The organism is Kitasatospora sp. NPDC127121 (genome assembly GCF_042677305.1).
GTDB lineage: Bacteria > Actinomycetota > Actinomycetes > Streptomycetales > Streptomycetaceae > Kitasatospora.
Genome location: NZ_JBHXTQ010000030.1, coordinates 1 through 82,768, shown reverse-complemented (window position 1 = coordinate 82,768; position 82,768 = coordinate 1). Strand labels below are relative to the sequence as shown.

66 protein-coding genes and 1 CRISPR repeat array are annotated in these 82,768 nt (G+C 72.0%); of the genes, 22 read left to right on the top strand and 44 right to left on the bottom strand.

Annotated elements, in window-relative coordinates; translation table 11 throughout:
- The 3 genes from ACFVHI_RS17415 to ACFVHI_RS17405 all read right to left on the bottom strand — a co-directional run.
- The coding region (locus ACFVHI_RS17415) for a transposase (RefSeq protein WP_380340145.1) at positions 1 to 415 on the bottom strand (415 nt) is incomplete at its 3' end.
- Between the two features lie 202 nt (positions 416 to 617).
- Positions 618 to 1,679, bottom strand: a complete 1,062-nt coding sequence (locus tag ACFVHI_RS17410) for a CU044_5270 family protein (protein WP_380340142.1) — start codon at positions 1,677 to 1,679, stop codon at positions 618 to 620.
- Between the two features lie 5 nt (positions 1,680 to 1,684).
- The gene (locus ACFVHI_RS17405; RefSeq protein ID WP_063352256.1) at positions 1,685 to 2,317 is read right to left on the bottom strand and encodes an RNA polymerase sigma factor; all 633 of its coding nucleotides are present in this window, start codon (positions 2,315 to 2,317) and stop codon (positions 1,685 to 1,687) included.
- A gap of 333 nt (positions 2,318 to 2,650) precedes the next feature.
- Between ACFVHI_RS17405 and ACFVHI_RS17400 the strand changes: the two genes are divergently transcribed.
- The gene (locus tag ACFVHI_RS17400; RefSeq protein WP_380340140.1) at positions 2,651 to 6,466 is read left to right on the top strand and encodes a cytochrome D1 domain-containing protein; all 3,816 of its coding nucleotides are present in this window, start codon (positions 2,651 to 2,653) and stop codon (positions 6,464 to 6,466) included.
- Positions 6,467 to 6,516: 50 nt separating this feature from the next.
- On the opposite strand, the gene ACFVHI_RS17395 is transcribed toward ACFVHI_RS17400, so the two are convergent.
- The 10 genes from ACFVHI_RS17395 to ACFVHI_RS17350 all read right to left on the bottom strand — a co-directional run bounded on the left by ACFVHI_RS17395 (position 6,517) and on the right by ACFVHI_RS17350 (position 18,700).
- Entirely contained in the window at positions 6,517 to 8,214 is a 1,698-nt protein-coding gene (locus ACFVHI_RS17395) for an amino acid adenylation domain-containing protein (protein ID WP_380340137.1), read from the bottom strand.
- Positions 8,215 to 8,372: 158 nt separating this feature from the next.
- Positions 8,373 to 10,226 (bottom strand): ABC transporter ATP-binding protein, encoded by a 1,854-nt coding sequence (locus tag ACFVHI_RS17390; RefSeq protein ID WP_380340134.1) that lies wholly within the window; start codon positions 10,224 to 10,226, stop codon positions 8,373 to 8,375.
- Complete coding sequence (locus ACFVHI_RS17385) at positions 10,223 to 11,896, bottom strand: ABC transporter ATP-binding protein (RefSeq protein ID WP_380340131.1); 1,674 nt, start codon at positions 11,894 to 11,896, stop codon at positions 10,223 to 10,225. The genes ACFVHI_RS17390 and ACFVHI_RS17385 overlap by 4 nt, the downstream gene beginning before the upstream one ends.
- A gap of 178 nt (positions 11,897 to 12,074) precedes the next feature.
- Positions 12,075 to 13,265, bottom strand: a complete 1,191-nt coding sequence (locus ACFVHI_RS17380) for a nucleotidyltransferase family protein (RefSeq protein WP_380340128.1) — start codon at positions 13,263 to 13,265, stop codon at positions 12,075 to 12,077.
- Positions 13,262 to 14,353: a pyruvate kinase gene (gene pyk / locus ACFVHI_RS17375; protein ID WP_380340125.1), complete on the bottom strand. Its 1,092-nt coding sequence runs from the start codon at positions 14,351 to 14,353 to the stop codon at positions 13,262 to 13,264. Before pyk ends, ACFVHI_RS17380 begins: the two co-directional genes overlap by 4 nt.
- The gene (locus ACFVHI_RS17370; protein WP_380340122.1) at positions 14,347 to 15,168 is read right to left on the bottom strand and encodes a hypothetical protein; all 822 of its coding nucleotides are present in this window, start codon (positions 15,166 to 15,168) and stop codon (positions 14,347 to 14,349) included. Before ACFVHI_RS17370 ends, pyk begins: the two co-directional genes overlap by 7 nt.
- A gap of 3 nt (positions 15,169 to 15,171) precedes the next feature.
- Positions 15,172 to 15,900 carry an adenylate kinase family protein gene (locus ACFVHI_RS17365; RefSeq protein ID WP_380340119.1) on the bottom strand — a complete coding sequence of 243 codons (729 nt, stop codon included), beginning with the start codon at positions 15,898 to 15,900 and terminating at the stop codon, positions 15,172 to 15,174.
- A gap of 1 nt (position 15,901) precedes the next feature.
- Entirely contained in the window at positions 15,902 to 17,218 is a 1,317-nt protein-coding gene (locus tag ACFVHI_RS17360; RefSeq protein ID WP_380340116.1) for a hypothetical protein, read from the bottom strand.
- Positions 17,211 to 17,480, bottom strand: a complete 270-nt coding sequence (locus tag ACFVHI_RS17355) for an acyl carrier protein (protein WP_063352261.1) — start codon at positions 17,478 to 17,480, stop codon at positions 17,211 to 17,213. The genes ACFVHI_RS17360 and ACFVHI_RS17355 overlap by 8 nt, the downstream gene beginning before the upstream one ends.
- Positions 17,477 to 18,700, bottom strand: coding sequence for an acyl-CoA dehydrogenase family protein (locus ACFVHI_RS17350; protein WP_380340150.1), 1,224 nt, complete (start codon positions 18,698 to 18,700; stop codon positions 17,477 to 17,479). Before ACFVHI_RS17350 ends, ACFVHI_RS17355 begins: the two co-directional genes overlap by 4 nt.
- Before the next feature lie 839 nt (positions 18,701 to 19,539).
- On the opposite strand from ACFVHI_RS17350, the gene ACFVHI_RS17345 reads away from it, so the two are divergent.
- Positions 19,540 to 20,727 (top strand): hypothetical protein, encoded by a 1,188-nt coding sequence (locus ACFVHI_RS17345; RefSeq protein ID WP_380340113.1) that lies wholly within the window; start codon positions 19,540 to 19,542, stop codon positions 20,725 to 20,727.
- A 56-nt stretch (positions 20,728 to 20,783) separates the two neighbouring features.
- On the opposite strand, the gene ACFVHI_RS17340 is transcribed toward ACFVHI_RS17345, so the two are convergent.
- The 5 genes from ACFVHI_RS17340 to ACFVHI_RS17320 all read right to left on the bottom strand — a co-directional run bounded on the left by ACFVHI_RS17340 (position 20,784) and on the right by ACFVHI_RS17320 (position 27,508).
- Positions 20,784 to 22,103: a ferritin-like protein gene (locus ACFVHI_RS17340; protein ID WP_380340110.1), complete on the bottom strand. Its 1,320-nt coding sequence runs from the start codon at positions 22,101 to 22,103 to the stop codon at positions 20,784 to 20,786.
- A complete protein-coding gene (locus ACFVHI_RS17335; protein ID WP_380340108.1) occupies positions 22,100 to 22,867 on the bottom strand; it encodes a putative DNA-binding domain-containing protein in 768 nt (255 codons plus the stop codon). Before ACFVHI_RS17335 ends, ACFVHI_RS17340 begins: the two co-directional genes overlap by 4 nt.
- A gap of 1 nt (position 22,868) precedes the next feature.
- Positions 22,869 to 23,765 carry a DUF692 domain-containing protein gene (locus ACFVHI_RS17330; RefSeq protein ID WP_380340105.1) on the bottom strand — a complete coding sequence of 299 codons (897 nt, stop codon included), beginning with the start codon at positions 23,763 to 23,765 and terminating at the stop codon, positions 22,869 to 22,871.
- Complete coding sequence (locus ACFVHI_RS17325; RefSeq protein ID WP_380340102.1) at positions 23,762 to 24,409, bottom strand: hypothetical protein; 648 nt, start codon at positions 24,407 to 24,409, stop codon at positions 23,762 to 23,764. The genes ACFVHI_RS17330 and ACFVHI_RS17325 overlap by 4 nt, the downstream gene beginning before the upstream one ends.
- Before the next feature lie 279 nt (positions 24,410 to 24,688).
- The gene (locus tag ACFVHI_RS17320; RefSeq protein ID WP_380340100.1) at positions 24,689 to 27,508 is read right to left on the bottom strand and encodes a glycoside hydrolase family 3 C-terminal domain-containing protein; all 2,820 of its coding nucleotides are present in this window, start codon (positions 27,506 to 27,508) and stop codon (positions 24,689 to 24,691) included.
- A 421-nt stretch (positions 27,509 to 27,929) separates the two neighbouring features.
- Between ACFVHI_RS17320 and ACFVHI_RS17315 the strand changes: the two genes are divergently transcribed.
- A complete protein-coding gene (locus tag ACFVHI_RS17315; protein ID WP_380340098.1) occupies positions 27,930 to 32,855 on the top strand; it encodes a glycosyl hydrolase family 18 protein in 4,926 nt (1,641 codons plus the stop codon).
- 146 nt (positions 32,856 to 33,001) lie between these two features.
- On the opposite strand, the gene ACFVHI_RS17310 is transcribed toward ACFVHI_RS17315, so the two are convergent.
- The 7 genes from ACFVHI_RS17310 to ACFVHI_RS17280 form a co-directional block, all read right to left on the bottom strand.
- Positions 33,002 to 33,760 carry a thioesterase II family protein gene (locus ACFVHI_RS17310; RefSeq protein WP_380340095.1) on the bottom strand — a complete coding sequence of 253 codons (759 nt, stop codon included), beginning with the start codon at positions 33,758 to 33,760 and terminating at the stop codon, positions 33,002 to 33,004.
- Positions 33,761 to 33,815: 55 nt separating this feature from the next.
- The gene (locus ACFVHI_RS17305) at positions 33,816 to 35,051 is read right to left on the bottom strand and encodes a cytochrome P450 (RefSeq protein ID WP_380340092.1); all 1,236 of its coding nucleotides are present in this window, start codon (positions 35,049 to 35,051) and stop codon (positions 33,816 to 33,818) included.
- Positions 35,048 to 37,162, bottom strand: a complete 2,115-nt coding sequence (locus tag ACFVHI_RS17300) for an amino acid adenylation domain-containing protein (protein ID WP_380340089.1) — start codon at positions 37,160 to 37,162, stop codon at positions 35,048 to 35,050. Before ACFVHI_RS17300 ends, ACFVHI_RS17305 begins: the two co-directional genes overlap by 4 nt.
- Positions 37,163 to 37,166: 4 nt before the next feature.
- Entirely contained in the window at positions 37,167 to 37,547 is a 381-nt protein-coding gene (locus ACFVHI_RS17295; RefSeq protein ID WP_063352271.1) for a nuclear transport factor 2 family protein, read from the bottom strand.
- A gap of 112 nt (positions 37,548 to 37,659) precedes the next feature.
- A complete protein-coding gene (locus tag ACFVHI_RS17290; RefSeq protein ID WP_380340086.1) occupies positions 37,660 to 40,806 on the bottom strand; it encodes an amino acid adenylation domain-containing protein in 3,147 nt (1,048 codons plus the stop codon).
- Positions 40,803 to 44,861, bottom strand: a complete 4,059-nt coding sequence (locus ACFVHI_RS17285; protein WP_380340083.1) for an amino acid adenylation domain-containing protein — start codon at positions 44,859 to 44,861, stop codon at positions 40,803 to 40,805. Before ACFVHI_RS17285 ends, ACFVHI_RS17290 begins: the two co-directional genes overlap by 4 nt.
- A 185-nt stretch (positions 44,862 to 45,046) precedes the next feature.
- On the bottom strand, positions 45,047 to 46,771 hold the full coding sequence (locus ACFVHI_RS17280; protein WP_380340080.1) for a condensation domain-containing protein: 1,725 nt from the start codon (positions 46,769 to 46,771) through the stop codon (positions 45,047 to 45,049).
- Positions 46,772 to 47,207: 436 nt separating this feature from the next.
- Here ACFVHI_RS17280 and ACFVHI_RS17275 point away from each other — a divergent pair, with 436 nt between their 5' ends.
- From ACFVHI_RS17275 to ACFVHI_RS17210, 14 genes are all read left to right on the top strand, one after another.
- A complete protein-coding gene (locus ACFVHI_RS17275; protein ID WP_380340077.1) occupies positions 47,208 to 48,725 on the top strand; it encodes an AMP-binding protein in 1,518 nt (505 codons plus the stop codon).
- The gene (locus ACFVHI_RS17270; protein WP_063352276.1) at positions 48,722 to 48,991 is read left to right on the top strand and encodes a hypothetical protein; all 270 of its coding nucleotides are present in this window, start codon (positions 48,722 to 48,724) and stop codon (positions 48,989 to 48,991) included. Before ACFVHI_RS17275 ends, ACFVHI_RS17270 begins: the two co-directional genes overlap by 4 nt.
- A 2-nt stretch (positions 48,992 to 48,993) precedes the next feature.
- Entirely contained in the window at positions 48,994 to 50,040 is a 1,047-nt protein-coding gene (locus ACFVHI_RS17265; protein WP_380340074.1) for an anthranilate phosphoribosyltransferase, read from the top strand.
- The gene (trpA, locus tag ACFVHI_RS17260; protein WP_380340071.1) at positions 50,037 to 50,888 is read left to right on the top strand and encodes a tryptophan synthase subunit alpha; all 852 of its coding nucleotides are present in this window, start codon (positions 50,037 to 50,039) and stop codon (positions 50,886 to 50,888) included. The genes ACFVHI_RS17265 and trpA overlap by 4 nt, the downstream gene beginning before the upstream one ends.
- On the top strand, positions 50,869 to 51,243 hold the full coding sequence (locus tag ACFVHI_RS17255; RefSeq protein ID WP_063352279.1) for an ectoine synthase: 375 nt from the start codon (positions 50,869 to 50,871) through the stop codon (positions 51,241 to 51,243). Before trpA ends, ACFVHI_RS17255 begins: the two co-directional genes overlap by 20 nt.
- Before the next feature lie 12 nt (positions 51,244 to 51,255).
- A complete protein-coding gene (locus ACFVHI_RS17250; protein WP_380340068.1) occupies positions 51,256 to 52,395 on the top strand; it encodes an acyl-CoA dehydrogenase family protein in 1,140 nt (379 codons plus the stop codon).
- A gap of 6 nt (positions 52,396 to 52,401) precedes the next feature.
- Positions 52,402 to 53,076: an N-(5'-phosphoribosyl)anthranilate isomerase gene (locus tag ACFVHI_RS17245; protein WP_380340065.1), complete on the top strand. Its 675-nt coding sequence runs from the start codon at positions 52,402 to 52,404 to the stop codon at positions 53,074 to 53,076.
- A complete protein-coding gene (locus tag ACFVHI_RS17240) occupies positions 53,077 to 53,868 on the top strand; it encodes an indole-3-glycerol-phosphate synthase (RefSeq protein ID WP_380340062.1) in 792 nt (263 codons plus the stop codon).
- A 4-nt stretch (positions 53,869 to 53,872) separates the two neighbouring features.
- Positions 53,873 to 54,088 (top strand): MbtH family protein, encoded by a 216-nt coding sequence (locus tag ACFVHI_RS17235; RefSeq protein WP_380340059.1) that lies wholly within the window; start codon positions 53,873 to 53,875, stop codon positions 54,086 to 54,088.
- Positions 54,085 to 55,263 (top strand): Glu/Leu/Phe/Val dehydrogenase dimerization domain-containing protein, encoded by a 1,179-nt coding sequence (locus ACFVHI_RS17230; protein WP_380340056.1) that lies wholly within the window; start codon positions 54,085 to 54,087, stop codon positions 55,261 to 55,263. The genes ACFVHI_RS17235 and ACFVHI_RS17230 overlap by 4 nt, the downstream gene beginning before the upstream one ends.
- Before the next feature lie 124 nt (positions 55,264 to 55,387).
- On the top strand, positions 55,388 to 55,849 hold the full coding sequence (locus ACFVHI_RS17225; protein ID WP_380340053.1) for a TIGR03618 family F420-dependent PPOX class oxidoreductase: 462 nt from the start codon (positions 55,388 to 55,390) through the stop codon (positions 55,847 to 55,849).
- Between the two features lie 172 nt (positions 55,850 to 56,021).
- Positions 56,022 to 56,870 carry a class I SAM-dependent methyltransferase gene (locus tag ACFVHI_RS17220; protein ID WP_380340051.1) on the top strand — a complete coding sequence of 283 codons (849 nt, stop codon included), beginning with the start codon at positions 56,022 to 56,024 and terminating at the stop codon, positions 56,868 to 56,870.
- A 355-nt stretch (positions 56,871 to 57,225) separates the two neighbouring features.
- Complete coding sequence (locus tag ACFVHI_RS17215) at positions 57,226 to 58,560, top strand: hypothetical protein (protein WP_380340048.1); 1,335 nt, start codon at positions 57,226 to 57,228, stop codon at positions 58,558 to 58,560.
- 109 nt (positions 58,561 to 58,669) lie between these two features.
- Complete coding sequence (locus ACFVHI_RS17210) at positions 58,670 to 59,200, top strand: GNAT family N-acetyltransferase (protein WP_380340045.1); 531 nt, start codon at positions 58,670 to 58,672, stop codon at positions 59,198 to 59,200.
- A gap of 19 nt (positions 59,201 to 59,219) precedes the next feature.
- On the opposite strand, the gene ACFVHI_RS17205 is transcribed toward ACFVHI_RS17210, so the two are convergent.
- Positions 59,220 to 60,377, bottom strand: coding sequence for a hypothetical protein (locus ACFVHI_RS17205; RefSeq protein WP_380340042.1), 1,158 nt, complete (start codon positions 60,375 to 60,377; stop codon positions 59,220 to 59,222).
- A gap of 147 nt (positions 60,378 to 60,524) precedes the next feature.
- On the opposite strand from ACFVHI_RS17205, the gene ACFVHI_RS17200 reads away from it, so the two are divergent.
- The 3 genes from ACFVHI_RS17200 (at position 60,525) to ACFVHI_RS17190 (ending at position 62,724) form a co-directional block, all read left to right on the top strand.
- Positions 60,525 to 60,857, top strand: coding sequence for a PadR family transcriptional regulator (locus ACFVHI_RS17200; RefSeq protein WP_079136622.1), 333 nt, complete (start codon positions 60,525 to 60,527; stop codon positions 60,855 to 60,857).
- On the top strand, positions 60,854 to 61,819 hold the full coding sequence (locus ACFVHI_RS17195; RefSeq protein WP_380340039.1) for a hypothetical protein: 966 nt from the start codon (positions 60,854 to 60,856) through the stop codon (positions 61,817 to 61,819). Before ACFVHI_RS17200 ends, ACFVHI_RS17195 begins: the two co-directional genes overlap by 4 nt.
- Positions 61,820 to 62,241: 422 nt before the next feature.
- Positions 62,242 to 62,724 carry an Imm21 family immunity protein gene (locus ACFVHI_RS17190; RefSeq protein ID WP_380340032.1) on the top strand — a complete coding sequence of 161 codons (483 nt, stop codon included), beginning with the start codon at positions 62,242 to 62,244 and terminating at the stop codon, positions 62,722 to 62,724.
- A gap of 85 nt (positions 62,725 to 62,809) precedes the next feature.
- Here ACFVHI_RS17190 and ACFVHI_RS17185 read toward each other — a convergent pair whose 3' ends face one another.
- The 5 genes from ACFVHI_RS17185 to ACFVHI_RS17165 form a co-directional block, all read right to left on the bottom strand.
- Positions 62,810 to 63,709 (bottom strand): NAD-dependent epimerase/dehydratase family protein, encoded by a 900-nt coding sequence (locus ACFVHI_RS17185; RefSeq protein ID WP_380340030.1) that lies wholly within the window; start codon positions 63,707 to 63,709, stop codon positions 62,810 to 62,812.
- On the bottom strand, positions 63,709 to 64,881 hold the full coding sequence (locus ACFVHI_RS17180; RefSeq protein WP_380340028.1) for a cytochrome P450: 1,173 nt from the start codon (positions 64,879 to 64,881) through the stop codon (positions 63,709 to 63,711). The genes ACFVHI_RS17185 and ACFVHI_RS17180 overlap by 1 nt, the downstream gene beginning before the upstream one ends.
- Positions 64,878 to 66,350 (bottom strand): class I adenylate-forming enzyme family protein, encoded by a 1,473-nt coding sequence (locus tag ACFVHI_RS17175; protein WP_380340025.1) that lies wholly within the window; start codon positions 66,348 to 66,350, stop codon positions 64,878 to 64,880. Before ACFVHI_RS17175 ends, ACFVHI_RS17180 begins: the two co-directional genes overlap by 4 nt.
- A 111-nt stretch (positions 66,351 to 66,461) precedes the next feature.
- Positions 66,462 to 67,205 (bottom strand): glycosyltransferase, encoded by a 744-nt coding sequence (locus tag ACFVHI_RS17170; RefSeq protein ID WP_380340022.1) that lies wholly within the window; start codon positions 67,203 to 67,205, stop codon positions 66,462 to 66,464.
- On the bottom strand, positions 67,202 to 68,215 hold the full coding sequence (locus ACFVHI_RS17165; RefSeq protein ID WP_380340019.1) for a 3-oxoacyl-ACP synthase III family protein: 1,014 nt from the start codon (positions 68,213 to 68,215) through the stop codon (positions 67,202 to 67,204). Before ACFVHI_RS17165 ends, ACFVHI_RS17170 begins: the two co-directional genes overlap by 4 nt.
- Positions 68,216 to 68,489: 274 nt before the next feature.
- Between ACFVHI_RS17165 and ACFVHI_RS17160 the strand changes: the two genes are divergently transcribed.
- Positions 68,490 to 68,702, top strand: coding sequence for a cold-shock protein (locus tag ACFVHI_RS17160; protein ID WP_063352293.1), 213 nt, complete (start codon positions 68,490 to 68,492; stop codon positions 68,700 to 68,702).
- 167 nt (positions 68,703 to 68,869) lie between these two features.
- Here ACFVHI_RS17160 and ACFVHI_RS17155 read toward each other — a convergent pair whose 3' ends face one another.
- The 9 genes from ACFVHI_RS17155 to cas3 form a co-directional block, all read right to left on the bottom strand.
- Complete coding sequence (locus tag ACFVHI_RS17155; protein WP_363378571.1) at positions 68,870 to 69,259, bottom strand: RidA family protein; 390 nt, start codon at positions 69,257 to 69,259, stop codon at positions 68,870 to 68,872.
- A 128-nt stretch (positions 69,260 to 69,387) separates the two neighbouring features.
- Positions 69,388 to 69,657: a CRISPR direct-repeat array (repeat unit 30 nt; unit sequence GGAGCAATCCCCGCGCGTGCGGGGCCTACG).
- 21 nt (positions 69,658 to 69,678) lie between these two features.
- Positions 69,679 to 69,957: a type I-E CRISPR-associated endoribonuclease Cas2e gene (cas2e, locus tag ACFVHI_RS17150; RefSeq protein ID WP_331744407.1), complete on the bottom strand. Its 279-nt coding sequence runs from the start codon at positions 69,955 to 69,957 to the stop codon at positions 69,679 to 69,681.
- Positions 69,954 to 70,976 carry a type I-E CRISPR-associated endonuclease Cas1e gene (gene cas1e / locus ACFVHI_RS17145; protein WP_380340014.1) on the bottom strand — a complete coding sequence of 341 codons (1,023 nt, stop codon included), beginning with the start codon at positions 70,974 to 70,976 and terminating at the stop codon, positions 69,954 to 69,956. The genes cas2e and cas1e overlap by 4 nt, the downstream gene beginning before the upstream one ends.
- A 3-nt stretch (positions 70,977 to 70,979) precedes the next feature.
- Positions 70,980 to 71,756, bottom strand: coding sequence for a type I-E CRISPR-associated protein Cas6/Cse3/CasE (gene cas6e / locus ACFVHI_RS17140; protein WP_380340012.1), 777 nt, complete (start codon positions 71,754 to 71,756; stop codon positions 70,980 to 70,982).
- A gap of 4 nt (positions 71,757 to 71,760) precedes the next feature.
- Positions 71,761 to 72,657, bottom strand: coding sequence for a type I-E CRISPR-associated protein Cas5/CasD (gene cas5e, locus ACFVHI_RS17135; RefSeq protein ID WP_380340009.1), 897 nt, complete (start codon positions 72,655 to 72,657; stop codon positions 71,761 to 71,763).
- A complete protein-coding gene (gene cas7e / locus ACFVHI_RS17130; RefSeq protein WP_380340148.1) occupies positions 72,657 to 73,802 on the bottom strand; it encodes a type I-E CRISPR-associated protein Cas7/Cse4/CasC in 1,146 nt (381 codons plus the stop codon). The genes cas5e and cas7e overlap by 1 nt, the downstream gene beginning before the upstream one ends.
- A 41-nt stretch (positions 73,803 to 73,843) precedes the next feature.
- Entirely contained in the window at positions 73,844 to 74,509 is a 666-nt protein-coding gene (gene casB / locus ACFVHI_RS17125) for a type I-E CRISPR-associated protein Cse2/CasB (protein WP_380340007.1), read from the bottom strand.
- Positions 74,499 to 76,262, bottom strand: coding sequence for a type I-E CRISPR-associated protein Cse1/CasA (casA, locus tag ACFVHI_RS17120; RefSeq protein ID WP_380340004.1), 1,764 nt, complete (start codon positions 76,260 to 76,262; stop codon positions 74,499 to 74,501). Before casA ends, casB begins: the two co-directional genes overlap by 11 nt.
- 165 nt (positions 76,263 to 76,427) lie before the next feature.
- Positions 76,428 to 79,331, bottom strand: a complete 2,904-nt coding sequence (gene cas3 / locus ACFVHI_RS17115) for a CRISPR-associated helicase Cas3' (RefSeq protein ID WP_380340001.1) — start codon at positions 79,329 to 79,331, stop codon at positions 76,428 to 76,430.
- A 383-nt stretch (positions 79,332 to 79,714) separates the two neighbouring features.
- Here cas3 and ACFVHI_RS17110 point away from each other — a divergent pair, with 383 nt between their 5' ends.
- Positions 79,715 to 79,915, top strand: coding sequence for a hypothetical protein (locus tag ACFVHI_RS17110; protein WP_380339998.1), 201 nt, complete (start codon positions 79,715 to 79,717; stop codon positions 79,913 to 79,915).
- Between the two features lie 7 nt (positions 79,916 to 79,922).
- Here the strand turns inward: ACFVHI_RS17110 and cutA (ACFVHI_RS17105) are convergent, their stop codons facing one another.
- The 4 genes from cutA (ACFVHI_RS17105) to cutA (ACFVHI_RS17090) all read right to left on the bottom strand — a co-directional run bounded on the left by cutA (ACFVHI_RS17105) (position 79,923) and on the right by cutA (ACFVHI_RS17090) (position 81,954).
- Entirely contained in the window at positions 79,923 to 80,246 is a 324-nt protein-coding gene (gene cutA / locus ACFVHI_RS17105; RefSeq protein ID WP_380339995.1) for a divalent-cation tolerance protein CutA, read from the bottom strand.
- A gap of 565 nt (positions 80,247 to 80,811) precedes the next feature.
- Positions 80,812 to 80,988, bottom strand: coding sequence for a hypothetical protein (locus ACFVHI_RS17100; RefSeq protein ID WP_380339992.1), 177 nt, complete (start codon positions 80,986 to 80,988; stop codon positions 80,812 to 80,814).
- A 136-nt stretch (positions 80,989 to 81,124) separates the two neighbouring features.
- Positions 81,125 to 81,439, bottom strand: coding sequence for a hypothetical protein (locus ACFVHI_RS17095; protein WP_380339990.1), 315 nt, complete (start codon positions 81,437 to 81,439; stop codon positions 81,125 to 81,127).
- 191 nt (positions 81,440 to 81,630) lie between these two features.
- Positions 81,631 to 81,954: a divalent-cation tolerance protein CutA gene (cutA, locus tag ACFVHI_RS17090; RefSeq protein WP_380339987.1), complete on the bottom strand. Its 324-nt coding sequence runs from the start codon at positions 81,952 to 81,954 to the stop codon at positions 81,631 to 81,633.
- Positions 81,955 to 82,768 lie beyond the last annotated feature (814 nt).

The window sequence follows — 82,768 nt, the reverse complement described above, 5'->3', positions numbered from 1 at the left end:
CGGCGGCGCAGGCGTGGTCGGTGGCCAGGTGCAGCGAGACGCCCACCTGGCAGTTGGTCACCTTGCCCGCGGTCCCGGTGTACTGCCTCGACACGCACGCGGAGGCGTCACCGTCCTTGAGGAACCCCGTGTCGTCGATGATCAGCGCCGTCGGCTTCAGCTCGGCCTGCATCCTCCAGGCCAGCCGGGCCCGCACATGCGCCGGGTCCCACGGGCTGGTGGTCACGAAGTGCGCCAGCGCCTGCCGGTTGCCGTCCTCACCAAGCCGCGCGGCCATCGGCTCCACCGACTTGCGCCGCCCGTCCAGCAGCAGTCCCCGTACATACGCCTGCCCCCAGCGATGCTGATCCGCGCGCGTGAACGCCTCGAACATCTCCGCCGTGAACGCCGCCAGGTCCTCCCGGACCCCGGCCATCTCCTCAGGTGTCACACACCACCAACGACACAACCCACCAACAGACACGCCACTACCGCACAGACCTGACCAAGCCCTACTAGGAGCTCTCTGTCCAACTCTGTTCACACAGCTCCGCCCGCCGCCCCGGCCCGAGAACGAGGGCCGGAACGACGGGCGGAGCGACGGGCGGAGCGACGCGCGGAGCGACGCGCGGGTGCGGTCAGGCCTGGGCGTTGCCCGGCTGGCGGCCCGGGGCGTCGGCGGCGGCGCGCTTGAGGACGGCGGTGTTCGCGATGACGGTGCCGGGCTTGACCCCGGAGACCTCGGCGACCTGGACGCTGCGCTCGCCCAGGAAGGTGTAGGAGCTGCGGTCGAAGATGATCTCGTCTCGGGAGCCGGTGGCGGTGTTGGTACGGGCGATCGCGATGCCGGTGCGCCCGGCGGCGTCGGTGGCGCTGTCGACGAGGACGACACCGGGGATGCGGGCCGCAGCCTGGTAGAGCGCGGCGGCGAGCTCGCCGGGGACGGCCTGCTCGCGGATCAGGTCGCCGATGGTGACGAACGCCTGCTGGTCCGGCCCGCTGCCGCTTCCCTTGGTCTCGGTGTAGATCTTCTGCAGCAGTTCCTGCGGGTCGGTGGGCAGGGTGCGCAGGTAGTCGTAGGAGGGTGCGTTCAGGTGGTTGCCGCTGTCCGCCGAGAGTGCCGCGCCGCCTTCCGGGGACTTGCCCTCTTCGGTGAGCCAGCCCGTGCGGCCGTCGGCCGAGTGCCAGATCTGCCGCTGGTGGGGCTTCTCGACCCACACCTTCGACGTGCCGCTGCTGAGGTCGACGGAGCCCGCGAGGTGGGAGACGGTGCTCTCGATGTAGACGTACTGCCCCGGGCGCAGGACGACGTCCGGCGCGGCCTTGGCGGCCAGCGAGATCCGCTCCACGGCGCCGGCCAGGCCTGCGGTGTCGCCCGCCGAGACCTGGATGACGGGCGCGGAGATGCGCTCACTGCCCGCGGGGGTTGCTCCCGGGCTGCCGAGCGTGGTGGCCGCCACGGTGGCGGCGAGGGCGAGGGCCGCCACCGTGGTGGGCACGGCGATCAGCAGCCGCCGGCGCTTCCTGGCCTCGGGGCGGACCGGCACTGCGGCTTCGGTGGTACGGGTGATCTCGTTCATCAGGAACTCCTCGATCTGGCGCTGCCGGCCGAGCGGGACGGCAGGTGCTCCGGCCGCCGGCAGCAGGTGCCTCAGCTCCGTGTCATCGAGCGGCTGCCGCCGCTGCGGGATGCTGGTCATCTGCTTCACTCCTTGTTCGACCGGGCCGGAACCATCCGGCCACCCTGTACTTGTCCGGCTGCCCGCAGGGGTTCCCGGCGAGTTTTCGAGGCCTGCCGCAGTTCCTTGTCGGCCAGGGCACGCAGCCGGGTCCGGGCCCTGGAGAGCCTGGAGCGCACCGTGCCGACCGGGATGCCGAGGGCCTCGGCGGCCTCGGGGTAGCTGAGGTCCGCCCACACGCACAGCGAGAACACCTCGCGCTCCCCACGGCGGAGTTTCTCCAACGCCGTCTTGGCGGCCAGCAGCTGATCGCGGTCGGCGAGCCGGCCGACCAGCTCGTCGGCGAAGTCCGGGGCGGGTTCGGCGATCGGCATCCGGGCGAGGGCGGCCGCGTGCCGGCGGGCGGCTCTGGCCCGGTTGCGCAGCACGTTGACGGTGATGCCCATCAACCACGGGCGAGGAGTGGCCCCTTCGTCGCGGAGCTTGTCCCGCAGGCGCCAGGCCTCCAGGAAGACCACCGCCATGACGTCCTCGGCACCGGCGCGATCCCCGCTCACCCGGACCGCGTGTGCCAGAACCGCGCGCGAGTGCTCCTGGAACAACTGCCGGAAGGCGCCCGGGTCCCCGGCTCTGATCCGTTCGTGCAGCGAATAGTCCACACCTCTGGTTGTCCGGCCACCGCGAAGCAGTTCCAGTGAGCTGCGTCACAGGTGTGCCGGCAAGCGGCGGATGCCTTTCGCGCTGACGACGGGTCCTCCGCGCAGGTGCCGATTTGAGCGGCGGCACCTGCGCGGCGGCACCTGAGGCGCTCGGCCCGGTGGCAAGCGGCTGCCACCGGGCCGTCCCCCGAACGCCACGAGGTGTTCCGGCGAACCCCCCGTTGCCGAGAACTCTGCAGCGGCGGCGCATTGTCCGAAAGAGCCCTCTGGGCAGGACATTCAAGTCGGACAACGATGTGAGGGGGCGGGAGGGGCCTGCCAGGGGTGGTGAACGTGGACGCGCGGCCGAACGGGACACAGCGCAAGGCCCGACTGGGCAGACCGGAGGGGTTCGTCGATCCGCAGGCCGGTCCGGTGGAGCGGCTCGCCTGGGAGCTTCGCCAGTTGCGGGACCGGTCGGGCGCACCGAGCTACCGCGCGCTGGCGAAGGAGTCGCACTACTCGGCCAGCACGCTGGCGGAGGCGGCGAAGGGCGAGCGCCTGCCGTCGCTGGCCGTGGTGCTCGCCTACGCGCGGGTGTGCGGCGGGGAGAAGGCGGAGTGGGAGGCCCGCTGGCTGGCGGCTTCCCGGGCCGTCCAGGGTCCGTCCGCCACGGCACAGGACGGCGACGAGGACCGCGCGGACGGGGGCGACCCCGCTCCCTGCCCGTACCTGGGCTTGGCCGCGTTCGGCACGGGGGACGCCGACATCTTCTTCGGCCGCTCGGAACTGGTGAGCCACCTGGTCCGGCACGTGGGTGACCACCGGCTGACGGCGGTCGTCGGCGCTTCCGGCAGCGGCAAGTCCTCGCTGCTGCGGGCCGGGCTGCTCCCCCGGCTCGACGAGTCCTGGCACACCGCGCCGCTGGTTCCCGGCGACCACCCGTTACGGGCGCTGGCCCTGGCGGTCTGCGCCCTGACGGGCGGTGACGCGGAGGCGCTGTCCCGCGCGCTGGCCGACGAGCCCGCGGCCCTGGGGATCGCGTTGGACACCTGGCTGGTCACGCAGCCCGCCGACCGGCGCGTCGTCCTCGTCGTCGACCAGTTCGAGGAGCTCTTCACCACCTGCGCGGACGCCGGGGAGCGGGAGGCGGTCCTGGCCTGCCTGGCCTGGACGGCCGGCGACCGCACGGCCGTCGACGGGACTGCCGGGGCCGGATCAGCCGGAGTAGGCGCGGCCGAGGCCCGGGTACGGGTCGTCATCAGCGTGCGCGCCGACTTCTACGACCGCTGCCTCGCCCACCCCGCCCTGGCCGCCGCCCTCCGCTCCGGCGCCCAACTGCCGGTCGGCGCACCCACCCGGGCCGAGCTGCGGGACATCGTCGTCGAACCCGCGGCCCGAGCGGGCGTCGTGGTGGACCCCGACCTGCTGGAGGCCGTCCTCGCGGAGGCCACCGGCCAGCCCGGCGCCCTGCCGCTGGTGGCCCACGCGATGCGCGAGACCTGGACCAGGCACCGCGGGGCCGTCCTGCGGCTGGCCGACTACCGGGCCACCGGCGGCATGCGGGGAGCCATCACCCAGACCGCCGAGGCCATGTACGCCGCTCTCCCGCCGGGCCACCAGGAGGCCATGCGGCTGCTGTTCCTCCGGCTCACCGCCCCGGGCGAGGGCACCGAGGACACCCGCCGCCGCCTGGCCCGGAAGGAACTCGACGGCCTCGCCGACGCCGCGACCGTCGACGACCTCCTGCACCGGCTCGCCGCCGCCCGCCTGATCGTCCTGGCCGACGGCACCGTCGACGTCGCCCACGAAGCGGTCATCCGCGCTTGGCCGCGGCTGCGCCACTGGCTCGACGTCGACCGCGAGGCCCTGCGGACACACCGCCGGCTCACCCAGGCCGCCCTGACCTGGCACGAACTCCAGCGCGACCCGGGCGCGTTGTACCGGGGAGCGCAGCTCGCCACCGCCTGGGGCTGGTCCCGGACCCGCGGCGCGGCGCTCAACCGGCTGGAGTCCGCCTTCCTGGACGCCAGCACCGCGGCGGACGGCCAGCGTGGCCGCCGCCGGCGCCGGACGGTCGTGGCGCTGGCCGTCCTGACCGTGCTCTCCCTGGTGCTGGCGGTGACCGCGTTCGTCCAGAGGGAGCAGTCCGACGCGCAGCGCCGCGTCGCGGTCTCCCGCGAACGGGCCGCCCAATCCAGGCAACTCCTCGAAACGCAGCCCGAGGCCGCGGCGCTGGTCGCGCTGGAGGGCTACCGGACGGCCCGCACCACCGAGGCCCGCGGCAGCCTGCTGAGCGCCTACGCCGCCTACTCCTCCAACCAGTTCACCGGTCACACCGGCACCGTAACGGCGGTGGCGTACGCGCCCGACGGCCGCACCCTGGCCACCGGCAGCGCCGACCACACCGTGAAGCTGTGGGACACCACCACGCACCGCATGCTCGCCACCCTGACCGGCCACACCGGCATCGTCAACACGGTCGCCTTCAGCCCCGACGGCCGCACCCTGGCCAGCGCCGGCGCCGACCGCACCGTACGGCTGTGGGACGTCGCCTCCGACCGCACGACGGGCATCCTCACCGGCCACACCGGCGCCGTCTCCTCGGCGGCGTTCTCGCCCGACGGCCGCACCCTGGCCACCGCCGGGTACGACCAGACCGCCCGGCTGTGGGACGTGGCGTCCCAGCGCGCCCTCACGACGCTCACCGGTCACACCGGTGCCGTACGGGCGGTGGCGTACGCGCCCGACGGCCGCGCCCTGGCCACCAGCGGCGCCGACCACACCGTGAAGCTGTGGGACACCACCACCCACCGCGAGCTCGCCACCCTGACCGGCCACACCGGCGCCGTCGGCACCGTCGCCTTCAGCCCCGACGGCCGCACCCTGGCCAGTGCCGGCGCCGACCGCGCCGTGCGGCTGTGGGACGTGGCGTCGCACGACACCACGGCCGTCCTCGACGGGCACACGCAGGAGGTGAGCCAGGCCGCGTTCACCGCCGACGGCCGCACCCTGACCACGATCGGCCAGGACAACACGGTCGCCCTGTGGGACGTGGCCGAGCGCCGGCTGAGCGCCACCCTCCACGAGACCAACACATCCGCCCCCGCGCTGGCGCTCTCCCCCGACGGCAACGAGCTGGCCACCACCGCCACCGACAACATCGTCCACACGTGGGACCTCAGGAGCCGCCAGATCGCCGCCACCTTCAGCGCGACGAACGACCTGGACACCCTCGCGACCGTCGCCACCTACGCCCCCGACGGCCGGACCCTCGCCATCGGCCACACCGACGGCTCCGTCACCACGTGGACCACCGCTCCGCTGCGCCCCGCCGTGACCTTCGCGGCGCACGGCCAGGGCATCATGCACCTGGCGTTCTCCCCGGACGGCCTCCTGCTGGCCGCCGCGAGCTCCGACCGCACGGCACGCCTGTGGGACGCCGCGTCAGGCCGCCCGGTGGCCACCCTCGAAGGCCACACCGACCAGGTGTCGAGCGTCGCCTTCTCCCCCGACGGCCGCACCCTGGCCACCAGCAGCCTCGACACGACCGTGCGCCTGTGGGACGTGGCGACCCACCAGACGACAGCGGTCCTCCAGGGGCACACCAGCCTGGTCGCCAAGGCCGTCTTCTCCCCCGACGGCCGCACGCTGGCCACCGCCGGGTACGACGGGACGGTGCGCCTGTGGGACCTGGCCACGCACCGCACCCTCGCCGTGCTGTCCGAGAACACCAACGCCATCGCTTCCCTGGCCTTCTCCCCCGACGGCCGCACCCTGGCCACCGGCAGCTCCGACGCCACCGTGCGCCTGTGGGACGTGGCGCAGCGCCGGGCGGTCGCCACCCTCACCGGCCACGTCAACACCGTCTTCTCCGTCACCTTCAGCGCCGACGGCCGCACGCTGGCCAGCACGGACGCCAGCGGCACGGTGTGCCTGTGGGACGTGGCATCACGGCAGGTCACGGCGCTGCTCGTCGGTCACACCAGAGCCGTGCACACGGCCGCCTTCAGCCCCGACCAGAGCACGCTCCTCACCGCCGCCGGCGACGGAGCACGGCTGTGGCCCACGGACGCGGACCGGACCGCCGACCGCATCTGCGACCTGAGCCGGACCAACCACTGGCCCGGATCCGTCTCCGGCACCACCGCGGGCGAGGCCTGCCGGTGAGCGGGCTCACGGCGGTGTCACGACCTGCTGGCCGCACGCTTCCGCCCCCGCTACCCGGACGGCTGGTGGAGCGAGCGGTAGTCGACCTTGCCGTTCCCGTTCCGGGGGAGGCCCGGCAGCCGCACCCAGCGCCGCGGAAGCATCGGATTCGGCAGGCTCGACCGCAGCGATGCGAACAGGTCGTCCTGAAGCGTCCCCGGCTCCGCCGCGTAGTAGGCGACGAGCCGTGCCTCGCCTCCGGCGCCCTCCGCGACCACCGCGCACTCCGTCACACCGGGTATTCCGGAGACGGCGGCCTCCACCTCGTCCAGCTCGACGCGGACGCCGGCGAGCTTGACCTGCCGGTCGGCGCGCCCGGTGCAGTGGACCAGCCCATCGGCGAAGTAGGCCGTGTCCCCCGTGCGGTAGAGCCTGCCGGTGGGTGAGCGGGGGTCGAACTCGTCGACGAAGAACGATGCACCGGTGAGCTCCGGGTCGTTGACGTAGCCCGCCCCCACAGCGCACCCGCCCACCCACAGCTCTCCTGCTTCGCCGGGCTCTGCCGCCCTCCATCCGCCGTCTTCCCTGACCAGCAGATAGAGGGCGATGCCGGGTAGGGGGCCACCGGCCGGAAGCTGCGGCAGGGCCAGGTCCGCCGGCCTCACGTGGTGGAGCGCGACGTCGTCGGAGCACTCGCTCGCCCCGTAGGCGTTGAGGAGGTCGGTCTGCGGAAGCGCTCGTAGGACCGCCGCCGCCAGCCCGGGGTCGAGCCGCTCACCCGTCGAGACGAGGCATCGCAGGTCGGGCAGGGTCGGGCCGGAGCGGCGGGCCGCCTGCGCGTCTCGCACGATCCAGCCGACCACGGTGGGGACCAGCTCCATCACGGTGATCCCCCGGCTCTCGGCGTAGCCCACGAGGCGGCGGGCGAACCGGAGGTCCGCCTCGGGAACCACCACGACGGACCCGCCCACGAGCAGGACGGCGAGCATCTGCCAGACGGAGATGACGTGGACCGGCGGCGCGGTGAAGGCGACCCGGTCCGATGCTGTCAGCCGCAGCGCGCCGACCATCGACCGGAGGTGGTTCATCATCCCGAGCTGCTCCACCACCGCGCCCTTCGGCCGGCCGGTGGTTCCGGAGGTGTGGATGACATAGCGCGCCTCGTCGTCCGGCGGTTCGGTCGACAGCGCGAACGACGGCGCGAACAATGGCGCCTCGGCTGTGGACCCCGGTGGCGTCAGCACCGCGATGGAGGCCTCGGCCGCCGCCGCGCGGAGCGGACTCCCGGCCGCCCCCGACAGGGCGTCGAGCAGGAACAGGCATCGGGGCCGGGCGTTCTCCAGCACCTCCGCCAGCCGGGCCTCGGGCCACCCGGGATCGATCGGCACGTACGTCGCACCCAGGCTCTCGACGGCCAGGAACACGGCGACGGTGTCCGCGCCCCGGGGGCCGGCGACGGCGATCCGGTCGGCGGAGCCGCACCCTTCGCCGAGGAGGGCTGCACGGATCTGACGGACCCGGACGCAGAGGTGGTGGTAGGTGATCTCCTCCGAATCCGCCACCACGGCGACGCGGCCCGCGTCCTCGGCCGCCAGCTCACTGACGCGGGCCCAGACGGTCCTCGTTTCCCCGCCCCGGCCCGCGCGCTCGGTCCCCCTCAGAGCACGGCGGACCGCCGACGGCGCCTCGTCGGCGAGCATCGGCAGCCGGTGCAGTCCGGCGCTTCGAGACCGGCATGCTGGGACGCCGGTGTCGACGGGGTGCTCCATGGATGTCCTCCTCCGTTCAACGCGGGTGCGGCGCGGGCCGGGAGCGACCGGCGACCGGCTGTCGCGTCATGTCCTTGGTCCAGGGCCAGGGCTCGTCCGGTGGATCCCTGCGGGTCCGGTAGATCTCTGCGGGTCCGCCACGATCCACCGGACCCGCCCTACCGGGGAAGGTCCGCACCCGGCTGGGCGAACTGCGCCCGGTACAGACGGGCGTACGCACCACCGGCGGCGAGCAGCTCCGAGTGCCGTCCCTGTTCCACGATCGAGCCGTTCTGCAGGACGAGAATGGCGTCCGCGTCGCGCACCGTGGACAGTCGGTGGGCGATCACGAAGCAGGTGCGCCCCTCGCTCAGCCGCGCCATGGCCCGTCGGACCAGCAGCTCGGTCCGCGTGTCCACCGCGCTCGTGGCCTCGTCGAGCACCAGGATCGCCGGGTCGGCCAGGAACGCCCGGGCGATGGTGATCAACTGGCTTTCCCCCGCGCTGATCCCGGCGTTCTCGCCGTCGAGTACGGTGTCGTACCCGTCCGGCAACGTGCGGATGAAGTGGTCCGCGTGGGCGGACCTGGCAGCCAGCTCTATCTGCTCCCGGGTGGCGCCCTCCCGGCCGTACCCGATGTTGTCCGCGATCGATCCTTCGAAGAGCCACGTGTCCTGGAGCACCGCACCGATGTGACGCCGCAGAGTGGCGCGCTGCAGCTCCCTGAGGTCGACTCCGTTGAGCGTGATCCGCCCTCCGGTGACGTCGTAGAAGCGCAGCAGCAGGTTGACCAGGGTCGTCTTGCCGGCGCCCGTGGGCCCGACCACGGCGATCGTCCTCCCGGGCTCGACCGTCAGCGAGAAGTCCTCGATCAGCGGGCTCTTCGGCTCGTACCTGAAGCCGACCGACTCGAAGCGGATCAGACCCCGACCCACGACTTGCCCTCGTTCGACGGCGTCCGGCGTCTCCTCGACGGCGTCCAGCAGCTCGAAGACCCGGCCGGCCGAGACGACGCCCGACTGCACCACCCCGGCGAGACTGGTCACCTGGGTCAGTGGTCCGCTGAGCTGCCGCGCGTACTGGATGAACGCCTGGACGTCGCCGATCGACATCGTTCCGGAGATCACCCGCAGGCAGCCGACCACGGCGACCACGACATAGCCCAGGTTGTTGACGAAGGTCATCACCGGCTGGCTGCTTCCGCTGAACAGCTGTGCCTGGTAGGCGGATCTGAACACGGCCTCGTTGTGCTCCCGGAAGACTGCCGCCGATCGCTCGCCCTGGTCGAACGCCTTGACCAGGGTGTGGCTGGCGTACATCTCCTCGACGTGGGCGTTCAGCCGGCCCATCGCGTTCCACTGCTCGGTGAGGCGGGGTTGCGCCCGTCGGCCGAGCAGCGCGGTGGCCGCCATCGCCGCGGGCACCACCATGAGGGCGATCACCGCGAGCAGCGGGGACAGCCGGAGCATCACCACCACCAGGCCCAGGATCAGCAGCACCGAATTGGTCAGCTGGCTGAGGGTCTGCTGCAGGGTCTGGACGATGTTGTCGATGTCGTGCGTGATCCGGCTGAGGACCTCGCCGCGCCGGTGCGTGTCGAAGTAGGCGAGCGGAAGCCGGGCCAACTTCGCCTCGGCGTCCGAACGGAGCCGGTAGGCGGAACGCTGGATGGCCTTGGTCGCCTGTCGGCCCTGCAGTACCCAGCAGAGCCCGGAGAGGCCGTACACACCGAGTGCGAGCGAGAGGACCCCGGCCACGGGGGCGAGGCCGCCGCCGCCCTGCCCCGGGCCGGAGCCCGACGGCCGCGGCGCCGTTGCCATCGCCACGATCAGGTCGGTGGCGCGCCCCAACAGCAGGGGTCCGGCCACGTTCAGCGTGATGCTCGCGAGCCCGAGGACGAGCATCAGCACGAACGGCCTTTGCAGGCCCACCAGTTCCAGCAACCGACGCGCGGTGGACAGGAATTCGCCCCGCGGCGGGCCCGTGGGCGTACCCGGCGCGGTCCGGGCCTTCTTCGACCGTCCGGCGCTCACGTCGTCCGCTCCTCGTCCAGCTGGGATGCGACGATCTCGCGGTACACCGGATTCGAGGCCAGCAACGCGTCGTGAGTCCCGGTACCGACCACCGCCCCGGCATCCAGGACGACGATGCGGTCCGCGTGCCGCACGGTCGCCACCCGCTGTGCCACCACGACGACCGCGGCGCCGGCGGCCTCCACGGCCAGGGCCGCGCGCAGCCGCGCCTCGGTGGTGGAGTCGAGCGCCGAGAACGCGTCGTCGAACAGATAGATCTGCGGACGGTGCACCAGCACCCTGGCGATCGCGAGCCGTTGTCGCTGCCCACCGGAGAAGTTGGTGCCGCCCTGCGCGACCGGTGTGTCGAGGCCCTCGTCCAGCGCCTCGACGAACTCCTTCGCCTGCGCGACCGCGAGTGCGTTCCAGAGCTCCTCGTCCGTGGCGTCGGGCCGTCCGAAGCGCAGATTCGAAGCGATCGAACCGGAGACCAGCGAGGCGTTCTGCGGTACGAGACCGACCGAACGACGCAGCACCGACTGGTCCAGGTCCCGTACGTCCTCGCCCCCCACGCGCACCTGACCGGCCGTCGCGTCGGCGAGTCGCGGCACGAGCCCGAGCAGTGTGCTCTTCCCGCTGCCGGTCGATCCCACGACGGCCGTCGTCTCGCCCGGCGCCGCGGTGAGGTCCACGTCGCGCAGAACGGCCTCCTGGGCGCCCGCGTAGCGGAAGGAGACGCCGCGCAGCTCAAGGTGTCCCGGCCGCGGCTGGGCGTGGAGGGGCTGCCCGGCCGGCCGGACACTGGACTCGGTGGTGAGGACCTCGGCAATGCGTGCGGCGCAGATCTCGGCCCGCGGTACCGCCATGAACGTGAAGGTGGCGGTGATCACGGCGACCAGGATGAGCATCAAGTACCCGAGGAAGGCGGTGAGTGCGCCGACCTGGAGGCCGCCGTCCCGGATCCGGTACGCCCCCAGCCAGAGCAGCACCACGCCGAACAGGTTCACCAGTGTCGCCGCCAGTGGAAACATCGAGGACGTCAACAGGCCGGCCCGCACCGAGTGGTGGGTGAGCTCCGCGTTGGCCCGGGTGAACCGCTGCCGCTCGAACTCGTCCCGCGCGAACGCGCGGATCACCCGGATACCGGTGACCTGCTCCCGCAGGACCCGGTTCACCACGTCCATCCCCCGCTGCATGCCGGCGAAGTGCGGCCGCAGTCGGCGCACGACCAGGGCCACGGGCAGACCGAGCAGAGGGACCACGGCGAACAGGGCCAGGGCCATCGGCACGTCCTGTCCGAGAGCGAGCACGACACCGCCGACGGCCGTGATCGGTGCGGCGACGAGGCCGGTCAGTGCCGCCGACACCAGGTTCTGGACCTGCTGGACGTCGTTGGTGGTACGGGTGATGAGCGACGCCGTACCGAAGTTGCCGACCTCACGGGAGGAGAAGCCCTGCACCCGCTGGAAGACCTCCGCCCTGATGTCGCGGCCGACCGCCATCGCGATCCGCGCGCCCAGCCCGACGGCGCCCAACGCGCAGCCGACCTGGAGGAGGGAGACGACGAGCATGAGGCCTCCCCGCCGCAGGACGAAGGCCGGGTCGGCACCGAGCGCGCCGTCGTCGATGATGTCGGCGCTCAGTCTCGGCAGGTAGAGCAGGGCGACCGTCTGCACGAGCTGCAAGGCCATCAGGGACACGAGCTCGCGTCGGTACGGTCGCAAGCCGTTCCGGACGAGGGCGGCCAACGAGCGGGCTCGGGCCCGTCCGCCGGGCACCGGCGGCGGCGTCTCGGCCGGCGGCGGTGGTGGTCGCCTCGCAGCGCGCGTCGTCATCGGCATCCCCGCACCGTCCCGTCCCCGAGCCTCGTCACACCACGGCCCGTGGGCCCGGCACGGTGCTTCGCGCCTTCGGCGTCCGCGACCTCCTGGGGTTGAACAACCGATCCGCGAAGCCCTGTTCCCAGCGGTCGGGCCGGCCGTCCAGTACGCCGTACGTCTCCAGCAGATCCGGATCGGCCGGCCCGAACTCCGCAGTCAGCTCCGGCGGGACCCCGTCGGGGAACACCTGCCCGGTGTGGTGCAGCGCGTAGCGGACGCTGTCCACACAGCCGTACCGCCGGACCCTCGACACCAGGGTTTCCAGCTGTTCGCCGGACAGCCGGTTCAGCAACTGGACGAGATCGAGGAACTTGAGGATCGTCAGGTCCTTGCCGATCTCGATGTACATCAGCGTCGTCGCCTCGACGTGCAGTTGGACGCAGACGTCGATGAACTGGTCCACGGCATCGAGCCTGCGGCTCGCCTCGCCGAAGAGCACGGCGTCGACCGCGCGGGCCAGGATCTCGGCGGGATCGACCACCGCCCCGGAGCCGGGCTGGAACACGTTGAAGCACGGATCCAGCACGAACACCTCGACGTCGTCACGTTGGGCCGGCTTGAGGTAGGGAAGCGTCGAATTGGCCAGGCTGACCTTCCACACCATCTGCGTCCGCCGGTCGAAGGGCACCACCAGCTCGGCGTTGCCCGAGAGATGACCCTGCCGGTAGCCCAGCCCTTCGACGACCGAGGTGAACTCCGGCAGCGAGTCCCTGCTCAACAGCACGTCGAGATCGCCCATCCGGCGCAGTCCCACATCGCCGTAGACGCCCTCGGTGAGCACCGGTCCCTTGCGGATCGCGTAGTCGAGACCGCCGGCGTTCAGGCCCCGGATCACCTTGGCGTACTCGTCGGCGAGCGCGTGGTTGCGTCGCCGGTTCCCCTCGTAGGCGTACGCGTAGATCCAGCGGTAAGGAGCCAGGCTGCGCCCGTCCGCGGAGTGGACCAGGCGGTACGTCAGGAGATTGCGCCCGATGAGCGGCAGGACCCCGTGCCGGCACGCCTGGTCGACCAGCAGCCCCCAGTCGAGGTCCTGGCCGTTGGCCGTCAGGAAGCGGAAGATCCGTTGCTGCTGCGCCGGCTCCAACCGCGGACGGGCGAGCGCCAGCAGCAGCCTCGCCTCCGGGGACAGGTCTTCCAGGCAGCCGTGCGTCAGGGAGTCGTCGATCGGGCTGTCGGTCACTGCTCTCCTCCGTACGTGTCCGGGTTGGTTCGACCACCCGCGACGGCGCGGTCGGATGCCTCGCCGATCTCGTCCCGGTAGCGCTCGGCTCGGACGATGACCCTGTGCAGGACCTCGACCACGCGTACCGGATGCAGGCCGTAGCCGGTCTCGCCGGTCACCATGAGCGCGTCAGCCCCGTCGATGACCGCATTGGCGATGTCCGACACCTCGGCCCGGGTGGGCAGGGTGCTCCGGCGCATCGAGTGCAGGAGCTGGGTGGCGACCACGGAGAGCCTGCCCCGGCCGGCGCACTCCGCCACGATCCGCTTCTGCGCCATCGGGACGTCCTCGAACGGGATCTCGACGGCCAGATCTCCGCGCGCCACCATCAGACCGTCGAAGGCCGAGGCCAGTGACGGCAGCGAAGCCAGGGCATCAGGGTGCTCGACCTTGCCGATGACCAGCTGGTCGGGCGCGATCGCGTGGACCGCCGCGTAGTCGTCGGCGGAGGCGGCGAAGGAGAGCGCCACCAGGTCGACGCCGAGTGCTCGGGCGAACTCCAGGTCGTCGGCGTCCCGTTCGCAGAGCCCGGCGGGGACGGTGGTCGCCCCCGGGATCGTGACGCCGCGGCCCGACGTCACCGGACCGCCCTGGACGACCGTACACCGCAGCTCGGACGCGGATGCCGCCGTCACGGCCAGGACGATCGCACCGTCGTCGATCAGCACCTCGGCGCCAGGGCGGAGCCGCTCCGGCTGCCACGGATGCGTGGTCCAGGTGCGATGGGACGCCGCCTCGACCGGCTTGGCACACAGCGTGACGACCTCGCCCGGTTGCCACTGCGCCTGGCCGTCCGGGAGCGCCCCGAGCCGGTTCTTCCTCCCCTGGAGGTCGGCGAGCAGAAGGACCCGCCGGCCGATGTCGGCCGACACCTCGCGGATGTCGCGCACGGCGGCCGCATGCTGCTCGCGGGTGCCGTTGCCCATGCTCAGACGGACGACGTCCACACCGGCCCGCAGGACGTTCTCCAGGCAGGGCCGCGTCCCGCTGACCGGGCCGAGTGTCGCGATGATGGCGGTCCGCCGCCCGGGAAAGCTGCTCAGCACAGTCGGAGGTCCTTTACGCTGCATCGGTGGTACTCCCGGTGGAAGCCCTCCGGATCCGTTATCGCCACCGGCGTCACCCCGTGGAGGACTCCGGCGGTCGGCAGGTTGTTCACGAAGACGATCCGATCGGGCCCCAGCGCCCCGACGGTCGTTCCGCACTCGGCCAACGCCGACTCGCAGTGGTCGGCCCGCAGCACGGGCTTGCGGCCGTCGGTGAGTTCGTCGGACCACTCGAAGACCTCGTCGAAGCGCAGCGAACGCTGACGCAGGTACGGACGCATGTCGATGAGTTGCAGCTCACCACCGGTGAAGCCGGTGACCGGACCGTACAGGTGCGAGAAGAGCAGCGCATCGCAGTCGGTGTGGAAGCGCTTGAAGCTCCAGCTGGTGCCGTAGAGCTCGATCGGGATCGCGCCGTCCGAGATGGTACCGACCTTGATCCGAAAGTCGCTCTCCTCGCCTCCGCGGGCGGTTCGGCGCCGGAACACCTCCCACACGGCGCGGAAGAGCGCTTGGTGGTAGGTCCGCGCCTGTTCCAGCGTGAAGTGGCGCGGGACACCGCTCACCAGGGCGGCCCCCGGGCCGGCCGGGTCGCCGCTCCTGGACAGCAGGTCCACGATCGCGGACGCGAGCTCCGCGCCGACCGCCTCCGGATGGACCGGAGCGGGGAGGTCCTCGCCCAGGGCGATCTCCCATCCCGCGAACGGCGTCCGGCGCTCCAGCGGCGGCTGGTCGGGCGGTTGGTCGGGCGGTTGGTCCGCCAGCGAACTCAGCGCGGATCTGCGCAGGGCCATCATGTCGGTACCCGAGCCCATCGGTCAGTCCTCCAGATCATCGGTCAGATCATCGGTCGAGTCGGGCACGTCGGCGTCCACGGCGCCCACGGCATCCACGGCGTCCAGCGATTCCCACAGCGCGGCACGGACCTCGTCCGACGGGCGCGTTCCATCGACCTCGCGCAGGAGCGATCGCTCGGCGAAATAGGCGCGCAGGTCGCCGATGATGCGGTGGTAGTCGGCCAGACGCCGTTCGAAACTGGCTGCGGCGTCGTCTCGGCGACGCGTCACGCCGCCGCCGCAACCAGGGCAGGCGGGGGCGTCCGGGTCGTCCGTCGTCGCTCCGCACTCCACGCAGAGACGGCGGTTCGCCACCCGGGTGCGTGCCGTGCCGTCCGGCACGGTCACGACGGCGAATCCGGTCACCCGCACGTCCCGGTCGGCAGCGGTGCGCAGCAGGTCGTCGCATTGCGGACGATCGCGGGGGTAGCCCTCCACCGCCACGACCCGCACGGCGGCCGGCAGGTGGTCGAGGAAGTGGGCGAACTCCAGCCGCACGAGCTCGTCGGGGAGCAGTTCCTGACGCAGCAGGGTCTCGCGCATCCGCGTGCCGAGCGGGTGGCCGGCCGCCGCGAGCCGGAGCCCGTAGTCCCGCACGCCGAAGCGGGCCAGATCGGGGTGCCGGTCGTCGAGTGCCATCAGCGCCGTCGACTTTCCGGCGCCCGGCGGTCCGGTGACCAGGACGGCGTTCGGTGGAGTTCCGTTGCGCATGTCAGTCCCGCCCGGTTCCGGGGGGACGCTGCTCGGAGCGTGCCGAGAACAACGCCCAGGCGCGCTCGACCGTCTCGCGATCGGCCGTGACCCTTCCCTCGGCCAGGTGGATCTCCAGTGCGCGCAGGGTCGCGTAGAGCCGCCGGTCGGGTTCGGCCAGAAGGAGCTCGGTCAGGTGGTAGAGCTGGTTGGTGTCGGCGGCCATCCGGAGCGAGTCCGGGAACTCGTCGGCCAGGAGCCTCGCCAGGTCCTGGGGGCCGTTGTCGACCAGGTACACCGTCAGCGGATCGGCGTAGAGGTACTCGATGGCCTGTTCCCAGTCGTCCGTCTGACGGACGTTGGGGCAGCGGTGCGGGTCGTTTCCTTCCAGGATGCGAACCCTTCCGTCGTCCTCGATGAGGCACGCTAGCCCCTCCAAGTGGCGGACCTGCGGGCCGTTGTAGGTGCGAGCCGGCACACTCTTGCCCTGCTCGGTCTCGAACCGCCGGCCGAACACCTCGGCCAGGGACTGCTCGGGGAGGCTGACCGGCAACCGGGACAGCTTCCGTTGGTTCATCCGGCCTTCGACGATCAGGTTCTTGAAATAGACGAGGACTGTCCGCCCGTCCGGCAGATGAATCTTCCGCTGGTAGTCGTCCATCTCGGTGAGCTCTCCGCCGAGCGCCGCCGCGAGCTTCTCGGTGGTCGAATCACCGTCGAGGAGAACGGATCTGACGTAGCAGCCGACGTCCCGTAGGCCGTCCTCACCGAGCAGGCGGATGACCCTGGCGGCCGGCTCGACGCCGATCCGCTGGGCGTGGAACCAGTCGAGACTGATGCGGATGGTGAAGTTCGCCCTGGCCAGGTGCGCGGGCCGGGTGCGCCATGCGTCCACCAGGCTGCGCACCCGCCGACCGGTCTCGTCCTCGTCCGCGGCGAAATGCGCGCTGGTGATGAGCTCGATCTCCTCAAGGCCGGGTGAGTCGACCTCATGGACGAACCGCTCGCAGAACTCCGGTTCGACCATGGGCTCGCCGCCACCGGACAGCACGGCCTTCCACAAGCCCATGCCGTTCATCAGCTTCAGGACCGGAGCCGGATCCCGGGCGACGCTGTACCTGCTTAACCGATTTAGGGACATCGGTGCGGCGTAGTTGCAGTGCCCGCAGCCGACCGGACACTCCGATGACGGCCAGACGTAGCAGGTCGTGCCGGTGGTCGGCCCGTGCTCCGTGTATCGGGTCAGCGAGGCGATGACCTGATCACGGCACTCGGTGAGTACCGAGTCATTCACGGCCGAAGCCGAATTAGCTTCCCGCTTGAACAGGGATTCAGGCATGATGGTGCCCTCCGCTCGCATCTGAATTGACCGGCAGGTCGGCGACGGCCGCCCAGACCGCACCTGCCGTTTTGAACGTTTCGGAAACGAGCCGCTCGTCCGGTACGGAGATGCCCATCCCTTCCTCCAGATCCATCACCAGATTCACCATGGCAAGGGAGTCCAGACCCAGGTCCGCCAGCAATTCGTCTGCCGAGACCGGTCCGTCGGCCATCGGCAGGTGCCGACGGAGAATTTCCTCGAATTCCGCCGGCCAAGTCATCGCGGACCGTCCTCGTCGTCAACGGTCGAGTCGATGACGGATATCAGGTCAGCGGGCAGGACGGTGACATCGCGATCGAGTAGCGCGAGCGCCCCGTTCATGGTGAGCAGGCGGTCGTTGTTGAAATTCAGGCGCGCCGACCGGAGATCGCGGAAGTTCCGCTCAAGAGGGATTCCGGCATCCCGGCTGTAGCCCTCGAACAGCCCGGCGATCTGGAGCAGGCGATCCGCGGCCCTGAACGTCAGTTCCGAGGAGACGACTTTGAGATTGTTGAGATGGATCTGGGTCGCCGTCCCGCTCAGTGACGACCCCTCTCGCCGACGTGCCAGGATCTCGTCCCGGACGGTGCCGAGATAGGAGGCGACGAGTTCGACATCGATCCTGGCCCGTGCGATCCGCTCGGACACCAGGTCGGTCAGACGGCCGGCGCCCCGGGCTCGAACCATGCCCAGCACGCCGGAGAGCGCGCTTCGCGCGGTGCCGAGCCACACTGCGGACCACGCCAGGTGTCCGGCCGGGATCATGCTCTCCACGGCGACGGTCCTGAAGTCGCCCGGACTCCCCACGACCTGCCAGGCAGGCACCGTACCCGCCAGCTTCATCCCCCGGCTCTCGGTACCCCGCATCCCCAAGGTGTTCCAGGCGCCCGAGGGGGCCACGGAAAGCTGGTGGCGGTCGGCGTAGCACAGGGTGACCCGGTGGTCGGCGGCGTCGGGCGACTCGCGCATGGTCACCAGGAATCCCTCGGCATGGGCGCCGCCGGTGACGATCGGCGCCTCACGCTCGAATCCCAGCTGCTCCCCCGCCCCGTTCAGGGCGGCTCGCCCGCTGAGCAGGTGTCCGCCCTTGCCCGGCTCGGTGGTCACCGACGCGAGGTACACCTCTCCCGACGCCAGCCGCGGAAGCAGCTCGTCCCGCAGCCGCGCCGAGCCGAAGCGCACGATGCAGTCGACCTGCTGGCAGTGCATCGCCCAGATCATCGCCGTCGAGGAGCAGCCCGACGCCAGCAGGCCCGCCACGGCCACGAGGTCGCCGAGATCTCCTCCCAGTCCGCCGTACTCCTCGGGTACGAGAAGTCCCATCAGGCCGTTCGCCCGCAAGAGCCCGACAGCCTCCTCCGGGAACCGGGCGGAGTCGTCCGTCCCTGCAGCTTGAGCCCGGATATCCGGAAGTACAGCGCGGGCCTTCCGGCAGGCAGCCGCTGATGTTCTGCTTCCCATCTCATCCACCCCGTTCATTCACATCGCCGGACGCCGGTGCACTGGGTGCATCGGCGGGTCCGCGGACGGTATGGCATCGATCCAGGCCTGATATCGCACGGCCTCGGCTCACCTTCCCGCCGACCGCGGAGAAGGCATGTCATCGATTCGAAACGACCGAATGCTCGACGCAGCCCCCCCTGGAGCTATCTGCGTCGGCCCGCCCATGCGGCTCCGGCGGATCCCTCGTGGATGCCGGAGCTCCTGCGTCATCGGTCTGTGCCCGCCCCATACAAGGACAGTGGTCGAGGATATGTCAACCACCTTTTCAACCAGGGCTACGAGCTTCACACACCTTCCCCGAAGTGCCGGTCCGAGGCCCGGATCCGCCTTCCTCCTCCGGAATCGCCCGGGCCGAAACCCGTGGCAAGCCGCCCCGCCGTCCGCCGGCCCGGATCTCGGTCCACCGAAGATCAGCAGCTCAGACGGTGGTCGCCGGGATGCCGGCCGGCCCCTCGCCGAGGTGCCCGCAGCCGCCCGCACACCCTGGACGCCGGACGCGCCACGAAGACACCGCCAACTTCCCGTTGCGCGAATGAACTTGTGATGGCTAGCCTGCTAAAGCGTTTAAGTTCCCATTGGTATGAACCATTTTGGTATGGACCATTTATCTCGCTCTTCCGAGCGCGTCCAGCAGGAGGTGCCCCCTGACCGACTGAACCGCCAGCTCAGGCATCCCGGCAACGGCCGTCCCCCACCGGCCGAAGCTGCCACCCGGCTGGCGGACGCCACCGCGACGGCCCAGGCCGGGGCATGACGGCCCCAGGGCCGAGCGGACGAACGGCGAGGGGTCCGTCGCCATGCCCGTGCGCCGTCCACCGCCCGACCCGGAACGGCGCACGGGCAGAGACGCCCTAACAGCAGGTACCGAGTGGTTCTTCGTCCCGGATCCGGTGGTGACAACGACAGTGCCAGGAAAGAACGAACTCCCGACCGTCCTCCAAAGTGATCACAACACCTATCTGGCCGGCGCGTTACCGCTCTGCGTGATCCTCGCGGACGAGGCCATGAGGCCATGGTTCTACTCGCAGTACATCCAGCTCTATGCCATGGGTTCCGACTCCCAGCAGAAGGCGCCACACCTGGACTTCCACAGCTCACTGACCTGTCGGGAAGTCCTGCACACCCGGACACTGGACCGTGCGGCCGCCGGGCGCATCGGCCGCATCGTTGCGTTCCTCCGAAGCTGTATCGACTCCGGCCGGCACGTCATCGTCTTCGTGGACGACTCCTTCCTGCGGGGGGAGCCGCGTCCCTTCGTCCATGAGCTTCTCGTCCACGGCTACGACGACCGGTCGGAGCAGCTCCGCGTCGTCGGCTTCGGCGGTGCGATCGGACGGCCCGGAAGCCAGCGGTTCCAGACCTTGGAGTTCGGCTACCAGGCTTTCGAGGAAGCCTTCGAACGAGCGCTGTCCCTGACGGCACCGGACTCCGACTTCGCCGCGATCCGCTACCCCGTCCAGCTCCTCCAGCGTGTGCGGACGCGCCCGGCGTTCGATCCCGGGCGGCTGTGGACCGAGCTGTCGAGCTACCTGGAGGCACCCGAGCTGGACATCTTCCGCGCCGGTACCGAGTACTGGTGGTGGTCCCCACCGAAACCCGAGGCCCAACCGCCCGACTTCACCGTCTCGTCGGGGTTCGAGGTCCACGACAGGTTCACACACCACCTGAAGGCCGTCGAGGCGGGAGACCACCTCATCGACTACCGGCAGTTCCACCTCCTCTGGGAACACAAGACGGCCATCCTGCGTCGACTGGAACACCTTGCCCGGGAGTTCGACCTCCAGGGCGGCCTGGACGACGTGATCTCCGGTTGCCGCCGCCGCGCACAGGAGTTCCTCGACCTCAGACTCAAGGTCCTGATGGCCCTCAACGGCAGGAGCACACCCCGGGCAATGGCCCAAGGGGTATCCCTCGTCACACGCACTCTCCACGAGGAGCCGGAAGCACTGTCCCGTGTCAGGGACGTCGTGGCCGGCCTGCGCTGAGCGGCTCACGTCACCGAGTCGCGAAGCGGGCGTGCCGGGGCGCCGGTCGCGGTCCGTCAGTTGGGCATCGGACGCGGGCGGCTGGCGGGGGGATCCGAGGGGATGTCGTCCACGCTGGGCAGGTTCTTCAGGAGCCAGTGGACGCTGTTGTCACCGCCGAGTTCGGGGAAGTCGACGACGGCGGTCTCGCAGAGCCAGAGCAGGTGCTCCTTCATGGTCCGGTGTCCCTTGGCCTTCTGCTCGGCGGCGAAGTCGTAGTACTCGAAGGTGGGAGCGGCACAGGTCCCGTCCCAGGCGGGGTCGTCGCTGCCCGGGGTCGTCATGAGGAGTTCGGCGATGGGGTAGAGCACACCGCTCATCGAGGCGATGAAGGTGCGCTCCAGGTGGTAGCGGGTGTTCCGCTGGTTCGGGTTGAAGTTCGACTGGACGTCGTAGAGCTTGTCGAGCATGGCCAGGGTGTAGCAGTAGGCGGCGTTGAAGAGGACTGCCAGGCCTGCGGCCGGTCCGGAGAAGCCCTTCGCCCGGGGATCGCTGGGGACGTTGCGGACCTGCCCGGTGACCTCGATGCCCTGTTCGATCCTCTTGAACTTCGCGTAGTGCGAGAGCTCGTCGAGGCCGGGGCGCGGGTTGACCGGGTCGATCGGGACGGTGGCCTTCTTCGGGTCCACGCCCTCGCCCTGCTCGACCACCATCTTCAGAGCGGTCTCGGCGGTGTGGAGGTCGGTGATGACCACGGGTTCGCCGCCGCCGTCGTGGTTCCAGTACGCGCTCTCGTACTGCCAGGAGGCGTTTGCCTTCGCGTACTTCCACACGTCGTCCGGGTCGGCCTCGGTCAGGTGCTTGAGGCCGACTTCGATCGCCTTGTAGAACTGGCCGAGCGTGTTGTACTCGCCCGCTTGCGGCTTCGCCCCCTTCTCGGCGGGCAGTTCCAGCGGCAGGAACACCCGGTTCATCAGATCCTTGCTGCACGGCTCCAGGTGAAGGGTCAGCGGCGGAGTCCGATGGAGCATCAGGCTCGGGTACCTGGTGATGAAGTCCGGGTCGTAGAAGACGATCCGGTCCGCTCCGCCGAGCGCGATGATCAGGTTGCGCACCAGGCACAGGTGCAGCATCTCCTCGATCGCGATGCTGATGATCGTGCGCTGGGCGGAGATTCCCGGGTCCCACTGGCTGTGGCCCTTGGTCCCGATGGAGTAGGCCGCGTACAGGTACATCGGGACGGTTGACAGCTCGACCTGGGCCGCCTGGTACAGGTGGTCGAGCAAGGTGTCGATGTCCTCGATCGGTCGATCGGCCTTGATCGTGCCGATCGGGGTGACCGCGAAGGGGATGTCGGGCAGGCGGCGGGTGGCGGGCTTGGTGGCGTCGGTCGTCATACCTCGGCTCCGTTCGGTTCCGGGCGCTCGGGGCGCGGTGAGGGCGGTGCGGATGGCGGACCGGCCCGGTCGGGGCGGTCGGGGTGCTCGGTGTCGGGGTGCTCGGTGTCGGGATGCTCGGTGTTCGAGGAGGCGAGCAGCGTGCGCCGGACGTCCTCGGTCAGCTCCGTGACGTGGACGCCGTGGTCCCGGCGGCGCAGCACCAGGAGTACGGGGCGCGCGGCCGGCGGCTGCGGGTCCTCGCCGCGGGCCACCGCGGCCGCGTAGCGGTGCACGGGGTGCCGACAGGCCAGCACGCGGCACGCGCGGGCCGGCTCGGCGTCGTACACCTCGGCGAAAGCCCTTTCATATCCCGCGAGTTCGACGATCAGCTGGACCCAGGGGTCGACGTCGCGGCCCGGTGGGTCGAGGTCGGGCCTGGTGGTCGCGAGGTGTGACGCGAAGCCGTCGGCGAAGTGCTCCAGGGTCCAGCTGCGGGGCGGGCAGGTGTTCAGGTACTCGGTGGCGAGCGCGTCGAAGGCCTCCGGCCCCAGGAGTCGGCGCAGGGCGGGGAAGCAGGAGCGCAGGCAGGCCAGCAGGCGCAGCCGGTAACCGCGGCGGTAGATGTCCAGCCGCTCGCCGGCGGTGAGCCGGCCGGACGGTGTGAGCACCTGGGCGGTGGCCGCGCCGCCCTCCTGGTCCGGGCCGGTGGCGTGGAGGACGGCGGCCTGCAGCCAGTGCTGGAGTTCGGCCAGGTGCGCCGGCGCCCCTTCGACCGTCGACATGTCAGACTCCCGCCACGACGGGGACGTTCGTCGGATCGAGGGCCCGCCGGCGCGCCTTGTCGAGTTCCGCGACCAGCTCGGGGAAGGGCGGCAGGCGGTCGTCCCACTCCAGCAGGGTGGACACGGGCCCGGTCAGCGCGATCGCCGCGTCGTACAGCTCCCACACGGCCGGTGCGACCGGTCCGTCATGGGTGTCGATCAGATGTGTGCCCGCGTCGGTGTGACCGGCCAGGTGGATCTGCACGACCCGGTCGTGCGGGAGTGCTCCGAGGTATGCGCGCGGATCGGTGTCGTGGTTGACGGCCGACACGTAGACGTTGTTGACGTCGAGCAGGAGCCCGCAGTCGGCCTCGACCGCCAGCCGCGCCACGAACTCCTCCTCCGGCATGGTCGATGCGGTGAAGCCCACGTACGTGCTGGGGTTCTCCAGCACCAGCGGGCGCTCCAGGAAGTCCTGCACGGTCCTGACCCGTCGCACCAGATGGGCCAGCGCGGCCTCGGTGAAGGGGACCGGCAGCAGGTCGTGGGTGTTGAGCCCGGCGACCCCGGTGAAGCACACGTGGTCCGACACCCAGGCGGCGCCCACCGCATCGGCCAGCTGCCGGAGCCTCCTCAGGTAGTCGAAGTCCAGGGGCTCCACGCTGCCGATCGACAGCGACACCCCGTGCATGACCAGGGGGTGCCGCTCGGCGACCCGGTCCAGTACGTGACGCGGGTGGCCGTGGGAGTCGAGGTGGTTCTCGGAGATGATCTCCAGCCACTCGGCGCCCAGCTCATCGCCGAGGTGGTCCAGTACGTACCGGTGGTGCGGGCTGCGCAGGCCGACACCGAACCCCAGGTTCGGCAGATCGAAGCGGGACACCCGGTCGGCCCGCTCGCCGTGGTGACGCTGCGTCACGCGCTCGCCTCGTCCGACGGCAGCGGGAGCACCTGCGGCTTGCTCCGGTCGAGCCTCTTCTTCCTCCGCTCGGCCTCGTTCACTTCGTACGGCGGGACCAGGTCGTCCGGGTAGCCCTCGCCCGGGGACGGACCGAACGGGAGGCCGGCGGCGTACATCCGGGCCTCGAACAGCTGGCGGGCGAGCTTCCAGACGCTCTTGCCCTTCAGCGGGCCGCCCGCGAACACCCGGCTGACGTTGATCGGGCTCGCGCAGCTGCCGTTCTGCCGACAGGCCTGGTCGCCCGGCTTGGCGAGTTCCGCGTCGGGGCCGGTGTAGCCGCACCCGCCCTGCCCGCGGCACTCGTTGGCGCCGTGGCACACGTGCAGGACGGTGGCACAGGCTCCCATGCCCGCCATCGGCGCCTTCTCGTCGATGTCGTGGTTCCGGCAGGCGTTCAGGCCCATGCACACGTGGAGCTCAAGGGCCTTCTGCAGGTCGGCCGCGGACACGCGCGGCCCGCCGGCCTCGTGCGCGGCGTGCCGCAGCGCGATCCCGTCGTCGCCGCCGAGGATCACACGCTCGATCTCCGCCAGCTCCTCGGGGCCCAGATCCCGGAAGCCGTCACCTTCGGCTCCCCTGCCACTGTTCTTCCTGCCACTCACGAGTACCTCCTCGATCGCCTTGGGCCAGGCGCGCACGGCAGCGCGATATCGCTGCGATGTGACGCGATGTGACGCGATGTGACGCGACGAAATGTCATGCAATGTGATGCACGCCACAGCCGCCAAGGTCATCACAGCTGGGGGCGGGCTGGATAGCGCCAAATGAGTAGCATGCGAATTATTTCTGCCGCGCGCGGCGACCGGCCGTTGTCCGCGTCGGCGCAGGGCCCCGGTGGCGGCGGGCCCCTGCGTCGACGGCAGGTGTCAGGACGGCAGGTGTCAGGACGGGAGGGTCCAGCGCTGGTTGGGGCCGCCGTGGCAGTCCCAGATCTGCAGCCTGGTCCAATCGGCGCCGCTGCCGTCGCGGGCGTCGAGGCAGCGGCCGGAGGCCGGGTTGAGGAGCGTGCCGTCCGGGCGTGGCTGCCAGCGCTGGGCGCCGGTGCCGTTGCAGTCGTAGAGCTGGGCGGGCGTCCCGGCGGCGGTCCAGCCGTTGGTGACGTCCAGGCACTTGCCGAGGGCCCGCAGGGAGCCGTCCTGCCCGACGGTCCAGTCCTGGGCGCCGGTGGAGTTGCAGCGGTAGAGCTGGACGGCGGTGCCGTTGGCCGTGTCGGCGCGGTTGAGGTCCACGCACTGCCCGGCGATGCCGGTCACCCGGCCGCTCGGGCGGGGGGTGGCCCAGCTCTGCTCGGCACCCCCCGAACAGGTCCGCAGCAGCAGCCGACCGTCGGCGGCCGCGAGGCAGCGGCCGGATTCCGGGTGGAGGAGCGAGGAGTCCGGGCCCGGGCGCCACACCTGGTCGGCGCCTGCGGTGCAGTCCCGCAGCCGGACGGCGGCGCCGTCGTCCGGGCCCGCCGGGGTCAGGCAGCCGTCGAGGGCACGGACGGTGCCGTCCGAGCCGACCGTGGCGTCCTGGGCCGCCGTACCCGCGCAGCCGGCCAGCCGTACCGCCTCGTTGCCGTCCGCGGCGGCGGCGCCCGCGTCCAGACAGGACCCGTCGGCGCCGGTGATCCGCCCGGACCAGGTGGAGACGGCCGGCGAGGCCGGGACGTCCACCGCGCCCTGCAGCTTCGGCGCGCGCGAGGAGGAGCCGACCATCAGGCCGTACCGCCCGCCGGGCACCTGCCAGCCGTGCACGCCGGGATCCCAGAGCGCGAAGGAGGAGCGGTCCAGCGGCAGTTCCACGTGCGTCGAACGGCCGGGCGCCAGCGTGACCTTGTCGAAGGCCTTGAGCTGCTGCGGCGGCTCGCCGGCCGCGGACGGGAAGGAGACGTACAGCTGCGGCACCTCGGTGCCGGTCCGGGCGCCCTGGTTGGCGAGGTCGAAGCCGACCCGCACCCGGCCGGCGGCGTCCGGGCCGGTCACGGTGAGGTTGCTGTAGCCGAAGGTGGTGTACGAGAGGCCGTGGCCGAAGGGGAACAGCGGGGCGGTGGCGGTCGCGTCGTACCAGCGGTACCCGACCGCGAGCTGCTCGGTGTAGTGGTAGGCGCCGTCCGTGCCGGGGTACTGGGAGGCGTCCCGGATCGGCGTGGCCGCCGCCGAGGTCGGGAAGGTGACGGGCAGCCGCCCCGCCGGGTCGACGTCGCCGAACAGCACGTCGGCGAGCGCGGCGCCGCTCTGCTCGCCCGGGTACCAGGCCTCGACCACCGCCGGCACCGCGTCCAGCCACGGCATGGTGACCGGCCCGCCGGTGTTGAGCACCACCACCGTCCGCGGGTTGGCGCGGGCGACGGCGCTGATCAGGGCGTCGTCCGCCGGGGCGAGGTCCAGCGAGCCGCGGTCCGCGCCCTCGGTCTCCTCGTCGCCGACCACCACCACCGCGACGTCCGCCCCGGCGGCCACCGAGGCGGCCGCGGCCGCGTCGTCGCCCGGGTGGTAGCGCACCGAGACGCCCGCACCGGCCCGGGCGGCGATGCCCTGGCGCGGCGTCACCACCTGGTCGGGGTAGGGGGCGACGTGCGAGGAGCCGTAGCCGCCGGTGTAGGCGTGGTCGGCCCACGGGCCGATCACCGCGACGGACGACAGGTGGGCGGCGTCCAGCGGCAGCACCGCCCCCTGGTTGCGCAGCAGCACCGTCCCGGCGGCGGCCGCCGCCCGGGCGTCGCGCGCGCCGGCGGCGGGGTCGGCGGCGGGCGGCTGGCCGCCGTCCAGCGCTCCGGTCCGGACCATCAACCGCAGCACCCGCCGCACCTGGTCGTCCAGGACGGCCGGGGCGAGCCGCCCGTCGGCCACGGCGGCCGTCAGGTCGGCGAAGTACGACGTACCGCCGAACTCCTGGTCCAGCCCGCCTGCCGCGGCGTTCACCGAGGAGTGGGTGGCCGGGTAGTCGGAGCCGACCGCCCCGTCGAACCCCCAGCGGCCCTTCAGCACGTCCCGCAGCAGCGGGAAGTTCTCGCACGCCCAGATGCTGTCGACCGGGTTGTAGCCGCACATCGCCGACCAGGCCCGGCCGTCCCGGACGGCCGCCTGGAAGGCGGGCAGCTCGATCTCGGCCAGCGTCCGCTCGTCCACCTCGGAGCTGTACGACTGCCGGTTGTTCTCCTGGTTGTTCGCCGCGAAGTGCTTCACCTGCGCCGCGACCCCCTGCGCCTGGATGCCGCGGACCTCCGCCGCCGCGACCCGCCCGGCGAGGAACGGGTCCTCCCCCAGCGTCTCGAAGTTCCGCCCGCCCTGCGGCACGCGCACGAGGTTCACCATCGGCGCGTACAGCACCTGGTAGCCGCGCGCCCGGGCCTCGCGGCCCAGCACCGCGCCGTAGGTGGTGGCGAGCCCCGGGTCGAAGGCGGCGGCCAGCGACACCGGCGCCGGCAGCGCCGTCGCCGGTTGCCCGTCCCGTACGCCGGCCGGGCCGTCGGACAGCAGCAGCGGCGGGATGCCCAGCCGTGGCACGCCCCGGACGTAGCCGACCGCGTACACCCCGTTCGGTGCGGCGATCCCCTGTAGCAGCGTCGCCTTCTCGTCGGTGGTCAGCTGGCCGAGGAGCGCTTCGATCCTCTGCTCCGGCGACGGCCCGACGTGCGACGGCCCGCCTTGCGACCACCCGTCGTGAGACCGCCCGCCCTGCGGCGGCGGACCGCCCGGTCCGGCGACCGCTGGGCACATGCCGGAGCCGGAGGCGGCCGCCAGGAGGCAACCGCTGAGCCCGAAACGGAGTACTCGCGTCCACGAGGAGATACGCCGCATGGCAGCACCTTTCGACGAAGGCGGGCCGAGCCGGGAGGGCCGGGAAATGTGACGGCCAGTCAAATTTACGGCGCATTAACACTTACCGTCAGGTGGCGCGCAAGGGCGCGTCGGAGGCACCAGCGGGCGCAGACAGTCACCGAGGGGCGCGGGCGGGGGCGCAGGCGGCGTCGTCCCGGTCGTCGTTGACGCGTCGTCTATCCGCTGTCAACGCGCCGACCCTAGCTTGTCCGCGCCCGGTGATACGGGCTTTATGTGGAAGAAAGTTGAGGCGTGATCAGTGAGATTCCCCTTGGTGCGGCCACGCGGGCGGTGGCCCGAACGGCTGGCCGCCATAGGCATGGCCTTGTTCCTGGCGTTCACGTCGATGTCCACGCTGGGCGCTCCGGCCGCGTCCGCGTCGACGGAGGACACCCTGTACGCGGGCCGGTACCTGCAGTTCATCGACCAGGTGCGGAGCATCGCGACCACCCCGCTGCTCGGTGCCGAGCAGACGGCCGAGCACCAGGTCGGTGCAGCCCGGGAAACGATGACGGGCTTCGTCGAAGTCCCGCTCACCTTTCTTGAGGAGCTTGATCCGACCACGGATCGTCAACCGGTCACGCTGGTGATGCGCCAGAGCGACATGTACATCGTGGGATTCACGAGGCCCCCCAGAGGCACGGAGCCGCGAAGGCAGTTCTACTATTTCCGCGACGCGGGCCTTACGACATGGGCCAACCACAACGCGGTCGATCTCGGATACAACGACAGGTACAACGACAACCAAGGCCTCGGCGATCAGACCACGGTGACGATCAGCCGCTGGGATCTCCAGGGAGCCGCCGATGCGCTGCGGACGGCAGGCACTAATGTCAACGACCGCCATGCCCTGCGTGGGCCCCTCCTGCGTCTGGCCGTGGCCGCGGCCGAAGCGGCCCGCTTCCAGCCCATCCGGGACGGCATCCACCGGGCCATTGCGGACGGCACGACGTGGAACGCCGCGGACCGCGTGTGGCGGGACAACGACAACGTCGTGGAGCCCTTGCGGGAGGTCATGACCGGCGGTTGGCTCACCAATCACTGGGCCAACCTGAGCCGGCTCGTCACGGCCTGGATGGGCACCGTGGACCAGCATGGCAACCCTCAACAATTTCTCGACTACATCTACAACGCGGGCGAGATCGACGCGACGCTGATGGGCGTCCCCATCACCATGGGGAAGGTCCTGTCGATCCTCGCGACCGTGCATGTCGTCAGGGAGGCCCCGGACGCCTGCCAGGCGTCGTTCCAGCTGGCGTCCACCGCGGCCGCCGCCGGACCGAACGTGTGCACCCGGCCCAAACCCATCGACGCCGCCGTGTCGGTCGACGACTGGGACGCCCGGGTGATCCTGTTCAACGGGCCGAACTTCCAGTACATGTCGGGTGACATCGGGGGCCGGGACTGGGCGTGGGCGCCTGACGGCAAGCCGAGCAGCATTGCCCAGGCCTGTCCTGCGCTGCTGGGCACGGGCTTCGCCGCCGGGGTCGACGCGGCGGTGCGGCTTCCGGACTACCCGGAGGACCTGCTGCTGTTCCGGGGCGACCAGTACCTGCGCCTGCGGCTCGCGACGGATTCGTTCGGCGTGAGGCACCTGGAGGGCTGCTCTGCGGTGACCAGGCCGATCGCCATCGGGGACGCCTTCAAACCGTTGAAGGGCACCGTCTTCGCGAACGGCGTCGACACCGCGGTCTCCGTCACCGGAAGCCAGCTCTACTTCTTCAAGGGGGACCAGTACGTCCTCGTCCAGGTCGACATCGGCGGCACCGGGGACAAGATCGTGAACGGTCCGAAGACCATCGCGGACAACTGGTCCGCGCTGAAGGCGGCCGGCTTCTTCCGGGACCTGGACGCCGCCTTCTCCGTGCCCAAGCCCCTGGTGGGTGCCAAGTCACGGCCCCTGGAGACCGTGTTCATCAAGAACGGCGCCTTCGTCACCATGGAGGTCCATCCCGGCACGGTGGACGACGACTACATCGCGGCCGGCATGATCGACAGCGACTGGTACGGCTTCAGGAACACGATCTTCTCCGCGGGAAACGGTGCCACCCGCATCCCGGACCACATGCACCGCCCGCCCAAGGGGCTTCCCCCGGGCCCGATCAAGGGCCTGGCGGGCAAGTGCCTGGACGTCACGGACGGTTCCCGGGACAACGGGGCCCCGGTCCGGCTCCAGGACTGCAAGGGCGGCGACGCCCAGACGTGGTCGGTGCCCGGTGACAGCACGGTCCAGGCCTTGGGCCTGTGCCTGGACGCGGACCACTCCGGGAAGGATTACGGCACCAAGGTCCAGCTGTGGGGCTGCAACGGCAGCGACGCCCAGAAGTGGACCCGCACCGCGGCCCGGGAGCTGAAGAACGTCAACGCGGGCCTGTGCCTGGACGTACCCGGCTCGGTGTCCGGCGACGGGCGGCAGTTGCAGCTGTACGGCTGCAACGGCAGCGACGCCCAGAAGTGGGTGCTCAACGACCCGTCGGGCACGGACCAGCCCACGCCCGTGAACGGCGACGCCGGCTCCCCGTTCGACGACTCGCCCGACGACCGGGGGACGAAACCCGCCTCCTCGGGCGACTGCCGGCCCGAGGGGATGGCCGCCACCCAGGGGGTGAACGCCCGCTACTGCGACGTCTACGACAACGCCGGCCGGGAGTGGGTCGGCAACAACCGCACCCGTCGTACGGTCGGGTACTTCACCGGATGGCGCGCCGGGGCCACGGGAGACCCCGCGTACCTGGCGTCCAACATCCCCTGGTCGAAGGTGACGCACGTCAACTACGCCTTCGCCAAGGTGGACGGGAACCGCATCAGCATCGGCGACGTGAACGACCCGAAGAACCCGGCCACCGGCATGACCTGGGACGGCGACCGGAACGCCATGGATCCGTCCCTCCCGTACAAGGGGCACTTCAACCTGCTGAACACCTACAAGAAGAAGCACCCGGCCGTGAAGACGCTGATCTCCGTCGGCGGCTGGGCGGACACGCGCAACTTCTACGCGATGGCCACCAACGCCGACGGCTCGGTGAACCAGGCGGGCATCGACGCGTTCGCCGACTCCGTGACGGACTTCCTCGACCGGTACGGGTTCAACGGCGTCGACATCGACTACGAGTACCCCACCGCCCTGCCCAGCACGGGCAACCCGCTGGACTGGGACGTCTCCAACCCGCGCCGCAAGGGCCTCCAGCAGGGCTACACCGCGCTGATGAAGACCCTGCGGACCAAGCTGGACCAGTCCGGCACGGCCAAGGGCCGCTACTACCTGCTGACCTCGGCCGGGTCCGCCTCCGGCTACCTGGTGCGCGGGCTGGACGCCGGCCAGGCGCTCCAGTACCAGGACTTCGTCAACGTCATGAGCTACGACCTGCACGGCTCCTGGAACAAGTACGTCGGCCCGCAGGCCCCGCTCTACGACGACGGCAGGGACAACGAGCTGGCCGACGCCGGGATCTACAACGACCAGGCCGCCGACACCAAGGAGTACCAGAAGAACGGCTACTTCAACGTCGACTGGGCCTACCACTACTACCGCGGCGCCCTCCCGCCCGGCCGCATCAACCTCGGCATCCCCTACTACTCCCGCGGCTGGCAGAACGTGCAGGGCGGCACGGACGGGCTGTGGGGCACCTCCGCCATGCCGGACCAGTCCAAGTGCCCGCTGGGCGTCGGCGGCCGGGGCCCGGCCAAGGGCCAGGACTGCGGTCTCGGCGCGACCGGCATCGACAACGTGTGGCACGACACCGAGGACGGCCGCGAGGTCGGCGCGGGGTCGAACCCGCTGTGGCACACCAAGAACCTCCAGGACGGCCGCACCCCCGGCTACCTGAAGTCCTACGGAGTCGACCCGGCCACCGACGCGGGCAAGCTGACCGGCAGCTACGCCGAGAAGTACTCCGACCCGCTCCAGTCGTCGTGGCTGTGGAACGACAGCAGGAAGGTGTTCCTCTCCACGGAGAACGAGAAGTCGATCGACGCCAAGGTGAAGTACATCGCGGACAAGGGCGTCGGCGGCGCCATGATCTGGGAGCTCGCCGGCGACTACACCAAGCGCTCCAACGGCGAGTGGGGCATGGGCTACGACCTGACCACCCGCCTCGACAACGCGCTCAAGGGCGTGGGGGCGTACGGCAACACCACCGGCGGCGGCAAGCCGCTGCCCTCCCAGGTGATCGACGTCAAGGCCGAGTTGGTGGACTTCCCCACCGACGTCGGGGACATGTGGCCGATCCAGCCGAAGCTGCGGATCACCAACAACTCCAAGGTCGCCCTCACCCAGGGGACGGAGATCTCCTTCGACATCCCCACCTCCACCACACCCGTGCTGAAGGACGGGGCCTGGAAGGAGATGAGCGGCACCGTCCCCGGCCACACCGGGCCGAACGCGGGCGGGCTGAAGGGCGACTTCCACCGGGTGACCATCAAGCTCGGCTACTGCGAGGACGTGCCCGCGGGCAGGTCGAAGGACATCGACGTCAAGTACTACCTGCCCATCACCGGCCCGGCGAACGTCACCTTCCGGATCGGCGGCAAGGACTACGGGTCCACCGGTGACCGGCGCAGCGCGGTGACGACGGTCGATCCTCCGACGGTGTCCGGGGCCCAGTGCCAGGCCGCGCCGTGGCAGGCGCACGCCTACAACCCCAACCCCTCGTTCGCGTTCTGGCAGACCGGCGACAAGTGGATCATCGAGGACCGCAACAGCGGCAACGTCCTCGACCACCCGGGCAGTTGGACCGACGCCCACCTGTCGATGAAGCAGACCGGCAACGCCAACCAGCTGTGGACGGTGAGCGAGGACGACCAGGGCTGGTACCACATCAAGTCCGCCACCAGCGGCCACGACCAGTGCCTCGGCGCCACCACGGCCAGGGGCACCCTCACGGTGCGGGACTGCGACGGGAAGATCGACCAGTGGTGGCGGCTGGTGCCGCTCAGCACGGACCAGGCCACCGCGGGCAAGCCGGCGCTGGACCGGCAGGTCGTCGGTGGCCCCAAGCACGGCAGCTCCTACGCGCTGGGCGGGTTCGCCGACGGGACCGACTGGTGGAAGACCCCGGCCTACCTCGCTGCCCCCGCCAACAGCGCCACCGCCTCCAGTACGAAGATCATCGCCGGGGACCCCGACGGCGCCTGGGCCTCGACGGCGTCGTGGAACGGCTTCTACTGGCGCGCCAAGTGGTGGAACAAGGCGACGGACGAGCCCGGCAAGAGCGACGCCTGGCAGAAGCTCGGCCCCACGCCGTGACCGAACCGCACCCTGACGGGAGTTGACCGCAGCGGGCCCCGGCAGAGCATCGCCGCTCTGCCGGGGCCCGCTGCGCATCGACGCCGGGGCTGCCGGCTCGTCCGGGTGCAGGTGTCAGGGGGTGCAGGTGTCAGAGGGTACAGGTGTCAGAGGGTGCCGGGCCGGGTGGGCGTCAGGTCCGCGACCAGGAGCGCCAGCAGGTCCGTCGGCGCCTCGATGAAGCGGTAGTGGCCTCCCTCCAGGAGTTCGAAGGTCGTTTCGCCGCAGGCCGACCAGCCGGTCATCAGCGACGGCTCGATGCCCGTGTCCTCCGTCCAGCCGATGGCGGTGATCGGGGACGGCAGCCGGACCGGCTCGGCCACGTGGTAGCGCTTGTTCATGTCGACGTCCTTCCGCAGGACGCCGAGGTAGAGCGCGAGCAGGCTCGGTTCCAGGGTGCCGCCCAGTTCCGCGACGAGCTGGCGCAGTTCGCCGGCCAGCTCGTCGTCGTTCATGCCGAGGAAGCGGCCGTAGGGGCCGTCCTGCGGTGCGACCTCGGCGGAGACGAACACCCGGGTCGGGGCGGGGCAGCCCCTTTCGACCAGCCGTACGGCGGTCTCGTACGCCGCCAACGCGGAGCCGCAGTGCCCGAACAGCGCGTAGGGACGGTCCAGGTAGGGGCGCAGCGCCTCGCAGAGGTCGTCGGCCAGCGCCTCGTAGGTGGTGTGGGCGGGCTCGCGCATCCGGTTCTCCCGGCCGGGCAGTTGCACGGGGCAGACCTCGACGCCGTTGGCCGATGACGGCCACTGGCGGTACATGCTCGCTCCGCACCCGGAGTAGGGCAGGCAGAACAGCCGGGCCGGTGCCACCGGCGACGGCTCGCGCAGGAACCACTTGTTGCGGGTACGGGCCGGCGGAGCGTTCACTGGTGACCTTCCGGTTTCTTTTCGGGTGCGGCTGCGGTGGTGCTGACGCCAGGGCCTAGCGGGTCTGCGCGGTGATCGGCAGGTGGGTGAAGCCCGCGATGATGTTCGAGCGCATGCGTCGCGGCGTCCCGGCGAGTTCGAAACCGGTGAACCGGCCGAGCAGTTCGGCGAACAGGATCCGCAGGGCCACCCGGGCGACGGTGTGTCCGATGCAGTAGTGCGCGCCGACGCCGAACGCGATGTGCTTGTTGGGTCGCCGCCGGATGTCGAAGGTGTCCGGGTCGGCGAACACGGTCTCGTCGCGGTTGGCCGACCCCAGCCACACGACGACCGCGTCCCCCGCGGGGATCGGCACGCCCCGGACCTCGACGTCGCGGGTGGCGTGGCGCATGAAGTGCTGGGTGGGCGAGGCCCATCGCAGTGCCTCCTCCACGCCGCTGCCGAGCAGCTCCGGGTGTGCCGCCCAGTCGTCCAGGACCGGCGTCCCGGCCAGTTCGACCATCGCCGCGATCGGTGGCTGGGCGGTGGTGACGGTCGCACCGAGCAGCAGGCTGTAGCAGTTGGACACGATCTCGCCCGGCGACAGCCGGCGTCCGTCCAGTTCCATCGTGAGCAGCACGCTGATCAGGTCGTCACCCGGTGCGCGGCGACGCGCGGTGACGACGTCCTGGAAGTAGGCGAACAGTTCGCGGTGGGCGGTCACGAGGGTGGCCTGCGGTCCGGCGGCGAGCTGGAACTCGGGGTCGTCCGCGGCGATGCAGGCGTGGGCGAGCCGGACCAGTCGCGGCCAGTCCTGTTCCGGCAGCGCCATCATGGTGCCGATCACCGCCATCGGCAGGGTCGCCATGGCGGCGGCGAAGTCGAACGGGCCGCCGTCGGCCAACGGCCGGAGCAGCTCGACGATGACCCGGCGGATGGCCTCCCGGTCGTTCTCCACCGTCTTGATCGACAGCGCCTGCTGCAGCGGGCCGCGCAGGTGCGCGTGCCGGGGCGGGTCGGTGACGGCCATCTGTCGGCCGCCGGCGGGGTCGCCCTGGCCGAGGAGGTTGAGCAGGGTGCCCTGTTCGGAGGTGAACGTGTCGTGGTCGCGGAGCACCCGGTTGGCCTCGGCGTAGCCGACGACCGACCAGTAGCCGATGTCGCCGACCGGCTGCCAGCTCACCGGGGCGTGGCGGCGCAGCCGTCGCCACACCTCGTGCGCCCCGCCCGAGTGGTAGAGGTCGGGGTCGATCAGGTCGACCGGCTGCGGGGCGAGGACCGGGCATCGCGGGGTCGGGGGAACCGCCGTCATCGGGCCTGCTCCTGCCGTGCACCGTCGGCCGGGACCGCCGTCAGGCCGTCCGGGCTCGCCACCGGGTTGTCCGGGCTCTCCGCAAGGCCGTCCGGGTCCGCCGTCCGCATCCGGGCGGTGAGGGCCGTCGCCAGCTCGGCGACGGTCGGCGACAGGTACAGGATCTGCGCGGGGAGGTCCACGTCGAACTCGCGCTGGGTGGCGACCAGGAGGTCGGTGGCCAGCAGGGAGTGCCCGCCGAGGTCGAAGAAGTCGTCGTCGACGCCGACCGGTTCGATGCCGAGGATGTCGCCCCACAACTCGGTCAGCCGCGTCTGCACCTCGGTGACGGGTGGGACGTACTCGTTGGCCACGTTGCGCGGTACCCGGGTGGCGGTGGGCAGGGCGCGGCGGTCGATCTTGCCGTTGCGGTTCACCGGCAGTTCGGGGCGGACGAGGATCGCCCAGGGGATCAGGTAGCCCGGCAGCCTGTCCCGCAGTTCGTGGCGCAGCCGCCGACCGAGGTCGGCGTTGCCCGCCGGATCGGGCTGCGCGGGCACGACGTAGGCCAGCAGCCGGGTGCCGCCCGCCGGATCGGCCTGCGGCAGCACGACCGCGTGCCGCACCTCGGCGAGCCGTTCCAGCTCGACCTCGACGGCGCGCGGTTCGGCGCGGTAGCCCTGGACCTTGACCTGGTCGTCCGCGCGACCGACGAACTCCAGCGTGCCGTCCGGCAGCCATCGCACGAGGTCGCCGGTCCGGTACATCCGGGCCCCCGGCTCGGTCCCGAACGGGTCGGGCAGGAACCGTTCGGCGGTTGCGGCCGGGCGGCCCAGGTAGCCGCGGGCCAGGCCCGCCCCGGCCACGTACAGTTCGCCGCACTCGCCGACGGGCACCGGCCTGAGGTCGTCGTCGAGCACGGCGACCCTGGTGCCGCTGATCGGGCGGCCGATCGGCACGCTGCGCAGCTCCGGGAGGGTGCTGCTGGTCCAGCAGGTCGTGTACGTGGTGTTCTCGGTCGGCCCGTAGCCGTTGGTGAAGAGCAGCTCCGGGTAGCGGGCCAGCAGGTGCTGGACGTGGCCCGGCGAGGCCACGTCGCCCCCGGTGAGGACGTGCCGCACGTCGGCGAACGCCTCCAGGTGGGAGCTCACCATCTGGTGGAAGAGCCCGGTGGTCAGCAGCAGGACCGTCACACGCTCGGCACGGACGACGCGCGCCACGTGCTCCAGCGTGAGGGCGACCGGGGGGAAGAGGACCAGCCGGCAGCCGTTGACGAGGGGGGCCCAGATCTCGAACGTGGACGCGTCGAACGCGACCGGCGCGAGGTGGAAGAAGACGTCCTCGGCGCGGACGTCCACCCAGTCCGCGCCCCGGACGAGCCGGTCGATCGCCCGGTGGGGCACGCCGACGCCCTTGGGCTCGCCGGTGGAGCCCGAGGTGTAGCTGACGTAGGCGAGCCGGTCCGGGTCTCCGGGGCGGGCCGCAGCCGCCGGCCCGGTGGCCGGCTCCTGCGCCGGGCCGCCTTCCGTCACCGTGACCGTCACCGTGACGACGGTGTCGGGCAGCTGCTCCCCCAAGGCCTCTCCGACGATCACCATGCCCGCGCCGGCGTCCTTGAGTAGCAGCGCGTGGCGGCCGGCCGGGTCGTCCGGTTCGAGTCCGAGGTACGCCCCGCCCGCGATGAGGACGGCGAGCAGGGCCACGATCAGCTCCGGCGATCGCGGCACCAGCACGCCCACGACGTCCTCCTGCGCCAGTCCGGCCGCTCGCAGCCGCCCGGCGAGCCGGTTGGCGCGGTCGTTGAGCTGCCGGTAGGTCAGGGTCCGTCCGTCGCAGGTGACGGCGGGCGCGTGCGGGGCCCGCTCCGCCTGTTCGGCGACCAGCTCGTGGATGGCCCGTGCGTCGAACGGTGGCCGTCCGCTGCCGACGAACGCCGGGATGTCGGAGGTGAGGACCGTCTTGGTCAACTGCTTCCCGCTTTCCTGTACTGAAGTGTCCCCGTCGGGGTTGAACGCGCGACCGCGTGGGCCGTCGCCGTGGCTGTGCCCGTCGCCGTGGCCGTCGCCGACGCGGTAACCGTCGCGGTGGCCGACGCGCAGCACGTGGTGCGCGGTGTCACCGGGTGCGTCCACCGCCTCAGACCGCCGGCACGTGGAAGAAGGTGTCGCGCGCGGCGATGCGGCCCTGCGGCGTCATCCGGAAGAAGTCCGCGAACCGCAGCTCGACCTCACCGCCGTCGTGCAGCACGCCGCGGAACAGGCCGTGCACGGCCACCTCGTCGTCGGTCGTGACCACGGTGGCCAGGGTGTGCACGCCGGCGCGGATCACCCGCTGGTCGCGGTAGAAGCGTTCCAGTTCGGCGTGCCCGACCATTGGTTGGTAGCCGGGGCGGTGGTAGCGGGCGTCCGGGGTGAACAGGGCGACCAGCGCGGGCACGTCCCCGGCGTCGACGAGCTGGTAGTACCGGCGGACCTGGGACACTCCCAGCGCCGGGGCCGTCAGGGTTTCCGGGGCCATCGGGGTCTCCGGTGTCGCGGGTATTGCCGGTGGTGCCGGCGTTTCGTCGGGATGGGAGAGGGTGTGGACCATGCCGAGGTGCTTCCTGTGATCGCTGACCGCTTGATCGCGGTCAGAGTCGTGTACGTGGTGAGAGGGCCGGTGCGGCCGCGGCGTCCGGGGCGTCCTTGAGCGCCTCGACCAGGCGCGCCGGCGTGGGTGCCTGGAACAGGGCGCCGAGGGTGAGTTCACGGCCGAACCTCACCCGCACCCGGTTGACCAGCCGGGTCGCGAGCAGGGAGTTGCCGCCCAGCGCGAAGAAGCCGTCGTCGACGCCCACCGCGGGCCGGCCGAGCACCTCGGCGAACAGCGCGCACATCGTCTGCTCCGCCGGGGTTCGCGGCCCGGGCCCGGACGGTGCCGGTGCGAGGTCCGGGACGGGCAGCGCGGCCCGGTCGATCTTGCCCCTGGGCGTCAGGGGGAAGGCGTCGAGCGTGACGATCGCCGAGGGCACCATGTAGTCCGGCAGCGCCGCGCTGGCGTGCTCCCGCACCGCCGCCGGGTCGAGCCCCGAGTCCCCGGCCGGGACGACGTAGCCGATCAGACGCCGGCCGGGCGAGGTGCCCGTACCGGCGACCACGGTCGCCTGGGCGACGTCGGGGTGCCCGGCCAGCACCGCCTCGATCTCGCCCAGCTCGATGCGGAAGCCGTGGAGCTTGACCTGCTCGTCCGCGCGGCCGAGGAACTCGAGTTCCCCCTCGGCGTTCCAGCGGACCACGTCGCCCGTGCGGTACATCCGCTCGCCCGGTTCGCCGAACGGGCACGGCAGGAACTGGCCGGCCGTGCGGCTGGGGTCGTTCAGGTACCCGCGCGCCACGCCCGCACCGGCGACGTACAGCACGCCGGCCACTCCCGGCGGCACCGGCGACAGCGCCTCGTCCAGGACGTACACCCGCCTGTTGTCCACCGGTCGGCCGAGCGGGACGACGTCGGGCACGGGCTGCCCGGGGCGCAGCACCCTGCGCGTGGTGAACGTGGTGGCCTCGGTCGGGCCGTACCCGGCGACCACCACGGAGTCCGGACACCGTGCCAGGACGCGCCGGACGGCATCGGCCGGCACGATGTCACCGCCGGTCCACACCTGGCCGACCCCGGCCAGCGTGCCGGGCGACTCCTCGGCGAACACCCGGAACAGCCCGGCCGTCAGCCACAGCGCACCGACCCGGTGATCGACGATGAGCCGGTGGAGGTCCGAGAGCGCCAGCTCGCCGGGCGGGGCCACGACGACCCGGCCCCCGTTGAGCAGCGGCACCCACCACTCGTAGGTCGAGGCGTCGAAGGCGTGCGGGGAGTGTGCGAGGACTCGCGGGCCGCCCTCTTCGCGCCAATAGCGTTGCGCGGTCAGGCTGATGACGTTGCGGTGGGTCAGGGCCACGCCCTTCGGCGTGCCCGTGGACCCGGAGGTGTACAGGACGCACGCCAGGTGGTCCGGGCGCAGCGGCACGACGGGGTCGGTGGCCGGCTCGTCGGCGAGGCCGGGGTCGGCGTCGACGACCACGACCGGTGTGCCGTGGGACGGCGCGTCGTCCCGGGTGGCCCGGTGGGTGAGCAGCACCGCCGCACCGGTGTCGTCCAGGACCCGGCGCAGGCGGGCCGTCGGGGCCCGGGTGTCCAACGGCACGTAGGCGCCGCCGGCCTTGCTGACCGCCAGGACCGACACCACCACGTCGACGGAGCGTTCCATGAGCACGGCCACCGTGCTGTCGCAGCGGACGCCCAGGGCGATGAGCCGGTGGGCCAGCCGGTTGGCCCGGTCGTTCAACTCCGCGTAGGACAGGGTGGTTTCGCCGCACACCACGGCGGTCGCGTCGGGTGTGCGCCCGACCTCGGCCGCGAAGGCCAGCGGCACCGTCGGGTGCGGCAGCGGCTGCGTGGTGCGGTTGACGGCCACGATCATCCGCTGCCGTTCCTCGGGGGTGAGGAGGTCGGGCCGGCCGATCGGCCGGTCCGGGTCGGCGGCCACCGCGTCCAGGAACCGGAGGAAACGCTGCTGGTGGGCGGTGAGTTCGGCCTCGGAGTAGAGCGCGGGGTTCGCGTCGACGTCGAGCCGGGGCTCGGTGCCGTCGGAGCGGTCGTAGACGGAGAACGAGAGGTCCTCGACCGGCCCGTTGGACAGGTTGTGCACGGTGGCCCGGACGCCCGCGAAGTCCAGGTGGTAGTAGAAGGACATGATGTTGGCGATGGGCCCGAACAGGACCCGCTCCGACCTGGCCGGATCCAGCTCCCTGCGCAGGTCCTCGCTGCGGTGGCGCTGATGGCCACGCAGGGCGGCGACCTCCTCGGCCACCTGTCGCGCGAGTGCGGACAGGCCCTGTTCCGGGTGCACGCGCAGCCGCAGCGGCACCACGTTCGCCACCATGCCGGGGACGGCCGGCCCGGAGGAGCCGGTGCGTCCGGTCACCGGCATGCTGAGCACGATGTCCCGTTCGCCGCTGAGGCGGTGGAGGTACGCGGCGACCGTTGCGGTGAAGGCGCTGGGCCAGCTCGCCCCGGCGGGTCGCGCGGCCCGCCGCAGCGCGGCCACGGTGGGCGCGTCGAGGGCGCTGGTACGGCGCAGGAAGCCGTCCGAGGCGGCCGCCGAGCGGCTGGCCAGGCTGACGGGATCCGGCCGGCCGGCCAACCGGTCCGCCCAGAACTCCCGGTCCTGTTCGGGCTGTTCCGACGCGTGGTAGGCGGCGTCGTGCGCCAGCAGGAGGCTCAGCGGCCCGAACGCCGGTCCTGCCCCTCCCCTGCCCTCGGCCAGCCTGGTGTAGGTCTTGGCGACGCGGCGCGCGATGAGCGACATGCTGAAGCCGTCGACCACGATGTGGTGGACGCGCTGGTACCAGAGGAAGCGGTCCGGCGCGATGGCGAACAGGGCCTGGCGGAACAGCCGGTCCCGGGTGAGCCCGAGCGGTGTGGACAGGTCGGCGCGCATCCAGCGCTCGGCCGCCCCCAGCGGATCCGGTGCCGAGGTGAGGTCGACGTGGTCCATCGACCAGTCGGGCGCCGGGGTGACGACCTGCCGGGGGCCCTCGGCACCGTCGGTGAGGCGAACGCGCAGGGACTCGGTCTCGTCCACCACGCGCCGCACGGCCGTCTCGAACAGCTCCGGGTCGATCGGCCCGGGGATGTCCACGTACTCGCCGGTGTTGTAGGCGGGACTGCCGGGGCGCAGGTGGTGGGCGAACCAGATGCCGGACTGCGCCGACGACAACGGCAGCTCGTGTCCGTCGCTCATCCGAGCTCCTCCAGGATGGCCGACAGCGCGTCGGCGAAGGGTGCGGCGTGGGGCGGCGACAGCATGTCGTGGTGGTTGCCGGGCACCTCGACCACGCTCAACGCCCCCAGGGTGCGGTCGCGCCACCGGGCGGGGACCACGACCGGGGCGGCGAGCACGGGGTGCTCCTCGGCGCTCGTGAACAGGTGGATCGGTGTCCGCAGCCGTGCGGTTGAGCGGTAGCGTCGGGCGGCGTCGCCGTTGGTAGTGAAGACCCGTACCATGCGCCGCAGTTGCTCGGTGCGCACGCGCAGGGGGAGGCGCTCGCCGGCATGCGCGTCGTGGAGCAGCAGGGAGAGGGCGTCCTGCTCGTCGAGCTCGTCGAGGTCTCCGATGGCTCCGACGGCTCCGGTGGGCAGCCCGGCGGCGAGCGCGAACCGGGCCGTCCCGTGCGCGTCATGGCCGTCGGGCCCGCCGGTGGGCCCGTGGTCGGACTCGGTGGCTCCGCTGGTGGACGCGTCGGTGAACGCGGGCGCTCCGACGTCGATGATCCCGAGGAATCCCGGGGGGTTCCCCTCCTCCTCCAGCAGGCGGGCCATCTCGAAGGCGACCAGCCCGCCGAAGGACCAGCCGGCCAGCAGGTACGGGCCGTCTGGCAGGACGGACCGCAGCTCCCGCAGGTAGCGCTGCGCCTGCTCCTCCACGGTGGCCAGTGGCGGCTCGTCGGTGTTGTAGCCGACGGCCTCCAGGCCGTAGACGGGCCGGCCGCCGGCGAGCGGTTCGGCGAGGCCCTCGGCCAGGTTCTCGGCGAGGTGCTCGGTAAGGTTCTCGGCGAGGTTCTCGGCGAGGTGCTCGGCCAGGTGGAGGAAGGAGCACACGTCGCCGCTCTGCGGGTGCACCAGGATCAGCGGCGCCCTGCGGTGGTCTCCTTCGGCCAGCGGAACCACGAGCCGGCGCAGGGCCTGCGAGGCGTTGGGCAGTTCCGCGCACAGACCCTCGACGGTGGGATGGCGGAACACCGTGTTCAGCGGCACGGTGACCCCCCACTCCCGCCGGATCGCCTCCACGAGCTCGACCGCCCTGAGCGAATGCCCGCCCAGCGCGAAGAAGTCGTCCCGGACGCCGACCCGCGGGGTGCCCAGCACGCGCTCCCAGATCCTGGTCATCAGGAGTTCCAGCAGGTCCCGCGGCGGCAGTGCACCCGCGTCGTGGCCGTGGCGGGCGGGCGCGGGCAGGGCCCCGCGGTCCACCTTGCCGTTCGTGGTCAACGGGATCCGGTCGAGTGCGGTCAGCGTCGTGGGCACCATGAACTCGGGCAGGGTCTCGCGCAGGGAGCGCCGCAGGACCGCCAGGTCACCGGGCCCGTCCTGCCACACCAGGTAGCCGGCCAGTTCGGCGTCCGTCCCGGTGCCCCGCACCGTCACCGTGGCCCTGGCGACACCGGGCTGCGCGCACAGCGCGGCCTCGATCTCACCCAGCTCGATGCGGTACCCCCGGATCTTCACCTGCTCGTCGGTGCGGCCGAGGAAGACGAGGCTGCCGTCCGGCAGGTACCGCGCCAGGTCGCCGGTCCGGTACAGCCGGCCGCCGCCGGCACCGAACGGATCGGGCACGAAGCGCTCGGCGGTCAGCCCCGGCCGGTTGGCGTACCCGCGGGTGACGCCGACCCCGCCGATGTGGATCTCACCCGGTACGCCGACGGGCACCGGGGCGCCCGCCGGGTCCAGCAGGTAGATCCGGAGGTTGCCCAGCGGCCGGCCGATCGGCACGGACCCTCCCGGCCGGGCCAGATCCCGGTCGGCGTCCACGCGCCGGGTGACACAGCCGACGGACGCCTCGGTGGGACCGTAGCCGTTCCACAGCGTGGAGACCCGGTCGAGGAGCCGCCGGGCCAGGGCGGGCTGGAGCGGTTCGCCCACGCAGATCGCCTGGAACCGGCCGCCCTGCCAGCCGCCGTCCAGCAGCAGGAGCCAGGTGGCCGGTGTGGCCATGAGCGTGGTGACGCCGAACTCGCGCATCATCTCCGTCAGGCGCGGGCCGTCGACCGCGACCTCCGACGGGGCGATCACCACGCTCGCGCCCCAGGCCAGGGGCATGAGCACCTGGGGGACGATGACGTCGAAGGAGATCGAGGCCACCGAGGCGACGACATCGTCCCCGCCGAGGTCCAGCTGTCGGCCGCGGACCACCAGGTAGTTGACCACGCCCTCGTGCGGGACCAGCACGGCCTTGGGGCGGCCGGTCGAACCGGAGGTGTAGATCGAGTACGCCAGATTGGCGGGCGTCGCGAGTGGCGGCAGCCGGTCCGCGGGCAGGGCCGCGATGAGCCCGGCCTCGTCGTCCGTCCACACCGTCGCGGCGCCGTGCTGCGGCAGCCGGTCGGCCAGGGAGCGCTGGGTGAGCAGCAGCGGCACTTCGGCGTCGGCGAGCATGAACGACATGCGCTGTGCCGGGAGGTCCGGGTCCAGTGGCAGGTAGGCGGCGCCAGACTTGAGGACGGCCAGCAGGGCCACGACCAGGTCCGCCGAGCGCGGCAGGCAGACGCCGACCAGGCGTTCCGGCCGCGCTCCCCGGGCTCGCAGGTGCCGCGCCAACTGGTTGGCCCGGCGGTCGAGTTCCCGGTAGGTCAGTCGCTGGGCGCCGCAGCGGACCGCCACCGCGTCGGGGGTCCGCCGGGCCTGCTCCTCGACCAGTTCGTGAACGCAGAGGTCCGCGGGGAAGGGTTCGTCGGTGGCGTTGGCGGCCACCAGCAGCGCTTCGCGCTCGGCCTCGGTGAGCAGGTCCAGGCGCGAGACGGGACGGTCGGGGTCGCCGGCCGCGGCGTCCAGCAGCCGGAGGTAGTGGCCGACCAGGCGTTCCACGGTCGCGCGGTCGAACAGGTCGGTGTCGAAGGCCACGGTCCCGGTGGTGATAGCCGACCGATCGGCTATCACCAGGCTGAGGTCGACCTTGGCCGTGCCGTTGTCGACCTCGATCTGTTCGACCTCCGTCCCCACCAGCCGCAGGGCGGCGGCCGGGTCGGACAGGCCGGCGAACATCACCTGGAACAGCGGGTTGCGGTCGAGACCGCGGGCCGGCCGCAGCTCCTGCACCAGCCGCTCGAACGGCAGGTCCTGGTGTGCGTAGGCGTCCACGGCGGTCCGGCGGACCCGGTCGAGCAGCTCGGCGAAGCTCGGGTCGTCCGCGAGGTCGGTGCGGACGACCACGGTGTTGATGAACGAGCCCACCAGCGGGTCGAGTTCCGGACGGGTCCGGCCCGCGACGGGTGTGCCGACCGCCACGTCGGACTGCCCGCTGTAGCGGGCGAGCAGGGCCTGGAACGCGGCGAGCAGCGTCATGAACATCGTCGCGCCGTGCCGCCGGCCCAGCAGCCGCAACCGGCCGGCCAGTTCCTCGGGCACCGTGAAGGTGATCCGCTCGCCCCGGCCCGCGCGGACCGGTCCGCGCGGGCGGTCGGTGGGCAGGTCCAGCGGCGACAGCCCGGACAACTGTGCGCTCCAGTAGTCCAGTTGGCGTTGCAGGCGTTCGCCGGAGAGCCGGGCCCGCTGCCAGTGGGCGAAGTCCGCGTACTGGATCCGCAAGGGGGGCAGCTCGTGCTCGCGGCCTTCCAGCCGGCTCCGGTACATCGCCGACAGGTCGTCCCACAGCAGCGGCATCGACCAGCCGTCGACGGCGATGTGGTGGACGACCACCACCAGGACGTGTTCGTCCTCGCCGACCCGCAGCAGCGATGCGCGCAGCAGCGGGGCGGCGGCCAGGTCGAACGGGCGCAGGATCTCGGACTGGACGAGATCGCGGGCCAGCCGCGTCCGGCGTTCCGCGGGCTCGGCCCGGAGGTCCGTGACGGGCAGGTCGAACGGCCGGGCCGGCTCGACCGAGGGGCTGGGGCGCCCGTCCCGCTCGGGGAAGGCGGTGCGCAGGACTTCGTGGCGCCGCACCAGCTCGGTGAGGCTGTGGCCGAGGGCCGCCACGTCCAGCGGGCCGTGCAGCCGGAAGACCTCGTGGACGTTGTACATCGCGGGGCCGGTGGACAGCCGCTCGATCAGCCACATGCGTTCCTGGGTGAACGACGTCACCTGCGCACCCGCCGGGCGGGGTGGGATCGCGGCCTCCGGCTCGCCCTCGGCGGCCCTGCTCCGGGCCGCGCGGACGCGTTGGTCGAGCAGGGCCCGTGTGGCGGCCCGGGTGGGACCGGTCGACGGGGCGGCTCCGGGTGTGGAACCGGTCGGCTGGCCGGGCTCGGGGCGACTGTGCTGTGCCTTCACGGGTGACGGGCCTTTCCGGCGGGAAGCGGTTCCGCTTCGGCGGCGGCGCCGAGGTCCGCCAGCAACGCCGCGTCGATGCCGTCGGCGAGTTCGGCGACGGTCGGGTGGTAGAAGAGCAGGGCGACGGGCAGTTCGAGGTCGAGTGCCCGGCCGAGTCGGGACATGACCTTCGAGGCGAGGAGCGAATGACCGCCCAGCTCGAAGAAGTCGCTGTCCACGCCGTCCGGGGTGACACCGAGCACCTCCGCCCAGGTCTCCAGCACGAGGAGCTCGGTCTCGGTGGCGGGGCCGGACTCGGTGGCGGGCCCGGACTCGGTGGCGGGCTCGGGCCCGGTCTCGCTCCCAGGTGTGGCGGGAGCGGGGCGGCTCACCCGGAGGCCGGGAGGGGTCTCCCACGCCGATATCGGCCGTTCGGGGCTGTCAACGAGCTGGTCGAGCAGGGCCCTGTAACCCTCGGAGAGTTGCCGCACCGTGTCACGGTCGAAGAGGTCGGCGGCGTAGCGGATGACGCCGGTGAGGCGATCGCCGCCGTCCGTCATGGAGACCTCGATGTCGAACTTCGCCACGTCGTTCGGCATCTGATGGTCACTCACTTCCAGCCCCGGGAGGCCGGACGGGAGCGCGGGCGGATCCTCCAGCTGGAACATGACCGTGAACAGCGGGTGTTGGCCGAGATCGCGTTCGGGCCGCAGCTCCTGGACCAGCCGTTCGAAGGGGACGTCCTGGTGGGCGTAGGCCTCCACCGCGCCCCGCCGCACCCGGGCGAGCACGTCGGTGAAGCCGGGGTCGCCCGACAGGTCGGTGCGCAGGACGAGCGTGTTGACGAAGAAGCCGACCAGCGGCTCCACCTCGATCCGGGTCCGCCCGGCGATCGGCGTCCCCACCGTCACGTCGGCCTGTCCCGTGCAGCGCGCGAGCAGGACCTGGAAGGCGGCCAGCAGCGTCATGAACGGCGTCACCTCGTGGGCGCGCCCCAGTGCGCGTATTCGGTCGGCGAGTTCTGCGGGGATCTCGATCTCGACCTGGTCGCCCCGGCCTGACCACGCCGCGGGGCGGGGTCGGTCCGTCGGGAGCGCCGACGGGCTCAGGTCGGCCAAGTGCTCGCGCCAGTAGGCGAGTTGGTCCAGCATCGCCGTTCCGGCCTGGTGGCTCCGTTGCCAGTCGGCGAAATCGGCGTACTGGACGGGCAGGTCCGCCAGGGCGATCGGCCGGCCGTCGACGGCAGCGCCGTATCCGGCGGAGAACTCCTGCCACAGCACCGACAACGACCAGCCGTCGCAGGCGATGTGGTGGATCACCAGGAGCAGCAGGTGGTCGTCGGGGGCGATGCGGATCAGTCGGGCCCGCAGCATCGGAGCGGTCCCGAGGTCGAACGGGGTCGCCAGATCGGCGGCCGCCAGCTCCCGGGCCCGCTGCCAGGCCTGCTCCGCCGGGGTGTGCGTCAGATCGGTGATCGTCGGTACGAAGGTCTCGACCGGCTCCGCGACGTGGCGCGGGCCGTCCTCGCTGTCGACGATCCTGCCGCGCAACACCTCGTGGCGCCGCACGACTTCGGTCAGCGCCCGGGTGAGCGCCCCCTCGTCCAGCCGGCCGCGCAGGCGTACCGCGGTCGGGACGTTGTGGTCCGGCCGGCCCGGCCGCAGCCGGTCGAGGAACCACAGCCGTTGCTGGGCGAAGGACAACAGGGTCGGAGCGTGCGCGCGCCGATCGGGACCAGGCATGACGGATGCACCTTTCACGGCGATCGGGAACGCTTCAGCGCCCCGGAAATCCCCTCGCCGATTCGCGACTTGGCGAACAGTACGGCGGATACTAGGTCGCTGCCGTCTCACTCCGCAAGATCGAGAACAGGGTTGCAGGCATCAAGACAATATTTACGCCAGTCCGCTGGAATCCTTATGTAGATCGAACACGCTCGACGGTTAGCATCGGCGCGGCCGGCCCGGCACCCTCTCTGACGTGCTGTCATGATGCGGATCGCGCACCCCACTTCCATGGACGGGCACCACGTGATAATTCTTCTGTCTCCAAGGGGCGACCGGGTGGGCCCCTTTCCTGTCGGGCCTTCATTGTTCCGAATAAGATCGGTGAACCCGTTGCATGAACTCATCCGTTGTATATGAACCCACCCCGTTGCATGAACTCGGAGAAGTCGTGATGCAGCAGCAGAGCCTGGTGGGTTCATTCGTCTCGCACGCCACCAGCCACCCCGGTGATCCGGCGCTGATATGGCGCGGAGAAGAGACGACCTACCGTGAACTCCACCAGCTGGCGGAGCGGGAGCGCGTCCGGATCGCCCGGCTCGCCCCAGGCGGGGACGAGCCGGTCGGCATCCCGGCCGCCAAGTCGCCCTCGACGATCGCCCTGGTGCTCGCCTGCCTGCTGGAAGGGCGGCGCTTCCTGCTGCTGCCGGCGCCCACGCCGGACGGGAGGACGCCCCACGCGCTGGTCGAGCAGGCCGGAATCCGGCACGTCCTGTCGCCGGAGAGCCCCCGGGCGCCCGGACCCGGGTCGGGCGCCCCGGACCGGCCGGCGGAACCGGAGGCGCCGCGCCGTACGGAGCCCGCCGACGTCTCCTTCATGTTCACCACCTCCGGTTCCACCGGGCGGCCGAAGATCGTGCCGCTGAGCACGGGGGCGGTGGACCGCTTCACCACCTGGGCCGGCGAGCAGTTCGGCATCCGCCGGGGAACGACGGTCCTCAACTACGCGCCGCTCACCTTCGACCTGTGCCTGCTGGACATCTGGACCACGCTCAAGTACGGCGGCCGCGTCGTCCTGGTCGATCCGGCCCGGGCCACCCAGCCGGGCTACCTGCTGGACCTCGTGTCCCGCCACGCGGTCCAACTCGTCCAGGCGGTACCGATGTTCTACCGTCTGCTGGTCGACGCGGCCGCCGGGAGCGGCCGGCGGCTCGACACCGTCGAGCACGTCGTCTTCACCGGCGACAGCATGCCCGCCCGCTGCCTGGCCGAACTCCCGCAGCTGTTCACCGGCGCGCGGCTCCACAACGTCTACGGCTGCACCGAGACCAACGACAGCTTCCTGCACGAGGTCAACGGCACCGAACCGGCGGACGGCCCGGTGCCGATCGGGCGCCCGCTGCCCGGAGTCCACGCGGTGATCGTCGGTGCCGACGGCGGGATCCTGACCGGGCCGGGAACCGGCGAGCTCCACGTCGCGACGCCCTTCCAGACCGACGGCTACCTGGACCGGGCCCAGGACGCGGACAGGTTCGCGACCCACCACCACGACGGGCAGGCCCGGCGCTACTTCCGCAGCGGCGACCTCGTACGGCGCGACCGGGACGGCCGCATCACCCTGGAAGGCCGCAACGACCACCAGGTCAAGGTCCGCGGCGTGCGGGTCAACACCCACGAGGTCGAACAGGTACTGCTCGACCATCCCGACGTCGTCGAGGCCGCCGTGGTGGCCGTGCCCGACCCGGTGGCCGGCCACCTGCTGCGGGGCGTGGTCCGCCGCGCCCCGGACAGCCGGCTGAACTCGCTGGCGCTGCGCCGGCACTGCGCACAACGGCTTCCGCTCACCGCCGTCCCCTCGACCCTGCTCATCGTGGACGACCCGCTGCCCAGGACGTCCACCGGAAAGATCGACCGCACGCCCCTCCAGCTCGCCTCCTCCCCGTCCCAGCCAAACGAAGGAACGGCCACGTGAAACACGCCGCGGTAGTCACGCAGTTCATCATCGAGGAGTTCCTGCCGGACGTCGGCGCGAACGAACTGGACTCCGACTACGACCTCGTGGACGGCGGGGTCATCGACAGCCTCGGCCTGCTCAAGACGATCGCCTGGCTGGAGGACTGCTTCGACCTGCGCGTCGAGGAGATCGACCTCGACCTCGACCCGGACAGCTTCCGCTCCGTCGGCTCGATCAGCAGGTTCATCGAACAGGCCCAGCAGCACCGGACGGACGCCCCCTAGCCATGCACGAGGTGCTGCGAGCGCTGATCGGCCGGGACCGCGCCGTCGTCGATCAGGAGATGTGGGGGTCCTTCTGGGACCAGCTGCGCGACGGCGCCCTCCGCTCCGGCGAGACGGTGGCGCTGCTGTCCTCGCTGTCCACCCGGATGCCCGATCGGGACACGCTGGTCGCCATGCTCCGCTCGCTGGACGAGCGACGGCCGGCCGTCGCCGCGCGGCTGGACCGCACGGCCAACATCGTCGGCACCGGAGGCGGGCCCGCCACGTTCAACATCTCCACCGCGGCGGCGTTCGTCGCCGCAGCCCTGGGCGTGCGCATCGTCAAGACGGGATCCCGCGCCTACACGAGCACCTGCGGCTCCCACGACCTGCTCGACCGCCTCGGCATCCGAACGACCACCTCGTACGAGCAGACCGACGACCTGCTGGAACGCTTCGGCATCGCCTTCCCCGGGAACTTCGTCTACCCGCGGGAGGTGGCGCTGCTGGCCCGGAACATCGTGCCGATGGACCTGCGGATGATCGGCGGATTCATCAACTCCGTCGGCCCCTTCCTGGCCGCGGTGCCGGTCTCCGCCCAACTCGTCGGCGTCTCGGACCATTCGCTGCTGCCGACTCTGGGCCGGGTCGCCGCCACCGTCGCCGACCGGAGGATCTGGCTGTGCTCCAACGAGCTGGGAGTCGACGAGCTCGTCAGCTCCGTCGACAACGTCGTCCTCACCAATGACGGCACCGACGCGATCCGGCTGCGGGCCGAGCCTCCCGGGACCGCCGCCGACGCGCTCGCCCTACTACGGCCGACCGGCGAGGGCGAGGACGTGGTCGACCACTTCCTCGGCGTGCTCTCCGGAGCCGGGCCGGCTCTCGCAACGCGGACCGTCTGCCTGAACGCCGCCGCCCTGGCCGTCGCGAGCGGGCTGATCGACGGGTGGCCGGAGGCCATCAGGGCGGCCGACGACGCCCTCCGCAGCGGCGCCGCCCGCGACCTCGTCGACCGCTTGCGCGCGCACCCGGCGCGCCGCGCAATACCTACGGTGCGTGCGCGGTGAGCGGGTTCTTCGCGCGCCGGCCACCGGACCAGCCCGGCCTGGCGATGTTCCTCAACGCCGGAGACCCCCCGCTGCCCGTCCTGGCCGACGTCATGCGGATGCTCGACGACTGCCGCGTGGACTGCCTGGAACTGGCGGTGCCCTTCCCCGACTCGGTCACCGACGGGCCGGTCATCCGCCGATCGGCGCAGCGGGCCCTGGCCGACGGCGTCGGACTCGACAAGGTGCTCGGACTCCTCAGCGGGATCCTGCCCCGGCTGCGCCACCTGCGGGTGGCACTGCTGGCCGACTGGAGCCACACGGTCAGAGGCCCGACCGTGCCCGGCTTCGTCCGGCGGGTCGCCGACTCGGGCGTCGACGGGCTGCTGGTCCACGGCCTGCCACCGCGGCTACGGGCCGGCTACCTCGAAGCGGTCCAGGAGGCGGGGCTGCCCATGGTCGCCACCTGCTACGCCGCGTCGACGGCCGAGGTGAAGGCCGCGGCCGCCGAGAGCGCCACCGCGTACCTGTACCTGGTGGCCCACTACGGCCGCAGCGGCGGCACGCTCACGGCCGACCGCCAGGAGCTGGCCGCCGCGCTGGCCGCACTGCGCAGGACGACCGCCGTACCGATCGCCGTCGGATTCGGCGTCCGCTCCAGGGCGGACATCGACCTGCTGCACGGCCTCGGCGCCGACGCCGCGGTCGTGGGCAGCGCCGGGGTCGCCCGGATCGAGCACGCCCTCGCCGAAGGGGCCAACGTGGTCGAGGAGCTCCACACCTTCGTACAGACCGTTTCGCCGTATTCAGCAAGCCACTCATTCAACAAGCCGCTAGGAGGCACACCCGATGATCGTCCGACGCCTTGACGAGGTGACCACCGTGGACTGGGGCAACGGGCTCAGCCGCAGGTTCCTTCTCGAATCCGACGGCCTGGGCTACACGATGACGGACACCACCGTCCGCGCCGGCACCAGGTCGAGGCTGGAGTACCGCCGCCACCTGGAGGCCTGCTACTGCATCGAGGGAACGGGCCAGGTGGTGAACGCCGACGGCACGTCCCACTCGATCGAGCCGGGCACGCTGTACGCGCTCGACCTGCACGACGCCCACTTCCTGATCGCGGACCAGGACGCGGACCTCCGCCTGGTGTGCGTGTTCTCGCCCGCGTTGCGCGGCGACGAACGCCACAACCTGGACTCAGCCGATTTCTCCGAGTACTAACAGGACTGACAGATGATCAGGTGGAACGCCGACCAGATCGCTCTGGGCGAGGGGATCGCCCAGTGGTGCGAGGAGCTCAGCTCGGGCCATCTCGAAGGGGACGCGGAAGGCGCCTTCCCGTGGGACAAGTGGAAGCTGATCCAGAGGTCCGGAATCCTCGGCCTGCCGTTCGACGAGCAGTGGGGCGGGCTGGGCCAGGACCTGCTCACCACCATGCACGTGCTCGAACAACTCGGCACCGGGTGCCGTGACGGCGGACTGAACTTCTCGGTCGCCACCCACCTGGTCAGCGTCGGAGTCCCGCTGCAGCGGTTCGGCTCGCCGGAGCTCAAGGCGCGCCACCTGCCGGGGATCTGCTCGGGAGAGACGATCGGGGCGCACGCGATCAGCGAGACCGAGAGCGGCTCCGACGCGCTGGCGATGAGGACCACGGCCACCCGCGAGGGCGACGGCTTCGTACTGCGGGGCGGCAAGGCCTTCATCACCAACGGCCCGGTGGCCGACGTGTTCGTGGTCTACGCGCGCACCCACCCGAAGGCCGGCCCGCTCAGCATCACCGCCTTCGTCGTGGAGCGGGACACCCCGGGGCTCGTCGTCGGGCCGCCCGTCGCCACCATGGGGCTGCGGACGGCGCCACTGAGCGAACTGCACTTCGACGACTGCCGGATCCCCGCATCCGCCGTGATCGGCCGGGTCGGATCCGGGTTCCTGGTCCTGGACCACGTGATGAAGTGGGAGATCCTCTGCTCCTTCGTCATCAACACCGGGCAGATGCGGTACCGGCTCGACCGCTGCGTCGAATACGCCAAGGAGCGCGTCCAGTTCGGCAATCCGATCGGCTCGTACCAGTCGGTCTCCCACAAGCTCGTGGACATGAGCATCGGCCTGGACACCGCGCGGAAGTGGCTCTACGACACGGCCGTCCGGCTGACGGAGGGCGAGAACGTCACGCGGGACATCGCCGTCAGCAAGGTCCTCACCAGCGAGAGCAACCTCTCCTCCGCACTGGCCGCCGTGCAGATCTTCGGCGGCAGCGGGTACCTGGCCGAGTACGGGCTGGAGAAGGACGTGCGCGACGCGGTCGCCGGCCCGATCTACTCGGGCACGTCGGAGATCCAACGCAACCGCATCGCCGCCATGTTGGGGTTGTGACACCTGATGCTGGTCAAGATCTGCGGAGCCACCTCGGCCGAGGACGTGGCATCGCTCGACAGTGCCGGAGCCGACTTCGTCGGCCTGTGGCACGGCGTCCCAGGAGGCCGTGCAGACCTGACGCTCAGTCAACTGACGTCCCTCGCTGACGCCGTGCACCGAACGGAGCGAATGCATCCGGTCCTCGTGACCTTCCTCAAAGACGCCGGGACGCTGCGCGCGGCGACGGCCGCGGCCCGGGTCCGGTGGGTCCAACTGCACGGCTACCAGCCGCCGGGCCTGGTCCGCGCCCTGAAGGGCACCACGGACCTCACCGTGGTCAAGGTGCTGCACCTCGGTGCGGACACCCACGCGGAGCGGTCCCTGATCGCGGCGTACGAGCGGGCCGGAACGGACCTCTTCCTGCTGGACGCGGTCGCCGGGGACGGCCGGATCGGCAGTACCGGGCAACCGGCGGACTGCGGGGCCGTCATCGAGTTCGCGGACCGCCTCTCGCGGCCCTTCCTGCTGGCCGGCGGCATCTCGGCCGACAACCGGGAGGACTACCGGGCCGTGCTGGACCACCCCCTGTTCCTGGGCATCGACGTGGACACGGCGGCCAGGGACGTCGACGGGCGGCTGAGCACCGACCTGGTCACGGCCGTACGGCGCGGCTGGCACGATCCGAAAGCGAGGGTCTAGATGACGGCCGCGTTCATCGAGGCACTCCTGGACGCCCGCCGACCGGTGATCATGGAGCTCAAGCGGCAGGACGCCGCCGGACACGACCTGTTCGGCGACAGGTCGGCCGCCCGGCTGGTCGCCGACTACCAGGACGTCGGCGCGCCCTGCCTGTCCGTGGTGACCGGCCGGTGGTTCGGCGGCACCCCGGACCTGCTGCACGAGGTCGTGGCAGCGACGGACCTGCCCGTGCTGCAGAAGGACTTCATCACCCGCCGGAGCCAACTGCACCAGGCCCGCGAGAGCGGCGCGTCCGCGGTCCTGCTCACCGCCGCGCTGCTGCCGCGCGCCACCCTGGGCCACCTGGTCGAGCTCGGCCTGAGCCTGGGCCTGACGCCGTTCGTCGAGGTCACCACCGAGGAGGAGATCGGCCGCGTGCCGCGCGCCGAGGAGTGCGTGGTCGCGGTGAACAACAAGGACATCGCCACCCGCGAACGCGGCGCGGGCGACCTCGGGCGAAGCTCGTCACTCCTGCCCGCGGTGCTACGCAGCGGCACCCGGTGCCCGGTGAGCGCCGGGGCCATCCGCAGCCCCGACGACGCCGCCCGCCTGCTCAGTGAGGGCTTCGCCGGTGTGCTCATCGGAACGGGCCTCCTGCGCGCCGCCAGCCTGCCGGCATGGCTGGACGACCTCGACGCCCACCTCGACGCCCGTCCTGGCACCCGCCTCGACCCCCGTCTCGACGCCGGCCGCGAACCGGCTCCACCCGTCCGCCGCCCGGCGGACCCCCCGACCACCGACATCTGGAGGTAACAGCATGGCCAGCGAAGCATCCGAGCAGTGGAAGGTCGTCGTCAACGACGAGGAGCAGTACTCGCTCTGGTCCGCCGACCGCGAGTCGCCGGCGGGCTGGCGCGAGGTCGGCGTCCGGGGCGCGAAGGACGAATGCCTCGCGCACATCGAACACGTGTGGACCGACATGCGCCCCCGCAGCCTGCGCCTGCGGTCCGTCCCGGAGGACGGTGCACAGTGAACCGGACGCTCGCACTGCACGGTGCGCGCCCGGTGGCCGAGCCCCTGCTCACCACCACCCTGAACCTCCCGGAGTGCCAGGCCCGGGGCTGGGTCGTCGTCGACTCCATGGTCGACGGCCTGGCCCTGGGCGGCACCAGGATGACCCCGACGGTGACCGAGCAGGAGCTGGCCGGGCTCGCCAGGGCGATGACCCACAAGCTGGCACTGGTCGGCCTGCCCATCGGTGGCGCCAAGGCCGGCATCGCACCCGATCCGGGCGCCACCGTCGAACGGCGGTCGGTGATGCGGGGGTTCGGCCGCGCCGCGGCCCCGCTGCTGAACGGCGGGGTGTACCTGGGGTGCGACCAGGGCACCACCTACGCCGACCGGCAGGTCGCCTTCGAGGCCGCCCGGTACGACGTCACCCGCCGCCCCGGCACCACCCGTCTCACCGTCGACTGGGCCGAACTGTGGGACCACATGGCCGACATCACCGGGTTCGGCGTGGCCGTCGCGGTGCTCGGCGCCCTACGGGCCTCCGGTGCGCGGACCCCGCAGCGCATCGCGATCCAGGGCTTCGGCACCGTCGGGCGCGCGGTGGCCGGCCACCTGGCCGCCCACGGCCACTCGGTGGTGGCCGTGGCCGACGTCCGGGGCACCGTCGAGGACCAGCGCGGACTGCCCGTCGCCGAACTCACCGCGCTCACCAGCAGCGACGGCACGATCGACCGGACCCGGCTGCCCGCCCGGGTCACCGTCCACGGGCCCGGCCAGGCGTGGCTGCACGTCGACGCCGACGTGCTGGTGCTGGCGGCGTCCGCCTCCGCGGTCGACGAGGAGGCGGTGCCGGCGGTCCGGGCCGGCCTGGTGGTCGAGGGCGGAAACCTCAGCTGCACCCCACCCGCCCGCCGGTTGCTGCGCGAGGCCGGCCACACCGTCCTGCCGGACGTGGTCGTCAACGTCGGCGGGGCGGCGGCGACCGGGTGCGTGCTCGCCGGGCTGGCCCCGTCCGACCTGCCGCTCCCGCAGTTGTCCGCGTGGCTGCGCGAGTGGGTCTCCAGCAGGATCGCCCGGAACTGCGAGTTGGTGCAGGAGCTGAGCGCCTCGGGCAGCGCCGATCCGGTCGCGCAGCTCCTCGGTTCGCGCGGAGCCCCGGCCGGCGCCTCCGAACCGGAGGTGCCGGCCGAGCGGTGACCCGGCGGGAGGACGCGCCCTCGCGGCCTCACTCGAACGCGGCCTCACTCGAACGTGGCTTCACTCGAACGTGGCTCCACTCGAAGCGGACCGCGCCCCCCTTCGTGGTTGCTAGCCTCCCGGGATGACCGCGACATTCGACGAAGCCGTCCGCGCCCGGCTGCGGGCACCCAACATCTGGTACGTCGGCACCGTGTTCGCCGACGGAGCACCGCAGGTCAGCCCGATGTGGGTGGATCTGGAGGGCGAGGGGGAACTGGCGTTCAACACCTCGGTGGGGCGGGTGAAGGAGGAGAACCTCCGTCGCGACCCGCGCGTCTACCTCTCGCACGCGGACGCCACCGACCCCTTCGACCGCGTGCAGATCAGTGGCGTGGTGGCCCGCTTCGTCGAGGGCGAGGAGGCGCACGACCGGATGGACCGGCTGGCCCGCAAGTACCTGGGCGTCGAGCGCTTCGAGTGGACCATGCCGGGTGAGCAGCGGGTCGCGGTGATCGTGCGCCCGCTCAAGGTGCGGCACATCGTCGGGGTGGAGCGCTTCCGTCCCGGCGGGCCCGTCCCTGCCCCTGCCCCTGCCCCTGAGTAGTGCTCCTGCCCTCGCCGCCTTCGCCTCATCAGCGACTCATCAGCGACCGAAGCGACCGAAGCGACTCAAGGTTGGCGGTCAGTGCGCGCATGCGCGGCCGGCCGCGCATGAACCCGGCTCCACTCATCAGGCCTCATCAGGCCCCTCGGGATCGATCATCTAGGCTGGCGCGGTGACTGATGAGCAGGAGCGGGTGCAGCCGTCGGGAGTGTGGGCCACGGCGGTGGGGGTGGCCAGGGTGCGGGCGCTGGAGACCGAGCGGGTGGACGCGTTGTTCCGCGACCCACTGGCCCAGGCCTTCGCCACCGCCGGCGGCCTGTGGCCCTCCTCGCCACCCCCCGCTGACGAGGCCGCGCGCCGCCGCCGGCTGGCCGTGTCGTACTCCATCGTCATCAGGACGAAGTTCCTCGACGACCTGTTGCAGCAGGCCTCCGCGTCCGGGGTCCGGCAGGTCGTGCTGCTCGGCGCCGGCATGGACAGCCGCGCCTTCCGGATGGACTGGCCCGAGGGCACCCGGCTGTTCGAGGTCGACACCGCCGCGCCACTGGACTTCAAGGCTTCGGTGCTGCGCCAGGAGCGGGCCGTCGCACGCTGCGAGCGGATCACCGTCGCGGCGGATCTGCGGGAGGACTGGCCGGCCGCGCTGGCCGCGGCAGGGCACGATCCGGCCGCGCCGACCGTGTGGATCGCCGAAGGACTGCTGATCTATCTGCCCGAGGACGCGGTGGAGCTGCTGCTGGCCCGGATCAGCGCGCAGTCGGCGGCAGGCAGCCGGATGGGGCTGACCTTGGGCTCGCGCGGCGTGATCGAGCGCTTCGGCGCGGACTCCGGACCGGGATCGGCGGCGTCCATGTGGGTCTCGGAGATGCCCGACGACCCGGTGGCCTGGCTGGCCGGGCACGGCTGGGAGGCCGACAGCCACACCCTGCGCGAGCGCGCTGCCGCCTACGGCCGCCCGGTCAGCACCCCGCCGCAGCGCGAGGAGCAGCCCGGCGGACTGGTCTCGGCGGTCCGCCGGTAGAGCGCCTCCCGGTTCCCCGGATCATCGATTCCAAGGGGGCCTGATCCGCCCAACAGCCGCCCGAACGCTGCCACTTTACGTATGTGCGGGCCCGTGGCCGCCGCGTCCAGCGCGTTCCGGCAAAGGGTTCGTCAACGGTCATTCCTGCGCTACCGAATCCCGCAGGTGGCATGCCCACCGGGTCCGGCCGGACCGGCATTCGCCGTGGTCGGGAGGTGGAGGGGAGTTGGCGAAATCGTGTCCATGGCCGGTCCGGCCCCGTTGACCTCCGGTACGGCCGGGCGGTTGGCTCGCCCGGAGTCGGCCGGCGGGGGCGGGAGGCGGCACGGCCCGAGGCAAGGGGAGGACGGTTCAGGTGGAACGGACGAACGCGAGGACCCGCGGCCGGTGGGCGGTACGGACCGGCAGCGTGCTGGCGGCCGCACTCCTGGCCGCCACCACGGCCCAGGTCCAGGCCCAGGCCGCGCCGCTCCCGGGGGGCACCGTCACGGTGAACGTCGCCCCCGACGGCACCCCGGCCGACGACTGGTCGGAGCCGCTCGGCCTGAGCGCCGACGGCCGCTACGCCCTCTTCACCTCGCTGGCCGCCAACCTGGTGCCCGGCGACTCCAACCGCCTGTACGACGTGTTCGTCCGCGACCTGTGGACCGGGCACACCGAGCGGGTGAGCCTGGCCGACGACGGCAGCCAGCTCGACGGCTCGACCAACCAGGCGGCGATCAGCGCCGACGGCCGGTACGTGGCCTTCAGCACGAACGCCACCGACGTCGTCCCGGGGCGGCACGGCGACGGCCGGTTCGACGTCTACGTCCGCGACCGCTGGACGGGCCGCACCGAACCGCTCACCGCGGGCACCGGCGCCGGCAACTCGCTCGACCCGGCGATCAGCGCCGACGGCCGGTACGTCGCGTACACCTCGGACCGCGCCGACCTCGCCCCCGGCACCCGGCCCGGCGTCCAGAACATCCACCTGACCGACCGCCGCACCGGCACCACCCGCCTGGTCAGCACCGGCCGCGACGGCACCGCCGCCGACGGCGGCTCGGTCGAGCCCTCGCTCAGCGCGGACGGCCAGACCGTCGCCTTCCGCTCCAAGGCGACCAACCTGCTGCCGACCGCGCCCACGCCGCCCACAACGGCCGTGACGCCCACAACAGCCACGACCGCCACCAAGCCGCCACCCGCACGGCAGCTCTTCCCGCTCTACACCTACAACGCGCGCACCGGCCGGATCCAGGGCGCCAGCATCGACGCCACCGGCACCCTGCGCGACGCCGCCAAGGCCGGACGCCTCAGCCCCGACGGCCGCTTCGCCCTCTTCCGCGTCTTCGAGCGCGAGCAGGACACCGTCCAAGTCCGCCTCTACGCCCGCGACCTGCGGACGGGCACGGTGACCACGGTCTCCGCCGTCGACTCCCAGCCCGCCGTCATGACCGCCGACGACCGCTGGGTCTACTTCGCCTCCGACTCCGCCGCTCTCGTCCCCGGCGACACCAACGGCGTCGCGGACGTCTTCCGCCGCGACCTGTGGACCGGCCGGATCGAACGCGTCAGCACGGCGGCCGACGGCAGCCAACGGCCCGGCGCCTCCAGCGCCCCCAGCGTGGACGCCCTCGGCACGACGGTCCTGTTCAGCACCCTGAACGGCACCGGCGCGGAGCTCCTGGCCCGCCGCCTGCCGCCACTCTGACTTCGGTCGAACTCCCCTCTCCGGCACTCCCGATGACGGCGACGGTGCAACGCGCCGGAGAGGGTCTAATTCGGTTGAGCGGCCGATACGATCCTGGTAGCAATGTGACATGATACAAGGACTCAAGGTCGCCCTCCGCGCACGCCACGAGAGCGACGTCGCCGTTCTGCAGACCGAACTGTACGACGACGTCGCCACCCGCTCCCGGGCCGACACCCGCCCCTGGCGGCCCATCTCCCCGGGCTCGGCAGACTCCCCCTACGCGCCGGCCCCGCCCTCGGACGACGCGGCCTGCTTCTCCGTACTGGAGCTGGCCTCAGGGGAGTTGGCCGGGGAGGCCGTGCTCTGGGGCATCGACGCCCACAACCGCACAGCCCACCTCGGAATCGCCCTACGCCCCGGCCTGCGCGGCCGGGGCCTGGGCACCGATGTGGTCAGGGTGCTCTGCCAGTACGGCTTTGCGATACGCGGCTTGCACCGGCTGCAACTGGAGACCCTCGCCGACAACACTCCGATGATCGCGGCCGCCCGCAGGGCCGGCTTCACCCTGGAGGGAACCCTCCGCCGATCCGCCTGGGTGTGCGGCGAGTTCGCGGACGAGGCCGTCCTCGGGCTCCTCGCCGACGAGTGGAGGCCATGAGGCTCGCCGCAGCACCGCCCTACCAGTCGCGGACGGATTCGCAGCCCTCGATCAGGCCGTCGCCGGCCCAGGCCAGATCGGCTTCCGACTCGGCTGCAGCCTCGGTGATGATGGCGCCGAGCGCGTCGTAGAGCTCTTCGCGCTCAACGGTCTCGATGAATCCGGCGCGCGCGTCGAGCTCGTTGAAGGCTTCGCCGAACTGCTCCCCGAGCTCGACGAGCCTCGGCGTCAGGACCTCCGCCGGCTCCCCCGAAGCCAGCGCAGCCAGCACCGCGCGCCGCGTCGCCCTGTACTGCGCCAGCGCCTTCTTGTAGACCGCGGCGCTGATCTGCTCGCGGCCGTCCCAGTTCCGGAGCGGATTGTTGAGGTTCTCGGCGAGCCACTGGGGCTTGCGGGGCTTGGCGACCGTGAGGTAGACGCCCTCGCGCTCCTCGGGCCGCCAGAGCCTCCTCATCGCCGTCGCATACTCCGCGGGGACACTGACCAGTTCCAACTCCTCCAGCGCCGGAACACGCCCCGGCAGGAGGCAGTCCGCCTCGACCATCCCGAAGACGTCGGAGAGCCTGAGGTGCTTCAGCGAAGTCAACTCGTTGAGGCTCGATGCCGATGACAAGGTCACCGGCCCGCTGAGCGTCAGGCCGGTCAGCGCGGGATACCGCTCGACGAGCCGCGCACAGTCCAGCGATTCCACAGCCCGAACCGTCAGCCGACGCGTCTCCTCGTCAGGATCTGCGGGCCCCGCGGGAGAGTCGTTCAACTCAGCGCCGGTGATGCTCTTCGCCCACGGGTCACGCCACTGCGACTCGTCGCCCTGCCGTCGGCGCCGCGCCAGGGCCAGATCGAGCCCCATGCCCCACCCGAACGCGTAGCTGCTCGGCGGCTGGCCGTGCAGCAGCGGCAGCGTCCCGATGACCTTGCAGCTCCGAGGGAGCACCCACTCGTAGTGGCAATGCGACAGACCGAGAGAACCCCAGAGCGGCACGACGTCGCCGAGCTCCGCCACGGACACCGGCTCCGGACCGGACCAGTCGAGGTGCAGGACGCCCGCGCGCTGGTGGTCCGGGTCCAGATTGGTGATCTGTGCCGCTGTCCACTCGCCGAGGTACTCGGAGAACGCCGCGACGACATCGCCCGGGACGATGGGCCTGGGAGGTGCTGATTCCTTGACAGTAGCCATGCCCCGCACACTATTCGGCACCACCCACAACGACGGCCACCCCGACGGAAGCGTGTGCTCCTGCCGAGTCCGGGATCGTTTCACAGGGGCCTTGCCAGACACTACGGTCACCGTACTATGGTGTCGAACGTGAAGAACAAACGCTCCATGCAGGAGCCGACCTTCCTGCTCCTCACCGCTCTGGCCGACCGGCCCCGGCACGGCTACGCGCTCGGGGACGAGGTCGCCGCGATCTCCGAAGGCCGGGTACGGCTCGGCGCCGGCAGCCTGTACGGCACCCTCGACCGGCTCCTGGCCGAGGGACTGATCCGCGTCGAACGCGAGGAGACGGTGGACGGGCGCCCCCGGCGCGTGTTCGCCCTCACCCCGGACGGTGAACAGTCGCTCAGGAACGAGGCCGAACGCCTGCGCTCCGCACTGCGCGAGGCCGACCGGCGCCTGACCCAGACCTGGACCCGTCCCGCAGGAGGCACGGCATGACCTCGAAGCACCCCTTGAACACGCGCCTGCTCCAACGGGCCCTCCGGCTGTACCCGGCCTCCTACGGCGCCGGTGCACTCGCGGAGGTCGCCGACCTCGCCCAGCACCGGATCGCCGGCTCCGGCCCCGCGACGGGACTGCGCGAGGTGGCCGACGTCGCCGGGCACGGGGCCCGGCTCCGACTGGGCATGGTCTCCCACCAGCCGCCGGGCCGGGCGTTCGCCACCGCGGCGCCGCTCGCCGCGATGCTGGCCGGAACGTACGCGGCGACCTACCTGTGGCGGAACCTGCGGCTCGCCATCAGCCCCGAGTCCCCTGGCTTCCCCGCCGGAGCCCCGGTGGGAGGCGCGCTCCTGGCGGCGACGTCGCTGCTCGTCCCCGCTGTGCTGACGGCGTGCGCGGTCGTGGCCGGCCGCTGGTCGGCCGCACGGGCCCTGGCCCTGGTGTCGCTGGTACTGGCACCGCTGTTCTACGCCATGTGCCGCCTCGGGCTGCTCGACCTGGACTTCCGCACCGCGGCCGAACTCGGCCTCGGCCCCCGGGGGTTCGGGCTGATCGCGCTCAACACCCTCGTCCTGCTGGTCGCCCCGCCGGACCGGACCCGCAGGACCGGTGCCGGGCTCTGGCTGGTCGCAGCCATGGTCACGGCCCTGGGCATCGGCGCCACGATCACCGGCGAGTCCGCCGAGCGGCTCCTCACCTCCGGCTTCGGCACCTGGGCCCCGCTCGCCACCGGTGCCGCCCTGGCCTTCACCGCCCGGACGGCCGGGAACGCGGCCCTGGCCGCGACCGTCCTGGCGGCACCGCCCGTACTCACCCCCGTACTCCTCGGCGGCCACGCGTCGGTCGCGGCAATGGTGCCCCAGCTCCTCATCCCGTCCGCCTTCGGCTACCTGACGGCCCGAACCGCGATCCTCCTCATCGCCCGCCTCCCCCGACGGGGCCGCCTCTCCCGCCCCTGACCGGCTCCGCGCCCCTCTCCCCCGGGGTGAGCCCAGCCGGCCGGAGCTCGGCGAAGGCCCGCGAGCCGAGGCGCTGCAACGATGCCGGTAGGTCCGGATATCGGCCTGTCGGAACAGCCGTTGCGCTCACGGCTCCGACAGGCCGATGTCGAGGCGCTCGCCCTGGAACTGACGGCCCACCGAGGTACCACCACCCGACTCCCTCCGCGACCGGGGCGACCGGACGTGGCGACGAGTTCCGTGGGCGGCCACTGCGTGACCGACCACCGGCACCACCCGGGTCGAACCGAGCGTCGCCCGCGTGGTCAGTTCCTCGACGCTGGTCACCGTGCACCTCCGACCACAACGGGCGCGAGGCCGCGATGTCAGCCCGAGCGCATACGCTGTCGCGACGGAACGGGGATCGTGGCACTGGAGGCGGCATGTCCTTGACCTGGCTGGAGACGGAGGGCGGCCCGTTCATCGTGGTCCCACGCGATGCCCTGTCGCACTGGTCGGGAACGGAGGGCGACTACGACCGGGCCTGCGAAGTGGTGGAACTCGTCGGTGTCCTCGACCTTCCGGAGGGAGCCGAGGCGCTCGTCCTCGGGGACGAACCGATGTCCACCGCCTACCTCCCCGAACACCGAGTCCTCGTCCGCTGGTGCTACGCGGAGAGCGAGGAAGGTGTCGCCGACCTCGTTCTGGCCGGGCTTCCCACCGCCGAGTGGGAGAAGGGACCCGTACTGAGAACCACGGGCGAGCTCGTCATGTTCGACGCCGCCTACTTCGGCACCGAGGTCGGGACGCTCGCGGACAGCACCGTTCTCGATCTCGGCGCCGGCCGCCACCGGGTGGACTCGGCGAGCATCGAGCCCGACCACCTCACGTGCTTTCGCATCCACCGATTCGTCGAGCTGACCTGACCAGTCGCCGGCGCGGAGAAGGTCTGCGAGGTACGGCTCGGCGAGTCGGATGGGCACGGCCGCAGCGCCCGGGCCCGGCCGGGGGTCAGGGGTGGTAGTCGGTGAGGGTGTGGGTGGGGGTCCAGCCCTGGGTGCGGGCGCGAGTGAGGTCGAGGACGACGCTGCGGGTGAGGAGGTCGACGGTGTAGGGGGTGAGGCCGGGGATGCGGGTGGTGCGGGCGGCGAGGCGGGCGAGGGGTGCGGGGAGGTGGGCGATGCGGGCGGGAAGGCGGTGGGCGGTGAGGACGTGGCGCAGCGCGTCGTCGCGGCGGTAGGGGGTGGCGTCGGCGATGTTGTAGGCGCCGGGCGGCCAGGGCGGGGTGCCGGTGAGGCCGAGGGCGGACAGGCAGGCGTCGGTGAGGTTGGCGACGGCGGTGAGGCTGAGCGGGATGTCGCAGCCGGGCAGCGGGAGCAGGCCGTGCCGGGCGCGGGCGAGCAGTTGGGGGACGAGGTGGGGGTCGCCGGGGCCGTAGACGGCGCGGGGGCGCAGGACGACGGCACCGGCCGTGAGGGCGAGGCGTTCGGCGGCCGCTTTGGTGCGGCCGTAGGCGTTGAGGTGGCCGGCGGCGGTGGGGTGGTCCTCGGTGACGGCGGGGGCAGCGAGGGTGGCGGTGGTGCGCGGGTCGTAGACGCTGGCGCTGCTGACGTGGACGAGGGGGCGGCCGGCGGCCGCGCGCAGGACGCGTTCGGTGCCGGTGACGTTGACGGCGTGCTGGTGGGCTTCGGCGGGATCGCCCGGGGGCAGGTCGGCGACGGCGGCGGCGCAGTGGACGACGAGGTCGGCGCCGGTGAAGTCGGGGTCGCCCTCGGTGGCGTCCCAGGGGCGGTGGTGGCCGACCGGGCCGGGGCGGCGGCCGTGGCAGGAGACTTCGAGGCCCAGGGCGGCGGCGGTGCGGGCGAGGTGGGCGCCGCAGAAGCCGGTGGCGCCGGTGATGGCGAGGTGCATCAGGATCTTCCCCGTCGGACGGTGAGTTCGGCGTAGCCGGGCAGGGCGCTGCGGCGGTCGACCCGGGCGCGGGTGACGACCGGGTGGTGGGGGGCGAGCGCCAGGAGGAGGTCGGCGAGCAGGGCGCGGGCCAGACCGGCTCCGGGGCAGGCGTGCGGGCCGGCGCCGAAGACGGCCTGGGTGGCGGCTGGATCGTCGGCCGGGCCGCGGCGGTGGGCCCGGGCGGCGTGCCGGGCGACCAGGACCAGCCGGTCGCCGGCCCGTACGGGGTGCCCGGCGAGGGTGGTGTCGGCGGCGGCGACCCGGGGCAGCAGCGGGGACGGGGCGGTCAGGCGCAGGAGTTCGGCGGCGAGGCGGGGTGCGGTCGTCTCGCTCACGGTCGGCCAGAGCCCGGCGTCGGCGCACCAGGCGACGGCCCGGGGCAGTGCGGCGACGGTGGTGTTCACGGCGGCGACGGCCACCATGGCGTCGCGTGCGCCGCGTGCGCCGCGTGCGTCGGGCGCGGCGGGCAGCAGGGCGGCGAGCCGGGCGGCGGCGTCGACCGTGGCGGCGGCCGCGTCCGGGCCGCGGCGACGGGGGCCGGGGAGGTGGTCGCGGGCGGCGTGGGCGGCGACTTCGGCCGCGGCGTGGGCGAGGCGGTGCGGGCACGACTGCGCGCCGGTCAGGGCGGCGGCCGTGACACCGGCCAACTCACGTGCCAGTGCGACGAGTTCGATCTCGCCCGCGGCCAGGTCCGGGATCCGCTTCGCGAGCACGGCCTGCCAGTGCGGGCGGATCCGTTGCTGTGCGGCGGTGTCGAGGCCGCCGGCCAGGGCGCGGCGGGCGTTGCGGTGTTCGGCGCCGTCCTGGTCGAACAGCAGTCCGCCGTCGGTGAGTTCGGCCGCCGCGCCGCCGGTGGTGCCGGGTGCGGTGCGGTCCAGCGGGACTTTGGTGAGCGCTTCGCGGTAGGCCTCGGTGCCGTGCACCAGCACGGTGCGGCCGAGCCGGACCACCGGGCGGCGGCGGGTGGCGGCGAGCAGGGCGAAGAGCAGGGGGTGGCTGCGCAGGTAGACCCGGCGGTCCCGGCGGCGGGCCCGGCGGGCGGCGGCGGGTGGGGTCGTCGGTGCGGGCGGCGGCGGGGGTGTCCGTGCGCTCACCGGTGCGGGCGCCGGTGCGGTCATGGGGTCGGTCACCGGGCCGACTCCCGTACGCAGTAAGCGGCGGCCGCCGCCCGGTCGGGCTTGCGGGAGCGGCCCGCGAGCGGGACCTCGCCGAACAGGACGGCGTCCGGCCGGGCCGCTGCCATCCGGTCGAGCGGCCCGCGCAGGGCCTCGCGCAGGCGCCGCGGGTCGGTGCCCGGCGCCGGCTGGACGAGGGCGACCAGCCGCTCGTCGCCGTCCCCGGCCGGAACGCCGACCAGGACGGCGAGTTCGACGCCCGGCAGGTGCAGCGTCGGTTCGTACAGGCCGGGGTAGATGTTCTCGGCGCGGCGCAGCACCATGTCCTTGAGGCGGCCGGCGAGGACGATCCGTCCGTCGGGGGTGAGGGCGGCGCGGTCGCCGGTGCGCACCCAGGGGTCGGGGTCCTCGCCGAGGTAGCGTTGGCGGGCGCCCGGGCCGGTGAGCAGCAGTTCACCGCCGGTGGCGATCCGGGCGCGGACGCCGGGCAGGGGGGCTCCGACCAGGTCGCCGTCCCCGTCGTGGGCGCTCTTGTCCGCCTCCTCGACGGCGGCGGCCGGGAACAGTTCGGTGAGCGCGTAGACGCTCCAGGCCTGGTGGGCGCCGGACTGTTTGACCCGGCGCAGCAGGGCGGCGTCGGCGGGGGCGGAGCCCGTCCAGACCCGGCCGGTGAAACGGGCCCCGGCGGCGAGGGCGGCGCGCAGTTGCGGTGGGGTGAGGTAGGTGTGGGCGGGGTCGAGCCGGGCGAGTTGGCGGCCGAGCGCGGCGGGGCGGCGGGCGGGCAGCACGACGGCGGCGCCCGCGGCGAGGGCCGGGACGAGGACGAAGAACGTCCCGCCGAGGACGACCGTCCCGGGACGCGGGTCGACCAGGTCGGCGACGGTGCGCAGCCCGGCGGCCAGCCCGTCCCGGGTGTGGACGACGGCGCGCGGGCGCGCGGTGGTGCCCGAGGTGAAGACGATCACCGCGTCCGTTTCCGGGCCGCCGTCAGGCCGGGCGGGCGGGGTCGCGCCGGCAGGGCGCAGGTGCGGCGCGCAGCCGGGCAGGCGGCGGCCCAGGGTGGCGACCGGGCCGAGTGCGGTGAGGCGGGGCAGGGCGAGGTCGGCGCGGCGGGCGAGCGGCCCGGCCCAGCCGGCCACCGCCTGGGCGGCGGCGTCGGCGAGGACGAGATCAGGGCGGGCCAGGGTGAGCCGGGCGGCGAGCACGTCGGGCCCGGCGGTCGGGTCGAGGACGGCGATGCGCAGGCCCAGCCAGTGCGCGGCGAGCATGACGGCCAGTGCGCGCGGTCCGGGCCGGACGGCGACGCCGACGGTGTCGCCGGGGCCGAGGCCGTGGGCGTGCAGCGCGGCGGCGTAGCCGTCGGCCAGGTCGGCGAGTTCGCCGCGGCGGATCACCGGGCGGACGGTGCCCAGGCGGGTGTGGCGCAGGACGGCGGGCCGGTCGGGGTGGTCGGTGCGCAGGGCGTGGGTGAGCCGGTCGAGCATGGCGGGGTCCTTCGGCGGGCTGCGGAGCGGAACGGAGCGGGTCCGGTCGGGAAAGGGTCGGCAAGGAGCGAGGCGCGCGCGGCGCCGGGCGCACGGGGCGCGCGCGGGCTGTCAGCGCACGTCGACGGCGCGCGGCCCCGCGCCGCGCTCCAGGTACCAGCGCGCGGTGCCCACCACGCCGTACGCGCGGATGCGCCGGGTGGAGTTCTGCACCACCATGTCGCGGCGGCGCACCACCGCCGTGGTGTGCCGGCGGACCCTGTTGAGGAACGCCCGGTCGGTGGGTGAGGGCCGCCGGGGCATGCCGCCGACGGCGAGGTAGAGCTCGGCGGTGATCGCCATGTTGTTGCCCGCGTGCATCCGGTACGAGGTCAGGTAGCCGTGTCGGCGGCGGTGGGCGGGCCGGATCCGGCCGAAGAAGGCGCCGAGCGCGACCAGCACCAGGAACACCGCGCGCCCGGCCGGGCCGTGCTCGTCGTGGCGGGCGGTGACCCGGCCGCAGACCAGCCCGCCGGAGGCGACCAGCCCGGCGCGGGCCGCGGCCGTCCAACCGGGTTCGGGCAGGCAGTCGGCGTCGGTGCGGGCGAGCAGGGTGGCGCCGTGGGCGACGGCGTGCCGGAAGGCGGTGTCCACTGCGGAGCCGACGCCCTTCTCCGGCTCGACCACCACCTCGACCGGGAACGGCGCGTGGGCGGCGAAGGCGCGCGCCAGGGCGACGGTGCCGTCGGTGGAGCCGTTGTCGGCGACGAGCAGGGTGAAGTCGCGGTCGCGCTGGGCGGCGAGGGCGCGCAGCACGCCCTCGATCCGGGCCTCCTCCTGGTAGGCGGGGACCACCACCCACAGGTCGGTCCTCACGATGCCTCCCAGACCATGGTCATGAGGCTGACGCCGCCGCCGAGCCCGATCAGCAGCACCTTGTCGCCGGGCGCCAACGTGTCGCTTATTCGGTCGAGTTGCACGCCCAGCGTGGCACTGGCGACGTTGCCGAGTTCCGGCACCGTCAGGACCAGCTTCCCGGCCGGCACCCCGGTCAGCTCGACGAAGCGTTCCAGGTAGGGGATCGTCACCTGGTGCACCAGCACCCGGGCGTAGTCGTCCCAGCCGAGGCCGGTGCGGGCGGCGAGCCGGGCCAGGGCCGCGGGGCCGATCTCCTCGAAGATGCCGCGCAGTTCCTTGCCGCCGCCCCGGAAGTAGCTGTACTCGTCGCCGCGCGGGTGGCGGGAGCCGCCGCCGGGGATGCCGCCGGCCGGCCAGTGCTCGGAGGCCGTCTCCGTCCCGACGTCGAGGATGCCGCCCCGCTCCACGGCCTCGACGACGACGGCCGCCCCGGCGTCGCCGAAGGTGTAGCCGGCGAAGCCGTCCCGGAACTCCGCCGGGGAGGACGGCGTGCGGAGCATGGCCCGACTGGGCGTCTCGCCGGTGACGACCAGGGCACGCCGGGCCCGGCCGGCCAGGATCATCGCGCGGGCCAGGTCGATCCCGTTGAGGAAGCTGTTGCAGGCGTTGCTGACATCCAACGCATGCGCACGGGTGCCGAGTTCGGCCTGCACGATGTGGGCGGTGGCGGGCTCGCACACGTCCCGGGTCGCGGAGGCGAACAGCAGCAGGTCCACGTCCTGCGGGCGAAGCCCGCGGGCGGCGAGGGCGCGCCGGGCGGCGCCGACCGCGAGGGTGGAGGCGTACTCGCCATCGGCGGCGAAGTGCCGGGTGCGGATGCCGGTCGCCTTCTCGAACATCCGCTCCGGCAGGGCGAGTCGGCCACCGGCGGTGACCTCGTCCTGGAGCTGCTGGGAGGTGAGCCGACGGGCCGGCAGGTGGGAGCCGACGGCGGTGATGCCGATCCTCGGTGTTGCTGCTGGGTGCATGCCCCCATGCTCCGGCGGCACGGCCGGGCCGGCCTGAGTACGGGTACTCAGGCCGGCCCGCCGGGCTACCCGATCATGTCTGTGCAGATGGACGAGGGACGGCTGCCGGGACTCCGGCGCGTGCGGCACCTGCGGTGCCGTCACCGGTCCGGGTGGCTCCTCGCCGCAGGGACCGACCAACTTCGCGTTACAGCCCCGCCGAGACCCCGAGCCCTGCCATGATCGGCACGTTGCGTCTCGTAGATCCTCGATCCTCGGAAAACCAGGAGTGGCTGTGGCAGAGCGGCAGAACGGCACGGTGAAGTGGTTCAACGACGAGAAGGGCTACGGCTTCATCACCCCTGAGTCCGGAGCGGACCTGTTCGTTCACTTCCGGGCGATCCAGGGAAGCGGCTTCAAGTCCCTGGTTGAGGGCCAGAAGGTGACCTTCGTAGCGGTCCAGGGCCAGAAGGGGCTCCAGGCCGACGAGGTCCAGGTGGCGGAGTAGAAGCAGTTCCTCCCCTTCCTCCCTCGAACCCCGGGCCCCGGTCCGAACGGCCCCGCGCAGGCGGGTCAAGGAACGGCGCCCACTGGGGCGGCACACCCGCCCGCTACGAAAAACCACAGCGCTGGTCGCAGCCACCCACGTGTGGCCGCGACCAGCGCCGTCCGGAATCAGTCGAGGATGGCGTCGATCTCCACTTCAACGAGCCATTCGGGATCGATGAAGCGCGAGACCTCAACGACGGTGCAGACCGGACGGACCGACGCGAACCGCTCCCCGTGCGCTCGCGCGGCCTCCTTCCAACGCGTCACATCGGTGAGCATGAGACGGGTCCGCACAACGTCCCCCAACGATGCCCCCGCCTCCTTCAGCGCGGCCTCCGCGATGTCCAGACACCTGACGGTCTGGGCGTACACATCGCCCTTCCCCACGGTCGTCCCACCGTCCCCGATGGGAGCAGTCCCCGCGACTGCAACGTGTGACCCCTTGCGGACTGCCCGGGAAAAGCCGATCTGGGGTTCGAGGGGCGAGCCGGAACTGACTATCTGCCGATGATCCATCGCACCATGCTCCCAGAGCACCGCACATCTGAAAACAGGCCCTCCACCGGGCACTTCGCCCCTGAAGCAGCCCGTCCCCGCGTATGCGGGGCTGATGCCATGCAGCCCTCCTAGGTCAGAGCGAATTCAGAGCAATCCCCGCGCGTGCGGGGCCGATTCCACGATGTGGCCCCTACTCATGACCTCCGAGGAGCGATCCCCGCGCGTGCGGGGCCTACGAGGCCAGGGTCGCGGCGTAGACGTCGGGCTTGGAGCAATCCCCGCGCGTGCGGGGCCTACGGGGTGGCCGGCGCGGTGCGCAACGCCCACGCGGAGCAATCCCCGCGCGTGCGGGGCCTACGGCCTGGCCGTCGCCGACGACAGCCAGGAAGGGGAGCAATCCCCGCGCGTGCAGGGCCGATGCTTCGTGACCTGCGGGTTTATCGGCGGGAGCGGGCTGAGAGGATCAGGCCGTCGAAGTCTACGGGCTTCCAGCGGTCCTTGCCGGCGGTGCGGACGGTCCAGCCCTGTTCGTTGGTGGCGGGTTCGACGAGGACGGCTTGGCCGTCGCCGATGCGGGTGGCGAGGAGGTCCCAGAGGCGGTCGCGGATGCGGCGGCTGGGGGTGCCGACGAAGACGCCGGCGTTGACTTCGACCATCCAGCGGGTGAGGTGGCCGCGCAGGCCTTCGGGGGCGGCGATGAGGATGATGACGGTCATGGGCTGTCCGTGTCCTGGGTGAACTCCGGGCCGATGATGGCCAGGTGTTCGTCTCCCATGCCCGGGTCGGAGACGGAGGGCGTCGGCGTGCCTTCCGTCCCGGACCAGTTGACGCCGCCCTGGACCGTGCCGACGCGTTCGTCCCAGAGTTCGTTGACCTCGACGTCCGGCATCTCGGTGCCGTCCGGGCTGAGGAGCGCCTTGACGTCGTTCACGATGCGGCCGAGCAGTTTGTCCTCGGCGATGCGGTCGCGCAGGCCGAGCCGGGCGTCGCGTTCCTCGGTGTGGCCCTGCTTGGCGAGGTCGAAGGCGAGGGGGATGGTGTATTCGGCCTTGTAGAGGTCCGCGATGTCGAGGACGAACGAGGTCGCCAGGCCGGTGTGGACGAAGCCGAGGCCGGGGCTGGCGCCCAGGCCGGTGATGACCGCGTGGCAGATCCCGTAGAGCGCGGCGTTGGCGGCCGACAGGAGGCGGTTGAGGTCGTCGCCGGCGGCGTGGGCGTCGCCGGCCTTGTAGACCCGGCCGTTCCAGGGAACACCCGTTCGGCGGGACTCGGCCTGGTAGAGCTTGCGGATGCGGGCGCCCTCGCGGCCGCGCAGCTGCTGCATGGTGGCGGCGCTGACGTCCTCGCCGGGGAAGCGCATGCGGTACATGGTCCGGGCGACGGCGAGGCGTTCCTTGGTGCGGCTGACCAGCCAGGCCTGCCGGTTAAGGAGGGCCGCGCCACGGCTGGGGCCGAGTCCTGCGGCGTACATCCGCACGCCCTGCTCACCGACCCAGCACACGGTGGTGCCGGAGTCGGCGAGCAGGTTGACGGCGCCGTGGGTGATGCGGGTGCCCGGGCCGAGGAGCATCACGGCGACCATGGCGGCCGGGACGCGGACGGTCTCGCGCTTGTTGATGACGACGACGGCGTTCTCGTCGCGGTCGATGTGGCTGCGCTCGACGTAGACGCTGGAGACGCGGTCGGCGAGGCGGTGCAGGTCGTGGGGGTGGGCTTTCCACCAGATGTCGGCCATCGGTCAGTGGTGTCCGGTCGGCAGCGGGGCGAGGGTGAGCAGGCCGCAACCGTAGGCCTTGGAGGGGCCGATGCCGCCGAGGAGGGCGGCTTGGAGGAGCCCTGGGTCGGTGATGCGCAGTCGGCCTTCGAAGGTGGCGGTGGTGAGGGTGACCGGGCTGCGGGTGCCGGGCTTGGTGAAGGTGCTGCGGCTGCGGTCGGTGATCCGGGCCTCCCGGGCGGGCTGCTGTGCCTCTGCGGGGGTGTCCGAGGCCGGCGGTTCGAGGCCCGGTGCCGCGCTGTCGGTGCGCGCTTCGGGGATGGTGAAGCCCCAGCGCTGGGTGCGTTCGAGGAACCAGGTGAGCTGCTGGGCGGCGGTGCGGTGGGCCATGCGGTAGGAACGGTGGTGGAGTTCGGCGGCGGTCTTGGTACGGTGCGGGCTCGCCTTGGCGGGCTTGGAGGTGTTCTGGACGGGGCTGGCCTTGAGCCGGAAGGCGAATTCGCGGCCGACGGCAAGCTGGGCGAGCAGCGGGCTGTAGTCGCGGACCGCGTAGTGCTCGCCTTCGGCGTCGGGCCAGCCCGCCTGTTCGACGATGTGGGTCCAGTCGGGTTTGGAGGGGGTGAGGACCAGCAGCGTGGGGCGGCGTGGGTGGTCGGCGTCGAGGCGCCAGAGGATCCGGTCGCCGGCGGCGGGGTCGGGGATGCCTGCGGTGACGGCGCCGTGTAGGGCGCGGGGGTTGGCGAGCAGGGTGCGGCTGGCGGCGCGCAGGGGGTTGATGCGGACGCGGGAGAGGTAGGTCATCTGGTCACCAGCCCAGCAGGGCGAACGGGTCGTGGCCGCCGGCCGCAGTGGCCGGTTGGGCGGTCGTGGTGGGCGGGGTGCGCGGGATGGACGCGGCAGACAGGGCGGACGGGGCGATGCCGGTGGGGACGTTGAGCCAGGCGTGGCGGATCCGCCGGGTGGTGAAGCCGCGTTCGCGGGGCGCGAAGGAGCGCGGGACGTCCTGCAAGGTGTCGTCGCCGGCCGGGTCGTCGAAGGTCGCGGCCAGGTCGATCCGGTGGGGCGAGAACGGATCCGGACCGCGTTCGGCCCGTCGGCGGTAGGCGGCCTTGGCGGCGGTGCCCGCCTGCCAGGGCTCGTCCGCCAGCACGTCTTCCAGGGCTCCGGTGCGCACGGTGCCTAGGGCGATCGGCTGGGTGGGGACGCAGGAGCGGCGGCCGAGGGCGAGCGGGAAGGCGGGGCGGCGGATCGCCTCGGCGAGCGTCGCGACGAGGCCGGCCGGGCCCTGGACGGCGGCGACGAACACCGCGTCCTGGAGGTAGTAGCGGTGGGTGACGTGGGTGTCCTTGGCCGGGGAGGTCGGCTTCTGGACGCCCTTGGCGTTGACGCCGCTCTGGGGCAGCGGGCGGCCCCGGTAGTCGCTGACGGTGTGGTAGTCGCGCAGCAGCGTGCCGGGCTGGTCGATGCGCACGCCCAGGCGCAGGCCGACCAGGCCGGTGATGTCCGCTTCGCGGGGAAGTCCGGCGGCGGCGGCGAGCAGGCCGACGACGCCGGACTTGGTCGGCTGGGGCGGGGTGTCGCGGCGGTTGAAGGCGCTGCGGTCGCCCCAGGACTGGAGCGGGCCAGCCAGGCGCAGGACGAGGACCGCCTGGTCCTCGCCCTGCGGGTCCGGGGCCGGTACGGGGGTCGGGTCGGCGGGCATCAGTTGTCGTTCACCCGCTCGGTGAGGGCGGTGCGCAGGCCGTCGCGCAGCTCGGTGAAGGTGCGGTTCGCGCCGAAGGCCTCCGCCAGCTGCTGCGCGGGCTCGTCGGCGCCGGTGTCCGCACCGAGGGTGTGGCAGATGCCGACGTACAGCGGGCTGTCTCCCCACTGCTCGGTGGCGGTGGCGAACTCCACGGCGAGGCGGCGCGCGGACTCGGCGACGATGCCCCGGCTCGCCGGGACGGGGTTCTCGTACGCGGACACGAGGTTCACGGGCTGGTCGGCGCGCACGACGACGGCCACCAGGCTGGGGCGGGTGCGGTGCGCGAAGGAGTTGCCGTAGCCGGTGGGCATGGAACGGGCGAAGGAGTCGACGAACAGGTCGACGGCGTCGACGGCGGCCTTGTCGTCGCCGAGGTTGCCGCGCAACTGGTGCAGGCCCACGGTCGCGTAGCGGTAGAGGGTGGCGGAGTTGAAGCCGATGGTGCCGATCATGCCGGCGCCGGTCTCCTCGGCGGTGTTCTCGTCGTCGACGGCCGTGTAGTAGTCGAATTCGAGTTCGGCGGCGTGGGTGGAGATCGCGTGCGCCACCTGGGTGGCGGCGTCGACGTTCAGGCCGGGGATGTCGGCGACCATCCGGCCGAACAGCGCGACGTCGGCCGGGTGACCGCTCTGCAACTGCTCCTTGACCGGCAGCGCCTTGACGGCCTCCTCCAATGCCTTGGCGTCGAGGGCGGCGAGGTCGGCGGCGGTGTCGGCGACCAGGTCGACGATGCCGTCCAGCTGGCGGCGCCCGTAGAAGAGGAGGTAGGCGGTGTCGCCCTCCTTCTTGCCGGCGGAGATCCCGGTCGACTTGATCAGGGCGTCGGCGATCCGCTGCGCGTCCTCGGCCTCGATGCCGGCACGCTCGGCGATGCCCTTGGCGAGCTGGGCGGCGATCCGCTTGGTGCGGGTGGCGAGGTCCTGCCGGTCGCGGCTCTCGGCGAAGTGGATGCGGGTGGCACGCTTCCAGGCCTGGGAGGAGACGCGCGAGCGGCGCTTGCCGCCGAAGTACGCCTCCTTGGGGTTGCCGTTGTCGTCCCGGTTGAGGTTGGCCGGCGGGACGGTCTGCAGGATGTGGACGTCGATGTAGAGGCGGGCGGTCATGCGCTTCTCCTCGGGGGTGGTGGTCCGGGTGTGTCGGGCGCTCAGTCGGCGGGCGTCTTGTCCTTCCACGCCTGGTAGCCGATCGACCACTTGAGACGGACCTGCGGGCGCCGGTCGGTGCTGTGCCAGGCCTGGATGTCGGCCATCAGGTGGCTGTAGTCCAACGGCTGTGTGATGGAACGCAGTTGGGTGATCAGCCCGCGCAGGTGGACCAGCAGCGCGGACACGCTGGTGGCGCCCGCGAGTTGCGCGACCCGGGTGTCGAGCGCCTCCTCGCTGACCTTGCCGCTGCGGCGCAGCACTCGCAGCGCCTCCCCGAGCTTGACGCCACGGCGGTGCATCGGCTTGGACTGGCTCTGCTGGTGGAGGCCGTAGAGGGCCAGCGCGGCGTGCTCGGCCTTCTGCTCGTCGGACACCTCGTCGCGCAGCGCGAGGACGTCGTTGACCTCGCAGCTGTAGAGCGGCCACATCTTGGGGCTGTCCATGACCGGGCGCCCGAGGCCGGAGCGCAGGGCCGCCAGGTCCTCGCCGGGCGGCCGGCGTGGTTGCTTGGTACGGGGGTCGTACCGCCAGTTGTGGTCGGGGCCGGTGAACTCGTCCCAGTACCGGCGCCGTCGGGCGGCGGCGGTGGTGCGCTCAGCGGCGGCGATGCGCTCAGCGGGGGTGGCGTGCTCAGCGGCGGCGCCGGCGGTGTGCTCAGTCGTCAAAGTCCGCTCCGGGGTCGTGGTCGAGGGCGGGACCGGTCTCGGCCGCCCGCGCGGCGGCCGCTTCCCGTACGGCGTCGGCGTACCGGGGAAGGATCTCGTCGAGCCGGCGCCGGAAGTTGGCGCCCGCGGTGCCGAGCCGGTAGGTCTGCGTCTTGCCCGCCTTGCCGCCCTGGCTGATCGTGCGGCCGCCGAAGGTGGTGGCGGGTGCGGCCAGCAGGAGCGTGTTCGCCACGTCCCACGCCTGGCGGTGGGCGAGTTGTTCCCAGGCGAGCCGGCCTCGCTCCAGGGCCTCGTCGTCCGCGCCGGCGGTGCAGACGCCGGCGAGCAGGCGGCGCACCAGGGGGTCGAGGGTGTGCAGGAGGAGCTCGCCCGGTCGCTGGCCCTTGTCCCAGGGGATGGGGTCCGTTCCGGCGGCCCGGCGCAGGTCTGCGGAGAGGTTGCTGACGGCCTGGGCGAGCCGTTCCGCCTGCTCGGCGACGTCCAGGAGGAGCAGCTGGGCCTCGCTGTCCTGCTGGAGGGCGAGCAGCGGCAGGGGGATGGCGTCGTGGATGACGTCCTCGACGATCGCGGACTGGGTGCCGTAGACCATGCCGAAGGTCTCGACCTGCAGCGGGTAGTCGGCGGGGAGTCGGTCGTCCTCTTGCAGGGCGCTGATCTGGTCGAGCAGGATGCTGGTCTCGAAGCCGCCGTCGGGGCCCTGGCGAGTGGGCGTGAGAAGGGCCTCCAGACCGCGCCAGACGGCCTTGCCCTGGGTGTGGCGGCGCGGCCTGCGCTCGGGCAGGGCGGAGGCGGACTTCTTGGCGGGGGCGGTGAAGGTCCAGGCGGTGTGGGGCTCCTGCTCGGGCATGGGCGTCAGCCGGTCCCCCGCGCTGATGACGACCCGGGCCACCTTCAGCTGCCCGGCCTCGTCCTGGTGCGGGATGAGGCGGATCCGCCGGGCCTGCCAGGTCCACAGGTCGAGGAGGCCTTCGGCCGCGCGGGGCTGCCAGGCGGGGCCGTGCGGGCCGCGTTTCCACTGCGGGAGGCCGAGGTTGTCGGGCGGGGTGAGCGGAAGGTTCAGCAGGAGGGTCTCGTACAGGGTGCGCCCGGTGGGGATGATGACGCCGAGCTGGCCGAGCGGGCCGGTGGGGTTCCCGGTCGTCTTGCCCGCCTTGACCTGGTCGTCGCCGACGACGCCGGTCTTGATCGCCGCGGTGTCCCAGCAGTGGGCGTGCACGAGCCAGTGGGCGGCCTGGGCCGGCGTCAGGTCGAGCGGGTCCGCGTCGGTACGGGTGCCGAACAGCGGGACGTTGTTGCCGCTCGCCGCGGTCGCCACCAGGGCGGCGGAGCCCTTCGTCTCGTCCTTGGCGGTGCGCAGCCCGGCGACCTGCCCGAACGGGGCGGCGGGGTCGAAGAGGTCGAACTTCGCCCGGTGATCGGCGAGGTAGGTCTCCAGGCTGCCCAGCTCGTCCTTCGTGAATCCGCCGCTCTCCCGGGTGAGCCGCTCACCCTTCTCCCCGGGGTTCTGGGGCGCGCCGGTGGCGTCGGCGACGACGGGCAGCAGGACCTGGCGCAGGACGGCCGGGAGCTGCGTGGAGAACTCGACGACGAGGCCCTCGAACTCGTGGGCCCGGGCCAGGGCCCCAGCGATCCCCACCTGCACGGGAGGCCCGCCACCGACGGGTCGTACCGTCAGCCACGGTTCGTCGACAAGGTTGTACCCAGGCACGCGCTGATCTCCCAACTGGCCATGTTTAGCTTGTTGCTGGTTCATCGTGGCACCGGCGGATGCCTGTTGTGGGGTGAATGCTTGAATTGCCCCCGGCCCCGCCTGCTTTGGTGCGCGGGGATGGACCGTGGCCGTGTTTTCCGGCCCTGGTCGGCTGCAAGTCGGCCCCGCGGTCGCGGGGTTGAGGGGGTGGGGCGACACCTGTTCGACTCACCCCCTCGCCTTTATCGGTACTGGGGCGCGCTGGGGCCCTCCGCTCACCACGAGGCCGAGCAGGTCGTCGTAGCGCAGTTGGAAGTCACCGAGGGCAGCGTCCCCGCGCTCGTCGAGTTCGAGGGCCAGGCTGTATCGCAGCCATGGATGGTCGCGCCAGCCCGACAGCGGACCGAGCGCCTGCTCGGCGACCTTTGTCAGTTTGGTGGGCAGGCGCACCGTCCCGGAGAGCACGTCGTCCACCATCTCGGCCGCGACCGTCCCGTTGGGGCCGAGCTTACGGCCCGTCATCGCGTGGAAGTCTTCCCCGGTACGGCGCACCAGCACGACCTCCACGCTCCGGTCCCCGTCCCGGACGAGTGCCTCGAACTGCCCCTCTGCCAGCGTGCCGTGGGCTCCGTAGTGCAGACCGGCCAGAGTCTGCGAACCGTGTTCCCCGGCGCGGGTCAGGACGTACTGGGCGGCTTTCTCGCGACGTTTGGCCTGCCGCTTCTCCCAGTCCTGTCGCGCCTGCGCCTCGGCCTCGCCCCACTCCGCCGGGACGACGGGATCGGTGCCGTAGACCCGGGCGACCAGGTCCGGCACCTGGCCCGGGATGCTCCACGCGCCTGCGCCGGCCTTCGCCGCCCGTTCGACCTCGGCGGCCGTGCGCAGCAGGAGATAGCGGCCGTAGATCCCCTCGGAGTCGCGCAGGATCTGCGGCACGCCGTCGTCGTCGAGGCGGATACCGGTGATGACAACGGTGGGCCGGGACAGCCGGCGGGGGCGCTGCACGCCGTCGTGGCGGTGGAGGCGTCCGATGCGCTGGAGGAGCAGGTCCATCGGAGCGAGGTCGGTGATCAGCAGATCGGCGTCGACGTCGAAGGACTGCTCCGCGAGCTGGGTCGCGACGACGATCATCCTGCCGGGACGCCCGGATCCCTCGGTCGGTGGTCCGAGGAGCTTCAGCACCTCCTGCGTACGGTCCGCCCGGTGGCCGGCGTGCAGGCGCCCGTGCAGGAGCCGGACATCAGCGCCGAACTCCTTGCGGAGGGCCTCGAACGTGGACTGGGCGCGGGCCACGGTGTTCCGGATGACCAGCACGCACCCGCCGTCGACCAGCCGCTCCCTCAGATAGTCGACCACGGCGGCATCCTGCGCGACTTGGGCGTCGGTCCGCGCCGGCTGTTCATCGAGCACCTCGACCCGCACCTGAAGGTCCTCACGCCAGGATGCGGTGCTCTCCACCAACAACTCCGGCCGCCCGTCCGGCCCCGCCCAGGCCGCCGTGACGCTCGGATAGCCCTCCGGCTCGGGAAGCTCCAGGGCCGCCGAGGCCTCCGCCGACCGCGTACCGGCCAGGTAGGCGGCGACCAGGCGACGCCGCTGCTCCGGCGGCAGCGTCGCCGACAGCAGCACCACCGGCACGCCGGCCTGCCCGAGCCACCACAGGCCCTCCAGCAGGAACTGCGACATGTAGACGTCGGCGGCGTGGACCTCGTCGAGGATCACGACCTTGCCCACCAGGCCGGCCATCCGCAGCATCACGTGCTTGGTACGGGTCGCGGCGTACAGGAGCTGGTCGATGGTGCCGACCGCGAACGGGCTCAGCAACCCCCGGCGGCGGCCGAGGAACCACTCGGCGGGGGCCCGGCGCTCCCCGTCCGCGCAACCGTCGAAGCAGTCGGTCTGCATGCCGAACTCGTCCTCCCCCACTGAAGTGAAGGGGTCGTCGGCGTCCTGCCCCCACTCCCCCGCGCCCTCCAGCAGGCCGCGCCACTCCTTGTTGAACATCCGCTTGCCGTGCAGCAGCGCGACCTGGCCCTCCAGCCCATCGCCGACCTCGCTCAGCCACGACCGGACCTGGGTGAACATCGGGTCCGCCGTCGCCTGGGTCGGCATGCCCAGGAACGCCCCGTCCGCACCGTGACGCGCTGCCATCAGCTCGGCCGCCGCCAGCGCCGCCTTCGTCTTGCCCTCCCCCATCGGCGCCTCGACGATCACCAGACCGGACCCGCCCATCCGACGCACCACGTCGAGGACCAACTCCTGCGAAGGCCTGGTCCCGTGGCCGAACCGGTCCCGGAACGTCTCCGGACCGGGCGCCGCCAACGCACCCCATCCACCGCGCAGTTCGAGCCTCGACCACGCCGCCGCAGCCCGCTGCCGCGCCTGAGGCATCGCCACCTTCGCCAGGTCGGACACACCCGTGAAGTGCCGCTCGTCGCTGGCGATCCAGTCCGCCATCACCACGAAACCGGACAGCTGAAGCTGCGCCGCCCGGCTCGGCACCAGCACCGGCTCCACCGCGGCCAGCGGCGACTCCCCCTCATAGCCGAGCTCCCGCGAGAACACCTCCACCAGCGCCGACTGCGCGAGCTTCCAGGACCGGCTACTGCCTTGCAGCTTTTCGTTCTTCTTCGGCGGGCTCAGCTGCCCCAACGTCGGGATCAGCCCGTGGTGGCCGGCGACCAACGGCCAGACCCAACCGACCTGTTCCTCACGCCACTTCGCGTCAGTGAGCAGCGCCCTCAGCACCCGGCCACCGGCCTTGTCATGCCGCCAAGACGAGCCCTTCACCGCGTACTTGTCCCAGGTGAGCCCCGCTTGACGGACCGCAGCCTCGCCGGCGGCATCGAGATGCTGAAACGCCGGGGTGGCCTTGCCACAGTCATGAATCCCGCACAACCAGGCGAACAGACGCCGCCCCTTACCCGCACCCCCCGCCAGAGCGTCCAGACGCCACCGCGTCACCGGCGGCAGGTAGCGGTCCCAGACAATCTCGGCCACCGCCGCAGTGTCCAGCATGTGCGACAGCAGAAGGTTGGCCGTCCCCCCAGCCCGCCCGGCGGACTTACCCCACAGCGCACCCAGCCACCCCCTGACCTCGGGCGGGTACCACTGCCAACGATCCTCAACCATCGTCTCAACCTCCACGTGCAGGTACGCTTCGAGAGCGTAGGACACGGCACTGACAACTCGCCTAGGAGCAAAGAAATATGACGGTCACACATCGACTCCCCTCCGGGCTGCCATCCGATCGAACTGAATCAATCAGGCCCCTCGCCCGCTAATCACCGCAGGTCAGAAAGCGTCGGCCCCGCGCTCGCGGGGATTGCTCTCACCATGTCAAAACGGTCCGCGGTTGCCGAAGGTCGGCCCCGCGCTCGCGGGGATTGCTCTCGGATCGCGGAGCCGGGGAGTTCGAGGGCCGAGTCGGCCCCGCGCTCGCGACAGGGATTCCACCCCGGCAGGGCTCGGCCGCCAAGCACGCTGGCGAGGACGACCAGAAGATCAGGGTCGCAGTGCTCGGAGACGTCGCGGCCGGCTACCTCACGGCGGACGCCGTCGACCAGGCCGTCGAGGTCGGCCGCCGTGCCCTCGCCTCCACGTTCGAAGCAGAGACGACCATGGGTCGAGTACAGCTGTCCGCACTGGCCGACCAGCTCCCGGCATCGTCGGCAGCCCAGGCCTTTCGAGACGAGATCCGAGCCTCCTTGGAGTAACTGCCGGTCAGCTTCGCGTCTCTGCTGCCACCCAGTCCAGGTAGGCGGCCGATCCAGTGATCACCGGCACCCCGACGACCTCCGGCGTGTCGTAGGAGTGCAGCTCAACGATGCGCGCGCACAGCCGATCAGCCAGGCTCGCCCGGGACTTGAAGTCGATCCGCCACTCGGCGGAGTCCTGCACCGCGCCGTCCCACCAGTAGACGGACTGGACGCGGTAGACCTGCGCACACGCGGCCAGGCGGTCACGGATCACCGCCGAAGCGAGCTCGCGGGCCTTCGTCTCGTCGTCATGGGTCGTCGTCACCACAACGAAGTCGCTGGTCGTCATACCGTGACGGTACCCGGCATCAACCGCCGCCCACACTCTGCCCGACGGACCTACCCCACAACGCGCCCAGCCAGCCCCCGACCCCGGGCGGATACCACTGCCAACGGCCCTCAACCATCGTCTCAACCCCCACGCGCGAGTACGCTTCGAGAACGTAGGCCACGACAATGACAACCAGCCCTGGGGCAACGAAAGATGGCAACAACGCACCGACTGTTCGACAGCGCCTCAACCGATCGAACTGAATCAATCAGGCCCCTCGCCCACTAATCACCGCAGGTCAGAAAGTATCGGCCCCGCGCTCGCGGGGGTTGCTCCGTTCGTCCGGACGGTGGTCCGGGCCAGGACCAATCGGCCCCGCGCTCGCGGGGGTTGCTCCGAGTGGATGAGGCCGCCGAGGACGCTGGAGGGATCGGCCCCGCGCTCGCGGGGATTACTCCGGCCTCGTCCCGCCCACGCTCGACCAGCTCAGCGCGATCGCCCGCGCGATCGGGATCCCGCTCTGGCGTCTGTTCCGTGACGAGTAGCACTGGCCAGCCGCACCGCCGTACGGCCGGCCGGGGAGTCACTTCTCGGGGTTCGGCGGCGGGTCGGCCGGCGGCGGCGGGGTCTTCGGTGCCGCCGGCGGTGCCTTCGGGCCACCGATTCCACCCGAGCCGCCGCTGGGGTCCTTCTGCGGGGTCATGTCGTCCTCCTCGGTCTCCTCGTCCGCCGGGATCGGGATCTCGCCCGGCGGCGGCATCAGGGGGTGCCGCCCGCGGTTTGGGCCCGCGGTCTCACGGCGGCCCCGACTCCAAGCTCCCTGGCGTTTAGGGGGGATGGTGGCGCTCATGGTGTCCTCTCTGTGACTGTCCTGCCGGGTCACCCATGATGGGGCCTCAGCCCCACCCGTTGCCGAACGTCCCCACCGGATGGCCGAGGTCCGCATACGGCGCACAGATGACCCGCGAGTACAGCACCGCGGGGCCGCGCACGATCGACTCGACACCGCCCGGCAGCGACGCCGAACCCGCCAGAGACCCGCAGGTCGAACAGGTCCGAGTCGCTCGGGCCTCGGTGTAGCAGGGCCAGCAGACGACTCGGCGCGGGGCCTCGGTCAGCAGCGCCACGGGCTGGATGCTGGTCAGGTGCGCGCAGAGCCGCAGCCTGCCGTCTTGCCGGGCCTGGTCCATGGTGGTGGTGGCGTCTCGCACCCACTGGCCGGCCTCCTCCATGGGGACCGCTCCGGCCTGTCGGACGCCGGCCTCCGCGAGCAGCCTGTCCGTGCGGGCCGCGCTCGCGCTGGCCTGGTCCCACAGGGAGGTGAGGGCCGACCAGCTCCCGGCATCGTCGGCGGCCCAGGCCTTTCGGGACGAGATCCGGGCCTCCTTGGAGTAACTGCCGGTCAGCTTCGCGTCTCTGCTGCCACCCAGTCCAGGTAGGCGGCCGATCCAGTGATCACCGGCACCCCGACGACCTCCGGCGTGTCGTAGGAGTGCAGCTCAACGATGCGCGCGCACAGCCGATCAGCCAGGCTCGCCCGGGACTTGAAGTCGATCCGCCACTCGGCGGAGTCCTGCACCGCGCCGTCCCACCAGTAGACGGACTGAATGCGGTAGACCTGCGCACACGCGGCCAGGCGGTCACGGATCACCGCCGAAGCGAGCTCGCGGGCCTTCGTCTCGTCGTCATGGGTCGTCGTCACCACAACGAAGTCGCTGGTCGTCATACCGTGACGGTACCCGGCATCAACCGCCGCCCACACTCTGCCCGACGGACCTACCCCACAGCACGCCCAGCCAGCCCCCGACCCCGGGCGGATACCACTGCCAACGGCCCTCAACCATCGTCTCAACCTCCACGCGCGAGTACGCTTCGAGAACGTAGGCCACGGCACTAACAACCAGCCCTGGGGCAAGGAGAGATGGCAACAACGCACCGACTGTTCGACGGCGCCTCTACCAATCGAACTGAATCAATCAGGCCCCTCGCCCGCTAATCACTGCAGGTCAGGAAGTATCGGCCCCGCGCTCGCGGGGGTTGCTCTAGATGGCCACGGCGACCTCCCCGGGCAGCACGATCGGCCCCGCGCTCGCGGGGGTTGCTCCGCGGCCTCCCACTCAGACGACCACAGCAGTTCGCGGTGCTCACTCGTTCGCCCGATGATGCTGGCCCAACGAGACGACAAAATAGGCGTGGACGCGTCAAACTGTTCGCGAATTGAGTCGCTGAATTCAACAAGCTCCCTGCGGAACTGGGCGTACGAGTCGCCAAAGGAGACCACCGGCCGTGGGCCCGGCCGCGGTCCAGGGCCGTCCCACCTAGCACGCCGAGCCAGCGCCGAGGTCTAGGAGAGAACAGCTGGCTCTCCCTCAGTGCCGCCCAGACTGCTGCGGGCACGGGATTTTCCCGGGGGTGGTTGATTTCTTTCAGGACCATCTTCGCGGCCTAAGGGCTGTCCCGTAATTGCTCTTTGAGCGGTGACGGGCAGAGCTGGTCGAGTGCCAGCCGGTCCGGCTATGCGGCCTGAAGGAGGTTGTGCA

Bases quoted from the DNA above. Each gene is read 5' to 3' on its own strand.
- ACFVHI_RS17410 (WP_380340142.1), bottom strand. From the start codon at position 1,679: ATGACCAGCATCCCGCAGCGGCGGCAGCCGCTCGATGACACGGAGCTG.
- ACFVHI_RS17395 (WP_380340137.1), bottom strand. From the start codon at position 8,214: ATGGAGCACCCCGTCGACACCGGCGTCCCAGCATGCCGGTCTCGAAGC.
- ACFVHI_RS17385 (WP_380340131.1), bottom strand. From the start codon at position 11,896: ATGGCCTTGCAGCTCGTGCAGACGGTCGCCCTGCTCTACCTGCCGAGA.
- ACFVHI_RS17370 (WP_380340122.1), bottom strand. From the start codon at position 15,168: ATGGGCTCGGGTACCGACATGATGGCCCTGCGCAGATCCGCGCTGAGT.
- ACFVHI_RS17365 (WP_380340119.1), bottom strand. From the start codon at position 15,900: ATGCGCAACGGAACTCCACCGAACGCCGTCCTGGTCACCGGACCGCCG.
- ACFVHI_RS17360 (WP_380340116.1), bottom strand. From the start codon at position 17,218: ATGCCTGAATCCCTGTTCAAGCGGGAAGCTAATTCGGCTTCGGCCGTG.
- ACFVHI_RS17355 (WP_063352261.1), bottom strand. From the start codon at position 17,480: ATGACTTGGCCGGCGGAATTCGAGGAAATTCTCCGTCGGCACCTGCCG.
- ACFVHI_RS17350 (WP_380340150.1), bottom strand. From the start codon at position 18,700: ATGGGAAGCAGAACATCAGCGGCTGCCTGCCGGAAGGCCCGCGCTGTA.
- ACFVHI_RS17345 (WP_380340113.1), top strand. From the start codon at position 19,540: ATGCCCGTGCGCCGTCCACCGCCCGACCCGGAACGGCGCACGGGCAGA.
- ACFVHI_RS17340 (WP_380340110.1), bottom strand. From the start codon at position 22,103: ATGACGACCGACGCCACCAAGCCCGCCACCCGCCGCCTGCCCGACATC.
- ACFVHI_RS17335 (WP_380340108.1), bottom strand. From the start codon at position 22,867: ATGTCGACGGTCGAAGGGGCGCCGGCGCACCTGGCCGAACTCCAGCAC.
- ACFVHI_RS17320 (WP_380340100.1), bottom strand. From the start codon at position 27,508: ATGTGCCCAGCGGTCGCCGGACCGGGCGGTCCGCCGCCGCAGGGCGGG.
- ACFVHI_RS17315 (WP_380340098.1), top strand. From the start codon at position 27,930: ATGGCCTTGTTCCTGGCGTTCACGTCGATGTCCACGCTGGGCGCTCCG.
- ACFVHI_RS17305 (WP_380340092.1), bottom strand. From the start codon at position 35,051: ATGACGGCGGTTCCCCCGACCCCGCGATGCCCGGTCCTCGCCCCGCAG.
- ACFVHI_RS17295 (WP_063352271.1), bottom strand. From the start codon at position 37,547: ATGGCCCCGGAAACCCTGACGGCCCCGGCGCTGGGAGTGTCCCAGGTC.
- ACFVHI_RS17290 (WP_380340086.1), bottom strand. From the start codon at position 40,806: ATGAGCGACGGACACGAGCTGCCGTTGTCGTCGGCGCAGTCCGGCATC.
- ACFVHI_RS17280 (WP_380340080.1), bottom strand. From the start codon at position 46,771: ATGCCTGGTCCCGATCGGCGCGCGCACGCTCCGACCCTGTTGTCCTTC.
- ACFVHI_RS17275 (WP_380340077.1), top strand. From the start codon at position 47,208: ATGCAGCAGCAGAGCCTGGTGGGTTCATTCGTCTCGCACGCCACCAGC.
- ACFVHI_RS17265 (WP_380340074.1), top strand. From the start codon at position 48,994: ATGCACGAGGTGCTGCGAGCGCTGATCGGCCGGGACCGCGCCGTCGTC.
- ACFVHI_RS17255 (WP_063352279.1), top strand. From the start codon at position 50,869: ATGATCGTCCGACGCCTTGACGAGGTGACCACCGTGGACTGGGGCAAC.
- ACFVHI_RS17250 (WP_380340068.1), top strand. From the start codon at position 51,256: ATGATCAGGTGGAACGCCGACCAGATCGCTCTGGGCGAGGGGATCGCC.
- ACFVHI_RS17245 (WP_380340065.1), top strand. From the start codon at position 52,402: ATGCTGGTCAAGATCTGCGGAGCCACCTCGGCCGAGGACGTGGCATCG.
- ACFVHI_RS17240 (WP_380340062.1), top strand. From the start codon at position 53,077: ATGACGGCCGCGTTCATCGAGGCACTCCTGGACGCCCGCCGACCGGTG.
- ACFVHI_RS17235 (WP_380340059.1), top strand. From the start codon at position 53,873: ATGGCCAGCGAAGCATCCGAGCAGTGGAAGGTCGTCGTCAACGACGAG.
- ACFVHI_RS17225 (WP_380340053.1), top strand. From the start codon at position 55,388: ATGACCGCGACATTCGACGAAGCCGTCCGCGCCCGGCTGCGGGCACCC.
- ACFVHI_RS17210 (WP_380340045.1), top strand. From the start codon at position 58,670: ATGATACAAGGACTCAAGGTCGCCCTCCGCGCACGCCACGAGAGCGAC.
- ACFVHI_RS17205 (WP_380340042.1), bottom strand. From the start codon at position 60,377: ATGGCTACTGTCAAGGAATCAGCACCTCCCAGGCCCATCGTCCCGGGC.
- ACFVHI_RS17200 (WP_079136622.1), top strand. From the start codon at position 60,525: ATGCAGGAGCCGACCTTCCTGCTCCTCACCGCTCTGGCCGACCGGCCC.
- ACFVHI_RS17195 (WP_380340039.1), top strand. From the start codon at position 60,854: ATGACCTCGAAGCACCCCTTGAACACGCGCCTGCTCCAACGGGCCCTC.
- ACFVHI_RS17190 (WP_380340032.1), top strand. From the start codon at position 62,242: ATGTCCTTGACCTGGCTGGAGACGGAGGGCGGCCCGTTCATCGTGGTC.
- ACFVHI_RS17185 (WP_380340030.1), bottom strand. From the start codon at position 63,709: ATGCACCTCGCCATCACCGGCGCCACCGGCTTCTGCGGCGCCCACCTC.
- ACFVHI_RS17175 (WP_380340025.1), bottom strand. From the start codon at position 66,350: ATGCTCGACCGGCTCACCCACGCCCTGCGCACCGACCACCCCGACCGG.
- ACFVHI_RS17165 (WP_380340019.1), bottom strand. From the start codon at position 68,215: ATGCACCCAGCAGCAACACCGAGGATCGGCATCACCGCCGTCGGCTCC.
- ACFVHI_RS17155 (WP_363378571.1), bottom strand. From the start codon at position 69,259: ATGGATCATCGGCAGATAGTCAGTTCCGGCTCGCCCCTCGAACCCCAG.
- cas2e (WP_331744407.1), bottom strand. From the start codon at position 69,957: ATGACCGTCATCATCCTCATCGCCGCCCCCGAAGGCCTGCGCGGCCAC.
- cas1e (WP_380340014.1), bottom strand. From the start codon at position 70,976: ATGGCCGACATCTGGTGGAAAGCCCACCCCCACGACCTGCACCGCCTC.
- cas6e (WP_380340012.1), bottom strand. From the start codon at position 71,756: ATGACCTACCTCTCCCGCGTCCGCATCAACCCCCTGCGCGCCGCCAGC.
- cas5e (WP_380340009.1), bottom strand. From the start codon at position 72,657: ATGCCCGCCGACCCGACCCCCGTACCGGCCCCGGACCCGCAGGGCGAG.
- cas7e (WP_380340148.1), bottom strand. From the start codon at position 73,802: ATGACCGCCCGCCTCTACATCGACGTCCACATCCTGCAGACCGTCCCG.
- casA (WP_380340004.1), bottom strand. From the start codon at position 76,262: ATGAACCAGCAACAAGCTAAACATGGCCAGTTGGGAGATCAGCGCGTG.
- cas3 (WP_380340001.1), bottom strand. From the start codon at position 79,331: ATGGTTGAGGATCGTTGGCAGTGGTACCCGCCCGAGGTCAGGGGGTGG.
- cutA (WP_380339995.1), bottom strand. From the start codon at position 80,246: ATGACGACCAGCGACTTCGTTGTGGTGACGACGACCCATGACGACGAG.
- ACFVHI_RS17100 (WP_380339992.1), bottom strand. From the start codon at position 80,988: ATGCCGCCGCCGGGCGAGATCCCGATCCCGGCGGACGAGGAGACCGAG.
- cutA (WP_380339987.1), bottom strand. From the start codon at position 81,954: ATGACGACCAGCGACTTCGTTGTGGTGACGACGACCCATGACGACGAG.